The sequence below is a fragment of the Variovorax sp. 10N412 genome (genome assembly GCF_056394985.1).
Genome location: NZ_JBFTIO010000007.1, coordinates 111051 through 222303, shown reverse-complemented (window position 1 = coordinate 222303; position 111253 = coordinate 111051). Strand labels below are relative to the sequence as shown.

The 111253-nt window shown below is 68.9% G+C and carries 106 protein-coding genes and 2 tRNA genes (2 of these 108 only partly in view); 53 read left to right on the top strand and 55 right to left on the bottom strand.

The window, feature by feature from the left end:
• The 6 genes from AC1DJH_RS18675 to AC1DJH_RS18650 all read left to right on the top strand — a co-directional run.
• A protein-coding gene (locus AC1DJH_RS18675) for a GNAT family N-acetyltransferase (protein WP_435436902.1) crosses the window boundary here: on the top strand, positions 1-89 show its 3' end. The gene continues 499 nt to the left of window position 1, outside the view; 89 of the gene's 588 nt are visible here — the last part of the coding sequence; its start codon lies off the left edge, out of view; its stop codon occupies positions 87-89.
• A gap of 29 nt (positions 90-118) precedes the next feature.
• Positions 119-1306 carry a vWA domain-containing protein gene (locus tag AC1DJH_RS18670; protein WP_435436901.1) on the top strand — a complete coding sequence of 396 codons (1188 nt, stop codon included), beginning with the start codon at positions 119-121 and terminating at the stop codon, positions 1304-1306.
• 67 nt (positions 1307-1373) lie between these two features.
• Positions 1374-3311: an autotransporter assembly complex protein TamA gene (locus tag AC1DJH_RS18665; RefSeq protein ID WP_478186691.1), complete on the top strand. Its 1938-nt coding sequence runs from the start codon at positions 1374-1376 to the stop codon at positions 3309-3311.
• 8 nt (positions 3312-3319) lie between these two features.
• Positions 3320-7405, top strand: a complete 4086-nt coding sequence (locus AC1DJH_RS18660) for a translocation/assembly module TamB domain-containing protein (RefSeq protein ID WP_478186690.1) — start codon at positions 3320-3322, stop codon at positions 7403-7405.
• Positions 7406-7510: 105 nt separating this feature from the next.
• Positions 7511-7585: transfer RNA gene (locus AC1DJH_RS18655), tRNA-Arg, on the top strand.
• A gap of 403 nt (positions 7586-7988) precedes the next feature.
• A complete protein-coding gene (locus AC1DJH_RS18650) occupies positions 7989-8237 on the top strand; it encodes a hypothetical protein (RefSeq protein ID WP_472124439.1) in 249 nt (82 codons plus the stop codon).
• 125 nt (positions 8238-8362) lie between these two features.
• Here the strand turns inward: AC1DJH_RS18650 and AC1DJH_RS18645 are convergent, their stop codons facing one another.
• Together AC1DJH_RS18645 and AC1DJH_RS18640 are read right to left on the bottom strand one after the other, a co-directional pair.
• On the bottom strand, positions 8363-8614 hold the full coding sequence (locus AC1DJH_RS18645) for a hypothetical protein (protein ID WP_478186689.1): 252 nt from the start codon (positions 8612-8614) through the stop codon (positions 8363-8365).
• Between the two features lie 152 nt (positions 8615-8766).
• Positions 8767-9108 carry a hypothetical protein gene (locus AC1DJH_RS18640; protein ID WP_472124443.1) on the bottom strand — a complete coding sequence of 114 codons (342 nt, stop codon included), beginning with the start codon at positions 9106-9108 and terminating at the stop codon, positions 8767-8769.
• Between the two features lie 199 nt (positions 9109-9307).
• On the opposite strand from AC1DJH_RS18640, the gene AC1DJH_RS18635 reads away from it, so the two are divergent.
• Together AC1DJH_RS18635 and AC1DJH_RS18630 are read left to right on the top strand one after the other, a co-directional pair.
• Positions 9308-9928 (top strand): site-2 protease family protein, encoded by a 621-nt coding sequence (locus tag AC1DJH_RS18635; RefSeq protein ID WP_478186688.1) that lies wholly within the window; start codon positions 9308-9310, stop codon positions 9926-9928.
• 134 nt (positions 9929-10062) lie between these two features.
• Entirely contained in the window at positions 10063-11730 is a 1668-nt protein-coding gene (locus AC1DJH_RS18630) for a methyl-accepting chemotaxis protein (protein ID WP_478186687.1), read from the top strand.
• A 34-nt stretch (positions 11731-11764) separates the two neighbouring features.
• Here AC1DJH_RS18630 and AC1DJH_RS18625 read toward each other — a convergent pair whose 3' ends face one another.
• Genes AC1DJH_RS18625 through AC1DJH_RS18575 form a run of 11 tightly spaced genes read right to left on the bottom strand, consistent with a single transcriptional unit; the run spans position 11765 to position 23305 of the window.
• Positions 11765-12082, bottom strand: coding sequence for a hypothetical protein (locus tag AC1DJH_RS18625; RefSeq protein WP_478186686.1), 318 nt, complete (start codon positions 12080-12082; stop codon positions 11765-11767).
• A 43-nt stretch (positions 12083-12125) separates the two neighbouring features.
• Positions 12126-12827, bottom strand: coding sequence for an EthD domain-containing protein (locus AC1DJH_RS18620; RefSeq protein WP_478186685.1), 702 nt, complete (start codon positions 12825-12827; stop codon positions 12126-12128).
• Entirely contained in the window at positions 12824-14002 is a 1179-nt protein-coding gene (locus tag AC1DJH_RS18615; RefSeq protein WP_478186684.1) for an NADH:flavin oxidoreductase/NADH oxidase, read from the bottom strand. Before AC1DJH_RS18615 ends, AC1DJH_RS18620 begins: the two co-directional genes overlap by 4 nt.
• Before the next feature lie 11 nt (positions 14003-14013).
• The gene (locus tag AC1DJH_RS18610; RefSeq protein WP_478186683.1) at positions 14014-14931 is read right to left on the bottom strand and encodes a DMT family transporter; all 918 of its coding nucleotides are present in this window, start codon (positions 14929-14931) and stop codon (positions 14014-14016) included.
• A gap of 1 nt (position 14932) precedes the next feature.
• On the bottom strand, positions 14933-15910 hold the full coding sequence (locus tag AC1DJH_RS18605) for an MBL fold metallo-hydrolase (protein WP_478186682.1): 978 nt from the start codon (positions 15908-15910) through the stop codon (positions 14933-14935).
• A 39-nt stretch (positions 15911-15949) separates the two neighbouring features.
• Positions 15950-16660, bottom strand: a complete 711-nt coding sequence (locus tag AC1DJH_RS18600) for an ABC transporter ATP-binding protein (protein WP_435436888.1) — start codon at positions 16658-16660, stop codon at positions 15950-15952.
• 19 nt (positions 16661-16679) lie between these two features.
• The gene (locus tag AC1DJH_RS18595) at positions 16680-18491 is read right to left on the bottom strand and encodes a branched-chain amino acid ABC transporter ATP-binding protein/permease (protein WP_478186681.1); all 1812 of its coding nucleotides are present in this window, start codon (positions 18489-18491) and stop codon (positions 16680-16682) included.
• A gap of 14 nt (positions 18492-18505) precedes the next feature.
• On the bottom strand, positions 18506-19429 hold the full coding sequence (locus tag AC1DJH_RS18590; RefSeq protein WP_478186680.1) for a branched-chain amino acid ABC transporter permease: 924 nt from the start codon (positions 19427-19429) through the stop codon (positions 18506-18508).
• Positions 19430-19465: 36 nt separating this feature from the next.
• Positions 19466-20665 (bottom strand): ABC transporter substrate-binding protein, encoded by a 1200-nt coding sequence (locus tag AC1DJH_RS18585; protein WP_478186679.1) that lies wholly within the window; start codon positions 20663-20665, stop codon positions 19466-19468.
• Between the two features lie 56 nt (positions 20666-20721).
• Entirely contained in the window at positions 20722-21498 is a 777-nt protein-coding gene (locus AC1DJH_RS18580) for an SDR family NAD(P)-dependent oxidoreductase (RefSeq protein WP_478186678.1), read from the bottom strand.
• A 40-nt stretch (positions 21499-21538) separates the two neighbouring features.
• Positions 21539-23305, bottom strand: coding sequence for an FAD-dependent oxidoreductase (locus AC1DJH_RS18575; protein ID WP_435484949.1), 1767 nt, complete (start codon positions 23303-23305; stop codon positions 21539-21541).
• 184 nt (positions 23306-23489) lie between these two features.
• Here AC1DJH_RS18575 and AC1DJH_RS18570 point away from each other — a divergent pair, with 184 nt between their 5' ends.
• Positions 23490-24287 carry an IclR family transcriptional regulator gene (locus tag AC1DJH_RS18570; protein ID WP_435437281.1) on the top strand — a complete coding sequence of 266 codons (798 nt, stop codon included), beginning with the start codon at positions 23490-23492 and terminating at the stop codon, positions 24285-24287.
• A gap of 37 nt (positions 24288-24324) precedes the next feature.
• On the top strand, positions 24325-24474 hold the full coding sequence (locus tag AC1DJH_RS18565) for a hypothetical protein (protein WP_478186677.1): 150 nt from the start codon (positions 24325-24327) through the stop codon (positions 24472-24474).
• A 101-nt stretch (positions 24475-24575) separates the two neighbouring features.
• Here AC1DJH_RS18565 and AC1DJH_RS18560 read toward each other — a convergent pair whose 3' ends face one another.
• From AC1DJH_RS18560 to AC1DJH_RS18535, 6 genes are all read right to left on the bottom strand, one after another.
• Entirely contained in the window at positions 24576-25322 is a 747-nt protein-coding gene (locus AC1DJH_RS18560; RefSeq protein ID WP_478186676.1) for a lysophospholipid acyltransferase family protein, read from the bottom strand.
• A 40-nt stretch (positions 25323-25362) separates the two neighbouring features.
• Entirely contained in the window at positions 25363-26646 is a 1284-nt protein-coding gene (locus tag AC1DJH_RS18555; protein WP_478186675.1) for a dihydroorotase, read from the bottom strand.
• 139 nt (positions 26647-26785) lie between these two features.
• Entirely contained in the window at positions 26786-27748 is a 963-nt protein-coding gene (locus AC1DJH_RS18550; RefSeq protein WP_435436880.1) for an aspartate carbamoyltransferase catalytic subunit, read from the bottom strand.
• A complete protein-coding gene (gene pyrR / locus AC1DJH_RS18545) occupies positions 27748-28251 on the bottom strand; it encodes a bifunctional pyr operon transcriptional regulator/uracil phosphoribosyltransferase PyrR (RefSeq protein ID WP_472121723.1) in 504 nt (167 codons plus the stop codon). The genes AC1DJH_RS18550 and pyrR overlap by 1 nt, the downstream gene beginning before the upstream one ends.
• Positions 28252-28387: 136 nt before the next feature.
• Positions 28388-28840, bottom strand: coding sequence for a Holliday junction resolvase RuvX (gene ruvX, locus AC1DJH_RS18540; RefSeq protein WP_478186809.1), 453 nt, complete (start codon positions 28838-28840; stop codon positions 28388-28390).
• An 11-nt stretch (positions 28841-28851) separates the two neighbouring features.
• Positions 28852-29451 carry a YqgE/AlgH family protein gene (locus AC1DJH_RS18535; protein WP_472121726.1) on the bottom strand — a complete coding sequence of 200 codons (600 nt, stop codon included), beginning with the start codon at positions 29449-29451 and terminating at the stop codon, positions 28852-28854.
• Between AC1DJH_RS18535 and AC1DJH_RS18530 the strand changes: the two genes are divergently transcribed.
• On the top strand, positions 29452-30951 hold the full coding sequence (locus tag AC1DJH_RS18530; RefSeq protein ID WP_478186674.1) for a cryptochrome/photolyase family protein: 1500 nt from the start codon (positions 29452-29454) through the stop codon (positions 30949-30951). It begins immediately after the preceding gene.
• A 104-nt stretch (positions 30952-31055) separates the two neighbouring features.
• Here the strand turns inward: AC1DJH_RS18530 and AC1DJH_RS18525 are convergent, their stop codons facing one another.
• The 6 genes from AC1DJH_RS18525 to AC1DJH_RS18500 form a co-directional block, all read right to left on the bottom strand.
• On the bottom strand, positions 31056-37217 hold the full coding sequence (locus tag AC1DJH_RS18525; protein ID WP_478186673.1) for a hybrid sensor histidine kinase/response regulator: 6162 nt from the start codon (positions 37215-37217) through the stop codon (positions 31056-31058).
• A gap of 32 nt (positions 37218-37249) precedes the next feature.
• On the bottom strand, positions 37250-39568 hold the full coding sequence (locus AC1DJH_RS18520; protein WP_472121734.1) for a methyl-accepting chemotaxis protein: 2319 nt from the start codon (positions 39566-39568) through the stop codon (positions 37250-37252).
• 42 nt (positions 39569-39610) lie between these two features.
• Positions 39611-40141, bottom strand: a complete 531-nt coding sequence (locus AC1DJH_RS18515) for a chemotaxis protein CheW (protein ID WP_435436873.1) — start codon at positions 40139-40141, stop codon at positions 39611-39613.
• Positions 40142-40160: 19 nt separating this feature from the next.
• Positions 40161-40526, bottom strand: a complete 366-nt coding sequence (locus tag AC1DJH_RS18510) for a response regulator (protein ID WP_435436872.1) — start codon at positions 40524-40526, stop codon at positions 40161-40163.
• Entirely contained in the window at positions 40526-40924 is a 399-nt protein-coding gene (locus AC1DJH_RS18505; RefSeq protein ID WP_081271091.1) for a response regulator, read from the bottom strand. The genes AC1DJH_RS18510 and AC1DJH_RS18505 overlap by 1 nt, the downstream gene beginning before the upstream one ends.
• Before the next feature lie 84 nt (positions 40925-41008).
• Positions 41009-41179 (bottom strand): rubredoxin, encoded by a 171-nt coding sequence (locus tag AC1DJH_RS18500; protein WP_007838397.1) that lies wholly within the window; start codon positions 41177-41179, stop codon positions 41009-41011.
• Positions 41180-41290: 111 nt separating this feature from the next.
• Here AC1DJH_RS18500 and thiD point away from each other — a divergent pair, with 111 nt between their 5' ends.
• From thiD to AC1DJH_RS18485, 3 genes are read left to right on the top strand one after another with little or no spacing between them, the layout of a single operon-like run.
• On the top strand, positions 41291-42256 hold the full coding sequence (thiD, locus tag AC1DJH_RS18495) for a bifunctional hydroxymethylpyrimidine kinase/phosphomethylpyrimidine kinase (RefSeq protein ID WP_472121737.1): 966 nt from the start codon (positions 41291-41293) through the stop codon (positions 42254-42256).
• 5 nt (positions 42257-42261) lie between these two features.
• Positions 42262-43542, top strand: coding sequence for a glutamate-1-semialdehyde 2,1-aminomutase (gene hemL, locus AC1DJH_RS18490; RefSeq protein WP_478186672.1), 1281 nt, complete (start codon positions 42262-42264; stop codon positions 43540-43542).
• Between the two features lie 3 nt (positions 43543-43545).
• Positions 43546-44031 carry a hypothetical protein gene (locus AC1DJH_RS18485; protein WP_435484938.1) on the top strand — a complete coding sequence of 162 codons (486 nt, stop codon included), beginning with the start codon at positions 43546-43548 and terminating at the stop codon, positions 44029-44031.
• Between the two features lie 117 nt (positions 44032-44148).
• On the opposite strand, the gene purH is transcribed toward AC1DJH_RS18485, so the two are convergent.
• From purH to dusB, 3 genes are read right to left on the bottom strand one after another with little or no spacing between them, the layout of a single operon-like run.
• Positions 44149-45756, bottom strand: coding sequence for a bifunctional phosphoribosylaminoimidazolecarboxamide formyltransferase/IMP cyclohydrolase (purH, locus tag AC1DJH_RS18480; protein ID WP_478186671.1), 1608 nt, complete (start codon positions 45754-45756; stop codon positions 44149-44151).
• 15 nt (positions 45757-45771) lie between these two features.
• A complete protein-coding gene (locus AC1DJH_RS18475) occupies positions 45772-46008 on the bottom strand; it encodes a Fis family transcriptional regulator (RefSeq protein WP_007838304.1) in 237 nt (78 codons plus the stop codon).
• A 20-nt stretch (positions 46009-46028) separates the two neighbouring features.
• The gene (gene dusB / locus AC1DJH_RS18470) at positions 46029-47090 is read right to left on the bottom strand and encodes a tRNA dihydrouridine synthase DusB (protein ID WP_472121746.1); all 1062 of its coding nucleotides are present in this window, start codon (positions 47088-47090) and stop codon (positions 46029-46031) included.
• 185 nt (positions 47091-47275) lie between these two features.
• Here dusB and AC1DJH_RS18465 point away from each other — a divergent pair, with 185 nt between their 5' ends.
• Positions 47276-47740 (top strand): YqaA family protein, encoded by a 465-nt coding sequence (locus AC1DJH_RS18465; RefSeq protein ID WP_478186670.1) that lies wholly within the window; start codon positions 47276-47278, stop codon positions 47738-47740.
• On the opposite strand, the gene AC1DJH_RS18460 is transcribed toward AC1DJH_RS18465, so the two are convergent.
• Entirely contained in the window at positions 47741-48415 is a 675-nt protein-coding gene (locus AC1DJH_RS18460; RefSeq protein WP_478186669.1) for a glutathione S-transferase family protein, read from the bottom strand. It abuts the gene before it with no gap.
• Positions 48416-48593: 178 nt separating this feature from the next.
• The gene (ychF, locus tag AC1DJH_RS18455) at positions 48594-49685 is read right to left on the bottom strand and encodes a redox-regulated ATPase YchF (protein WP_472121760.1); all 1092 of its coding nucleotides are present in this window, start codon (positions 49683-49685) and stop codon (positions 48594-48596) included.
• Positions 49686-49892: 207 nt separating this feature from the next.
• On the opposite strand from ychF, the gene AC1DJH_RS18450 reads away from it, so the two are divergent.
• The 6 genes from AC1DJH_RS18450 (at position 49893) to rbsD (ending at position 56079) form a co-directional block, all read left to right on the top strand.
• Entirely contained in the window at positions 49893-50846 is a 954-nt protein-coding gene (locus tag AC1DJH_RS18450) for a sugar ABC transporter substrate-binding protein (RefSeq protein ID WP_435484934.1), read from the top strand.
• A gap of 123 nt (positions 50847-50969) precedes the next feature.
• A complete protein-coding gene (locus AC1DJH_RS18445) occupies positions 50970-52568 on the top strand; it encodes a sugar ABC transporter ATP-binding protein (protein ID WP_478186668.1) in 1599 nt (532 codons plus the stop codon).
• Positions 52565-53560, top strand: coding sequence for an ABC transporter permease (locus tag AC1DJH_RS18440; RefSeq protein ID WP_435484932.1), 996 nt, complete (start codon positions 52565-52567; stop codon positions 53558-53560). Before AC1DJH_RS18445 ends, AC1DJH_RS18440 begins: the two co-directional genes overlap by 4 nt.
• A gap of 34 nt (positions 53561-53594) precedes the next feature.
• The gene (locus AC1DJH_RS18435) at positions 53595-54713 is read left to right on the top strand and encodes a LacI family DNA-binding transcriptional regulator (protein ID WP_478186667.1); all 1119 of its coding nucleotides are present in this window, start codon (positions 53595-53597) and stop codon (positions 54711-54713) included.
• 5 nt (positions 54714-54718) lie between these two features.
• Positions 54719-55690 (top strand): ribokinase, encoded by a 972-nt coding sequence (gene rbsK, locus AC1DJH_RS18430; RefSeq protein ID WP_478186808.1) that lies wholly within the window; start codon positions 54719-54721, stop codon positions 55688-55690.
• Positions 55687-56079, top strand: coding sequence for a D-ribose pyranase (rbsD, locus tag AC1DJH_RS18425; RefSeq protein ID WP_478186666.1), 393 nt, complete (start codon positions 55687-55689; stop codon positions 56077-56079). Before rbsK ends, rbsD begins: the two co-directional genes overlap by 4 nt.
• 19 nt (positions 56080-56098) lie before the next feature.
• On the opposite strand, the gene AC1DJH_RS18420 is transcribed toward rbsD, so the two are convergent.
• Positions 56099-56980, bottom strand: coding sequence for an MOSC domain-containing protein (locus tag AC1DJH_RS18420; RefSeq protein ID WP_478186665.1), 882 nt, complete (start codon positions 56978-56980; stop codon positions 56099-56101).
• Positions 56981-57169: 189 nt separating this feature from the next.
• Here AC1DJH_RS18420 and AC1DJH_RS18415 point away from each other — a divergent pair, with 189 nt between their 5' ends.
• The 3 genes from AC1DJH_RS18415 to AC1DJH_RS18405 are packed head-to-tail and all read left to right on the top strand — an operon-like array spanning position 57170 to position 60911.
• Positions 57170-58297 (top strand): FAD-dependent monooxygenase, encoded by a 1128-nt coding sequence (locus tag AC1DJH_RS18415; RefSeq protein WP_478186664.1) that lies wholly within the window; start codon positions 57170-57172, stop codon positions 58295-58297.
• Positions 58298-58344: 47 nt separating this feature from the next.
• Entirely contained in the window at positions 58345-59067 is a 723-nt protein-coding gene (locus AC1DJH_RS18410) for a DsbC family protein (RefSeq protein WP_472121784.1), read from the top strand.
• The gene (locus tag AC1DJH_RS18405) at positions 59067-60911 is read left to right on the top strand and encodes a M61 family metallopeptidase (protein ID WP_478186663.1); all 1845 of its coding nucleotides are present in this window, start codon (positions 59067-59069) and stop codon (positions 60909-60911) included. Before AC1DJH_RS18410 ends, AC1DJH_RS18405 begins: the two co-directional genes overlap by 1 nt.
• Here AC1DJH_RS18405 and AC1DJH_RS18400 read toward each other — a convergent pair.
• Together AC1DJH_RS18400 and AC1DJH_RS18395 are read right to left on the bottom strand one after the other, a co-directional pair.
• On the bottom strand, positions 60908-61498 hold the full coding sequence (locus AC1DJH_RS18400; RefSeq protein WP_478186662.1) for a DUF2325 domain-containing protein: 591 nt from the start codon (positions 61496-61498) through the stop codon (positions 60908-60910). The genes AC1DJH_RS18405 and AC1DJH_RS18400 overlap by 4 nt on opposite strands.
• A gap of 61 nt (positions 61499-61559) precedes the next feature.
• Positions 61560-61895: an SMR family transporter gene (locus tag AC1DJH_RS18395; RefSeq protein WP_435484924.1), complete on the bottom strand. Its 336-nt coding sequence runs from the start codon at positions 61893-61895 to the stop codon at positions 61560-61562.
• A gap of 198 nt (positions 61896-62093) precedes the next feature.
• Here AC1DJH_RS18395 and AC1DJH_RS18390 point away from each other — a divergent pair, with 198 nt between their 5' ends.
• Positions 62094-62873 (top strand): enoyl-CoA hydratase, encoded by a 780-nt coding sequence (locus AC1DJH_RS18390; RefSeq protein WP_435436851.1) that lies wholly within the window; start codon positions 62094-62096, stop codon positions 62871-62873.
• Between the two features lie 12 nt (positions 62874-62885).
• Here the strand turns inward: AC1DJH_RS18390 and AC1DJH_RS18385 are convergent, their stop codons facing one another.
• Both AC1DJH_RS18385 and AC1DJH_RS18380 read right to left on the bottom strand, forming a co-directional pair.
• Positions 62886-64157, bottom strand: a complete 1272-nt coding sequence (locus AC1DJH_RS18385; protein ID WP_478186661.1) for a hypothetical protein — start codon at positions 64155-64157, stop codon at positions 62886-62888.
• Complete coding sequence (locus AC1DJH_RS18380) at positions 64154-64819, bottom strand: sigma-70 family RNA polymerase sigma factor (protein ID WP_478186660.1); 666 nt, start codon at positions 64817-64819, stop codon at positions 64154-64156. The genes AC1DJH_RS18385 and AC1DJH_RS18380 overlap by 4 nt, the downstream gene beginning before the upstream one ends.
• A 136-nt stretch (positions 64820-64955) precedes the next feature.
• Here AC1DJH_RS18380 and AC1DJH_RS18375 point away from each other — a divergent pair, with 136 nt between their 5' ends.
• The 6 genes from AC1DJH_RS18375 to AC1DJH_RS18350 all read left to right on the top strand — a co-directional run bounded on the left by AC1DJH_RS18375 (position 64956) and on the right by AC1DJH_RS18350 (position 69152).
• Positions 64956-66503, top strand: a complete 1548-nt coding sequence (locus tag AC1DJH_RS18375) for a vWA domain-containing protein (RefSeq protein ID WP_478186659.1) — start codon at positions 64956-64958, stop codon at positions 66501-66503.
• A 54-nt stretch (positions 66504-66557) separates the two neighbouring features.
• Positions 66558-66634 (top strand) — tRNA-Met (locus AC1DJH_RS18370).
• Positions 66635-66712: 78 nt separating this feature from the next.
• Positions 66713-67117, top strand: coding sequence for a DUF2946 family protein (locus AC1DJH_RS18365; protein ID WP_478186658.1), 405 nt, complete (start codon positions 66713-66715; stop codon positions 67115-67117).
• Between the two features lie 110 nt (positions 67118-67227).
• Positions 67228-67842: an SCO family protein gene (locus AC1DJH_RS18360; protein ID WP_478186657.1), complete on the top strand. Its 615-nt coding sequence runs from the start codon at positions 67228-67230 to the stop codon at positions 67840-67842.
• A gap of 30 nt (positions 67843-67872) precedes the next feature.
• Positions 67873-68346, top strand: a complete 474-nt coding sequence (locus AC1DJH_RS18355) for a copper chaperone PCu(A)C (protein ID WP_478186656.1) — start codon at positions 67873-67875, stop codon at positions 68344-68346.
• Between the two features lie 395 nt (positions 68347-68741).
• Complete coding sequence (locus AC1DJH_RS18350) at positions 68742-69152, top strand: hypothetical protein (RefSeq protein WP_478186655.1); 411 nt, start codon at positions 68742-68744, stop codon at positions 69150-69152.
• A 48-nt stretch (positions 69153-69200) separates the two neighbouring features.
• Here AC1DJH_RS18350 and AC1DJH_RS18345 read toward each other — a convergent pair whose 3' ends face one another.
• Positions 69201-69530, bottom strand: a complete 330-nt coding sequence (locus tag AC1DJH_RS18345; protein ID WP_478186654.1) for a hypothetical protein — start codon at positions 69528-69530, stop codon at positions 69201-69203.
• A gap of 151 nt (positions 69531-69681) precedes the next feature.
• Between AC1DJH_RS18345 and AC1DJH_RS18340 the strand changes: the two genes are divergently transcribed.
• Positions 69682-70059, top strand: a complete 378-nt coding sequence (locus tag AC1DJH_RS18340) for a hypothetical protein (RefSeq protein WP_478186653.1) — start codon at positions 69682-69684, stop codon at positions 70057-70059.
• Here the strand turns inward: AC1DJH_RS18340 and AC1DJH_RS18335 are convergent.
• Positions 70035-71675, bottom strand: a complete 1641-nt coding sequence (locus AC1DJH_RS18335; protein ID WP_478186652.1) for a 3-(methylthio)propionyl-CoA ligase — start codon at positions 71673-71675, stop codon at positions 70035-70037. The two genes, AC1DJH_RS18340 and AC1DJH_RS18335, sit on opposite strands and share 25 nt — an antisense overlap.
• A gap of 145 nt (positions 71676-71820) precedes the next feature.
• On the opposite strand from AC1DJH_RS18335, the gene AC1DJH_RS18330 reads away from it, so the two are divergent.
• The 5 genes from AC1DJH_RS18330 to AC1DJH_RS18310 all read left to right on the top strand — a co-directional run bounded on the left by AC1DJH_RS18330 (position 71821) and on the right by AC1DJH_RS18310 (position 75118).
• Positions 71821-72615 (top strand): phosphodiesterase, encoded by a 795-nt coding sequence (locus AC1DJH_RS18330; RefSeq protein ID WP_478186651.1) that lies wholly within the window; start codon positions 71821-71823, stop codon positions 72613-72615.
• Positions 72616-72675: 60 nt separating this feature from the next.
• A complete protein-coding gene (locus tag AC1DJH_RS18325; RefSeq protein ID WP_478186650.1) occupies positions 72676-73449 on the top strand; it encodes a helix-turn-helix domain-containing protein in 774 nt (257 codons plus the stop codon).
• Positions 73450-73485: 36 nt separating this feature from the next.
• Entirely contained in the window at positions 73486-74388 is a 903-nt protein-coding gene (locus AC1DJH_RS18320) for a DMT family transporter (protein WP_478186649.1), read from the top strand.
• Between the two features lie 86 nt (positions 74389-74474).
• Positions 74475-74723: a hypothetical protein gene (locus AC1DJH_RS18315; protein WP_478186648.1), complete on the top strand. Its 249-nt coding sequence runs from the start codon at positions 74475-74477 to the stop codon at positions 74721-74723.
• A gap of 44 nt (positions 74724-74767) precedes the next feature.
• Positions 74768-75118 carry a hypothetical protein gene (locus tag AC1DJH_RS18310; RefSeq protein ID WP_478186647.1) on the top strand — a complete coding sequence of 117 codons (351 nt, stop codon included), beginning with the start codon at positions 74768-74770 and terminating at the stop codon, positions 75116-75118.
• Between the two features lie 14 nt (positions 75119-75132).
• Here the strand turns inward: AC1DJH_RS18310 and AC1DJH_RS18305 are convergent, their stop codons facing one another.
• Both AC1DJH_RS18305 and AC1DJH_RS18300 read right to left on the bottom strand, forming a co-directional pair.
• Positions 75133-76293 carry a GGDEF domain-containing protein gene (locus AC1DJH_RS18305; protein ID WP_478186646.1) on the bottom strand — a complete coding sequence of 387 codons (1161 nt, stop codon included), beginning with the start codon at positions 76291-76293 and terminating at the stop codon, positions 75133-75135.
• A 68-nt stretch (positions 76294-76361) separates the two neighbouring features.
• A complete protein-coding gene (locus AC1DJH_RS18300; protein WP_435484908.1) occupies positions 76362-77144 on the bottom strand; it encodes an SDR family NAD(P)-dependent oxidoreductase in 783 nt (260 codons plus the stop codon).
• A gap of 127 nt (positions 77145-77271) precedes the next feature.
• On the opposite strand from AC1DJH_RS18300, the gene AC1DJH_RS18295 reads away from it, so the two are divergent.
• The 4 genes from AC1DJH_RS18295 to AC1DJH_RS18280 all read left to right on the top strand — a co-directional run bounded on the left by AC1DJH_RS18295 (position 77272) and on the right by AC1DJH_RS18280 (position 82526).
• A complete protein-coding gene (locus AC1DJH_RS18295) occupies positions 77272-80022 on the top strand; it encodes a winged helix-turn-helix domain-containing protein (RefSeq protein ID WP_478186645.1) in 2751 nt (916 codons plus the stop codon).
• Between the two features lie 233 nt (positions 80023-80255).
• Entirely contained in the window at positions 80256-81071 is an 816-nt protein-coding gene (locus AC1DJH_RS18290) for an AP2 domain-containing protein (protein WP_472121842.1), read from the top strand.
• A gap of 155 nt (positions 81072-81226) precedes the next feature.
• Positions 81227-82048 (top strand): AP2 domain-containing protein, encoded by an 822-nt coding sequence (locus AC1DJH_RS18285; RefSeq protein WP_478186644.1) that lies wholly within the window; start codon positions 81227-81229, stop codon positions 82046-82048.
• 100 nt (positions 82049-82148) lie between these two features.
• On the top strand, positions 82149-82526 hold the full coding sequence (locus AC1DJH_RS18280) for a hypothetical protein (RefSeq protein ID WP_478186643.1): 378 nt from the start codon (positions 82149-82151) through the stop codon (positions 82524-82526).
• Positions 82527-82550: 24 nt separating this feature from the next.
• On the opposite strand, the gene AC1DJH_RS18275 is transcribed toward AC1DJH_RS18280, so the two are convergent.
• The 6 genes from AC1DJH_RS18275 to AC1DJH_RS18250 form a co-directional block, all read right to left on the bottom strand.
• Complete coding sequence (locus tag AC1DJH_RS18275) at positions 82551-83699, bottom strand: acyl-CoA dehydrogenase family protein (protein WP_478186642.1); 1149 nt, start codon at positions 83697-83699, stop codon at positions 82551-82553.
• A gap of 49 nt (positions 83700-83748) precedes the next feature.
• Positions 83749-85308 (bottom strand): long-chain-fatty-acid--CoA ligase, encoded by a 1560-nt coding sequence (locus AC1DJH_RS18270; protein WP_478186641.1) that lies wholly within the window; start codon positions 85306-85308, stop codon positions 83749-83751.
• 27 nt (positions 85309-85335) lie between these two features.
• Positions 85336-86448 (bottom strand): CaiB/BaiF CoA transferase family protein, encoded by a 1113-nt coding sequence (locus AC1DJH_RS18265; RefSeq protein ID WP_478186640.1) that lies wholly within the window; start codon positions 86446-86448, stop codon positions 85336-85338.
• Positions 86449-86556: 108 nt separating this feature from the next.
• Complete coding sequence (locus tag AC1DJH_RS18260) at positions 86557-87693, bottom strand: acyl-CoA dehydrogenase family protein (protein WP_478186639.1); 1137 nt, start codon at positions 87691-87693, stop codon at positions 86557-86559.
• A 10-nt stretch (positions 87694-87703) separates the two neighbouring features.
• Complete coding sequence (locus tag AC1DJH_RS18255) at positions 87704-88918, bottom strand: acyl-CoA dehydrogenase family protein (protein ID WP_478186638.1); 1215 nt, start codon at positions 88916-88918, stop codon at positions 87704-87706.
• 116 nt (positions 88919-89034) lie between these two features.
• Positions 89035-89904, bottom strand: a complete 870-nt coding sequence (locus tag AC1DJH_RS18250; RefSeq protein WP_478186637.1) for a UDP-2,3-diacylglucosamine diphosphatase — start codon at positions 89902-89904, stop codon at positions 89035-89037.
• Positions 89905-89998: 94 nt separating this feature from the next.
• Here AC1DJH_RS18250 and AC1DJH_RS18245 point away from each other — a divergent pair, with 94 nt between their 5' ends.
• Positions 89999-91735: a lysoplasmalogenase family protein gene (locus AC1DJH_RS18245; RefSeq protein WP_478186636.1), complete on the top strand. Its 1737-nt coding sequence runs from the start codon at positions 89999-90001 to the stop codon at positions 91733-91735.
• 118 nt (positions 91736-91853) lie between these two features.
• Here AC1DJH_RS18245 and dmeF read toward each other — a convergent pair whose 3' ends face one another.
• Both dmeF and ruvB read right to left on the bottom strand, forming a co-directional pair.
• Positions 91854-92825, bottom strand: coding sequence for a CDF family Co(II)/Ni(II) efflux transporter DmeF (gene dmeF, locus AC1DJH_RS18240; RefSeq protein WP_478186635.1), 972 nt, complete (start codon positions 92823-92825; stop codon positions 91854-91856).
• Between the two features lie 7 nt (positions 92826-92832).
• Complete coding sequence (gene ruvB, locus AC1DJH_RS18235) at positions 92833-93897, bottom strand: Holliday junction branch migration DNA helicase RuvB (RefSeq protein ID WP_435484895.1); 1065 nt, start codon at positions 93895-93897, stop codon at positions 92833-92835.
• Positions 93898-93994: 97 nt separating this feature from the next.
• Between ruvB and AC1DJH_RS18230 the strand changes: the two genes are divergently transcribed.
• From AC1DJH_RS18230 to AC1DJH_RS18205, 6 genes are all read left to right on the top strand, one after another.
• Positions 93995-94627 carry a CDP-alcohol phosphatidyltransferase family protein gene (locus AC1DJH_RS18230; protein ID WP_472121879.1) on the top strand — a complete coding sequence of 211 codons (633 nt, stop codon included), beginning with the start codon at positions 93995-93997 and terminating at the stop codon, positions 94625-94627.
• Positions 94628-94673: 46 nt separating this feature from the next.
• Positions 94674-96440, top strand: coding sequence for a bifunctional alpha/beta hydrolase/class I SAM-dependent methyltransferase (locus AC1DJH_RS18225; RefSeq protein ID WP_478186634.1), 1767 nt, complete (start codon positions 94674-94676; stop codon positions 96438-96440).
• Between the two features lie 61 nt (positions 96441-96501).
• Complete coding sequence (locus tag AC1DJH_RS18220; protein WP_478186633.1) at positions 96502-97866, top strand: phosphatase PAP2/dual specificity phosphatase family protein; 1365 nt, start codon at positions 96502-96504, stop codon at positions 97864-97866.
• On the top strand, positions 97859-98299 hold the full coding sequence (locus tag AC1DJH_RS18215) for a hypothetical protein (RefSeq protein ID WP_478186632.1): 441 nt from the start codon (positions 97859-97861) through the stop codon (positions 98297-98299). The genes AC1DJH_RS18220 and AC1DJH_RS18215 overlap by 8 nt, the downstream gene beginning before the upstream one ends.
• Entirely contained in the window at positions 98296-99024 is a 729-nt protein-coding gene (locus tag AC1DJH_RS18210) for a lysophospholipid acyltransferase family protein (protein ID WP_478186631.1), read from the top strand. The genes AC1DJH_RS18215 and AC1DJH_RS18210 overlap by 4 nt, the downstream gene beginning before the upstream one ends.
• Entirely contained in the window at positions 99021-99977 is a 957-nt protein-coding gene (locus AC1DJH_RS18205) for a phosphatidate cytidylyltransferase (protein WP_435436815.1), read from the top strand. Before AC1DJH_RS18210 ends, AC1DJH_RS18205 begins: the two co-directional genes overlap by 4 nt.
• Positions 99978-100109: 132 nt before the next feature.
• Here AC1DJH_RS18205 and AC1DJH_RS18200 read toward each other — a convergent pair whose 3' ends face one another.
• The gene (locus AC1DJH_RS18200) at positions 100110-100997 is read right to left on the bottom strand and encodes a hypothetical protein (protein ID WP_478186630.1); all 888 of its coding nucleotides are present in this window, start codon (positions 100995-100997) and stop codon (positions 100110-100112) included.
• Entirely contained in the window at positions 100994-101566 is a 573-nt protein-coding gene (gene ruvA, locus AC1DJH_RS18195; RefSeq protein WP_478186629.1) for a Holliday junction branch migration protein RuvA, read from the bottom strand. The genes AC1DJH_RS18200 and ruvA overlap by 4 nt, the downstream gene beginning before the upstream one ends.
• A gap of 169 nt (positions 101567-101735) precedes the next feature.
• Here ruvA and AC1DJH_RS18190 point away from each other — a divergent pair, with 169 nt between their 5' ends.
• Both AC1DJH_RS18190 and ybeY read left to right on the top strand, forming a co-directional pair.
• The gene (locus tag AC1DJH_RS18190) at positions 101736-102683 is read left to right on the top strand and encodes a PhoH family protein (protein WP_435484886.1); all 948 of its coding nucleotides are present in this window, start codon (positions 101736-101738) and stop codon (positions 102681-102683) included.
• 1 nt (position 102684) lies between these two features.
• On the top strand, positions 102685-103146 hold the full coding sequence (ybeY, locus tag AC1DJH_RS18185; protein WP_472121902.1) for an rRNA maturation RNase YbeY: 462 nt from the start codon (positions 102685-102687) through the stop codon (positions 103144-103146).
• Between the two features lie 16 nt (positions 103147-103162).
• Here the strand turns inward: ybeY and AC1DJH_RS18180 are convergent, their stop codons facing one another.
• Genes AC1DJH_RS18180 through AC1DJH_RS18170 form a run of 3 tightly spaced genes read right to left on the bottom strand, consistent with a single transcriptional unit; the run spans position 103163 to position 106571 of the window.
• The gene (locus tag AC1DJH_RS18180) at positions 103163-104140 is read right to left on the bottom strand and encodes a Bug family tripartite tricarboxylate transporter substrate binding protein (RefSeq protein WP_478186628.1); all 978 of its coding nucleotides are present in this window, start codon (positions 104138-104140) and stop codon (positions 103163-103165) included.
• Between the two features lie 44 nt (positions 104141-104184).
• Positions 104185-105678 carry an AMP-binding protein gene (locus AC1DJH_RS18175; RefSeq protein ID WP_478186807.1) on the bottom strand — a complete coding sequence of 498 codons (1494 nt, stop codon included), beginning with the start codon at positions 105676-105678 and terminating at the stop codon, positions 104185-104187.
• Positions 105679-105689: 11 nt separating this feature from the next.
• Complete coding sequence (locus tag AC1DJH_RS18170) at positions 105690-106571, bottom strand: SDR family oxidoreductase (protein ID WP_478186806.1); 882 nt, start codon at positions 106569-106571, stop codon at positions 105690-105692.
• 134 nt (positions 106572-106705) lie between these two features.
• On the opposite strand from AC1DJH_RS18170, the gene AC1DJH_RS18165 reads away from it, so the two are divergent.
• Entirely contained in the window at positions 106706-107644 is a 939-nt protein-coding gene (locus AC1DJH_RS18165; protein ID WP_478186805.1) for a LysR family transcriptional regulator, read from the top strand.
• Here AC1DJH_RS18165 and dtd read toward each other — a convergent pair.
• Both dtd and AC1DJH_RS18155 read right to left on the bottom strand, forming a co-directional pair.
• On the bottom strand, positions 107616-108059 hold the full coding sequence (dtd, locus tag AC1DJH_RS18160) for a D-aminoacyl-tRNA deacylase (RefSeq protein WP_478186627.1): 444 nt from the start codon (positions 108057-108059) through the stop codon (positions 107616-107618). The genes AC1DJH_RS18165 and dtd overlap by 29 nt on opposite strands.
• Positions 108056-108973 (bottom strand): cation diffusion facilitator family transporter, encoded by a 918-nt coding sequence (locus AC1DJH_RS18155; protein ID WP_478186626.1) that lies wholly within the window; start codon positions 108971-108973, stop codon positions 108056-108058. The genes dtd and AC1DJH_RS18155 overlap by 4 nt, the downstream gene beginning before the upstream one ends.
• A 157-nt stretch (positions 108974-109130) precedes the next feature.
• Between AC1DJH_RS18155 and AC1DJH_RS18150 the strand changes: the two genes are divergently transcribed.
• Positions 109131-109658, top strand: a complete 528-nt coding sequence (locus tag AC1DJH_RS18150) for a FecR family protein (protein WP_478186625.1) — start codon at positions 109131-109133, stop codon at positions 109656-109658.
• Complete coding sequence (locus AC1DJH_RS18145; RefSeq protein WP_478186624.1) at positions 109655-110278, top strand: OmpA family protein; 624 nt, start codon at positions 109655-109657, stop codon at positions 110276-110278. Before AC1DJH_RS18150 ends, AC1DJH_RS18145 begins: the two co-directional genes overlap by 4 nt.
• Positions 110279-110299: 21 nt before the next feature.
• Here the strand turns inward: AC1DJH_RS18145 and tyrS are convergent, their stop codons facing one another.
• Positions 110300-111253 carry the 3' portion of a tyrosine--tRNA ligase gene (gene tyrS / locus AC1DJH_RS18140; RefSeq protein WP_478186623.1) on the bottom strand. The gene runs 279 nt beyond the window's last position, so only the last 954 of its 1233 coding nucleotides appear in the window; the start codon falls outside the window, past its right edge — the gene reads right to left on this strand; its stop codon occupies positions 110300-110302.

Below are 111253 nucleotides of genomic sequence, written 5' to 3'. Positions count from 1 at the left end.
GCGACACCGTCATGTACAGCCTGCGCGCGGGCGAGTGGCCCGAGGTGAAAGCCCAGCTGCTCTATCTGCTCGACAAGCCGCGCGGCTGACGCACACCCGGCCCCACAAGGAGCACCCCTTGCTCATCGACTTCTTCTACACCCTGCGCTCGGCCAAGCTGCCCGTGTCGGTCAAGGAATACCTCACGCTGCTGGAGGCCCTGAAGGCCGACGTGGTGGGGCCCAACTCCGACGGCGCCTACGGCATCGACGACTTCTACTACCTCTCGCGCACCGCGCTTGTGAAGGACGAGAAGCACTACGACAAGTTCGACCGCGCCTTCGCCGCCTACTTCAAGGGCGTGGAGATGCTGACCGACTTCACCAAGGAAGTGCCGCTCGACTGGCTCAAGAAGACGCTGGAGCGCGAGTTCACGGCCGAGGAAAAAGCCAAGATCGAGAAGATGGGCTGGGACGAGCTCATGGAAACGCTCAAGAAGCGCTTCGAGGAGCAGAAGGAACGCCACGAGGGCGGCAACAAGTGGATCGGCACCGGCGGCACCTCGCCCTTCGGCAACGGCGGCTACAACCCGCAGGGCATCCGCATCGGCGGCGCCGGCAAGAACAAGAGCGCGGTGAAGGTGTGGGACCAGCGCGCCTACAAGGACTACGACGACACGCAGGAGCTGGGCACGCGCAACATCAAGGTGGCGCTGCGCAGGCTGCGCAAGTTCGCGCGCGAAGGCAACGTGGAAGAGCTGGACCTGGACGACACCATCCACTCGACCGCGGCCAACGCCGGCTACCTCGACATCAAGATGCGGCCCGAGCGCCACAACAACGTGAAGGTGCTGCTGCTGATGGACGTGGGCGGCACCATGGACGAGCACATCGCGCGCGTGGAAGAACTGTTCTCGGCCGTGAAGACCGAGTTCAAGCACCTGGAGTTCTTCTACTTCCACAACTGCGTGTACGACTTCATGTGGAAGAACAACAAGCGCCGCTTCTCCGAGAAGTTCGCCACCTGGGACATCCTGCGCAAGTACAACAAGGACTACAAGCTCATCTTCGTGGGCGACGCCACGATGAGCCCTTACGAAATATTGCAACCTGGCGGCAGCGTCGAATACAACAACGAAGAGGCCGGCGCCGAGTGGATCCAGCGGCTCACGCACACCTTCCCCAAGTTCGCGTGGATCAACCCCGAACCGCAGGGCGTGTGGCAGTACCGCCAGAGCATCGCGGTGATGCAGCAGCTCATGTCCAACCGCATGTACCCGCTGACCTTGCGCGGCCTCGAAGAGGCGATGCGCATGCTGTCCAAGTAAGTAGGACGAAGCCGCCGATCTGGCGGGGCCTTCCGGAAGGGCCATTGCTTGCTGTCAGAATCCGCCCATGGTCAGGGCGGTATCCGTTTCTTCGCCGGCGTGGTTGCCGGCTTTGCTTTTTTCAGGCGTCCTGCTTTTGCAAGGCTGCAGCCTGCTGCCGAAAAAAGACAAGGACACCGCCGAGGGCCAGCCCGTGGCGGGCCTTGTTCGCGGCGGTTCTGCCGCCGCCGATGACGGCACGGACGGCACTGGCGAGAAGGCCAAGGCAGACAAGCGCGACGCCTTCACCGTCGACGTGCGCGGCCCCGAGGACGTGCGCGACTACCTCAAGCTGCACCTCGAAATCCAGCGCTACCGCGAGCTCGACGACCTGGGCGCCACCGAAATCTCGCGCCTCATGGTGGCCGCGGAGGCCAACGCCCGCGAACTGCTCGGCACCCTGGGCTACTTCACGCCCACGCTGACGCTCGATCTCACCGAGACGCCCCAGAGCACCAAGGCCCCGCGCGAGATCGTCATCACCGTGTCGCCGGGCGACATCGCCAAGGTGAGCAACGTGCAGATCAGCTATGCCGGGCCGATTGCCGACGATGCAAGCGCCGAGGCGCAGCGCGACGCCATTCGCACCAACTGGGCCCTGCGCGCCGGCCTGCCCTTCACCCAGGGCGCCTGGGACGAGGCCAAGACCACCGCGCTGCGCAGCCTCACGGCCAAGCGCTTCCCCACCGGCAACATCGAGGTCAGCCGCGCCGAGGTCGATGCCGACCGCCACGAGGCGCGCCTGAGCGCCACCTACCAGTCCGGCCCGGCCTACAAGTTCGGCCCGTTGGTGCTGCGCGGCATCCAGCGCTACGACCCCGACGGCGCACGCCGCATCGCGCGCCTGCCCAGCGGCCAGGACTACGACCAGCAGAAGCTGCTCGACGCGCAGCAGCGCCTGGCCAGCAGCGGCTACTACGACTCGGTGTTTCTCACGCTGGACACCGAAAGCGGCAACCCGCTGGCCGCGCCCGTCATCGCGCAGCTGCGCGAAGCGCCGCTGCAGAAGGTGGTGGCCGGCGTGGGCTTCACCACCGACAACGGCCCGCGCCTGTCGCTGGACCATATTCACAACCAGGTGCCGCTGCTGGGCTGGCGCGCCGTCTCGCGGCTGTCGGTCGACCGCGACATCAAGTCGCTGAGCACCGAGCTCAAGGCCATTCCCGACGACCGCGGCTGGCAATGGTTCACCGGCGCCGAGCTTAAGAGCGAGCAGTCGGGCAGCTACGTGGTCGACAGCGGCCGCCTGCGCGGCGGGCGCAGCAAGTCGAGCGACCACATCGACCGCAGCTACTTCCTGCAGTACGACTACGCGCAGAACCGCGGCATCGACGCACCGCCCTCGGCCTCAGCCGTCACCGCCAACTGGGGCTGGACCGGGCGCTACTTCGACGACAACGCCGCCCCCTCGCGCGGCTACGGCCTGGCGCTGGAAGTGGCCGCGGGCTACACCCTCACCGGCGAGCAGGTGCCGTTCACGCGCACCTACGCGCGCTGGCTCGGCGTGGTGCCGCTGGGCGGGGCCGAAGACAAGGAAAGCCGAGCACGCCGCAGCCGCCTGCAGTTGCGCGTGGAGGCCGGCGCGGTGTCCGCAAAAGACAGCGCACAGATTCCCTCCACGCTGATGTTCCTGACCGGTGGCGACACCACCGTGCGCGGCTACAGCTACAAGGAAATCGGCACCGTGCGCGCTGACGGGCAAACCGTGGCGGGCCGCTACCTGGGCGTGGCCAGCGTGGAGTGGCAGCGCCCCTTCGTCTACAACAACAAGCTCACCGCCTGGGAGAGCGTGATGTTCGTCGACGCCGGCGCCGTGGCCGACAAGCCCGGCGAGCTCAAGCCCAAGGTGGGCGTGGGCGTGGGCGCGCGCTGGCGCAGCCCCGTGGGGCCGGTGCAGGCCGACCTGGCCTACGGCGTGGACACGAAGAAGTTCCGCCTGCACTTTCGCCTCGGCTTCACCTTCTGACATTCCCGATGCAGACAGACGCCGACCCCACGCCCGTGCCGCCTGCCGTGCGCCGCTCGCGCGCGCGCCGTGCGATGCGCGCCCTGGCCTGGAGCGTGGCCGGCCTGCTGCTCGCGGTGATGCTGCTGGCCGCGGGCGCGTGGTGGTACCTGGGCTCCAACCAGTCATTGGCCTTCGCGCTCGCGCAGGCCGCGCAGCGGCTGCCGGCCGGCCAGACCCTGGAGAGCCGCGACGTGAGCGGCTCGCTGCGCACCGGCGGCCACATCGGTTGGCTCAAGTACCAGAGCGAGAGCATCGCCGTCGAGGTGAACGACGCCACCATCGGCTGGCAACTGGCCCCGCTGTTCCAGCGCAAGGTGCAGCTGGGCGAGGTGCATGCGAAGCAGGTGCTGATCGAGAAGCGCGGCGCGCCCAGCACCGAGCCCACCCAGCCGCTCCAACAGATCGTGCTGCCGGTGGAGGTCGAGCTGCCCTTTCGCATCGACGAAGTGCGCTGGGCCGGGCCGCCCGTGCTGCAGGCGCTCAACCTGTCGGGCACCTACAGCTACAACAAGGCCTCCGAGCACGCGCTGGAGATCAAGGGCGTGGACATTGCCGACGGCCACTACGGCGCCCGCGTGAAGCTGCAGGGCCCCGCGCCCATGGCCATCGACGCCGCGCTCGACGGCCGCGTGAAGGCGCCGCTGGCCGAGGACCGCCACATCGACGTGCTGGCCACCGCCACCGTGAAAGGCACGCTCGCCGGCACCGGTGCGCGCCTGCAGGTGGCGGCCGACCTGAAGCCCGCCGAAGAAAACGCCGACGCCCCCATGGAAGCCAAGCTGCAGGCGCAAATTGCGCCGTGGCTGCCCCAACCGGTGATCGACGCCAAGGCCGACTTGCGCAACGTCGATGCATCGAGCCTGTGGCCCGGCGCGCCGCAGACGCAGCTGACCGGCACCGTCGAGCTGCAGCCCGACGCCGACACCGGCCCCGCCGCATGGAAGGCCTCCGCCGACATCCGCAACGCCCTGCCCGGCCCGTGGGACCAGGAGAAGCTGCCCGTTGAACAGGTGCAGGCCAGGGTCGGCTTCGACGGCACCCACTGGACCCTTCCCGAAGCCACCGTGCGCGCGGGCGGCGGGCGCATCGACGCGGCCGGCCAGTGGAGCCCCGCGCCCTTGCCCTGGCAGGCCCAGGCCACCGTGCGCGGCGTGCGGCCCGGCGCGCTGTACACCGAGCTTTCGGGCGCGCCCGTGAGCGGCACGCTCAAGGCCGAACAGAAGGAAAGCACCATCACCTTCGACGCCGCGCTGCGCGCCGAAGGCGGCGCCGGCAGCAAGGCCCTGCCCGGCTTCGCGCTCGACCGCGCGCTGGCCCAGGGCCAGTGGAAAGACCAGGTGCTCGACCTGCGCACGCTGCGCATCGAAGCCCAGCGCGCCAGCATCGACGGCAAGCTGCAGGTGCGCGTGGCCGAGCAGGCCGCCAGCGGCAAGCTCGCGCTGGTGCTGCCGGGCGGCAGCGCGCAGGTGGAAGGCCGCATCGCGCAGACCTCGGGCGGCGGCGACATCAAGGCCAGCATCGACGACGCCGACACCGTGCAGCGCTGGGTGCAGGGCCTGCCGGGCATGTCCGGCGTGTTCGCCGGCGCCAGCGCCAAGGGCTCCGCCAGGCTGGACGCCAGCTGGCAAGGCGGCTGGCAGACCATCCAGCGCCGGCTGGAAAACGCCAACGCGCCCGCGCAGCGCGGCATCACCGAGCCGAGCCTGAAGGCGATGCTCGGCGTGCCGCGCCTGGAGCTGACCTTGCCCGCCGCACAACCCGGCGGCACGGCCACCAATGTGCAACTGCGCGACCTGCGCGCCGACCTCGCCGGCAGCCTCGCGCAGGCCACGCTCACGCTGAAAGGCGAAGCCGCCACCGGCACGCAGAAGATCAACATCGACACCCGCGCCAGCGGCGGCATTGCCGGGCCGGGCCAATGGCGCGCCGCGCTGGCCGGCCTGAAGCTGCAGGCGCAGGACAGCACCCGCCCCGGCGACCCGTGGGTGGTGGAACTGAGCCGCGAAGTGACGGCCACCATCCGCAGCACCAGCGGCAACGCGCCCCGCCTGGACGTGGAAGCCTCCGCCGCCGCGGCCACGCTGCGCGGCCCCGTGCCCGGCACCGTGCGCATCGACTGGCAGCCGCTGCGCTTCAGCCAGAGCGGCGCGGCGCCCAACCGCGTGTTCCGCCTGCAGTCGAAGGGCGAACTCAAGGGCCTGCCCATGGCCTGGGCCGGCGCGCTGGGCGCCAACACCACGCTGGGCGAATACGGCATCAGCGGCGACCTGATGTTCGACGGCGACTGGGACATCGACGCCGCCGACGCCCTGCGCGCCAAGGTGCGCATCGCGCGCCAGAGCGGCGACATCCGCGTGCAGGCCGGCGAGGCCGCGCTGGTGACGCACATCGTCAGCACCGGCACGGGCACCGTCAGCGAACGCACCATGAACGCGGCCACCGCCAACGGCGAGGCACCCAGCACCCCGGCCGGCCTGCGCCAGGCCGAGCTGCGGCTCGACGCCGAGGGCGACGCGGTGCGCGCCACCCTGGCCTGGGACAGCGAGCGCGCAGGCAAGATCAACGCCGACATCAACACCCGCGTGCAGCAGCGCGCGGGCGGCTGGCAGTGGGCGCCCGACGCACCCTTGGGCGGCACCATCAACGCCTCGCTGCCCAACCTGGGCGTGTGGTCGATGCTGGCGCCGCCGGGCTGGCGCATTGCCGGCACGCTGGACGCCAGTGCCACCCTGTCGGGCAACCGCACCGTGCCGCGCTGGAACGGCACGCTGGGCGCCGACAAGCTCGCGCTGCGCGCGCCGGTCGAAGGGCTGGACCTGCGCGACGGCCGGCTGCGCGCCACGCTGAACGGCGACAGCGTGCAGATCACCGAATTCACCCTGAAGGGCGGCGCAGGCAGTTCCGCGCGCATCGCCGGGCAGAGCGGCAACCGCAGCACCGCGGCCAGCGAGGCCCGCGCCGACGGCGGCACCCTTTCGGCCAGCGGCAGCCTGAACTGGGGCCCCGCCAGCAGCACCGCATCGGGCATTCGCATGGCACTGCAGGGCCAGGTGCGCGCGCTGCGCGTGCTGGTGCGCTCCGACAGGCAGGTCACGCTCTCGGGCGACCTGCAGGCCAAGCTGGACAACGGCCAGTTCAGCGTGCGCGGCAAGCTGCGCACCGACCGCGCCGTCATCATCCTGCCCGACGAGACCGCGCCCAGCCTGGGCAGCGACGTGGTCGTGCGCTCCGCCGCCAAGGACCGCGAGGCCGCCGAGGCGGCGCAGCGCGACGCGGCCCGCGCGAACGCCCAGGCGGCCCAGGACGCCAAGGCACCGACCGCGCAGACCCTGAAGCCGCCGGACATCGTCGTCAACTTCGACCTGGGCGACGACTTCGCCGTGCAGGGCCGCGGCATCACCACCCGGCTGGAAGGCGACCTGGAAATCCGCAGCACCAAGCTCAATGCCCCGCCGCGCATCACCGGCGAGGTGAAGACCGTCAAGGGCCAGTACCGTGCCTACGGCCAGCAGCTCGACGTGGAGACCGGCGTGGCGCGCTTCAACGGGCCGTTCGACAACCCGGCGCTCGACATCCTGGCGATTCGCCCGAACCTGTCGCAGCGCGCGGGTGTGCAAATCACGGGGAGCGCGCAGTCGCCCCGCGTGAAGCTGTATTCGGAGCCCGCGCTGTCCGACGCCGAAACGCTGTCGTGGGTGATCCTGGGCCGTGCGTCGGCCACCAGCGGTGGCGAGTCGGCGTTGCTGCAGCAGGCCGCGCTGTCGCTCATCGGCAAGATCGGCGGCAGTGGCAGCGGCGGCAGCCTGGCCAGCCGCTTCGGGCTGGACGAACTCGGCTTCAAGGGCCCGGGCAGCGGCGGCGACCTGAAAGAGTCCGCAGTGACGCTGGGCAAGCGGCTGTCGAAGGATTTCTACCTGACCTACGAACGCAGCCTGGGCGGGGCCTTCGGCACGATCTTCATCTTCTACGACCTGACGACGCGGCTCACGCTGCGGGGACAGGCGGGGCAGACGAGTGGGTTGGACCTGATCTACACCGTCAAGTACGACTGAGGGGCGGGGAAGCCGGCCTCAAGCTGGTAAAGTGCGTGCCGCTGTACGCCCCGTGACTTCGTCGCAGATGGGGCAGCGCCTGCTACCCACCGCAGGCCACACACGGCGTCCATAGTTCAACGGATAGAACGGGCCCCTCCTAAGGGCCAGATGGGGGTTCGATTCCCTCTGGACGCACCAGGAACAACGGCTCCCGCAGGAGCCCTCACACTGACCAGACACGGCGACCGCGCTCAGGTCGAACAACGGCCTCGTTGCGTCTACAAAAGTCAGCCTTTGTTGCCCCGCCCGGTCACGCAGCACTTACCCGCGCATTTCGAGAACTACTGGGCATTTCCACTTTCCGCACCCCGCCGTTCGTCTCTACAGTGAATGCCCTCATCACCTGAAGCCTCACTAGCAGGCAAGGAGCGCATCACCCTCGAGCACATCAACGAACGAACCGCCTGCCTCGCGGCGCGTCGTCGATGCCCACCGGCAAAGACGCAAATGCGAGGTATCAAAAGGCGACGGCCAGGGTGCTAAGAACACCCCAGCCGTCTAACCAGTGAAGTGCCACACCCTAGAAAAGGAAGCACCCCAAATGGCTACCCCAAATATAGCCCGCCCGTCCACGCCCGTACCTCCCGCTGGCGACCCCCCCGACCCCTGGACCGCGCTCGAGGAAAAGAGCACCCAGCTCCACTCGCTGCTGTGCTACTGCCACGGCAACGGCGCCCCGGGCCAGGAAGACGCGGGCCCCGTGCACCGCGACAACGTGTTCTGGCTGGCGTCCGAACTCGCGAAGGAAGTGATGGACCTGATTCAGGTCTGCGCGCCGCGGGAGCGCTAGCCAGCCACCCCGGCAGCCTTCATGCGGCTTCGCGCATGGCCCTGAAGGCTCTCCCCGTCCCATCCAGAAACCGGTGGGTCGGGGAGTTTCAAGCCCCGAAGTTCATCGCCCGCAGAAAGCCCCATTCACAACCGCTGCCGCCACGGCTTGTGCGCCCCGCCCTCGGACCGCACGCTCACGAACTGGCTGGCCCGCAGCTTCACGCGCGCCACGGCGGCATCGAGCGAAGGCTGCGCCATGATCACCAGCTCCCCGTGCCGAAGGCCATGCCGCGCGATCTCGGCCACCCCGGCATAGCCGCCGCTGGCGCCCTGCTTGAAGTGAAACGAGCAAGACCAGCCGCCCTGCAGATCGACGGAAATGGGGAGTGATGTCAAGAATGGAAAGGACTCGGGGACCGCCCGCCACAAGGGGCGTCGGCGTGTCCATGGGTTGATTTTTTTCTCGGCCCAGTGTCGCTGCGGCACTTGCAGCGTCAATCCCATGAACGGGCTATTCGCGGACACGGCCGCTCCCGCGGCGCCTCGCCTTACTCGAGAGCTGTTGCGGTCTCGCGCGCCCCGAGACGGAACACGAAACGCTGCTCCCGCGGCTTGCTCAACTGCGGCCTGGCGACCCGGTCCGCGTGCTGATGCGCATAGAGCCAGCGCCTGGCCGACTCCAGCTGTTCTTCGCTCAGATGGCCCGGGCCGTCGGTGGCCTCGGCCATGGCGGCCCTGAACGACGAGATGAGGTCGAGTGCGTTGTCGAACTGCTCTTCGAGCAGCGACAGATAGACCTGCGCGGCGACCATGTAGTCGCGCACGGTGGCGGGCTCGCCCTCCACCAAGACGAAAAAAATCCGCCCTGAAGACGTGATTGCGGTTCTCATGCTTTTCGGATCGTGGAAATCTGCTGTTTCATTGGCTGGCGCCCACCCTGGGGGTGGCGTCGCGCGGTCGCGCGAAGCGGCAATGCGCTGCCCCTGGCGTGCTGCACACCGTCTGTAAAACTACGCACAGAAAGCAGAAATAGATTCAAAAGTTCACGGAAACTAACAAATTCTGGCCACCGCTAACATCGGTCGGCCCATGCCTCTTGCACTCCAGTTTCTTGCCGCCATCGCCCTGCTGGCCGCGCTCCACACCGCCGTCACCGCCCTTCTTGGCCGCTGCCTCGGCATGGCCTTGCGCGAGGTCTCGTTCGGCTTCGGCCCCACGCTGCTGTCGGCGGGGGTGTGCCGCCTGCGCGTGCTGCCGCTGGGGGGCTCGGTCGTGTTCGACGACTTAGACAGCCAGCCGCGCGCGACGCGCGTGCTGCTGCCGCTCGCCGGCATCGCCGCGCTCGCCGCGGTGGCCCTCGCGCTGCACCCCGGCTCGGCCGCCGGCAGCCTGGCGCACGGCTTTGCGCAGGTCGTGACGGGCGGCCTCGCGCCGCTGTCGACCGCGCAGCGGCTGATCGACGGGGCGGCCCGTTTCGGCGCGCTCGGCTTCGCGCCGCTGCTCGGCATGCTGGCCGCGAAGTGCGCAGCGCTCAACCTGCTGCCGCTGACGTCGATGGGCGGCGGACAGGCGCTGCTGGCGCTGGTCGATCCGTCGCCGAGCGAGATGCCGCGATGGAAAGATGCGCTGCTGCAAGGCAGCGTGTGGCTGATGCTTGCGCTCGCCGCGGCGTGGGCCGTGGCCGTCGGCTGCTTCTTGCTGGGGCGCTGAGGCGCTGATGCGCTGAGGCGCCGAGTCCGGCAGTCAATGTGCGGTCACACAGCGCCGCTGTAATGCGTGACGGGAAACCTCCCTGCCTCCCCTGCCTCATCACCGCCCCCGGTCAACGCTGCGGGGCCCTGCACGTGACCATCGACGCCCGCCCTCCCCTCGCGCCCCCCCGCCCCCGCAACACGCTCGGCCGCCGCCTGCTGGCCACCTTCGGCGTCGTGCTGCTGCTGACCCTGGCGGGTTCGGGCATCGGCATCTGGTCGCTCGCCAAGGTGGACGAGGCCACGCGCGTCGCCATCCAGGAGCACGGCGTGTCCGAGCGGCTGGTGGTCGACGCCTACCGCCTGCAGGCCATCAACGCCGAGCGCTACAAGGCCATGGCGCTGAGCTCCGAGCCCGAGGTGGGCGAGATTCTCTCGGCGGACATCCAGGCCACCGCGGCCCGGTACGACGACCTGCTCGGGCAGGTGGGCCAGCGCCTGCACGACGACGCCGACCGCGCATTGCTCGCGCAGGCCGACGCCGCCGCCAAGGACTTCGCGGCCGCCGTCAAGGAGCTGGTGGCCGCGCGCGACTCGGGCCTGACCGAGCGCATCCGCACTGTGTACGCGCAACGCTTCCAGCCCAGCTCGGCCGCGCTGCTGGCCGCTGTGTCCAGGCTCGCGCAATCGCAGCGCGAGGCCATCGACGCGGCCGGCGTGCGCATCGCCGAGCTGAGCGCCTCCGCCCGGCTGGCGCTGGTGCTGTTCAGTGCCGCCGCCCTGCTGCTGGGCGCGGTGCTGGCGCAATGGCTGGTGCGCAGCATCAGCCGGCCCATTCGCGCCGCCAACGAAACCGCCGAGCGCGTGGCCGGCCTCGACCTGCGCCAAAACATCGAAGGCCACACGCGCGACGAAGCCGGCCAGATGCTGCTGGCGCTGGGCGCCATGCAGGGCGCGTTGCGCGAACTGGTGCTGCGGGTGCGGGAGTCGGTGCAGAACGTGCGCACTGCCGCCGGCGAAATGGCGCAGGGCAACGCGGACCTGTCGGCGCGCACCGAAGATGCCGCATCCAGCCTGCAGCAGACGGCGGCGGCGCTCGAGCAGGTGATGCGCAACGTGCGGCATTCGAGCGAGGCCGCGAACCAGGCCGAACAGCTGGCCGGCGCCGCGGCCGCGGTGGCGGCCCAGGGCGGCGAGGTGGTGTCGCAAGTGGTGAGCACCATGCAGGACATCCATCGCGCGTCGCACAAGGTGGCGGACATCACCAGCGTGATCGACGGCATCGCGTTCCAGACGAACATCCTGGCGCTCAATGCCGCGGTCGAAGCCGCGCGCGCGGGCGACGCGGGGCGCGGCTTCGCGGTGGTGGCGTCGGAAGTGCGGATGCTGGCCACGCGCTCGGCAGCGGCGGCGCGCGAGATCAAGGGCCTGATCGACTCCTCGGTGCAGCGCATCGAGGCCGGCACGGTGCTGGCCGACAGCGCGGGCCGGACCATGGGCCGCATCGTGGCCTCGATCGGCCAGGTCGCGGGCACGGTCAGCGCCATCACGGCGGCCACGCAGTCGCAGATGCAGGACATCGGGCAGATCAACACCGCCGTCACCCGCCTGGACCAGATGACGCAGCAGAACTCGGCCATGGTCGAGGAGTCGGCCGCCGCATCGGAGGGCCTGCGCGACCAGGCGCGCAACCTGGACACGCTCATCAGCCAGTTCGTGCTGCCCGACGATGCGCCCGTGCAGGCCGAATGGGTGCCGGCACGGCCGGACGCCCCGGCCCGCGCGGTGCCCGTGCGGAAAGACCGCTTGCTGCCGGCCTGACGGGGCCGATCGCGGGACCCGCCCGGGGTTCGCCTCAGCGAATCAGGTCCATGGACGCACGCTGCGGCGACACCTTGGCGGCAGTGGCGGTCAGCAGCTGGCCGTTCGATTCTTTCCAGCACATCACGCCCAGCGTGCCCGAGCCCAGCCGGCCCGGCTGCTGGATGGACACGGCCTTCCATCCCCTGCAGGCACCGCCCACCGTGCTCGGCCGGTCGAGAAACACGTACTCGGTGCCCGCGTCGGCCTGCATGGCGCCGATCACGCCGGGCGGAAACGGCTTGCGCGTCTGGCCCGATGCCGACCACGCGGCGGTGGTCATGACGATGCCCAGAAAGAAGACTCGACCCATGTGCGCCTTGGTGTTGTCGAGGCCCGATGGCAGGGGGGCGTCGCTACACCACCGTGTGCTCTTCCACCACGAAGGCCGTGATCTCCGCCAGGAAGCTGAGCGCATGCGCCATGGTCACCCGTCCCGGCGGGGAGGCGAACGCGGCGTCCAGCGTGTCGGTGTTCTCGAACCACAGCTCGACGATGCCGTCGATCGGCAGTTCGGGGTAGCCGCAGGGCGTGCCCTTGTCGAACTCGCGCGCGGTCACCACGTTCTGGCGGTAGCCGCTCACGCCGGGCATGCGGCGCACATGGTCGGCGTGCACCTTCCATTCGCGGCGGAAGTCTTCTTCGGTTTGCGCGACCGGGCGGCGCAGCAGCGAGATGCGCTTGAGCAGGCCTTCGGGCTTCGGCGGCAGCGCAATGACTTCGGTCTGCGCGACGCTCACGATGTGCAGGCCGCCCAGAAAATGCGCTTCATCGGCGCGGATGGCCGCGGCCAGCTCGCCGTTGCTGAAAGCGTCGCCGGCCCGGGCTGCCGCATCGAAGCGCAGCTGCGAGAAGCCGTCGAAGTCCCACGGCCCGCGCGCAAAGTCGATGCCGCGCTGCAGGCGGTCGACCACCAGGTTCTGCCGGTAGGCGCGCAGCGTGGGCAGTTGCGCGACCAGCGGGCCGTGGCTGTCGCGCCAGTGGTTGCGGAAGGCTTCGTCGGTCCACCCGGGCTTCTTGCGGATCAGGCCCATGCGCAGGGTCGTCGGTTCGGTCATGCGTCTGTCTCCTTGAAGTGCAGTGCTTCGGCCTCGGCACGCGCGCGCGCCAGGCCCGGCGCGCGCTTGGCCAGCCACACGCCGTGGCGCACGGGCCAGCGCTCGTAGCCGGGGTCCGCGCTGAGCGCGGCGGCCGCGTGGTGCGGCCAGTAGGGGTCGAACAGCGCCTCGCGGCCCAGCGCGATCAGGTCGGCCTGCCCTGCCGCCAGCACGGCCTCGGCCTGCTGCGCATCGACGATCATCCCGACCGCCTGCGTGGGCACTTGTGCCTCGCGCCGGATGCACTCCGAGAACGGCACCTGGAAGCCCAGCCCGCGCGGCACGGGCAAGGCGCGTGTCTCTTCGGTGAGGCCGCCCGACGAACAGTCGATGACGTCGACGCCGCAGCGCTTGAGCTCGCGCGCGAGCACCACCGAGTCGTCGAGGTTCCAGCCGTCGAGCGTGCCGTCGACCGCCGACAGCCGGCAGAACAGCGGCTTGCCCGCGGGCCACGCGGCACGCACGCGCTGCGCGATGTCCAGCGCGAGCCGCATGCGGTTCTCGCGGCTGCCGCCGTGCGCGTCGCCGCGGTGGTTGGCGTTGGGCGACAGGAAGCTGGCGACCAGGTAGCCGTGGCCGAAGTGCAGCTCGACCACGTCGAAGCCCGCCTTGTCCGCGCGCACCGTCGCATCGACGAAGTGCTGCACGACCGACGCGATGCCCTCGGCGTCGAGGGCGCGCGGCGCCGACCAGCCGGGGCCGGCCGCCAGCGCGCTCGGGCCCAGGCGCTCCCAGGGCTCTTCGTCGGCGGCCATGCGCGCATCGCCCAAGGCCGCGCCGCCCTCCCACAGCGGCTCGCTGCCGGCCTTGCGCCCCGCGTGCGCGAGCTGCACGCCGATGGCGCTGCCCTGCGCGTGCACGAAATCGACCACGGCTTTCAGCGGCGCGATCTGGCTGTCTTTCCACAGCCCGAGGTCGGCCGTGCCGATGCGCCCGCGCGGATCGACGGCGGTGCTCTCGGTGAGGATGAGCCCCGCGCCGCCCAGCGCGAACTTGCCCAGGTGCACCATGTGCCACGGCGTGGCGTGGCCGCGCTCGGCGGCGTGCTGGCACATCGGCGAAATGACGACGCGGTTGGCGAGCGTGAGCGCGCGCAGTTCCAGGGGCTGGAACAGCAGGGGAAGGGAGTCGGACATCTTCGAAGGCATCAGGACGAGGGTGTGGGCCGGGTGCCGAGCCAGGTGCCCGTCATCACCGCGGCAAAGCCGAACAGGTGCCACCACGTCAGCGTTTCGCCGAGCAGCAACGCCGCAAAGCCCACGCCGAACACCGGCACCCAATAAAGAAACACGGCGGTGCGCGCCACGCCGATGACGGAGATGGCGCGGTTCCAGATCAGGTTGCCCGCCGCGGTGGCGGCAATGCCCGAGAACAGCACCAGCGCCCACGGCCACGCACCGGGAAACAACTGCGCGGTGCCCAGCCGCGAAGGCCCGAGCACGGCGTGCACCACGAGCATGAGCGTGCCGATCACGTAGATGAACCAGCTGATCGACAGCGGATCGACTTGCCGCGCCAGGCGCTGCACGCCGACGCCGCCGACCGCGAAGCTCGCGACGGACAACGCCAGCATCAGGTCGCCGATGCCGGCGCTCGACAGGCCCGCGCCGGGGTGGCTCAGCACCACCGCGACCACGCCCGCAAAGCCCAGCGCCACGCCCAGCATGCGGCGCGGCGTGAAGCGTTCACCGAACACCAGCGCGGCCATCAGCGCCGACACCAGCGGGCTCAGCGCCATGATGAGCGCGCCGTTGGTGGCGGTGGAGCGCTGCAGCCCCTGCGCGAACAGGATCTGGTTGGCATACACCATCAGGAACGCGCAAGCCGCGAGCGCCGCGAACTGCCGCGCGCCGAGCGCGGGCAGGCCGCCGCGCCGCCACAGCACGATGGCGCTGAGCGCCAGGCAGGCCACGGCCATGCGCAGCGCGGCGAGCGTCAGCGGTTCGAAGGACGCGGTGAGCGCCTTCACGGCCGACACGTTCACGCCCCACAGCACCATCGCCAGCAGCATCCAGCCCTGCACCGCGGCGGGCGTGGCGCCCGATGAAGGCGAGCGCCGGTTCACCTCAGCTTTCGAGGGCGTTCCACATCTCGATGTCGCGCTCCGCCGTCCAGATGCGCGGGTCCGCATGGCCGGTGGCCTCGTCGTAGGCACGGGTCACGTCGAAGGGCATGCAGTGGTCGAAGATGACCCAATGGCCGTAGGTGGGGCGCAGCGCGGCCACGGTTTCCTTGTAGATGACGTTCAGCGTCTTGCCCGCGGCCACGCCGTTGTTGACCAGCGTGTACACGTCGGAGATGAAGGCGCGCGTGGAAGCGATGGCCTTGCGCACGTCGCTCGCGTTTTCCAGCGCGGCGCCACGGCCGGGCACCAGCTTCTCGAAGCCGAAGCCCGCGAGGCGGTCCAGCGTGGTGGGCCAGTCGCGGAAGTAGCAGTCGCCCGCGTAGGCCGTGCTCTGGTATTCGACGAGGTCGCCCGCGAAGCAGATCTTCTGGTCTTCGAGGTAGGCGATGGTGTCGCCCTTGGTGTGGCCGCGGCCCACCTGCGCGATCTTCACTTCCAGCTTCTTGCCCAGCCACACGCTCATGGTGCCGTCGAAGGTCATGGTGGGCCAGGTGAGGCCGGCGGGCACCGACTCGACGTTGCGGAACAGGCGCGGGAAGCGGCCGATTTCGCTGGCCTTGTCCTGCTCGCCGCGCTCCACGATCAGGTCGTAGGTGTCGCGGCTGGCAATGATCTGCTCGGCGCCTTCCTTGAAGTACGCCGACGCGCCCAGCACGCGCACTGCGTGGTAGTGGCTCAGCAGCACGTACTTGATGGGCAGCGGCGTGACTTCGCGGATGCGGCAGATCACGTCCTGCGCCATGGCGGGCGTGGCCTGCGTGTCGACCACCATCACGGCCTCGTCGCCGATGAAGATGCCGGTGTTGGGGTCGCCCTCTGCCGTGTAGGCGTAGGCGTTTTCGGAAAGGCGGGTGAAGGAGACCTTCTTTTCTTCCAGGTCGGCCTGGCTGGCGAATTTCTTGGTGACGGGTGCGGTCATGTGTGTGTTCCTTTTGACGTTGAGCGGTAGGCGATGGAATCAGTGCGTGCCGAGGTACGCGGACTTCACCTTGGGGTTGTCGAGCAGCTCGCGGCCCGAGCCTTCGAGCGTGATGCGGCCTGTTTCGAGCACATAGGCGCGGTCGGCCACGCCCAGCGCCTGCTTGGCCATCTGCTCCACCAGCAGGATGGTGAGGCCCGAGCTGCGCAGCTGGCGGATGGCGTCGAAGATGTCCTTGATGATGAGCGGGGCCAGGCCCAGCGAGGGTTCGTCCAGCAGCAGCAGGCGCGGCTCGCTCATGAGCGCGCGGGCAATGGCCAGCATCTGCTGCTCGCCGCCCGACAAGGTGCCCGAGGGCTGGTGCTGGCGCTCCTTCAGGCGCGGAAAGCGCGCGAACTCGCGCTCGATGGCACGGTCCACGAAGGCCTTGTCGCTGCGCCGCGAGTAGGCGCCGAGCATGAGGTTCTCGCGCACCGTCTGGTCGGGGAACACGCCGCGGCCTTCGGGCGACAGCGCCACGCCCAGGCCCACGCGCTGGTGCGCGGGCACGCGGGTGCAGTCGTTGCCGTCGATCAGCACGCGGCCTTCGGCCACGCTCTCCAGGCCGACGATGCTCTTGAGCAGCGTGCTCTTGCCGGCGCCGTTGGCGCCGATGATGGTGACGACCTCACCCGCGCGCACTTCCAGGCTCACGCCCTTGACGGCCTCGATGGCGCCGTAGGAGACCTTCACCGATTCGATTTTCAACATGATGGTTTCGGTCCTTCGCTCAGGCGGGCACGGCTTGCAGCGCCTGCGGGGAATGCGGGGAATGCCCCTGCGCTTCTTCGTCGTCGACGCCCAGGTAGGCCTCAACCACGCGCGGGTTGGACTGCACCTCGGCGGGCTTGCCCTCGGCGATCTTGATGCCGTAGTCGAGCACGATCACGTGGTCCGATATGGACATCACCAGGTCCATGTGGTGCTCCACCATCAGGATCGACACGCCGCATTGGCCCACGCGCAGCAGCAGCGCGCCCAGCTCGGCGGTCTCCTGCGGGTTCAGGCCGGCGGCCGGTTCGTCGAGCAGCAGCAGCTGCGGCTCGGTGGCCAGCGCACGCGCCAGCTCCACGCGGCGCTGCAGGCCGTAGGGCAGGCTGCCCGCGGGCCAGTGCGCCAGGTGGCCCAGGTCGACCAGGTCGAGCAGCTGCAGCGCGCGCTCGCGCGTGGCGCGCTCCTGCCTGCCCGCCGTCGGCCATGCGACCAGCGACGAGAGAAAGCCGTTGCTCATGCGGCTGTGCCGGCCCAGCATCACGTTGTCGAGCACCGACAGGTCGGCGAACAGGCGCAGGTTCTGGAAGGTGCGGCCCATGCCCATGCAGCAGATGGTGTGCGCGGGGCGGCCCGCGATGTCCTGGCCCAGGAAGCGGATGGAGCCCGCGTCGGGCGCGATCACGCCGGTGAGCATGTTGATCATGGTGCTCTTGCCCGCGCCGTTGGGCCCGATGAGTGCGTGGATGTGGCCGCGCTGCAGGCGGAACGACACGTCCTGCGCGGGTTTCACGCCGCCGTACGACTTGGTCACGCCCTGCACCACCAGCAGCTCGCCTTCGCCGCCGGGGCCGATCTGCCCGGGCACGCCGTTGGTGCCCGCGCCCTCGCCGCGGTGGCGCGACTTCATGAACCACTTGTTGAACAGGCCCACCACGCCGCCCGGCATGACGTACAGCGCGAACAGCAGCAAAAAGCCGTACAGAAAATGCTGCGCCGACGGCCAGCGCGCGAGCAGCGCGTCGGTCAGCGTGAGCAGCACCGCGCCCACCAGCGGGCCGTACATGGAGCCCGCGCCGCCGAACAGCACCAGCAGCAGGATGAAGATCGACAGGTGGAAGGTGATGAAGTCGGAGTTGATGTACTGGTTCTGCTGTGCCACCAGCGCACCCGCAATGCCGCAGGTGACGGCCGCGACCACGAAGGCCATGACCTTGGCGCGGTACACGCGCACGCCCACCGACGACGACGCGATCTCGTCCGCCTGCAGCGACAGCAGCGCGCGCCCGAAGCGCCCGCCCAGCAGGTTGCGCAGCAGCAGGTGCAGGGCCGCGCACAGCACGATGCCCAGGATGACCCACTGCGTGGTGTCCAGCGGCGCGCCCTTCCAGGTGAGCGGGCGAATGCCGTAGATGCCCTGCGCGCCGCCGAACACGTCGGTCCATTCGCCCACGAGCTTTTCCACCACGATGCCGAAGGCCAGCGTGACCATGGCGAGGTACGGACCCTTCACGCGCAGCGAAGGCAGCGCGATGAGCACGCCGCACACGCCGGAGATGACGGCGGCCAGCGCGAGCGCGAGCCACGGGTTCATGTCGGTGCGCGAAGTCAGCAGCGCCACGCCGTAGGCGCCCGCGGCGAAAAGGCCCGCCTGGCCGAGCGATTTCTGCCCCGCGTAGCCGACCAGCACGTTCATGCCGGCGGCGCACAGGTAGTAGACGCACATCATGAAGGCGATGCGCAGGTAGTAGTCGTTGCCGAGCAGCGAGGCGGCGCCGCACAGGGCGGCGGCCACCAGCACCACGCCGGCGGGGTGGGCGAAGCGGGACATTGCAGTGGTGCCGCTCATACCTTCTCCACCGTCGAGCGGCCGAACAGGCCCGTGGGACGGAAGGCCAGCACCAGGATGACCAGCGCGAACACCGCCACCTCGCGCCACTGCGCCTGCCAGAGGTTGACCATCGACTCCAGCACGCCGAGCAGGAAGCCGCCGATGACGCAGCCGCGCGGATTGCTCAGCCCCCCGATCATTGCGCCCGAGAAGCCCTTGAGCCCCACGGTCAGCCCCATGAAGAGCGAGGCCTGCGCGATGGGCGCCAGCAGAAAGCCCGACAGCCCCGCCAGCGCCGAGCTGACGACGAAGGCGCCGATCATCATGGCGTTGGTGTTGATGCCCATGAGGCTGGCGACGTTGCCGTTCTGCGCGACCGCGCGCATGGCCTTGCCGACCATGGTGCGGTTCATGACGCGGTCGAATCCGAACATCACGACCACGGCCACGCCCAGCGTGAGCAGCTCCTGCGGGCGCACGCCCACGCCGAACATGCGGATCACGGCGTCGCCGACGGGCGCGGGCACCACCACGGGCTTGGGCCCCCAGATGGCCAGGCCCACGCTTTGCAGGATCACCCCGAAGCCCAGGGTGCTCATGACCCAGGCCATGCCGGGGCGGCCCGCGAAGGGGCGCACGCCCAGCACATAGAGCAGCCAGCCCAGAAGGCCCATCACGCCCAGCGCGGCCACCAGCGCGAACAGCTGTGCGCCCGCGCCGGGCACGGCGTCGCCGAAGGTGGTGGAGTCGAAGGGCTTGCCCAGCACCAGGAACAGTGCGCTCATGCCGATGAACGCGCCGGCCGAGACGAACTCGCCGTGCGAAAAGTTCAGCGTCTTGGTCGTCGTGAACGTGATGCTGAAACCGAGCGCCACCAGCGCATAGGCACCGCCGACGGCGAGCCCGCTGATGAGCGCCTGCAGGAGCGCTACAACCATGGTCTTTGTCTCTTCTAGCGTCTTCTTGGCCGGGGCTTACTGCTTGAAGTCGGCGGCGTTGAGGCCGCCGATCAGCGCGTCGGTGTAGGGCAGCAGCTTGCCGTCCTTCCAGCGGATCCACACCAGGTCCTTGGCGGTCAGGGCTTCGTGGTTGGTCTTGCTGAAGGGCTTGTCGTAGGTCTTGAGCACGCCTTGCACGGGGGTCTTCAGGTCTTCGAGCGCCACGCGCACGGCCGAGCCTTCGGTGCTGTTGGCCTGCTTCATCGCCTGCGCGAGCAGCTGCATCGAGTCATAGCCGTGCAGCGCGAACGAGAACGAGCCCGGGGCCTTCAGCTTGCTGCCGATGCGGTCGAACAGCTTCTGCTGCGCGGGCGTGCGGGTTTCGCTCACGGTGCGCATGAAGATCGGCTTCTCGGCCAGCGCCTTGCCGGCCGCGTCGTAGAAGGTGATGTTGTCTGCCGCCCAGGAGGTGAGCGTGAGCGGGAAGTAGTTGATCTTCTCCATGCTGCGCACCAGCTGCGCGATGGGCGTGCCCTGGGCCCACACCACCACGGTGTCGACGTTGGCGGCCTTCATCTTGCTGAGCTGCGAGGTCATGTCGGTGTCGCCGACGCCGAAGCGCTCGGTGGCCGCGATCCTGATGTCCTGCAGCTTGGCGATTTCCTCCATGTCCTTCAGGCCGCCCTGGCCGTAGCCGGTGGTCTCGGCCATGAGGCCGACCACCTTGGAGCCGGCGCTGTTCTTCTTCACGTAGGCCATGAGCGCGGCGACCTGCTCGCGGTCGACCATGGACACGCGGAACATGTAGTTGTCCGCGCCCGGGCTCATGGGCTTGGTGATGTCGGTGCCCGAGCCCACGTTGCCCAGCACGGGAATCTTCTTCTGGTTGGCGATGTGCTTCCACGCCATGGCGTTGCCCGAGTTGGTGGGGCCGAACACCGCCACCACCTTCTCGTTGTCGATCAGGTCGCTCATGTTCTGGATCGACTTGGGCGGGGCCGACACGTCGTCGCGCGTGACCAGCGCCAGCTTCTTGCCGAGCACGCCGCCGGCGGCGTTGATGTCGGCGATGGCCGCTTCCATGCCCAGCACCGCGGCCTGGCCGCTCTGCGCCGAGGGCGAGGCGGACAGGTCGCCGTTGTAGCCGACCTTGATGTCCTGCGCCGCGGCACCGGCGGTGAAGGCGGCGAATGCAGCGGCTGCGAGCAGGGTCTTGTACAGACGGATGGTTTTCATTTTTTGTCTCCTGAGGTTGACGGACGAGGAAGCGGAAGCGAAAGAAAGGGCGGCGCTCAGACGGCGAGGAAGCCGCCGTCCACCGGCAGCACGATGCCGGTGACGTAGCGCGACATGTCGCTGGCCAGGAAGATCACCGGGCCCACGAGGTCTTCGGTCTGGCCGACGCGGCCCATGGGAATGCGCGTCATGAACGATTCGAGGCGGGCCGGGTTCTCGCGCGTGGCGGCGGTCATGGGCGTTTCGATGACGCCGGGGGCCAGCGCATTCACGCGCACGCCGGCCGGGGCCAGCTCTTGCGCGAGCGACTGCGTCAGCATCTTGATGGCGCCCTTCGACGGCGCGTAGCCCAGGCTGGCGGCCTGCCCCGCGTAGGCGGCGATGGAGGCGATGTTGACGATCGAACCCTTGGTCTGCTTGAGCACCGGAATGAAGGCCAGCGTGGTGTTGAAGGTGCCGTGCACGTTCACGTCGATGGTCTTCTTCCAGTTGGCCGCGGCGTTCGGGCTGCTGGTGTTCTCGCGAATGATGATGCCGGCGTTGTTCACCAGCAGGTCGACGTTGCCGATCTCCCTGCCCACGCGCTCGGCGAGCGCATGGCAGGCCTCGGGTGCGGTGACGTCGAGCACGAACGGCCAGGCCTCGCCGCCTTCGTTGCGCACCAGCTGCGCGGTCTCGCGCACGGTGGCGTCGTTCATGTCGGTGACGACCACGCGGGCGCCGGCCTGCGCCAGGCCCAGCGCGAGCGCGCGGCCGTTGCCCTGGCCGGCACCGGTGATGAAGGCGAGGCGACCTTCGAGCAGGCGGGGGGCGACATTTGCGGGAAAGGCCATCGGTGGCTCCTGTATCTGAGGGGTGGGAACGGGAAAGGCGTCAGGCCTTGCGGGCGAGCGGCACGGCTTCGCGCTGTTCGACCTGGAGCTGCACGGTGGCCAGGGCCTCGGCCTGCGCGAGCTGCAGGCCCGCCACGTAGCCGAAGGTCAGCGCCGGGCCGAGCGTGATGCCCGCACCGGGGTAGTTGCCGCCCATGACGCTGGCCGCGTCGTTGCCCACCGCGTACAGGCCCTTGATGGGCTGGCGGTCGGCGTCGAGCACGCGGGTCTTCTCGTCGGTCACCAGGCCGGCGAAGGTGCCGATGTCGCCGACCACCAGCCTGATGGCGTAGTACGGGCCGTTGTCCAGCGGCGCCACGCAGGGGTTGGGCGTGACGTTGGCATCGCCCTGGTAGCGGTTGTAGGCCTTGCTGCCCTTGCCGAAGAGCGGGTCGTCGCCGGTGGCGGCCGCCTTGTTGAACTCCTGCACGGTGGCTTCGAGCGTGGCGGGGGCAATGCCGATTTCTTTCGCCAGCTCGCCGATGCTCGCGCCGCGCTTGAGATAGCCGCTCTTCAGGTGGCGCCCGATGGGCAGCGGTGCCGGCGCGACGCAGCCCAGCCCGTAGTTGCGCAGCGCCTTGTGGTCGCACAGCAGCCAGGCCGTGACTTCGGGCTCGCCGTCGCGTTCACAGGCCTTGACCATCGATTGCACGAAGTCGTGGTACGAGTTGCCTTCGTTGGCAAAGCGCTTGCCCTTGGGCGTGACCGCGATCACGCCGGGCTTGGCGCGGTCGATGAAGTGGGGCATCACGCCCTGGGTGCCGTCGGGCCGCGTGGTGACCGAGGCCGGCACCCACGCGGCGGCGTGCGGAATGGTGCCGTCGACGCGGCCGCCCACGGCCTCGGCCAGGCGCAGGCCGTCGCCGGTGTTGGTGGAAGGCGATGGCGAGTAGTGCTCCTTGCCCGTGGGCGCATGCGGGAACAGCTGCTTGCGGCGCTCCACGTCGAACGGGAAGCCGCCGCAGGCCAGCACCACGCCGCGCCTGGCCACTATGCGCATCGTCTTGCCTTCGTGCTCCACCACCGCGCCCGAGACGCCGTCGTACTCGACCACGAGCTTTTTCACAGGCGAGGAAAGCCACACGGGAATGTCCAGGTCCATGGCGGCCTTGGCCAGCCGGCCGGCCAGCGCGTTGCCGTTGGTCAGCGTCATGCCGCGGCCGTGGCCCAGCACGTCGAGGAAGTGGCGGGTGAGGCGCTTGGTGACGTACCAGAACGAGGTGGGCGACTTGAAGGCCCGCATGAAGTGTTTGATCTCGGGGCCCGAGCCCAACATCATTCCGAACACGGTGAGTTCGGGCAGCGGCGGCGCGAGCTGCTTGACGCGCGCGCCGAGTTCGCGGCCGTCGAACGGGCGCGTGACCATCGAGCGTCCGCCCTGCTGGCCGCCGGGCGCTTCGGCGTGGTAGTCGGGGAACACGGGCGGCATGTCGAACTGCACGCAGGTGTTGCGCGTGAAGAAGTCGATGGCCTTGGGGCCCATGTCGAGGAAGGCGCCGACGCGTGCCGCGTCGAAGTGCGTGGTGGTCTCGTGCTGCATGTAGGCGAGCGCGGCGCCCTCGGGTTCGTGAATGCCCTGCTCCGTGGCCAGGCGCGTGCCCGGAATCCACAGCCAGCCGCCCGAGCGCGCGGTGGTGCCGCCGAAGCGCGGCTCCTTGTCGACCACCAGCACCTTCAACCCCTGCGACGCCGCCGTGATGGCGGTGGACATGCCCGACGCGCCGCTGCCGACCACCAGCACATCGCATTCAAAAGTGTTCTGTTCCATCTGCCTGTCTTGCCTCTGTTGTGTACGTCTTAAGTTGCGGCGGAGTTTAGGCAGCGACGTTGATATGGTCAAGTCGTTTAGTTACTATCAGAAGATCAGTCATCATCGATGTACTGTGACAATATCAGTAGAAACCCTGATGGCTATACTCGCCCCCACCCTCATTCCCCATGCCGGGCGCCCCATGGAAAAGCCAAGACGTGGCATTCAGTCGATCGAAATCGGAACCCAGCTCCTGGTCGCCCTGGGGCGGCACGTGGCGCCCATGGCGTTGCGCGACCTGGGCAAGTCGGCGGGCGTTCCGGTCGGCAAGGCGCACCCGTACCTGGTCAGCTTCCTGAAGGTCGGCTTCGTCGTTCAGGACAGCGCCGGGCGCTACGAGCTGGGCCCGCTGGCCCTGCAACTGGGGCTTGCCAAGCTGCAGCGGCTCGACCCGATCAAGGAGGCCTCGCCGCTCATCGAGGCGCTCGCCTCCGAAACCGAACAAAGCATTGCGGTGGCCGTGTGGGGCAACTTCGGCCCGACCGTGGTGCGGCTGGAAGAACCCATCCACCCGCTGCACGTGAACCTGCGCACGGGCACCGTGATGTCCCTGGCCTACACGGCCACGGGGCGTTTGTTCGCGGCGTACCTGCCGCCGAAGGTGGTGGAGAAAATGATGCTCGACGACCTGGCGCGCGCCCGCCCGGCGGACGGGCGCGGCGCCACCACCGAGCTGTCGCGCGCGGAGATCGAGGCGCTGCTGGTCGAAACGCGCCTGCACGGCATGTCGCGCACGCTGGGCCAGCCGATTCCGGGCATCGACGCCTTCTGCGCGCCGGTGTTCGACTCGACCAACAACCTGGTGCTGGGCATCACGGCCATGGGGCCCGAGGCCACGTTCGACCGCGAATGGGAAGGCCGCGTGGCGGCGCCGCTGAAGGCCTGCGCCCTGGAAATCTCGCGCCGCCTGGGCTTCGTGCCCACAGGCGAGCAGGCCTGAGCGCACAGCAATGTAGGCACACGCTCACGCGCGTGTTTTGCTTTATCCCGCACGCGGCCGCCCCGGTCGGGGCGAACCTGAAGGCTCACTACTTCAGGAGACCTCGATCATGAAAAGCATCATTCTTTGGCTGTGCGGCGTACCGTTGATCGTGATCATCGGCCTGAAGATCTTCGGCATCCTCTGACCCTCCCGGTTTTGCTCGAACTGCAATTGCGGTTCCTCCTCACGGCGCTTCGGCGTCGTTCAGCGCCTCTTCGGAGGCGCTTTTTTTTGTCCTGGCGAGGGTCAGTGCGTTTCGCGGCGCAGCTGCTGCACGTCTTCATGCAGCGACTGCGCCCACACGCGGCGCTCGCGGCCGTGCGAGTCCTGCGGTTCGCCGAAGCGCACGATGGCCAGCAGCGGCGGCGCGCGCAGCGTGTTCCACAGCGAGCCGGCCAGGCTGTCGTCGTCGATGTAGCGCGGGGCCTGGCTGGTCTCGCCCGTGGAGGCGTCGGCAAAGCGCAGCGCGGCAGGGAGCACGGGCGCGCCGGAAGAAATGGCCGCCTGCAGCAGGTTGGCGTGGAACGGCAGCAGGCCGCGTCCGTCGCTGGTGGTGCCTTCGGGGAACACGCCGATCAGGTCGCCGTTGCGCAGCGCCTCGGTCATGTGGTGCACCACGCGCAGCGCGTCGCGGCGGCGTTCGCGCTCGATGTAGAGCGTGCCCGAGCCGGTGGAGAGCGTGCCGATCAGCGGCCAGCTCTTGACGTCGGACTTCGACACGAAGCGCACATGGCGCGCCGCATGGATGCAGGTGATGTCGAGCCACGACAGGTGGTTGCAGATGAGCAGCACCGGCCCCTCGGGCGGCGGCGTGCCCTGCACCTTGAGCGTGATGCCCATGATCTCGAGCATGCGCTTCGACCATGCCTGCACGCGCGCATTGCGCTCCTGCTGCGGCAGGCCGGGAAAGGTGAAGCGGATGGTCCACCACCCGGCCAGTGCATGCGCCACCGCATGCAACAGGCGCCAGCAGGCTTTCAGTGAATGGACCATGGGGCGTCGTGTGCGTGCGGTTGGGATGGTGAGTGGGTGTCTAGCCGTGCACCACGCGCCCGGCCACCAGCGTGTGGCGCGCGCGGCCCTGCAGCGGGTAGCCGGCGAACGGCGTGTGCTTGCCCTGGCTCTTGAGCGCGTCGGGTTGCACCTGCCATTCGAGCGCGGGGTCGAAGATGCACAGGTCGGCCACGCCGCCTTCGGCCAGCCGGCCGATGCCGGTGCCCGCGTCGGCCGCGGCGAGCAAACGGGCCGGCGCCGAGGTGATGACCTCGATGGCGCGCGCCACGCCGGCGCCGCTGCGCTCGCCCCACTGCAGCGCCAGCGGCAGCAGCAGTTCGAGCCCGGTCGCGCCCGGCTCCGCTTCGGCGAACGGCAGGGTCTTGGCGTCGGCTTCGACGGGCGTGTGGTCGGACACCAGCGCGTCGATGGTGCCGTCGGCCAGGCCGGCCGAGAGCGCGTCGCGGTCGCCCTGCTGGCGCAGCGGCGGGTTCAGCCGCGCGCGGCTGTCGAAGTAGCCGATGTCGGTGTCCACGAGGTGCAGCGAGTTGATGCTGACGTCGCAGGTGAGCGGCAGGCCCTGCGCCTTGGCCTCGCGCACCAGCGCCACGCCGCGGGCGCTGGAAATGCGGCACAGGTGCACGCGCGCGCCGGTGCTCTTCATGAGCTCGACGATGGTGAAGATGGCAATGGTCTCGGCCGACACCGGCACGCCGCCCAGCCCAAGCCGCGTGGCCAGCGGGCCGCTGGCCGCGACGCCCTTGCCGAGGTCGCGGTCCTGCGGGCGCAGCCACACGGTGTAGCCGAAGGTGCTGGCGTACGACAGCGCGCGCTGCAGCACCTGCGTGTCGGCCAGCGGCACGTCGGCCTGGCTGAAGCCGATGCAGCCGGCCTCGGTGAGCTCGGCCATCTCGGTGAGCACGCCGCCGGCCAGGCTGCGCGTGAGCGCGCCCAGCGGGAACAGGCGTGCGCCCTGCAGCTTCTCGGCGCGGAACTTGAGCATCTCGACCAGGCCGGGCTCGTCGAGCACGGGGTCGGTGTCGGGTGGGCACACCAGGCTGGTGACGCCGCCGGCAATGGCCGCGGCCATTTCGCTTTCGAGCATGCCTTCGTGCTCGTAGCCGGGTTCGCGCAGGCGCGCGGCCAGGTCGACGAGGCCGGGGGCGACGATGCAGCCCGTGGCATCGATGGTGCGATCGGCCTTGAAGCCGGCCGGCGTGTTGCCGATGCCGACGATCTTTCCGTCGGCCAGGGCGATGTCGGCCGTCTTGTCGATGCCCGATGCGGGGTCGACGACGCGGCCGTTGATGATTTGGATGTTCATGCGTCTGTTCTTCCGGTGGCAGTCAGGGCCTTTTAGGGAAACACCGTGGAACCGGCTTCGCCGGGCCACTGGTGTTGCCCCCGGTAGGGGGTGGGCGAAGCGACACGAAGTGCGCGAAGACTGGGGGCGAGCAACATGTCTATGCTTCGTTGCCCGCCACGATGCTCATCACGGCCATGCGGACCGCGATGCCGAAAGTGACCTGCGGAAGGATCACGCTCTGCTTGCCGTCGACCACGGCGGAGTCGATCTCCACGCCGCGGTTGATGGGACCCGGGTGCATCACGATGGCGTCGGGCTTGGCCAGTTGCAGCTTCTCCGGCGTGAGGCCGAAGGTCTTGAAGAACTCCTGCGACGACGGCAGCAGCGCGCCGCTCATGCGCTCGTTCTGCAGGCGCAGCATGATGACGACGTCGCAGTCCTTGATGCCCTCTTCGAGCGTGTGGCACACGCGCACGCCCATGCCGGCCATGTCGGTGGGCACCAGCGTCTTGGGGCCGACCACGCGCACTTCGGCGCAGCCCAGCGTGGTGAGGGCATGGATGTCGGAACGCGCCACGCGCGAATGCAGCACGTCGCCGACGATGGCCACCGTGAGGTTCGAGAAGTCCTTCTTGTAGTGGCGGATCGTGTACATGTCGAGCAGCCCCTGCGTGGGGTGCGCGTGGCGGCCGTCGCCGGCGTTCACCACGTGCACGTGGGGTGCCACGTGCTGCGCGATCAGGTAGGGCGCGCCCGACTCGCTGTGGCGCACCACGAACAGGTCGGCGGCCATGGCGCTCAGGTTGGCGATGGTGTCCAGCAGCGACTCGCCCTTGGTGGCCGAGGAGCGCGCGATGTCGAGGTTGATGACGTCGGCGCTCAGGCGCTTGGCCGCGATCTCGAAGGTGGTGCGGGTGCGCGTGCTGTTCTCGAAGAACAGGTTGAACACGCTCTTGCCGCGCAAGAGCGGCACCTTCTTCACCTCGCGGTCGCTCACGCTGGTGAAGTTGGCGGCGGTGTCCAGGATGTGCGTGACGATGTCCTTGGGCAGGCCCTCGATCGACAGCAGGTGGATCAGCTCGCCATGCTTGTTGAGCTGCGGATTTCGCTTGTAGAGCATCAGTTGTTTTCCTCCACCTTGAGGCTGAAGGCGCCGTCTTCGGCGCGGGCAAGGGCGAGCAGTTGCGTCTCGGGCAGCGTGAGCGTCGTGGCGGCAAAGTCCGCGGCCACCGGCAGTTCGCGACCGCCGCGGTCCACCAGCACCGCCAGGCGCACGCAGGCCGGACGGCCGAAGTCGAACAGCTCGTTGAGCACCGCGCGGATGGTGCGCCCGGTGTAGAGCACGTCGTCGAGCAGCAGCACGTCGGTTCCGTTCACGTCGAAGGGCAGCGCGGTCTGCGCGCTGGCCGAGAGGCCGCGGCGCGCGAAGTCGTCGCGGTGCATGGCCGAAGAAATGACGCCGGGCGCACCGGGCAGGCCCAGGTCCTTCTGCATGCGCTCGACCAGCCAGGCGCCACCGGAGGTGATGCCGACCAGCTTGGTCTCGGGGCGCATCAGCGTCTTCACGCCGGCCAGAAGATCGAGATACAACAACTCCGCGTCGGGCACGACAGGACTCACCATGATTGCTCCAGGACAAGGCAGGGAAAAAGGAAAATTCCGGGAACACCGTGGAACCGGCTTTGCCGGGCCACCGGTGTTGCCCCCGGTGAGGGGGAAGGAGAAGCGATACGAAGTGCGCGAAGCCTGGGGGAGAGCTTCATCCTTGGAGACTCCTCAAAAATTGCTCCAGGATGATGCAGGCCGAAGCGGCATCGGCATCGCGCGCGCCCGATGACAGGGCCTCGGTGGTGCTGTAGCGCTCGTCGACCTCGAACACCTGGAGATTGAAACGCCCGCGCAACTGGCGCGCGAACTTCTGCGCGCGGCGGGTGTTCTCGTGCGGGGCGCCGTCGGGGTGGTAGGGCACGCCGATCACCAGGGCGTCGGGCTGCCATTCCTTGATGCGCGCCTCGACGTGCGCGAAGCGCGCATCGCCCTCGGCCTTGATGGTGGCCTGCGGGGTGGCGGTTTGAAGCAACCGGTTGCCGCTGGCCACGCCGGTGCGCTTCAGGCCGAAGTCGAAGGCCAGGAAGGACTGGAAATGGGCGGGAACGACGGCGGGGGCGGGAACGGCGGGGGCGACGGGAACGGGATCGGGCACGTCAGGCATGACCACGGCGCTCACGCGTGCCCCGCGTCGGGCGAGAGCTTCCAGGCCTCCAGGCCCAGCAGCAGCAGCGCCCTGTCGTAGCGCTGCTCGACCGGCGTGTCGAAGATCACGGCCGGGTCGGCGCCCACGGTGAGCCAGCTGTTTTCGGCCAGTTCGGACTCCAGTTGGCCCTCGCCCCAGGCGGCGTAGCCCAGCGACACCAGCACCTTGCGCGGGCCGGCGCCGGTGGCCAGGGCCTCCAGCACGTCCTTGGAGGTGGTCATTTCGAGCCCGCCGGGGATGGACATGGTCGAGGCGTAGACCGATTCCTCGGGCTTCTCGGCCTGCGTGAAGACCGGTTCGTGCAGCACGAAGCCGCGCTCGGTCTGCACCGGGCCGCCCTGGAAGACGAGGGCCTCGCCCAGCTCGGGGCGGGACAGGTGCAGCTCGATTTTTTCGAACAGCACCTTGAGGTTGATGTCGCTGGGTTTGTTGATCACCAGGCCGAGCGCGCCGCGCTCGCTGTGTTCGCAGAGGTACACGACGCTGCGGTTGAAAGTTTTGTCTTCCATCCCGGGCATCGCTATCAAAAAGTGATGCGTGAGGTTCATCGGGGCAGAATCGGCAGCCATATGCCTCCGATTTTACTGGCCGTCGACAAGACCTATCCCAAAGGGCTCATGTGGTTCCGCCGCGACCTGCGCGTGGACGACAACGCTGCCCTCTACCGCGCCCTTCGCGCCTGCCGCCAGGTGGTGTGCGTTTTCGTCTTCGACAAGGCGATCCTGGACCTGCTGCCCAGCGCCGACCGGCGCGTCGAGTTCATCCGCGAATCGCTGGTGGCGCTCGAAGCCGAGCTGCGCGCGCTCGGCGGCGGGCTGATCGTGCGGCACGCCACGGCGGCGCACGAAATTCCGGCGCTGGCGCGCGAACTCGACGTGCAGGCCGTGTTCGCCAACCGCGACGACGAGCCCGAGGCGCTGGAGCGCGACGCCAAGGTGTTCGGCGCGCTGGCCAATGCCGGCGTGACCTTCCACACCTACAAGGACGCCACCGTCTTCGACCGCGACGAGGTCATGACCAAGACCGGCCAGCCGTACACGGTGTTCACGCCGTACAAGCGGGCCTGGCTGGCCAAGGTGGATTCCTTCTTCCTCAAGCCGTACCCGGTGTGCAGCCACGCCGACGCGCTGGCGCCCTCGCCCCAGGCCTACGGCGAGCCGGTGCCGACGCTGCGCGAGATCGGCTTCGAGAAGACCAACCTCTCGGCGCTGGAGATTCCCACCGGCACCCAGGGTGCGGGCGCGCTGTTCGAAGACTTTTTCGAGCGCATCGACCGCTACGACGACGCGCGCAACTTTCCGGCGGTGCGCGGGCCCAGCTACATGGGCGTGCATTTGCGCTTCGGCACGGTGTCGATCCGCCAGCTGGCCAGCGTGGCGCACCAGCTCTCGCTGCAGGGCAACGCGGGGGCGGCAACGTGGCTGAGCGAGCTGATCTGGCGCGACTTCTACTTCCAGATCCTGGCGCACTTCCCGCACGTGCACGCGAACGGCGAGTCGAAGAGCTTCCGGCCCGAGTACGACAAGATCCAGTGGCATCACGGCAAGCACGCCGACCAGCTGTTCGAGGCCTGGTGCCAGGGCCGCACCGGCTACCCGCTGGTGGACGCGGCCATGCTGCAGATCAACCAGAGCGGCTACATGCACAACCGCCTTCGCATGGTGGTGGCGAGCTTCCTGTGCAAGGACCTGGGGCTGGACTGGCGGCGCGGCGAGGCCTACTTCGCCACGCACCTGAACGACTTCGAGCTGGCCTCCAACAACGGCGGATGGCAATGGGCCAGCTCCAGCGGCTGCGACGCGCAGCCCTACTTCCGCATCTTCAACCCGGTGACGCAAAGCGAACGCTTCGACCCCGAGGGCAAGTTCATCCGCCGCTACCTGCCACAGCTGGCGGGGCTGTCGAACGCGGCCATCCATTCGCCGTGGACGGCCTCGCCGGTGGAGCTGGCGGCGGCCGGCATCAAGCTGGGCGACACGTACCCGGCCCCGGTGGTGGATCACGCCGAGGCGCGCGAGAAGACGCTGCAGCGCTACGGGGTGGCACGGGCAAAGGCCGTGCAGAAGTAGCACGCGGAAATAGTGCGCGGAAGCAGGGCGCGCACGCCATCACTGCAGCAATGACAAAGGGGCCTCGCGGCCCCTTTTGTCTGGTCGGTGCCGAACGGCCAGCGTCAGGCTGCGGCGGCCAGGGCCGGTTCGCTCGTGTACGCACGCACCAGGCGCAGCAGTTCCTCTTCCGAGTAGGGCTTGCCCAGGTAGTGGTTCACGCCCAGCGTGCGCGCGTAGTCGCGGTGCTTCTCGGCGATGCGCGAGGTGATCATGATGATCGGCAGCTCGGCCAGGGCCGCGTCGGCGCGGATGTTGCGGGCCAGGTCGAAGCCGTCCATGCGCGGCATCTCGATGTCCGACAGCACCACCGCCGGGCGCTCCTGCTGCAGGCGCTCGAGCGCCTGCAGGCCGTCGGCCGCGAGCGACACGCGATAGCCTTCGCGCTGCAGCAGGCGCTGCGTGACGCGGCGCACGGTGATGGAGTCGTCCACCACCAGCACCAGCGGAACCTGCGGCACCACCGGGGCCAGGGCCACCGGCGCTTGCGGCGCATCGCCCTCGGCCGTGGCATGGGCCGGCACCGCGAGCGCGGCGGCCTGGCGCTCGCGCGCCAACTCGCCGTGCACCGCGGCCAGCGCCACCGGGTTGTAGATCAGCGCCACCGCACCCGACGCCAGCACCGAGATGCCGGCCAGGCCGGGTAAACGAGCGAGCTGCGGGCCGAGGTTCTTCACCACGACTTCCTGGTTGCCCAGCACTTCGTCCACGTGCAGCGCGACGCGCTGCGCCGCGCTTCGCACCACGACCAGCGTGTTGCTCCTGCTGGCCACCTGTTCGCTGCGGGTGGAGTGCTGCAGCAGCGCGCCGGCCCAGTAGAACGGCACCTGTTCGCTGCCGAAGGGATGGCTGTTCTGCTCGTAGGCCGACTGGAGGTCGGTGGCGCTCACGCGTTGCACCAGCTCCACCAGGTTCGACGGCACGCCGATCGACACCTCGCCCGCGCGCAGCATCACCACGTGCGTCACGGCGGTGGTGAGCGGCAGCACCAGCTTGAAGGTGGTGCCCTGGCCGGCGGCGCTGTGCGTTTCGATGCGTCCGCCGATCGCCGCGATCTGCGAGCGCACCACGTCCATGCCGATGCCGCGGCCGGCAAGTTCGGACACCTGGCCGGCGGTCGAGAAGCCGGGCTTGAAGATCAGCTCGGTGGCTTCTTCGGGCGACAGGTCCTGGTCGTGGCCCAGCAGGCCCAGCGTGCGGGCACGCTCGGCGATGCGTTGGTGGTCGAGGCCGGCGCCGTCGTCGCGGAAGCTCACCGAGACGTCGTTGCCTTCATGGTGCAGCTCGATGACGATCAGGCCGCTGGCGTCCTTGCCGGCCTGCTCGCGTGCCTGCGCACTCTCGATGCCGTGCGCCACGCAGTTGCGCAGCAGGTGCTCGAAGGCGGGCGTCATGCGTTCCAGCACGCCGCGGTCCATCTCGATGGAGCCGCCGACGATGTCCAGGCGCACCTGCTTGCCGGTGTCTTTCGAAGCCTGGCGCACCACGCGGTACAGGCGGTCGGAAATGCCCTCGAACTCCACCATGCGGGTACGCAGCAGGCCGCGCTGCAGTTCGCGCGTCTGGCGCGCCTGCACGCTGAGGTCGTCTTCCGTGGCCTGCACCGTCTTTTGCAGCGTGCGCTGCACGGTGGCCACGTCGTTCACCGACTCGGCCATCATGCGCGTGAGTTCCTGCACGCGGGTGAAGCGGTCGAACTCCAGCGGGTCGAAGCTCTGCTGCGAGTCCTTGGCTTGCGCCAGGCGGGACTGCATCTGGCTTTCGGCCTGCACTTCGATGTCGCGCAGCTGCTGGCGCAGGCGGTCCAGGTTGCCCGTGAGGTCGGCGAGCGAGCCGCGCAGCTGGCCCAGTTCGGCCTCCAGGCGCGAACGCGTGATGATGACCTCGCCGGTCTGCGCGACCAGGCGGTCGAGCAGCTGGGTGCGGATGCGCACGGCCTGGCCGGTCGCGGTGCGCAGCGGCTGCAGCATGGCCGGCGCGGGACGCGGCTGCAGCATGGCCGGGGCGGCGGCATCGATGTCGGCGGCTTCGTCCGCGTCGCCGCTCAGCGGCTCCGCAGTTTCGTCGTTGGCCGGCACGGATGCGTCGTGCGCCACCTGCACCAGCTGGGCGGCCGGCACGGAAGCGGTTGCCGAGGCGACGATCTGCGCCAGCTCGACCTGCGTTGCGTCGTCCGCCGCGCGCAACGCGTCGAACGTGGCCTGCAGGGCGTCGAGGCGCGCGAGCAATTTTTCGATGTCGGCGCGTTCGGCGCCCTGGGAGCCCAGGACTTCGATCTCGGACTCCATGCGGTGCGCACGCTCGCCAAGGCGCATGGCGCCGGCCAGGCGCGCACTGCCCTTGAGCGTGTGCAACGTGCGCAGCACCGACGCGCGCGGCGCGCTGTCGTCGGGGTGGTGCGCCCACTGGCGCAGGGCCTCGCCCAGTTGCGGCAGCAGATCGGCGGCCTCTTCCTCGAAGATCGGGAACAGGTCGATGTCGACCGCGTCGGCCAGGTCGATGGCGTCTTCGGAATCGTCCAGCGCCACGTCGGCCACGCTGTCGTGCACCACCACCTGTTGCGGCGGCCGGACTTCGGCGCGCATGGCGATTTCGGTGGGCATCGGCGAGGCGGCGATGTCGCGCAGCGCCTGCAACGTGCCTTCGGCCGGATCGCGCAGGAAGCCGACCGCGAACTGGTGCAGCAGGCGACGCAGTTCGTCGGCGGCGGCGACCAGCACCAGGCCCTGTTCACGCGTGCCGCTGCCTTGCATCTGCAGGTGCTGCAGCGCGGCTTCGAGCAGGCGGGCCATGCCCGACAGGCTGTGGAAGCCCACGGTGGCCGAACTGCCGGCCAGCGAATGGGCCAGTGCCACGGTCGAGTCGGGCAGGCGTTCGTGCGATTCCAGCGCCCACTCGCCCACGTCGTTCGCCAGCTGGCGCGACCACTCGTCGGCCTCGTTGAGGTAGACGTTGTAAAGCGCGATGCCGATGCGCAGCGGGCCGATGACCTTGACCTGGTCTTCGGCGCTGGCTGACACGGCGATGTCTTGCGTGACCGGCTCGGCAGGCTCGGCCGGGGCGGCCGCAACCACCGGTTCGGGCGCTTCTTCGGCGACGAGGATCTGCGCCTCGACGGGTGCCGGGGGGGCCTCGAAGATGGGCACGACCACCTCGGCGACCGCGGGTGCGGGCTCCGGCTCGGGTTCCAGTTCGAACACGGCTTCAGGCACCGGCTCCGGTTCGGATTCCGGCGCGATGGCCAGCAACGGCTCGGGCGCTTCTGCAGGCGCTTCATCGATCGTTTCGACAGGCGCCTGCACGGGCTCGTCGGCCGGTGGCTGCGCGGCTTCGATGACTTCGGGCTCGGCGGCCTGAACGGGCAGCGGCTCGGGCTCCCAGTCGAAGTCGGGCAAGGCCGTCTCGGTCGGGAGGGTCGCTTCGATGACTTCGGGAGCCGCGTCGATGGGCTCGGGTTCCGGCTCGGGCTGGAAGGCCACGGGCTCAGGGCGCGCGGGCTTCCTGGCGGGGGCCAGGAAATCGAACTCGTCGCCGCTCGGCAGGCTGAGCAGCGGTGCCGGCTCGGTGGTCTGCTTCGAATCGAAATCCTGGAAGTCGGTCGAGGCGAAGTCGTCGTCGGCTTCGAGCGCGGCGGACTTCTCGGGCTCCTGCCAGGCGAAGGTCTCGAACGACTCGGGCGTGGCCGGTGCAGCAACCGGGGCGGGCGCAGGCACGTCCTCGGTCAGCGACAGATCGGGCAGGTCCGGCAAGGTGGGCAGCGGCGGCAACGAGGCCGCAGGCGCAGGCGCCGGCGTTTCCGCTGCGATATGGCGCGCGGCGACCGCCAGGGCATCCGCATCGGCCAGGCGCACCGGCGGTGGCACGGGCTCGCCGGCCAGCAGCGCGTTGGCCACGCGGCTGAACTGCGCGGCCTGCCAGCCGTGGGCTTGCCCCGAAGCGATGGCTTCGACCCACTGGCTGAAGTCCTTCAGCGTTCTTTCGGTGCCCGACAGCAGTTCCGGCGTGGCGGCGCGCTGGTCGGCCAGCCAGGTGTTGACCACCTGTTCGAGCGACCAGGCGGCGTCGCCGAAGTCGGTGAGGCCGACCATGCGCGAGCTGCCCTTGAGCGTGTGGAATGCACGCCGCAGGATCGTGAGTTCTTCGGTGTCGTCCGGGTAGCTGGCAAGTTCTGCAATGGCGGCCAGCCCGGCTTCCACCACTTCGCGGGCTTCGTCCAGGAAGATGTTCTGCAGGTCGTCTTCTTCGAGCTCGGTGACTTCGGTGTCGGGCAGCGCCGACGGGCCGGAGATCTTGTTCGTCCAGCTGTCGGCCTTGTTGCTGAACTCTTCGATCGGCGAGACCTTGGCCTTGCGGTTGGGCGTGGCCAGCGCGGCGAGCTTCGACGCGATCTGGGCGTCGACTTCCTCGATGCTGAGCACGGCGGCGGCGGCCGGTGGTTGGCTCTGTGCGGCGCTGTCGGTGGCCGTGCTGTCGGTGGACTGGCGGCCCATGAGCGGCTTGAGTTCGCCGGCTTCGGCGTCGAACACGAACAGGCGCTTGGCCAGTGCGGGCTGGTAGCCCAGCATGTCGATCAGGAAACCCAGCGCGCCCAGGTTGTTGCCCAGCGCGTCGAAGCCGGCCATTTCCTCGGCCGGCGAGGTGCTGACGAGCATCGCCTCGACGTCGTCGCGCATGCGCTGCACGGTGAGCGCGGCCTGGTCGAGGCCGAGCACGGAGAACACGCCGCGCATCTGCATGAGTTGCGTGGGCACAGTGCCCAGCAGGCCCTTTTCGGCCGGCCGGCGGAAATACTGGTCGAGCGACTTCTCGAGTTCGCTCAGGTGGCTGCGCAACTCGTCGACCACGGTGCCCATGGTCTGGCGGTCGCTCACGCGGCGGTACAGGTCTTCCATCCACGGCTCGAGCGGCTCGGAATGGCCGCCGTCGCGCACACGTTCGATGCGCCCGGCGAGCAGCAGGGTGCGGGAGGTGAGCTGGGGGTCGCTCGGGTCGAGGTCCTCGAGCGCGGCCTCCAGGTACAGCACCGAGGTGGCGACCTCCATCGCGAGTTCGGTGCCCGGCGCCTGGCCCGAGCGCAGGGACGCTTCGACCGCGTGGGTCAGCGCCTGCACCATCGGCTGGCTCGGCGGATGCAGCTTGTGCAGGGACTCGCCCAGCTGCGCGAAGGTGTCGGCCACCTGGCGCGTGCGGGTGATGTCGCCGCCCGAAAGCGCCGACCACATTTCCTTGGCGGTCTCGATGCGCTTGCGCGCCTGTTGCAGCACCAGCGGATCGAAGCGGCCGAACTGCTCGGCGTTGTAGTCGATGTGCGGCTCGCCGGCGATGCCCCAGGCGCTGCGCACGGCGCGCAGCGTGGCGGTGTCGTCGCCGTCGGCGGGCACGGCCTGCGCGCAGAAGAACAGCAGGTCCTGGCCCAGGCGGTCGGACACCACGCTGTCGCCGCGCGCGAGCGTGGCGTACTGCAGCAGCACGCGCGAAGCGGCACGCTTCACGTAGGAATCGGGGGCGATCAGCCCGGCGGCCAGCGCTTCGAAGAAGCCGGCGGCCAGGGTCCAGAAGCTCGCGACGCGCGGCAGCAGCGCACCGCGCCCGAGCCCCAGGCACAGCGCATGCAGCCGCCGCGCGGCCTGCACGTCGCCGGTCTTGACGAGCTGCAGCACCTCGCGGTCCAGCCGCGAGCGCACGGACGGCTCATACGCGATGGCAGCCTGCGTCAGTGCAGGCTTGACCTCGACCCAGCGCCACGCGGTGCTCCACAGGTCGGCCGGGTGCACACGTTCGTTGCCGACCAGCTCCAGCACGTCGCGGTACTGGGGAAACAGCGCCACCGACGACACGGACTTGCCGGCCAGCAGGGCGTTGAGGAAATCGGTGACGGCGAAACCGGCGCGTTCGATCTTGAGCACGGCGGCGTCGGTGCAGCGCTGCGGTTCGGCAATGAAGCCCTGCACCGCGAACTCGATGGCGCCGAGCACCAGCGCGGGCGACGGGTGTCCCACCATCTGCAGCGCGCCGACGGCCTGGTGCAGTTGCAGGCGGGCCATTTGCAGCGGGCCGCTCTCGGGCTCGGCGGCGGTGCCCACGTCGCGCACGAAGCGCCGCAACGACTTGCCCACACCGTCAAGGGATTTCTGGATTTCTCCCAGCACCCAGGCCAGCGGCCCGAGGTCTTCGGTGGCCGGCACGGTGCCGGCAAGAGGGGCCGTGGCAGGGGTTTGGATCGACACGTTGGGTGCTCGCCGTTCTTATCTGTCTGGGGTCAGGCAATCTTGAAGCGAGCCACCGAGCGGCGCAGTTCTTCAGCCATCTGCGAGAGTTCGCGCACCTGCTGGGCGGTGGTCCGCGTGCCTTCGCCGGTCTGTTCCGTCACGGCAAAAATGTGCTGGATGTTCGCTGCCACCACGTTGGCCGAATCGGCTTCGCGGGAGGCGGACTGCGAAATCTGCTCGATCAGGTCTGCCAGGCGGCGCGACACGCGGTCGATCTCGGTCAGCGCGGTACCTGCGTTGTCGGACAGCTTGGCCCCTTCGACCACACCCTGCGTGGAGCGCTCCATGGCGCCCACCGCATCCTGGGTGTCGGTCTGAATGGCCTTCACCAGCGCCGAAATCTGGCGCGTGGCGTCCGCGGAGCGTTCGGCCAGTCGCTGCACTTCCTCGGCCACCACCGAGAAGCCTCGGCCGGCTTCACCGGCGGATGCGGCCTGGATGGCGGCGTTCAGCGCCAGCACGTTGGTCTGTTCGGTAATGTCCGAGATCAGCTCGGTGATTTCGCCAATCTCTTGCGACGACTCGCCCAGGCGCTTGATCCGCTTGGAGGTTTCCTGGATCTGGTCGCGGATGGAGTTCATGCCGCCGATGGCGTTCTGCACAGCCTGCAGGCCCGAGGACGCGGCCTGCAGCGACTGGCGCGCCACCGTGGCGGACTCTTGCGCTTGCGAGGACACCCCGTTGATTCGCTCGGCCATGGTCAGCACCGACTGGCCGGTTTCGCGAATCTCGCGCAGCTGTTCGGTCGAGGCGGCCAGCAGTTCGGTCGAGGTGCTTTCCACCTGCGAAGTCGTCTGCGCCACGCGGGTGGCAGTGTTCTGCACGTTGCCCACCAGCAGGCGCAGTTCTTCCACCGTGTAGTTCACCGAGTCGGCAATGGCGCCGGTGATGTCCTCGGTCACGGTGGCTTCCTGCGTCAGGTCGCCTTCGGCCACTGTCTGCAGTTCGTTCATCAGCCGGAGAATGGCGGCCTGGTTGGCGTTGTTCACGCGGCCGGCCTCGTCGGAGGCCTGTTCGGCAGCCAGACGTTCGCGTTCGGCGACGGCGGCACGTTCGCGGCCTTCGCGCACCTGCACGAAACCGATGGCGCCGGCCAGTGCCAGGGCGGCCAGTGACAGCACGAACAGCAGCACGATGGTGCCGGCGCCCAGGCCGGTGCGGGCGGAGAGCTTGTCCTGCAGGTCGCCGAGCGATTTGCGCAGGGGTTCGCTGTCGGTCAGGATCGACGCCTGCGCTTCACGCGCGGCCACCAGGCCCTGCAGGTTGCCCAAAATGGCCGAGGCCTGCGTGCGCATCTGCTCGTAGGTCTTCAGGATGGATTCGAGCTGTTCGCGCGTCTGCGGGTCGCGCGAGCCGGGGAAACGCTGCTGCGCATTGCCGTCGAGCAGGCCGCGGGTGGTTTCCTGGAAGGTGTTCAGGTCCTTGCCCAGCAGGAACACGGCGTCGGGGTTCACACCCTCGACCGTGAAGAACTCGTTGGTCGACTTGCCGATGCGCTGCGTGAGCATCACGAGCTGGCCGGCAGCCGAGATTTCGGGCAGCGTGGCGTTCTGCTGCATCTTCAGCGACGCGACGGTCTCCGTCATTTCGAGCAGCGTGGACGACTGCTGGTTGATGTCGCGCAAGGCGGCACCCACCTGGGTCAGGATCTGGCGCTGGGCCAGCACGGCCTTGGCGCTGGCGTCGGCACGGGTGACCAGAGGGTTGATCTTGTTCATCTCCTCGTCGTACTGGTTGCCCACACGTTCGAGGCGCAGCGAGTCGTCGCCGTTGGTCAGGCCCGCCACGCGGCGGGACAGGTCGTCGGAGCTTTCCTTCACTTCGACGAACGCCGAGGCGCTGCCGACGAGGGCCTGCGAGATGGACTTGGCGAGACGCTGCGATTGCATCAGCGACTGGCCGGTGGCCGCCACCTGCTGGGCGAGGCGTTCCGCGCGAAGAATGGCGGAGCCTGCCACGAGCAGCAGCAGCAGCACGACCACGGCCAGCAGGATGGCCAGGATCCGCTGCTGTTTCGCCGGGTTGGCACCCACGCTGCCGCCCGAGGCGGCGGGCGCGGGGTCGATCACCGCGGCGGCCGGCTCGTTGGCGGCGTCGCCGCCGCCCGGCAGGTCGAGGTCGCCGAAGCTGGTGTCCGTGGGCGCGGAGGCACTGCCCTTGCTGGCGAGGCGCACGGTTTTCTCGTCCGGGACCTGGACCGTATCGACGTTGTCGATCGATAGCGTGGAACCGGAGCCGTCGACGCGGGCCTTGTCGTGGCCGTTGTTGGGGGGCAGTAATTTCTTGAACTTGTCGGCGATCGAGCTCACGGTCGGTCCTTCAGGTGGTTTCCGGTACGGCGTGCCAGGGCACTACGCACCAATACTCAAAAACTGGGGTTGCTGCGAAAGCGCCTGCAGGTTGATTTCCTGCCAGCGCTCCCCTGCCGCGTCGGTGTACAGATGCCCGTGCCAGGCAGGTGCGTCTGCGCCCGGGGCTTCGGACGCCGTGAAGGCCTCCGCGCCCCGCAACCCCGCCAGTCGGTCGACCAGCAATGCGCAGTTGACTTCGAGCAGCTCGTTGAACGCAACGAGCCGCGACTGGATGCGCGCCGCCTCGGTGGGGGCCTGCGTGAGCGGGCCGCCGGCGAAGGCCGACAGCTGCACCACGCCGTAGAGGCCGCCGCGCAGGTTGGCCACACCGAGAAACCAGGGTTCCGTGTAGGGCACGGGCTGGGGCGGCGTCCAGGGAAAGATTTCGCCGGCGTGTCCCAGCGGGAAGAGGAACTTGCCCTCGCCCGCCTCGACCGCCAGCCACGTGGCCGCCACGCCCGTGGTGCGAGCCGCCTGCAGGCGGCTCGCCAGCCGGGACTGGAAGGCTCTCAGAGCGTCGCGATTCGCCATGGACTCGAAGGTCTCTCGCTCAGACCAGCGCGCTGATCTTGGACATCAGATCGGCCGCGTTGACCGGCTTCACGATGTAGTCGCGTGCGCCCTGGCGCATGCCCCAGACACGGTCGGTTTCCTGGTTCTTGCTCGTGCACAGGATGATCGGGATCGCCGCGTACTTCGGGTCGCGGGCAATGGCACGCGTGAGCTGGAAGCCGTTCTGGCCGGGCATGACCACGTCCATGAGGATCAGGTCGGGCTGCTCTTCCTCGAGGCGACGCATGGCGTCGTCGGCGTTTTCGGCGGTCTTGACGGCAAAGCCGTTCTTCTGGAGGAGGTCGGACAGGAACATCAGTTCCGTCTTGGAGTCGTCGACGACGAGGATTTTTCGAATGGGCATCACTGCGCTTCCTGTTGAACGATGCCAAACTGCTGCACGGCCTGCAGCAGCTGGTCTTTGGTGAAGGGCTTGGTCAGGTAGTCCTGGGAGCCGACCATGCGGCCGCGCGCCTTGTCGAATACGCCGTCCTTCGAGGACAGCATGACGACCGGCACGTTGGAGAAATGCGCGTTGCGCTTGATGATGGCGCAAGTCTGGTAGCCGTCGAGCCGCGGCATCAGGATGTCGCAGAAAATCAGATGCGGCTTGTGGTCGTTCACCTTGGAGAGCGCGTCGAAGCCGTCTTCCGCGAGAAGAACCTCGTGCCCGCCCTGCTTCAGAAAAATCTCGGCACTGCGCCGGATGGTGTTGCTGTCATCGATGACAAGCACCTTGTAACCTGATCCATTCGGGCCCATTGCAAATGCTCCTGCTCATGAGACTTGGAAGCCCGCCGCGCCGAACATCGACGCAGACCGCGTAGCTCTATCTATGCCATGCTTTCAGATTTCAACCATTTCGAAGTCTTCCTTGCGCGCACCGCACTCAGGACAGGTCCAGTTCATCGGAACATCAGCCCAGGCCGTGCCTGCCGCGATGCCGTCTTCCGGCACACCAACCGCTTCGTCATAGATCCACCCACAAATCAGGCACATCCAAGTTTTCGTATTCATCGGAGCTTAAAGTCCTTGTTCATTAAATGCAACGAGTGTATCTATGCGTATCTCACTGGCCGACCGTAAACGTCGCGCCTATGCCACCATCCAGGGGATTCAGCCCGGCGTATGACCATCTACCTACTTCCAGCAGATAACGCCCGCAAACCGGGCGATCTTAACGACCCCTCGCAGGACGACGGCGAGGTGTCCGAGCGCGACCTGAATCCCCCCTGCGTGCTGGTGTTCAATGCGAGCGATCCGAGCGGGGCGGGCGGCCTGGGCGCCGACGCGCTGGCCATGGCGTCGGTGGGCGCACACATCCTGCCCGTGGTGACGGGCGCCTACGCCCGGGACACGGCCGAGATCTTCGACCACTTTCCCTTCGACGAAGAGGCCATCGCGGAGCAGGCGCGCGCCATCCTGGAAGACGTGGAGGTGCAGCTGATCAAGGTCGGCTTCGCCGGCTCCCCCGAGGCACTGAGCACCATCGCCGAGACCGCGGCGGACTATCCCGAGGTGCCCGTGGTGGCCTACATGCCCAACCTGTCGTGGTGGGACGAGAACCTGATCGAGCCCTACCTGGACGCATTTCGCGAGCTGGTTTTGCCCCAGACAACGGTGTTGGTTGGAAACCACAGCACCCTGTGGCGCTGGCTGCTGCCTGACTGGAGCGGCGAGCGCCCGCCCGGCGCGCGCGACATCGCCAAGGCCGCCGGGGAGTTCGGCGTGCCCTACACGCTGGTGACCGGCATGGTGCTGCCCGAACAGTTCTTCGACAACGTGCTGGCCTCGCCGCAGTCGGTGCTGGTCAGCGAGAAGTACGAACGGCTCGAGGCCGTCTTCGCCGGCGCCGGCGACACCCTGTCGGCCGCGCTGGCCGCCCTGCTGGCCAGCGGCACCGACCTGGTGGCGGCCACCTCCGAGGCGCTGGCCTATATGGACCGCTGCCTCGACGCGGGCTTTCGCCCCGGCATGGGCCATGTGCTGCCCGACCGCCTGTTCTGGGCCGAGCCCGAAGACGACGAAGACGATGGCGACGAACCCGATGTCCCGCAGGACTTCGCCCTGCCCCCCCACGACACTCGACACTGATACCGATGACTGACCAGAACGACATTCTTTTCGAGCGCGCCCGCGCCGTGATTCCCGGGGGCGTGAACTCGCCCGTGCGCGCCTTCAAGGCCGTGGGCGGTACGCCACGCTTCATCAAGCGGGCGCAAGGCGCCTACTTCTGGGATGCCAACGACAAGCGCTACATCGACTACATCGGCTCCTGGGGTCCGATGATCCTGGGCCACGGCCACCCCGCCGTGGTCGAGGCGGTACAGAAGGCCGTGCTCGAAGGCTTCTCGTACGGCGCGCCGACCGAACGCGAGATCGAACTGGCCGAAGCCATCCTCGCGCTGGTGCCGTCCATGGAAATGGTGCGGCTCGTGAGCTCGGGCACCGAGGCCGCCATGAGCGCCCTGCGCCTGGCGCGCGGCGCCACCGGACGCAAGAGCATCATCAAGTTCGAAGGCTGCTACCACGGCCATGCCGACGCGCTGCTGGTGAAGGCCGGCTCCGGCCTGGCCACCTTCGGCAACCCGACCTCGGCCGGCGTGCCGCCCGAAGTGGTGCAGCACACGATCGTGCTCGAGTACAACAACCTGCAGCAGCTTGAAGACGCCTTCTCGCTGCACGGCAACGACATCGCCTGCCTGATGATCGAAGCCATTGCCGGCAACATGAACTTCGTGCGCGCCACGCCCGAATTCGCCCAACGCTGCCGCGAGCTCTGCACGAAGCACGGCGCGCTGCTGGTGTTCGACGAGGTGATGACCGGCTTTCGCGTGGGCCTGCACGGCGCGCAAGGCGTGCTGGGCATCAAGCCCGACCTCACGGTGCTGGGCAAGGTCATCGGCGGCGGCATGCCGCTGGCAGCATTCGGCGGCCCGCGCGCGATCATGGAACAGCTCGCGCCGCAGGGCCCGGTCTACCAGGCCGGCACGCTGTCGGGCAACCCGGTGGCCACGGCCTGCGGCCTGGCCACGCTGAAGGAGGTTGCCAAGCCCGGCTTCTACGAAGCGCTCGGCAAGAAAACGCGCTCGCTGGTCGACGGCCTGAAGGCCGCGGCGGCCGCCGAAGGCCAGCCCTTCAACGCCGACAGCGAAGGCGGCATGTTCGGCTTTTTCCTCATGAAGGACCTGCCGCAAAACTATGCCACCGTGATGACAACCGACAACGCCAGGTTCAATGCGTTGTTTCACGGTTTGCTCGATCGCGGCGTGTATATTGCCCCCGCGCTCTACGAGGCAGGCTTCGTGAGCGCAGCGCACGGGGAGGAAGATATCGCAGCCACCATAGAAGCGGCACGAGAGATTTTCAGAACGCCTTAGTCCATGAACGCCCTGCGCCTGCTGCCGGTAGCGAGTGTTGCTCTTTCCGCTCTTCTTCTACCCGGCCTGGCGCTTGCGCAGTCCGCCTTCGACCCGAAGAACATCTGGGTCAACCCCGGCTTCTATTCGGCGCACTTCGACGGCGGCAAGGGGCTGGAGAACGTCAACCAGGGCTTCGGCATCGAGTACCCGCTGAGCGACACCTACCGCGTCACGGCGGGCACCTTTCGCAACAGCGACCGCCGGCAGTCGAACTACGTCGGGCTGTACGTGCTGCCCTTCGAGTTCTACGGTGTGAAGTTCGGCGCGGTGGTGGGCGGCTTCGACGGCTACCCCAACTACCGCAACGGCAACTGGTTTCCGGCCATCCTTCCGACGGCGGCCATCGAGGGCAGGAACTGGGGCCTGAACATCGCCTATGTGCCGACCATCAAGAACCGCCTCTACGGCGCCATCACTTTCCAGCTGAAGTACCGGTTCGGGGAATAGGCCCGCCCCCAGGCTGCGCGCACTTCGCGTCGCTTCGCCTCCCCCTAGCGGGGGCAACACCACCGGCCCGGCAAAGCCGGTTCCGCGGTGTTCTTGAAAGAAGCCGAAGAAGCCCGGTCAATGCCGGAAGTGGCGCACGCCCGACAAGACCATCACCACGCCGCGCTCGTCGGCGGCATCGATGACTTCCTGGTCGCGCATCGAGCCGCCCGGCTGGATGACGCAGCTCGCGCCCGCATCGACCACCACGTCGAGGCCGTCGCGGAACGGGAAGAAGGCGTCGCTGGCCACGGCCGTGTCCTTCAGCGACAGGCCTGCGTGCTCGGCCTTGATGCTGGCGATGCGCGCGGAGTCGAGGCGGCTCATCTGGCCGGCGCCCACGCCCATCGTCATGCCGTTGGCGCAGAACACGATCGCGTTGCTCTTCACGTACTTGGCGACCTTCCAGACGAACAGCAGGTCTTGCAGCTGCTGCGGCGTGGGTTGCTTCTTGCTCACCACCTTGAGGTCGCTGGCCGCGAGCTCGCGGTTGTCGGCGGTCTGGATCAGCAGGCCCGAGCCGACGCGCTTCACGTCCATGGCGTTGCGGCCGTTGTCCCAGTCGCTGGCGCCACCCTTGGGCAACGCAATTTCAAGCACCCGCACGTTCAGCTTGGCCTTGGTGGCCTGGAACACCTCGAGCGCCTCGGGCGTGTAGCCCGGCGCCATCAGCACTTCGACGAACTGCTTGGCGATCTCTTGCGCGGTGGCGCCGTCGACCGGGCGGTTGAAGGCGATGATGCCGCCGAAGGCCGAGGTCGGGTCGGTCTTGAAGGCCTTGCCGTAGGCCTCGGCCGCGTCCTTGCCCACCGCCACGCCGCAGGGGTTGGCGTGCTTGACGATCACGCAGGCCGGCACGTCGAAGCTCTTCACGCATTCCCACGCGGCATCGGCGTCGGCGATGTTGTTGTAGCTGAGCTCCTTGCCCTGCAACTGCTTGGCCGACACCAGCGAACCCGGTGCCGGGTACAGGTCGCGGTAGAACGCGGCCTGCTGGTGCGGGTTCTCGCCGTAGCGCAGGTCCTGCACCTTCACGAAGCGGCCGTTGCTTTGCGCCGGGAACAGCGAGCGCGTGGGCGCGGCCTGCCCGATGCTGGCGTCGAAATCGATGGCCGAGAGGTAGTCGCTGATGGCGCCGTCGTAGTCGGCGATGCGGTTGAACGCGGCCACCGAGAACGCGAACTTGGTCTTGTCGCTGAGCTTGCCGCCGGCCTTCAGTTCGGCCAGCGCCACCGCGTACTGCGACGCGTCGGTCAGCACGCCCACATCCTTCCAGTTCTTCGCCGCGCTACGCACCATGGCCGGGCCGCCGATGTCGATGTTCTCGATGGCGTCTTCCAGCGTGCAGCCGGGCTTGGCCACGGTGGCTTCGAACGGGTACAGGTTGACCACCAGCAGGTCGATGGTGTCGATGCCGTGTTCCTTGATGGCCGCCACGTGCGCGGGCAGGTCGCGGCGCGCCAGCAGGCCGCCGTGGATCTTGGGGTGCAGCGTCTTCACGCGGCCGTCGAGCATTTCAGGAAAGCCGGTGTGGTCGGCCACCTCGGTCACCGGCAGCCCGGCGTCGGCCAGCAGCTTGGCGGTGCCGCCGGTGGACAGCAGCTTGATGCCCAGCGCATGCAGCGCCTGGGCGAATTCGAGAACGCCGGTCTTGTCGGAAACGGAGATGAGTGCAGTCTGAGCCATGGATGTGCCGTGGAGTTATTTCAAAAGTTTGTGTTCGACCAGCTTCTTGCGAAGGGTGTTGCGATTCAGGCCCAACCATTGCGCGGCCTTCGACTGGTTGCCTTCGGCGCGCGTCATGACGACATCGAGCAGGGGTTTCTCGACCACGCGCACGAGCATTTCGTACATGCCGTCGGGTTCGGTGCCGCGCAGATCGCGAAAGTAGCTGTCCAGACTGGTGCGCACGCAGTCCTCGATGTGTTTCTTGCTCATTGCTTTTCTTCTCTTCTCTCTCAATCGACGGCGCAAGCCGCCTCCTCTTCACCGGACAGTTCTTCGTCCGCCTCGTGTTGTTCGGGCATGCGCGCCATGCGGTCCGCCAGCCCGTCGAAATAGTCGCCGACCGCGCGCAGCTGCGCCGCACAGTCTTCGATGGTGTTCATTCGCGCGCGGAACGCCTCACCATCGGGCAAGGTCTTCACGTACCAGCCGATGTGCTTGCGCGCCGTGCGCACGCCGCTGTAGTCGCCGTACAGCGCGTAGTGCTCCACCAGATGGTCGAGCAGCAGGCGGCGCACGTCCACCACGAGCGGCGGTGCACGGTGCGTGCCGGTTTCCAGGAAGTGCGCGATCTCGCCGAAGATCCAGGGCCGGCCCTGCGCGGCGCGCCCGATCATCACCGCGTCGGCGCCGGTGGCCGCGAGCACGTCGCGCGCTTTCTCGGGCGAACGGATATCGCCGTTGGCCACCACCGGCACGCGCACCGCGGCCTTCACCGCCGCGATGGTGTCGTACTCGGCATGGCCCTTGTAGCCCTGCTCGCGCGTGCGGCCGTGCACGGTGAGCATCTGCACGCCGGCCGATTCGAAGTCGCGCGCCAGCTTCACCGCATTGCGGCGGTCGTGGCTCCAGCCGGTGCGCATCTTCAGCGTGACCGGCACGTTGAAAGGCTGCGCGGCATCGACCACGGCCTGCACGATTTCGAGCGCCAGCGGCTCGTCGCGCATCAGCGCCGAGCCGGCCCACTTGTTGCAGACCTTCTTGGCCGGGCAGCCCATGTTGATGTCGATGATCTGCGCACCGCGCTCGATGTTGTAGACCGTGGCCTCGGCCATCATCGCCGCGTCGGTGCCGGCGATCTGCACCGCGATGGGGCCCGGCTCGCCGTCGTGGTTGGCGCGGCGCGAGGTCTTCAGCGTGCCCCAGAGTTCCTTGCGCGAGGTGACCATCTCGCTGACCGCATAGCCCGCGCCCAGTTCACGGCACAGCATGCGGAAAGGCCGGTCCGTCACGCCGGCCATGGGCGCGACGAACAGGCGGTTTTCCAGCGTGTGGGTGCCGATCTGCAAGGTCATTTGGAAGGGGAGCGGTGCGCGTTCGGCTGCTGAAAAATGAGGCACGATTGTAGCCACGCCGCATTTCAGCGACTGAAACGATTTGCGCCCTGGGTTCCCGTGTAAATACGGGTGTTTCGCGGCGCTTCCTCCGACGCGGGTGCGACGTGAGCGCTGCCTATACTGCGCGGGCCCTACCTCACCTTATGCAAGCCTGGCTCGACTCCCTCATGGCGCTGCTGGCGCTGCCGCAGTACGGTCTCTCGACGTTGTTCGTGGCCGCGTTCGTCTCCGCCACGCTGCTGCCGGTGGGCTCGGAGCCCTTTCTCTTCGGGCTGCTCAAGCTCAACCCCGACATGTTCTGGCCCGCCATCGCGGTGGCGACCGCGGGCAACACGCTGGGGGGCGCGGTCGACTGGTGGATGGGCTACGGCGCGCACAAGGTGGCGGACAAATACTCGCACTCGAAACACCATGTGCGAGTTTTGGGCTGGCTGGAGCGGCTGGGGCCGAAGGCCTGCCTGCTCAGCTGGCTGCCGCTGGTGGGCGATCCGCTGTGCGCGGTGGCGGGATGGCTGAAGCTGCCGTTCTGGCCCTGCCTGGCCTACATGGCCGTCGGGAAGTTCCTGCGCTACATCACGATGACGCTGGCGCTGATGCAGATCTTCTGATCAGCTCAGCAGGCCGTAGGGACCGCCGCGTTCGAGCGCGCGCTTGTACGCGGGGCGCGAATGGATGCGCTCCAGGTACGCCATCAGCTTGGGGCGCTTCGCGTCGAGCCCGCCGCGCGCCTGCGAGGCTTCCACCGGGAAGCTCATCTGGATGTCGGCACCGCTGAATTCGTCGCCGGCAAACCATTCGCTCTTGCCGAGCTCGGCTTCCATGAAGTTTAGGTGCCCCGTGATGTTCGGGTTGATGAACGCGCCCTTGGCCTTGGCCGCGATGGCCTTGGCGATCGGCTTGGCGAAGAACGGCATCTTGGCCGTCTCGATGCGGTCGAACACCAGCTTCAGCAGCAGCGGCGACATGGCCGTGCCTTCGGCGAAGTGCAGCCAGTAGCGGTAGCGCAGTGCCTCGGGCGTGCCGGCGGCAGGCGCGAGCCGACCGCTGCCGTAGCGCTCGATGACCGTCTCGATGATGGCACCCGATTCCGCGAGCGTGAGTCCGTCGTCCGTCGTGACCACGGGCGACTTGCCCAGCGGATGAACGGCCCGCAGCGAAGCGGGCGCCAACATGGTTTGCGAATCGCGCTCGTAGTGGACGATCTCGTAGGGCAGGTCGAGCTCTTCGAGCAGCCAGAGCACACGCTGCGAGCGTGAGTTGTTGAGGTGGTGGACGGTGAGCATGGGGGCGGGCCTTGAGAAGGATTCGGGGCGCGCGGAGTCTACCGAACAAACAGCGAAAGAAGCCCCCGGACTCTTTTCGTGAAACACCGAGGAACCGGCTCTGCCGGGCCTCAGGTGTTGCCCCCGGTAGGGGGTTGGAGAAGCGACACGAAGTGCGCGAAGCCTGGGGGCGAGCCTGTTATGAGCTGAACAGGAAGTTCATCACGTCGCCATCCTTCACGACGTATTCCTTGCCTTCCGAGCGCATCTTCCCCGCGTCCTTGGCGCCCTGCTCGCCCTTGAAGGCGATGTAGTCCTCGAACGCGATGGTCTGGGCGCGGATGTAGCCCTTCTCGAAGTCGCCGTGGATCACGCCGGCCGCCTGCGGGCCGGTGTCGCCGATGTGGATGGTCCAGGCGCGCACTTCCTTCACCCCGGCGGTGAAGTAGGTCTGCAGGCCCAGCAGCTTGTAGGCCGCGCGGATCAGGCGGTTCAGACCCGGCTCTTCCTGGCCGATTTCGGCGAGGAACATCTTCTTGTCCTCGTCGTCCATCTCGGACAGGTCGGCCTCGATCTTGGCGCAGATGGCGACCACGGGCGCGCCCTGCTTGGTGGCGTACTCGCGCAGGCGGTCGAGGTAGGGGTTGTTCTCGAAGCCGTCCTCGGCCACGTTGCCCACGAACATCGCGGGCTTGGCGGTGATCAGCGTGAACGACTTCACCAGCGGCTGCTCTTCCTTGGTGAAGGAAAGCGCGCGCACCGGGATGTTCTCGTTGAGCGAAGCCTGGCAGCGCTCGAGCAGGGCGACGAGCTTTTGCGCTTCCTTGTCGCCGGAACGCGCGACCTTGGTGTGGCGGTGCAGCGCCTTCTCGACCGTGGCCAGGTCGGCCAGGCAGAGTTCGGTCTGGATCACCTCGATGTCGGAGATCGGATCGACCTTGCCGGCCACGTGGATCACGTTCTCGTCGTCGAAGCAGCGCACCACGTTCACCGTGGCATCGGTCTCGCGGATGTGTGCGAGAAACTTGTTGCCCAGGCCTTCGCCGGTGCTGGCACCGGCCACCAGGCCGGCTATGTCGACGAACTCGACGATCGCGGGCACCACGCGCTCGGGCGTGACGATCTCGCTCAGCGCGGCCAGCCGCGGATCGGGCACTTCCACCACGCCCACGTTGGGCTCGATGGTGCAGAAGGGATAGTTTTCCGCTGCGATACCGGCCTTGGTCAGCGCATTGAAAAGGGTGGATTTACCGACGTTGGGCAGGCCGACGATGCCGCATTGCAAACTCATGGGGGGTCCTCTTGGGTAACCGCGGATTTTAGGCGAGCAGGCTTGCATGCCCCTTGGGCACGCCTTCGAGCCCCCAAAACTGCATGCCCGAAATCAGGGTTAGCACTCATTGGCAAACGTTTGCGCAAACGTTTTCGTTGGTTAACATCGGAGCCCCCGGCAAAGACCGGCGTACCCGCTGCCCCATCACCTCAGGAGACATTCACCATGAAGTTCACCCGCCGTACCCTGCAAAGCGCCGCCGCCCTGACGCTGCTGGGCGCCTTCGCCGCAACGCCCGCCTTCGCCCAGGACAAGCCCAAGGTCGCGCTGGTCATGAAGTCGCTGGCCAACGAATTCTTCCGCACCATGGAAGACGGCGCCAAGGCGCACAACAAGGCCAACGCCTCGCAATACACGCTGGTCGCCAACGGCATCAAGGACGAGACCGACACCGCCGCCCAGATCAAGATGGTCGAGCAGATGGTGGCGCAGAAGATCAACGCGCTGGTCATTGCGCCTGCCGATTCGAAGGCGCTGGTGCCGGTGATCAAGGCCGCCATCGACAAGGGCATCCTGGTGGTCAACATCGACAACCAGCTCGACGCCGCCGCACTGAAGGAAAAGGGCATCCAGGTGCCCTTCGTCGGCCCCGACAACCGCGCCGGCGCCAAGCTGGTGGGCGACGCGCTCGCCAAGGACCTGAAGTCGGGCGACAAGGTCGGCATCATCGAAGGCGTGTCGACCACCTTCAATGCCCAGCAGCGCACGCTGGGCTACCAGGACGCCATGAAGGCCGCCGGCGTGACGGTGGTCGGCGTGCAGTCGGGCCAGTGGGAAATCGACAAAGGCAACACGGTGGCCGCCGGCATGATGCGCGAGCACCCCGACCTGAAGGCCCTGCTGGCCGGCAACGACAGCATGGCGCTGGGCGCGGTGGCGGCGGTCAAGGCCGCGGGCAAGACCGGCAAGGTGCTGGTGGTGGGCTACGACAACATCGGCGCCATCAAGCCGATGCTGGCCGACGGCCGCGTGCTCGCCACGGCCGACCAGTTCGCCGCCAAGCAGGCCGTGTTCGGCATCGAGACCGCGCTGAAGGCCATCGCCGACAAGAAGAAGCAGTCGGAAATGCCCGCCGAAGTGAAGACCGACGTGGTGCTGGTCACCAAGTCGTCGAAGTGAATGTTGCTCGCCCCCAGGCAGCGCGCACTTCGTGTCGCAACGCCCACCCGTGCCGGGGGCAGCACCCACGGCCCGGCGAAGCCGGTTCCGTGGTGTTTCTGGAATGAATGAGGTTGCCCATCGATGGCTGACAACGATCGCAGCGCGCCCGTGCTTTCGCTGAGCGCGCTCGGCAAGGACTATGCGGCGCCGGTGCTGGACGACGTCTCGCTCGTGCTCCACGCCGGCGAAGTGCTGGCCCTCACGGGCGAGAACGGCGCCGGCAAGAGCACGCTGTCGAAGATGGTGTGCGGCCTGGTGCAGCCCACGCGCGGCCAGATGCTGCTCGACGGCAAGCCCTTCGCGCCCGCCTCGCGGCGCGACGCCGAGCGCCTGGGCGTGCGCATGGTCATGCAGGAGCTCGGCCTCGTCACCACGCTGTCGGTGGCCGAGAACCTGCTGCTCGACCGCCTGCCCAACAAGACCGGCTGGATCCGCCGCGGCAAGCTGCACGAGCTGGCCGCGCGGCAACTGGCCAAGATCGGCATGCAGAACATCGACCCAGCCACGCCCGTGGCGCGGCTGGGCATCGGCCAGCAGCAGATGGTCGAGATTGCCCGCAACCTGCAGGACGACACGCGCGTGCTGGTGCTCGACGAGCCCACCGCCATGCTCACCCCGCGCGAAACCTCGCACCTGTTCGAGCAGATCGACCTGCTGAAGGCGCGCGGCGTGGCCATCGTCTACGTGTCGCACCGGCTCGAGGAACTGCAGCGCATCGCCGACCGCGTGGCGGTGCTGCGCGACGGCCGGCTGGTCGACGTGCGCGCGATGGCCGGTGTGCGCGAATCTGAGCTGGTGCAGCGCATGGTCGGGCGCGCGGTGCACGAGCACGAAGGGCGCGATCGCCGCACTGCCGGCCCCGTGCTGCTGAGCGCGCGCGGCATCGGCCGGGCGCAGGTGGTTCGCGATGTCGACATCGACCTGCGCGCGGGCGAAGTCATGGGCCTGGCCGGCCTGGTCGGCTCGGGCCGGACCGAGCTGGTGCGGCTGCTGTTCGGCGCCGATCGCGCGGACCGTGGCGAGATCACGCTGTATGAAAAGGGCCAGCCCACGCAGCATGCGCGCAAGGGCTGGCGCTCGCCGATGCAGGCGATTCGCGCCGGCATCGGGCTGGTCACGGAAGACCGCAAGTCGCAAGGGCTGCTGCTGACGCAGTCGATCCGCGTCAACGCCACCCTGAGCGACCTGGGCGCCGTCTCGCGCGGCGGCTGGCTGCTGCGCGCCAGGGAGCGCGGCATTGCGCAGCGCCTGGTGGAGCTGCTGCGCATTCGCTCGCGCAGCATCGAGCAGCCCGTCGCCACGCTCAGCGGCGGCAACCAGCAGAAGGTGGTGTTCGCGCGCTGGCTGCACCGCGAATGCAAGGTGCTGCTGCTGGACGAACCCACACGCGGCGTGGACGTGGGCGCGCGCGCCGACCTCTATGCCGAACTCGACCGCATGACCGACGCCGGCCGCGCACTGCTGATGGTGTCGAGCGACCTGCGCGAACTGATGGCCATGTGCGACCGCATCGGCGTGATGAGCGCGGGCCGGCTGGTCGCGGTGTTCGAGCGCGGCGAATGGAGCGAGCAGTCGCTGCTGGCCGCCGCATTCAGCGACGCCACCGGGCGCGCGCCCTCCGCCGCTGCCCTTGCTTCAGCCCCCACCGACAACGTCCCGGCCACCGCCGACACACCATGACCGCTGCCGCCTCCCCGACCCCCACCAAGCCGTCCGCGCAGTCCGCGCTCAAGGGCCAGCTGGGCACCTACCTCGGCCTCACCGTCGTGCTCGTGGGCATGATCGCGCTGTTCGGCTCCATGAGCGAATACTTCCTCACGCGCGACACCTTCGTCTCCATCGCCAACGAAATTCCCGCGCTGGCCGTGATGGCGGTGGGCATGACCTTCGTGCTGATCATCGCGGGCATCGACCTGTCCGTCGGCTCGGTGCTGGCGCTCAGCGCGGCCGTCACCGCCGCCGCCATCCTCGAATGGAAGCTCTCGGTGCCTGTCGCCGCAGTGCTCGGCCTCGTCACCGGCCTGCTTTGCGGCACGGTCACGGGCGCGGTGTCGGTGGCCTGGCGGCTGCCGAGCTTCATCGTCTCGCTGGGCATGCTCGAAGCGGTGCGCGGCGGTGCCTACCTGGTGACCGACTCGCGCACGCAGTACGTGGGCGACGCCATCTCGGGCCTGGCCGCGCCGTGGATCGGCGGCATCTCCGCAGCCTTCGTGCTGGCGGTGGTGCTGGTGGTCGCAGGGCAGGTGGTGCTCACGCGCACGGTGTTCGGCCGGCACGTGGTCGGCATCGGCACCAATGAAGAAGCGATGCGCCTGGCGGGCGTGGACCCGCGCCCCATCCGCATCATCGTGTTCGCCGTCACCGGCCTGCTGGCCGGGCTCGCGGGCCTGATGCAGTCGGCGCGCCTCGAGGCGGCCGACCCGAACGCCGGCGTCGGCATCGAGCTGCAGGTGATCGCGGCCGTGGTCATCGGCGGCACCAGCCTCATGGGCGGGCGCGGCTCGGTGATCAACACCTTCTTCGGCGTGCTGATCATCGCGGTGCTCGAAGCCGGGCTGGCGCAGGTGGGCGCGAGCGAGCCGAGCAAACGCATCATCACCGGCGCCGTGATCGTGGTGGCCGTCATCATCGACACCCTGCGCCAGCGCCGGGCCGACCGCCGCCTGGCCTGACGCCCTTCCACACATCCAGGAAACCGACACAGCCATGGCCACCATCAAGGACGTCGCACTGCAGGCGGAAGTCTCCGTCACCACCGTGTCGCACGTGGTCAACGACACGCGCCACGTGAGCCCCAAGGTGCGCGAGCGCGTGGAGCTTGCCATCCGCGAGCTGGGCTACGTGCCCAACGCGATGGCGCGCAGCCTGAAGAGCAACACCACCTCGACGCTGGGCATGCTGATTCCCAACAGCTCCAACCCCTACTTCGCCGAGATCGTGCGCATCGTGGAAGACCGCTGCTTCGCCGCCGGCTACACGCTGGTGCTGTGCAACACCGACGACGAGCCGCAGCGCCAGAGCGTGTACCTGAAAGTGCTGGCCGAGCGCCGCATCGACGGGCTGATCGTGGTGTCGACCGGCGCGGGTACCGGCACCGACGACAGCGCCTCCCTGGCCAAGCAGCTGCACGGCCTGCGCGTGCCGACCGTGCTGGTCGACCGCGAGATCGACGACCCGGCCTGCGACCTCGTGGAAACCGCGCACATGCAGGGCGGCCTGCTCGCGGTGCGGCACCTGCTGTCGCTGGGCCACAAGCGCATCGCCTGCATCGGCGGGCCGGTGGGCGTGATGCCGAGCGAGCAGCGCGTCGAAGGCTGGCGCATGGCGCTGGCCGAGAGCGGCGCCACCCCCGACATCGCCGACGCCGATGCGCTGCTGTGGCGCGGCGGCTTCACCAGCCAGGGCGGCTACGAGGCCATGCACGCCATCCTGCGCACCGAGCGCAAGCCCTCGGCCGTGTTCGTCTGCAACGACCTGATGGCCATTGGCGCGCTGCGCGCGGCGCATGAAAGCGGTGTGCGCGTGCCCGACGAGCTGTCCATCGTGGGTTTCGACGACATCGAACTGTCGGCCTACATGAGCCCCCCGCTGACCACCGTGGCGCAGCCCAAGGAGCGCATCGGCGCGCTGGCGGTCGACATGCTGCTCGAACGCGTCAGCGGCAAGCGGCGCGATGCGCGCAAGGTGGTGCTGCAGCCCGAGCTGCGCGTGCGCGCCTCCACGGCACGCCATGCGAGCTTCCGCGAAGCGACCGTGCCGGCGGACCACAGCCCGTCCGCCTCTTCCACATCTTCCACGCCGACCCGAAAGTCCCGTACTCCGTGACCCCCGTGACCCCCGTGCCTTCGACGCCTTCTTCCAGCCGCAACCCGCCGCCGCGCATCGTGGTGCTCGGCAGCCTCAACATGGACCTGGTGCTGCGCGTGCCGCACGCGCCGGCCGCGGGCGAAACCCTGCTCGGCCATTCGATCGCCACCATTCCCGGCGGCAAGGGCGCCAACCAGGCGGTGAGCTGCGCGCGCGAAGGCGCCCGCGTGCAGATGATCGGCTGCGTGGGCGACGACGCGCACGGCACGGCCCTGCGCGACGCATTGCGCAGCGACGGCATCGACACCACGGCGCTGCGCACGGTGTCCGGCGAGCCGACCGGCACCGCCCTGATCCTCGTGGAGGACAGCGGCCAGAACCGCATCGTCATGATTCCCGGCGCCAACGCCCGGGTCGCGCTCGACGAGGCCGCGCTGACACAGCAAGTGCAGGGTGCCGCCTTCCTGGTGACGCAGTTCGAGACGCCGATGGACCAGGTCGCGCGCGCCATCGCGGTGGCGCACGGCGCGGGCTGCAAGGTGCTGCTGAACCCGTCGCCGATGCAGGCGATCGCGCAGCCGCTGTGGCCGCAGATCGACACGCTGGTGGTCAACGAAATCGAGGCGCAGGCGCTGTGCGGCGAGTCCGCCGACACGCCGCAGCAAGCCGCGCAAGCCGGCCAGGCGCTGCGCGCCAAGGGCATTGCGCGCGTGGTCGTGACGCTGGGCGCGCGCGGCGCGGTGGCGGTCGACGCCGACGGGGCGCGCCACCATCCCGCGCCGAAAGTGCAGGCGGTCGACACCACGGCCGCCGGCGACACCTTCCTGGGCGCGCTCGCCGTGGCGCTGGGCGAAGGCCAGTCCTTCGACGAGGCCGTGCGCCTGGGCATTCGCGCCGCGGCGCTGTGCATCCAGCAGCCCGGCGCCCAACCCTCCATTCCGCGGCGCGACGCCGTGCTGCAAAGCCCCCTGCCGCCCGACTGGACCGCGCTGTGAAACGTACCGCCCTGCTGCACGCCGAACTGTCCCAGGTGATCGCCTCGCTCGGCCATGGCGACATGCTGGTGCTCGGCGATGCCGGCCTGCCGATTCCCGACGGCCCGCGCCGCATCGACCTGGCCGTGGCGCGCGGCGTGCCGCAGCTCGACGACGTGCTGAAGGCCGTGCTGTCCGAGATGCAGGTCGAAGGCATCGTGGTGGCCGGCGAGGCGCTGGGCGACGCCGGGCAGTTGCCGGGCTGGTTCCCGCAGTCGCTCGGCATCGCGCCGCAGACCGTGTCGCACGAAGAATTCAAGCGCCGCACCGCCAAGGCCCGCGCCATGGTGCGCACGGGCGAATGCACGCCCTACGCCAACATCATCCTGATCGCCGGCGTGAGCTTCTGAGGCGCCCGCCGGGGGCGGTTTACTCGAACCTGTAGTTCGCGCCCACGGCCTGCCCCACCTTGAGCGTGTATTCCACGCCCTGGATCACGATGCAGTTCATGCCGAAGGTGATGCCGCCGTCCACGCGCGGGTCCTTGCGGTAGGTGCGCAGCATGTCGCCCACTTCGGGGCTGCTCAGGGCCGTGGCCGGGTCGATGTCCGGAATCGGGCAGCGGGTGCAGGGCTTGACAGGGCGCAGCTCGGCCTCGCCTTCGCCGGTGGTGATGTGCAGCGCGTCGACGCGGTCCTCGTCGTGCGACTCCATGCCGGCGAGCACGATGTTCGGGCGAAAGCGCTCGATGCCGACCGCGGCGTGGCCGGCCGCGGCGAGCCGCTCGTTCAGGTCCGCCAGCGAGCCCTCGCTGGCCACCAGCACCGGAAAGCCGTCGGCGAACTGGTTCTCCGCCTCGACGCCGTCGGTCCATTTCAGGCTCGACAGGCGCTTGTGCTCGGGGTCGAAGCGCACCAGGCGCAGCGTCTGCGGCTTGCCGGGCTCCGAGAGAAAGTCGCTGAACCACTGGGCGGCGATGTCGCCCATGTCGTAGGCGGCCACCTCGTCCCTCCACACGCGCACGCGCACCGGCTGCTCGACCCGGTCGAAGGCCAGGTGCAGCGCCAGCATGCCGGGCGCGCGCAGCACCACTTCCATGTGCTTCATCTGCGGGCGGATCAGCGCCATGCGCGGCAGCTGCCGCTGGGTGACGAATTCGCCTTGCGCGTCGACCACCATCCACGCACGGTCGAACTCCAGGCCGGTCTCGGTCAGCAGCATTTCGGGGAGCTCGACGCCGGCACAGGACTTGACCGGGTAGATGAACAGGCGCGCGATGGTGGCTTCGAGGTCGAAAGCGGGCTGGGACACGGTGAGGGTTCCTTGGTTGCTTGGAAGGCGGCCGCAATTGTCCCGCAGCTTCAAGACCACGGCAGCCCAGGCCAGGGAGACCGCCCGACCGGCCTTGCCGGGCCGCGGGTATCGCCCCCGCGCGGGGCTTGGCGAAGCGGCACGAAGTGCGCAAAGACCGGGGGCCGTCCATGTTCTTACAATGAATTCATGGCCCTCCCCCCAGAAGTTTGCATTCGTGGCGCCGGCATCGTCGGCCGCACGCTGGCCCTGCTGCTCGCGCGCGAGCGTGTGCGCGTCGCGCTGGTCGTGCCTCCGGCCGCGCAGGGCAAGGAAGACATCCGCGCGTACGCGCTCAATACCGCCTCCCGGGCCCTGCTCGAATCGCTGCGCGCCTGGCCCGACGCGGCCCACGCCACCGCGGTGCGCGAAATGCTGGTGCACGGCGACGAAGGCGGACGCGTGCAGTTCAGCGCCGCGCGCCAGAAGGTCGATGCGCTCGCCTGGATCGTCGACGTGCCCGCGCTCGAGCAGCAACTGGTTGACGCGGTGCGCTTCCAGCCCCTGATCGAGATCGTCGCCGAGCCCGTGGCCGCACCGCTCACCGTGGTGTGCGAAGGCAAGGCCAGCAGCACGCGCGAGGCGCTCGGCGTGAGCTACGAGGTCACACGCTACCCGCAGCACGCGATCGCGGCGCGCATGGAGGCCGGCCAGTCGCACGACGGCATCGCGCGCCAGTGGTTCAACGACAAGGGCGAGGTGCTCGCGCTGCTGCCGCTGGGCGGCATGCACGGCAAGGCGGTCGCGCTGGTGTGGTCGGTCGACCAGCTGCGCGCACCGGCCCTGCTGGCACAGGGCGACGAGGAATTCAACGCCGCCGTGACCGAGGCCAGCCACAACGCGCTCGGCGCCCTCCAGCTCACGAGCGAACGCGGCGCCTGGCCGCTGGCCCGCGCCATTGCCGACCGCTGGACCGGCGCCATGCCCGGGCAGCCGACGCGCTCGTGGGCGCTGGCGGGCGACGCCGCCCACACCGTGCACCCGCTCGCGGGCCAGGGCCTGAACCTGGGCCTGGCCGACGCGGCCGCGCTGGCCGGGGTGATCAAAAACCGCGACTACTGGCGCAGCGTGGGCGACGCGCGCCTGCTGCGCCGCTACGAGCGCGAGCGCCGCGCCGACGTGCTGCAGATGAGCCTGGCCACCGACGGGTTGCAGCAACTTTTCTCGCACAACCTGGGTCCACTTCCTGCATTGCGCAACTGGGGCATGCGCGGTTTCGACCGCACGCGCCTGGTGAAGCACTGGATCACGGCGCAAGCCATGGGCCTGAAGGCCTGACCGTTCTCTTTCGCCCTCTTTACGCACAGCACCAACGGATCTCCCCGATGACACTCGCACGCAACCTCCTTCTCGCCGCCTGCACGCTGGGCGCGGTCGTGGCCGCCACCGCCGGCGAAGCCGAGATCCGCAAGAACCTGCCCTTGCGCATTCCGCAGTTCCCGGCCATCGACGAGGTGTCGAAGGCACCCGTGCCGGGCCTGTACGAAGTGCGCGTGAACGGCTCGCAGATCTTCTACACCGACGAACAGGGCAACTACCTGATCCAGGGCAACCTGATCGACGTGAAGACGCGCAAGAACCTGACGGAAGAGCGCGTCGAGAAGCTCACCGCCGTCGCCTTCGACCAGTTGCCGCTGAAAGACTCGATCAAGATCGTGCGCGGCAACGGCAAGCGCAAGCTGGCGGTGTTCGAAGACCCGAACTGCGGCTACTGCAAGCGCTTCGAGAAGGACATGAAGACGGTCGACAACGTCACCGTGTACCTGTTCCTGTACCCGGTGCTCGGCCCCGATTCGACCGTCAAGTCGCGCGACATCTGGTGCAGCAAGGACAAGGGCAAGGCCTGGGGCGACTGGATGGAAGCCAGCGCCAAGCCGGCCACGGCTTCGGGCAGCTGCGACGTGACCGCGCTGCAGCGCAACGTCGAGTTCGGCCGCAAGTACAACATCACCGGCACGCCCACGCTGATCTTCAGCGACGGCACGCGCACCCCCGGCGCCATTCCCGCAGAGCAGGTCGAGAAGCAACTCGCCGCCTCGTCCAGCTGATGGCGACGAAAACCCCCGTTCGGCGCGCGGCCGTGGCAGCGCCTGAGGCAGGCGTGCGTTATCGCGTGGCGTGCACCGACCTGCATGCGCACCTGTTCAGCGTCACGCTGACCATCGACGCCCCCGACGCCCAGCAGCGCCTGACGCTGCCGGTGTGGATTCCGGGCAGTTACCTGGTGCGCGAGTTCTCCAAGAACCTGCAGGGCCTGCGCGCCACGCAGGGCCGCCGCAAGCCCGCGCTGACGCAGCTGGACAAATGCAGCTGGCTGGTCGAATGCACGCCCGGCCAGCCGCTGGTGCTGAACTACCAGGTCTGCGCCTACGACAACTCGGTGCGCACCGCCTGGCTCGACGCCGAGCGCGGCTTCTTCAACGGCACCAGCGTGTGCCTGCGGGTGGAAGGCCAGACCGAAGCGCCGCATGCGCTGGACATCGTCGCGCCGGCGCTGGCCGCCGGCGCCGCGCGCTGGTCCTGCGCCACCGCGCTGGTGCCGGTCAAGACCGACGGGCACGGCTTCGGCAGCTACCGGGCCTCGGGTTACGACGAGCTGGCCGACAGCCCGGTCGAGCTGGGCGCCTTCTGGAGCGCCGAGTTCGAGGCCTGCGGCGTGCCGCACCGCTTCGTGATCGCGGGCGCCGCCGCCTCGTTCGACGGCGAGAAGCTCATTGCCGACACCCAGGCCATCTGCGAAGCCGAAATCCGCTTCTGGCACGGCGACAAGGCCGGCAAGCGCGGCGGGCCGAAGCTGCCCATCGACCGCTACGTGTTCATGCTCAACGCGGTGGACGACGGCTACGGCGGCCTCGAACACCGCCATTCCACGGCGCTCATCTGCAACCGCCGCGACCTGCCGCAGCGCGGCGCCAAGAAGCAGCCCGAGGGGTACACCACGTTGATGGGCCTCATCAGCCACGAGTACTTCCACACCTGGAACGTCAAGCGCATGCGGCCGGCCGAGTTCGCGCGCTACGACTACGGCCGCGAGAACTACACGCAGCTGCTGTGGTTCTTCGAGGGCTTCACCAGCTACTACGACGACCTGCTGCTGCGCCGCGCCGGACGCATCGACGACGGCGCCTATCTGCGCCTGCTGAACAAGACCCTCAACCAGGTCATGCAGACGCCGGGACGCCTGGTGCAGCCGGTGGCCGACGCCAGCTTCGACGCCTGGGTCAAGTACTACCGCCAGGACGAGCAAACGCCCAACAGCACGGTGAGCTACTACACCAAGGGCGCGCTGGTAGCGCTGTGCTTCGACCTCACGCTGCGCCACGAAGGCAAGGGCACGCTTGACGACGTGATGCGCCACCTGTGGACGCACAGCGGCAACGGCGGCCCGATCAGCGAGGCCGACATTGCCGCCGCGCTGGAGGCCGTAAGCGGCCGCTCATACGCCGATGAGCTGGCGCGCTGGGTGCATTCGACCGAGGAGCTTCCGCTCGCGCAACTGCTGCGCGCGCACGGCGTGGCCACGCTGGAAGACCCGTCGCAGCAGGCCCAGGTGCTCGGCCTGCGTGTGGCCGAGGCCGGCGGCAGCGTGCAGGTGAAGGTGGTGCTGCGCGGCGGCGCGGCCGAGAAGGCCGGCTTTTCCGCGAACGACGAGTGGATCGGCATCGAGCTGCCCGCCGTCGCCAAGCGCGGCCAGCAGCGCCCGGCGCAGGCCTGGCGCATCGCCAAGCTCGACGACCTGGCGCTGTACCTGGGCGACACGACGAAGTTCACGGCCATCGTGGCGCGCGACCGCAAGCTGATCAGGCTGCCGCTGGTGCTGCCGGCCGGCGTGACCACCTGGCGCCTGTTCGCGCACGACGCCACCAAGCTGGCGGGCTGGCTGAAGGGCTAGGCGTTTTCCGCGGCGCCAGGGTGCCGCACGAAGCGCATCGGCTGCGGCTCGCCGACCAGCACGCAAGGCTTGCCGGTGCGCCGGCAGTGGTCTTGTACACGCCAGTAGGCGCCGTGGCTCACGCAGCCGGTCTGGCAGATCACGAGGTCGGCCGCGCGCAGGCTGGCTTCCAGCGCAGGGTCGTCCGCGTTGTCGCCGCCGTCGTGGTGCAGGTAGCGGCCGCCGGCGATCTCGACCAGCTGCCGTGCGAGCGACGGCGCTTCTTCTTCCTGGCCCACGCACAGCACGGCCTTTTCACGCAGGTCGGCCGGCACGTGCGGCGGCGGCGGCGGCGCCATCAGATGACGGCGCCTGTCCGGCGACAGCAAGGTGTTCAGCCGCTTGGGCAGCGCCCCGCCCACGGCCGCGCGCACCGCCAGCTCTTCGCGCACGATGGCAATGGCCGAGTCGCGTGCCACCAGCGCGCCGCGTAAACGGACGATCTGCGCCTCTAGCCTTTCCACCAGCGCGGCCTGCTCGACCAGCAGGCGCGAGCATCGCTCCTGCACGCGGGCATAGGCCCGCAGCAACACGGCATGTTCTTGCATCGGCAACTCCATGGCGGGCATTCTAGATGAGAACAATTCTCAACTAAAGACCGTTTGCCGCTCAGTGCGAAACCGACTTCGAGAACACGTTCACCACCACCACGCCCGCGATGATCAGCCCGAGTCCCGCGATGGCCGGCCCGTCGAGCTTCTGGCCGAACCACAGCCAGCTCACCAGCGAGATCAGCACGATGCCCACGCCGGACCAGATCGCATAGGCAATGCCGGTCGGAATGGTGCGCAGCGTCAGCGAGAGAAAGAAGAAGGCCACCGCATAGCCGGCCACTGCGGCCAGCGTGGGCCAGAGCTTCGAAAAACCGTCGGAGCCCTTCAGGAAACTGGTGGCGATCACTTCGGCCACGATGGCGACGAACAGGTAGGCGTAGTTGGATGTCATGGCCGGGCACTCTAGGGAAAGCCGGCGCGCAGCGCCATCTGGGCCCAGGGAGTCCCTGCGGCTTGCGCAGGGCATGGCAGCGGAATTTGACGCCCTCCCGCGGCTGTGCGCACACGTGCGGCCCACCGGCATGCTGGGTATAGTGAAGCGCGTTTTTCCCCCAGTTCCCCCGATCCCCAGATACCCCCCGGAGACACCATGAGCTACGAAAACATCGAAGTACGGACCGAAGCAGGCAAGGTCGGCATCATCACCCTCAACCGCCCCAAGGCCCTGAACGCACTGAACGACGCGCTCATGACCGAACTGGGCCAGGCCCTGAAGGCCTTCGACGCGGACGACGCCATCGGCTGCATCATCCTCACGGGCAGCGAACGCGCGTTCGCGGCGGGCGCCGACATCGCGGCCATGGCCAAGTACAGCTTCATCGACACCTACAAGGGCGACTACATCACGCGCAACTGGGAAAGCATTCGCTCCATTCGCAAGCCGGTGATCGGCGCGGTGGCCGGCTTCGCGCTGGGCGGCGGCTGCGAGCTGGCGATGATGTGCGACTTCATCATCGCGGCCGACAACGCCAAGTTCGGCCAGCCCGAGATCAAGATCGGCGTGATCCCCGGCGCCGGCGGCACGCAGCGCCTGCCGCGCGCGGTGGGCAAGAGCAAGGCCATGGACATGGTGCTCACCGCCCGCATGATGGATGCCGCCGAAGCCGAGCGCGCGGGCCTCGTGAGCCGCGTGGTGCCCTTCGAGAAGCTCGCCGACGAGGCGCTGGGCGCGGCGCTGGTGATCTGCGGCTACTCGCAGATCTCGGTGATGGCGGCCAAGGAGTCGGTCAACCGCGCCTTCGAGAGCGGCCTGAGCGACGGCGTGATGTTCGAGCGCCGGCTGTTCCATGCGCTGTTCGCCACCCTCGACCAGAAGGAAGGCATGGACGCCTTCCTGAACAAGCGCGCACCGGACTTCAAGAACGCCTGAGCGGCGCGCCGGTCAACGCGTCAATACCGAGCGCAAGGCGTCGAGCGCCTGGGCTGGCGGCGCGCCGACCAGCGCGGTGCCGCCGGGCTGCGGTGTCCAGCGCACCTGGCCGCCGGCGATCTCCAGCACGGCGATGAGCGCGCCGCCGCGGTAGAAAGCCAGGCGCGCCTCGACCGGTGCGTCCAGCGATGCATCGGGTGCCGTGGCAGAACGCGCCACCGTGCCCACCAACGCGGGCAACCCTTCGATATCGCCGCGCTCGCGGCGCTCCTCGGCGCCCGCGCGTGTGAAGCTCAACGACGTCCATCGCTCCAGTGCGGCGAAAGGCGGCACAGCGACGCGGGACGGTGCGGCCTTGGCGGCTGCGCGCGGCGCGGCATCGCGCAACGCACCGGAAGCGTCCGCATTGGCACCGCCCTGGCTGGCGAGCGCCGATGCATCCGGCGATGGGCGCGAGAGCGGTGCGGCGGCGATGGCCGGCGGCGGCGCGACGGATGCAGCGGGCGCAGCAGGCGCCGGCGGCGCGAAGGCGCGGCGGCGTTCGTTGTCCACGCGCTCCTCACGACGTTCGTCCTGTGCAGGTGCGGGCACGGAGGGCTCGGCCACGACGGCGGGGGGCGCAGAAGGCGCAGAAGGCACAGAAGGCACAGAAGGCGCGACAGGTGCCGCCGCGGCGGGCGCCGGAGCCGCCTGTTTGCGCGCCGGCTGGGCACGCGCAGTTTCCTTGGCGGACGATGAATCACGCAGCACGTTGGCGCGCTGTTCGGCCGCGGGCGCAGCCGGGGCCGGAGCGGCCGGTGCCTGCTGTGCCGCCACCGGCGGTGGCGGCACGGGTTCGGGCGTGGCGGGTGCCACAGGTGCCACAGGTGCCACAGGTGCCACAGGTGCCGCAGGTGCTTCAGCCGCGGGCGCGGCGGCCCCGCCGACACGCGCCTCGCCATCGAGCCGCGCATCGGGCACCGGCTCGCTGCGCCACAGCACCGTGACGAACGCGGCGACGAGCACCGTGGCGAAGGCCGCATTCCACGGCATGCGCGAACGCGGCTCACCACCGCCGCCGAGCAGGCGACGCCACCACGGCATCGCACGCGCGCTGTTGGCGGCGGCGGCGCCCGTTGCCGAGACCGGCGCCACAGCCAGGTTGTGCGCCATCTTCAGGATCGCGTCGCGCGTGCGCGCATCGGGCGCCGCATCGCGGTCGGGGGCGTGGTCGAGCGCGCGGCGCAATGCCGGGTCGCGCAGGCCGTCGGCTTCTTCGTCGAATTCGGTGCGATTGCCGCTCATGCCCGTTGCTCCAGCACCGACAGATAGCGCGCCATGCAGCCGCGCAGTTTCTGCAACCCGTAGCGCAGCCGGCTGCGCACGGTCTCGTATCCGATCTCCAGGCTCGCGGCCAGCGCCTCGACGGTCAGCCCGTCTTCATGGTGCAGCAGGAAGGCCGCGCGCTGGTCGGCCGGCAGCTCGTCGAGGCAGGCCAGCAGGCGGCGGCCGGCGGCGCGCCAGAACGCAAGCTCTTCGGCCGACGGATGCGCGGCCGCATCGAGCGCGCCACGCACGCCGCGCGCCAGCGTGGGCACGGCGTCGCCGTCGTCTTCCGCATGCGCGTCGAGCGTCACTTCGCGCCCGCTCACGCGCAGGCGGTCCATGGCGAGGTTGTGGGCGATGGTGAAAGCCCAGGTGCGCCAGGTCGCGCCCTGCGGCGAGAAGCTGTCGCGCGCCGAGATGATGCGCACCCAGGTGTCCTGGAACACCTCGTCGGCCTGCGCTGCGAGCCGCGCGCCCAGCAGCCGCTTGACGAAGCGGAACAGCCCGCCTTCGTGGCGCGCGTAGAGCACGTCGAACGCGGCGGCGTCGCCTTGCGCGTAGGCCAGCATCAACTGGTCGTCGGGCATGGCCTGGCGCTCTGGAGCGTTCTTGGCGGAAGGGGCGCGGGGAAGCGCGGACATCGAGGGATTCTCACCCGAGCTTGTACGGGCGACCGAAGGCATCGGGGTTCGGGCCGGCAAAAAAAGACACACGGGTTTAACCCCGTTGCCGGTGGGCCGCCGTATCAGCCTGCATCCAACCACCCGGAGTTCTTCGATGACCCAGCCTTTCGCTCCCCGGTTTCGCCGCCCGCTCGCCGCGCTGCTGTGCGCCCAACTGCTGCTCACGGCCTGCGGCGCCACCGAGCCCCTTGCGGTTTCAGCCGCTCCCTCCGGCGTGCGATGGCCAACGCCGGCGCCCGACAGCCACGTGCAGGTGACGCAGGCCGTGCCGAACTTCGAGGCGCCGTCGGCCACGAACTGCGCGCGGCCGATCCAGACGCACGAGACGCCTGGCCTCCCGCGCGCCGCGCGGCTTGAAAGAAGCGAGGCCCGCGACAGGCGGGTGCTCGCCGACGAGGCGCCCGTGCCGCATGCATTGCGCAAACCGTCGCCTTCGGCGGCCTACGCTGGCGCCAGCGGCGGGCTGGCTGCGTCCGTGCCGCCCGCCGCGCCGATCGCAGAAGCAGCGCCCGCCGCCATCGCCGTGCCCGCGCCTGCCGCCCCTGCCGCCCCTGCCACGCCACGCGTCGCCCTCCCACCGCCGGCACAGGCCCCGCGCCCCGCCAACGAACCCGTCACCGCCGGCATGGTCGACGACAACGCCGACTTCGGCGAGTACCTCGCCTTCCGCGACCGCACCCAGGTCACGCACCGCGAGCGCGACATCAGCGCGCGCTACCTGCTTCAGGTGCGCGACGCGCGCGGCGCGGTCGTGCCCGACGCCGAAGTGGCCGTGCAGGCTGCGAGCGGCGCCGCCATGTGGGCCCGAACCGATGCGGGCGGGCGCGCCTGGCTGCATCCCAACGCCTTCGACAAGGCGCGCAGCCCGGTGTACGAAGTCACCGTGCGCAAGAACGGCCGGCAGAGCACCGCCTTTCTGCAGCGCGGCCAGAAGAACGCGGTCGACGTGGTGCTCGACAAGCCCGGCGCCCTGCCGAAGCGCGCGCAGCTCGACCTGGTCTTTCTCATCGACGCCACCGGCTCCATGGACGACGAGATCGCCAGGCTCAAGACCACCCTGCGCACCATCGCCGACCAGGTCGCGCGGCTGCCGAGCCGCCCCGACACCTGCTTCGGCCTGGTGGCATACCGCGACCGCAGCGACGACTTCCTGGTGCGCCGCCACGACTTCACCAACGACCTCGACGCCTTCCAGGGCGTGCTCGACAAGCTGCAGGCCGCGGGCGGCGGCGACTACCCCGAGGCCATGAACGAGGCATTGAACGAAACCGTGCACCGGCTCAGCTGGCGCGGCAACGGCACCACCCGCCTCGTGGTGCTGCTGGCGGACGCGCCGCCGCACCAGGACTACGGCGGCCCCCAGTACGACGACGACATGGTGGCCGCGCTGGGCAAGGGCATCAAGGTGCTGGGCGTGGGCGCGTCGGGGCTCGACAAGCAGGGCGAATACATCCAGCGCCAGATCGCGCAGTACACCGGCGGGCGCTTCGTTTTCCTGACGTACAAGGAGGCGGCGAACCCTGCGAGCGGCCCTGGAACGCAGACCGTGCACGACGTCGGCAACTACTCGGTGCAGACGCTGGACAAGCTGATCGTGCGCCTGGTTTCTGAGGAATTGGGCAAGTTGCCCACAGGTGGTTGAAATGAGCCCAAATGCTGGGCTATAATTTTGGGCTTGGTGCTGCACAGCACCAACGGCTCTTTAGCTCAGTCGGTTAGAGCGATGGAATCATAATCCACAGGTCCGCGGTTCGAATCCGTGAAGAGCCACCAACAACAAAAGCCTTGCAGGTCAACGACTTGCAAGGCTTTTTTCATTGCCTGACGGTGGCTGGCCGATAATCCGCGCCGATGCCCCCGCACACCGCACCGAAGCCCAACACGCCCACATCGCCCCGCGCGAGCCTGCGGCGTCCGGGTGCAAGCCTGATCCGCTGGGTCTTGCTGTGGTTCGCGCTGTCGCTGGGCGCGGCCATCGCCTCGCCGTTGGTGCATCCGCAGGCCATGGAACTGGTGTGCTCGGCCACCGGCTCGGTCAAGGCCGTCGTGCACACCGACGACGGCGCGCAAGAGCTCGGCGCCGGCCACATGGACTGCCCGTTGTGCGTGCTCGCAGGCGCCCCGCCCGCAACGCCGGCCGTCGAGCTGCCCACGCCCCTGCCGCTGGCCCATGCGGTGCAGCCGATTCCGTCCGCGCGCATCGCCGCGGCCACCGCTGCGCCCATGCCGGCGCGCGGGCCTCCTTCGCTCTCCTGACGCTTCTTCAGTTCGTGCGCATGGGATGCGACCTCCGGGCGAGGCGCATCGCACGCGCTCCTGTCATGCGGCGGCGCCCGCAGCGGTGCCGCCAAGAGAGTTTTGCTTCAATGACCCACACACCCCATCCCACGCGGCGCCATTTGCTGCTGGCCGGCGGCGGCCTCGCCGCGCTTTCCCTCGCAGCCTGCGACAAGGTGCTGCCCGCCAGCTACAACGGCGTCGACATCACCGGCGCCAGCTACGCGCAGGACTTCCGCCTCACCGACCCCGACGGCCGCGAACGCACGCTCGCCGACTTCAAGGGCAAGGCCGTGATGATGTTCTTCGGCTTCACCCAGTGCCCCGACGTGTGCCCCACCGCGCTCGTGCGCGCGGCCGAGATCAAGCGGCTGCTCGGTGCGCAGGGCGACCGGCTGCAGGTGATCTTCGTCACCGTCGACCCCGAGCGCGACCTGCCCGTGGTGCTCAAGGCCTACACCCAGGCCTTCGACGCGAGCTTCATCGGCCTGTACGGCGACCTGCAAAGAACCGCGGAAACCGCCAAGGCCTTCAAGGTCTTCTACAAGAAAGTGCCCACCGGCTCGTCGTACACCATGGACCACTCGGCCTTCAGCTACGTGTTCGACCCCAAGGGAAAGATCCGCCTCGTGCTGCGCCACGAGCAGAGCGCGGAGGAATGCGCGCAAGACCTTCGCCAGATCCTCGCGGCCACAGCGGCCTGACCTTCATTTCAAAACCAAGGAGCCTCATTCATGACACCCATCGCACGCATCCTCATCGCTTCGGCAGCCCTGCTCGCAGCCAACGCCCACGCCCAGGTCACCGTCAAGGACGCCTGGGTGCGCGCCACAGTGCCGCAGCAAAAGGCCACCGGCGCGTTCATGCAGCTCAGCGCCGCGAAAGACACGCGGCTGGTGTCGGCCAGCTCGAGCGTCACGCCCCTCGTCGAAGTGCACGAGATGGCCATGCAGGACAACGTGATGCGCATGCGGCAGATTCCCGCACTCGACGTGCCCGCCGGCAAGGCCGTCGAGCTCAAGCCCGGCGGCTATCACGTGATGCTGCTCGACCTCAAGCAGCAGGTGAAGGAAGGCGACACCGTGCCGCTCACGCTGGTGTTCGAGGGCAAGGACGGCCGGCGCGAAACCGTCGAGGTGAAGGCGCCGGTGCGTGCGCTCAATGCATCCGCGCAACCGGCGGCCGGGCACGGCGAGCACAAGCACTGAAACGGCAACGGCGGCACCCCATCGGCCGGCCAAAACGGTAACGAGTCCGCACGAAGAAGGCACCGAAAGTGTGCGAAAGGTCCCTTGAATACCCAGTTCAGGGGATAGCGCGCAGTCCATTTGCCTACAAAATGAGCAATTGATAACAAATACTCACAATTCGGGACGCTTCGGCGACCACCCCTTCGTGGGTGGTCTGGTTCGGGCGATGGGTTGACCAGGAGAGGGGCGGCGGTGTCACCAAGGAAAGCCTTGCTTCGGCTGGGCGGCCCGCGGCGGGATCGACGACAGCGTGGAGGCGTAGACAGGGATCTCAGGTGCCGCTTACTTACCTTCTCCGTTTGGCGCATGCCCGCTTGCCCCTGCACGTGACCGACGCACAAGACGTCAGGCGCGTGTCCGTGCTGAAAGCAACGGGTCTCATCGAGGCCGCCATCGACCCCGCGTTCGACCCGGGGGGCAATTACCGGCTCGCGCAAGCGGCGCTGATCATCTGCATCACCGACGACGGGCATACCGAGATCGAGAAGATGCGCACAGGCCGCAGCGAAGCACCGAGGCAGGCCGTCGACACGAAAGGCATCGAGCCGCTCGACTACCTGCGCCGCATCAAGGACGCGTCGTTCCCGCTTCGCGTGGAAGACCACGAGGAGATCAATTGCATCGAGGCGTTGAAGCTCGCCGGCTTCGTCGATGCGGCGATCAGCGCCGCGCTGATGTGGAAGGGCAGCGACCATCCGCCGGAATTGGCGATCGTGAAGCGCATCACGCCGCTGGGGCGGGCGCGGTTGGCAGGGCGCAAGTAGCCTGAGCGCGCTGCGCACCCTGTGCGGATGGAACGGCGTCGGGCGCGGCTAGCGCCGCACGGCGTCCAGCGTTTCGCACTGGCCTTCGATGTCGGCGTGCAACCTGCCCAGCGCCGCCACCACGAACCGCTGAAGCGAGGCGCGATGCACGGCATCGAGAAGAGGCGCTCGTGCATTAGCAGCGTTCGCTTCATCGCGTTGCTCTTCATCCCACGCGAGCAACTGCATCAGCGTGTGCGCACCGTCCACCACATCGCGCGCGTCGTTGAGAAACGAGGCACGCGCGCGTGCCTCGTGGTCGAGTCCCTCGAGGGAATTCCAGACAAAGGGTTTGAACTTCGCGCGCCCGTGCGCAGCAGTGCTTGATGAACCGGCCATGAGGCCTCCTGACATTTCGGTTTTGCAACAACCGACGCACTCGCTGCTAAACGAAGGCGGCGGCTCGAACGGGTTAGCAGACCGGGAAACGCGAGGCGAAACCGGCAGGGCTCGCGCCCTCCCCTCCGAGCCGCCTAAAAGGAAGCCAGAAATGGAAAAGCCGCAAACCAATGCGGTCAGCGGCTTCTTCGCCGCGTTTCTTCAGGCTGCTAAACCCGGCCCCACTCATCGCAAGGCGGAGTGGAATGTAGCGGCGCGCATCGCCGCAGTCAACCGACGGGGCCCATGCGAAAACGCATGGCCGACAACGCACGAGCCCGAGCGCATTAACACGCTTTCCGGCATTCCCCACGCCGCGATAGCCCTCTTTTCGACCCTCGTCGAGGTACTGCCTATTCAACAGGCAACGTGGTGGAAACCCACGCCAGCCGTGGCTTCGCCGGGTCGCCTCCCCGCACAACCCACAGAGTTGTCCACAGAAAAATCGAACAAGTCACGGAACTGTCAAAGAGACGTCGCGGCCACATAACCCTTGAACTGCTCGCGCAACTTGGTCTTCAGCAACTTGCCGGTGGCTGTATGCGGCAGGCTGTCGACGAAAGCCACGTCGTCCGGCAGCCACCACTTCGCCACGCGCCCTGACAGAAAAGTGAGCAATTCCTCGCGCGTGACTTCGGCGCCTGCGCGCTTCACCACGATGAGCAACGGCCGCTCCTGCCACTTCGGATGCGCGATGCCGATGACCGCCGCCTCGGCCACCGCCGGGTGCGCGCTCGCGGCGTTCTCCAGGTCGATGGAAGAAATCCATTCGCCGCCCGACTTGATGACGTCCTTTGCGCGATCGACCAGCTGCACATAGCCGTCCTCGTCGATGTTGGCGACGTCGCCGGTCGGAAAAAAGCCCTCGGCATCGAGCACCGAGCCGCCCTCGCCCTTGAAGTAGCCGCTCGCAATCCACGGCCCGCGCACATGCAGATGGCCGAAGGCCTTGCCATCGTGCGGCAGGCGCTGGCCGTCCTCGCCGACGATCTTCAGCTCCACGCCCCACACGCCGCGGCCCTGGCGCATCTTCACGCGCAGCTGCTCTTCCTTGGGCATCGAAAGGTGCTTGGGCAGCAGGTTGCCGATCACACCGATGGGGCTGGTCTCCGTCATGCCCCAACCCTGCACGAAGTCGGCGCCGAAGTCGCGCTCGAAGCGTTCGATCATGCTGCGCGGCGTGGCCGCGCCGCCCACGCCGATGCGCTTGAGGCCAATGGCGCGCGTGTCGATCTCGGGGTGCGCATCGAAGTACTGGAACAGCATCAGCCAGATGGTGGGCACCGCCTGCGAGAAGCCGACCTTCTCGTCGCGCATCAGCTCGTACAGGCTCTGGCCGTCCATGTGCGGGCCGGGCATGACCAGCTTGGCGCCGGCCATGGCCGCCGCATACGGCATGCCCCAGGCGTTGGCATGGAACATGGGCACGGCGAGCAGCAGCGTCATCTGCGAGTTGACGCCGAAAGTGTCGGGCGCGCATTCCATCAGCGAGTGCAGCACGGTCGAGCGGTGCGAATACAGCACGCCCTTCGGATGGCCGGTGGTGCCCGAGGTGTAGCAAAGCGAAGACGCGGTGCGCTCGTCGAATTCGGGCCATGCATACACCTCGCTCTGCGTGCCCACCAGTTCGTCGTAGCACAGCAGCTGGGGCACGTCGATGGCAGGCATGTGCGCGCGGTCGGTCATGGCGATGAAGGCGCGCACCGACTTCAGCTGCGGCGCGAGCTTCTCGACCAGCGGCGCGAAGTTGGCGTCGAAGAACAGCACCTTGTCTTCGGCGTGGTTGACGATGTAGTCGATCTGCTCCGGAAAGAGCCGCGGGTTCACGGTGTGCAGCACCGCGCCCGCACCCGAGACACCGAAGTACAGCGCCAGGTGGCGCCAGGTGTTCCACGCGAGCGTGCCCACGCGGTCGCCGGGCTCGATGCCGAGCGCCTTCATCGCATGGGCCACCTGCTTGGCGCGGCGCTGTATCTCGCCGTAGTTGGTGCGGTGCAGCGGGCCTTCCACGGAGCGGCCCACGACCTCGGCGTGCGGATGGAAGGTGGCCGCATGATCGATGAGCGACGAAATCAGCAGCGGGCGGTCTTGCATCAATCCGAACATGGCCTGTCTCCTTCTTTGGGCGCGACGCGCGCTGCATCGTAGGCAGCGGCCACGGCGCGCCGCATCGTCGGAACGGACGATTGAGCGCGCGCGAAAGCGTGAAGGGAACGAAACCTGCTTGCTGCACTGCAAACCCGAGGCGCCCATGCTCATTGCCCATATCTCCGACCCCCACGTCCGCCCCGCCGGGCAGCTCTACCAGGGCGTGGCCGATTCGAACCGCATGTTCGAAGACGCCATCGACCACCTGCACGCGCTCGACCGCCGGCCCGACCTGGTGCTGCTCACGGGTGACCTGGTCGACGAAGGCCGGCCCGCCGAATACGCACAGGTGCGGCGCCTGCTGGCGAAGCTGGCCATTCCGTACCTGGTGATTCCCGGCAACCACGACCACCGCGAGAACTTTCGCGCGGCCTTCGCCGACCACACCTACCTGCCGGGCGAAGGCGCGCTGCACTACTGCATCGACGATTACCCGGTGCGCATCGTGGCGCTCGATTCCTGCGTGCCGGGCCTTCACCATGGCGATGTCGATGCACAAGGGCTCGCATGGCTGCAGCGCACGCTGGAGGCCGACCGCACGAAGCCCACGCTGCTGATGCTGCACCACCCGCCCTTCGTGAGCGGCATTCCGTACATGGACACCTACCGCTACATGAACCCCGCGCCGCTGGAGGCCGTGCTGCGCGCGTTCGACAACATCGAACTGGTGCTGTGCGGCCACGTGCACCGCACGATGCTGCGGCGCTGGGCAGGCACGGTCGTGTGTTCGTGCCCGAGCAGCACGACGGAAATTGCGCTGCGGCTGGCCCCTGCCGCCGCACCGGCGTCCTACATGGGTCGCCCCGGTTGCATGCTGCATCTATGGAGTGAGGCGCACGGCATGGTGAGCCATGTGAGCCACATCGGAACGATGGAGGGGCCGTTTCCATTTGCCTGACGAAGCGGCTGGCCGGCCGGCCTTCAGGCGCGCAGAATGCGGCCGAACACCGCACACCCCATGCCCCAGGAACGCACCCTCCTTTACACCGGACACGAGTTCACCGTGGAGCATGTGCGCGCCCATGCGCACGAAGGGGCCGACTGGAGCGCGCCCTACACCCTGGCGTCGCGCCGCATCATCTTCCCGACGGGGCGCACGGTGCTCGACGTGCGTTCCGGCGACAGCACCTGGCTCGTCGACAGCCTGACCGCCATGCACTTCGGCGACGCCACGGTCTACCAGCTGCGGCTCGCGGCGCGCGCGGTGCGGCGCAGCATGGTGGTCAGCAGGCATCCGGCGCCCCGCGCGAACGCGGCGCCCCTGTTCTGTCTGCTGTCGCCCCGGTCGCTGTACCGGGTTCATGCGGCGCAACGGCTGCTTCGCGCGGGCGACGCGGGCGCTGACGCCATCGCTGCGCTGGTCGATGAACTCGGCATGTCGCGCCAACAGGGGCCGTCGACGGGTGCCGTTGCACGCGCGAAGCGGCTGCTCGCGGAAACCGCCGACAGGGAGGTGCGGCTGTCGCTGCACGAGGTGGCCGACGCCGTGTCGCGCTCGCCGTTTCACCTGGCGCGCAGCTTCCGGCAGCAGACCGGGCTGAGCCTGCATCAGTACCGCCAGCATCTGCGGCTGGCCGCGGCCATGGAGCGGCTGGTGGAAGGCGACGCCGACCTCGCCGGCATCGCGCACGACCTCGGCTATTGCAGCCAGAGCCACCTGGGCGCGACGTTCCGGCGCGAGGTGGGTGTGACGCTGGGCGAAGCCCGGCGCACGCTGGCCGCACGAATTTGATAGCCGCCGCGCGGCGCGGTCGCGAGACTCGCCGCGATGGATCGCAATCTCTCCACCGGCCTGCTCGCCGCGCTGGCCGCTGCCCTTGTCGGCAGCGCATGGCAACTCGTCTCGCGCCACGGCGTGACCACCACGCTCGGCCCGATGGAACTGGCGCTGATGCGCTACGGCATCCCGGCATTGCTGCTGGCGCCGCTGTGGTTCGGCCGCCAGCGCATCGCGCCCAAGGCGTCGCGCCTGGCGCGCATGCTGCTGGTCGTCGGCGGCGGCCTGCCCTTCGGGTTGCTGGTGCTGGCCGGGGCGCAATGGGCGCCCGCGAGCCACATGGGCATCTTCATGGCAGGCAGCCTGCCGCTGTTCACGGCCATCGGTGCTTGGCTTCACAAGGGGCAGAAGGTCGGCGGCATCCGCTTGCTGGGGCTGGGCTGCATCGCGCTGGGCATGGTGCTGTTCGCGGCGGGCAGTTTCAGCGGCGGCTCGCCCAGTTGGCGCGGTGACCTGCTCTTCCTGGCGGCGGCCATGCTGTGGGCGGTGCACTCGCTCGCGTTCGCACACTGCGGGCTCACGCCGTGGCAAGGCGCAGCGTTCGTGAACGGCTGGTCGGCGCTGCTGCTGCTGCCGGTGCTGGCCTTCGCCGGCGCGCCGCGCCTGCTCGCCGCACCGTGGGCCGACGTCGCTCTGCAGGCCACCGCGCAAGGCGTGATCGCGGGCTTGCTGGGGCTGGTGGTCTACATGGTGGCGGTCGCGCGGCTCGGTGCGTCGCGCGCGTCGCTGTCGGCAGCAGCGGTACCGGTGCTGACCACGCTGGGCGCCGCGTACTGGATGAACGAGCCGCTCACGGGTGCGGTGCTGGTGGCATTGGCGCTGGTGGTGCCGGGGATCATGCTGGCGAGCGGTGCGGTGCGGGTCGGCGCTAACAGATCGCTGCCATCGATGTGAGGGGTTCGAGCGGCGGGCAGAATGCTGCGCATCGTCTGGACGCCTTTCGGCGACAGCACACCACCAACCCGACAAGAGTGAACACCATGCCCGACCGGTCCTACTGGTTCCCTGCCAAGCGCTACGGCTGGGGCTGGGGCATGCCCACCTGCTGGCAGGGTTGGGCGGTGATCGCGGTGTACCTCGTGCTGCTCGTCGGCGCGATCGTGGCCATTCGCCCGGAACGGCAACCGTTTCATTTCGTGCTGGCCGTCATGGGCCTGAGCGCCGCCCTCGTCGCGGTCTGCTGGCTCAAGGGTGAGCCGCCGCGGTGGCGCTGGGGAGACAAGCGGTAGTGGCAAAGGCAAAGGCATCGCCATCGGCGAGGCGCGTCACGCCGATGCGTTCGCTGGCCTGCGCCGCGTGGCTGCTGTGCGCACCCTGGGCCTTCGCCAACGGCAGCATGCAATGCGAAGGCGCGCCCTATTCAGCCGAAGTGCAGTTGCGCCTGTCCACCGGCGAGCCGACAGAGCTGGTCATTGCGCGAACCGACGGCGCGGAACCCTCGTCCGAACGCTTCGCGTTGCGGCACCGCTTCGTCGACCACAAGCGCCAGTCCATGCGCCTCACGGGCACGGCACTCGAAAGGCCGTCGCGCAAGGTCACGCTGAACGTGTCGAAGACCAGGGGCACGCTGACCTACGCAGGCGCGCAACGCCGATTGCGCTGCGACTGGAACAACATCGGCTGAAGCCTCGCAACGATTCAGGCCGCCGCCATCACCTGGTCGCGCCCCATGGCCTTCGCGCGGTACAGCGCGGCGTCGGCACGGGCCAGCACTTCGTCGACACGCGTGCCGTCTTCGCTGGCCGCCACACCGATGCTGACGGCGATGCCGCCGACCACAGCCATCGGCGAATCGGCCGCGAACGGCTCGTCGATGGCCTGCTTGAGCCGCGCCGCGATGGCCATCGCCTCGGGCTTGCCCGCGTCGGGCAGCAGCACGACAAACTCCTCGCCGCCATAGCGCCCGAGCACGCCCTCATCGCCGACGGCCCGCTGCATGCGCCCGGCGGCTTCGCGCAGCACCGCGTCGCCCATCAGGTGGCCGAAGCGGTCGTTCACGGACTTGAAGTGGTCCAGGTCCACCATCAGCAGGGCCGAGCGCCGGCGGCCCGAGGCAAAGGCGGCGCTGCAGGCGTCGAGCAGCGCGCGGCGGTTGAGCGCGCCCGTGAGCGGGTCGCGCGAGGCCAGGTACTCGAACTCGGTGTGCACGCGGTCCGTGGCCATCAGGATGACGGAGATGGACAGCAGGAGCACGGTGAACGAGTACATGCTGATGTACAGCGACTGGATCCAGCTGGCGTCCATGAGCGTGCTGCCGGCCATGCCCATCGCCGCCGAGGCGAAGCGCAAGGCGGCCACCAGCGACTGCACGAGCAGCAGCCCGGTCATCAGCCGCTTGCCGAACACCCGGCCCTTGTGGCCGATGTACAGCCAGGCATGAAAGAAGAACAGCGCGGACACCGACAGCGTGACCAGCAGCAGGCGCGCCTGGAAGTCGGGCCGGATGGCGCTGTACCAGAACATCGCCAGCCCGAGGAAGCCGTTCAACAGCGTCCAGCCCCGGGTGTCGCTGCGCCCCAGCAGGAACTTCTGGCTGCCTGCGTAATAAAGGATGCAGGCCTGGAACAGCACGAAGTTGGCGACGACGATGGTGACGAAGTCCGGCAGGAAGTCGCGCCCCGCGAACAGCATGGTGCTCGCGAAGGCCACCAGCGGTGCCAGCGCCCACTCGCTGAGCCCGCGAATGCTCGGAGGATAGCTGCGGCGCATGAAGAACACCACGAGCGCCATCATCAGGCCCATGATGCCGGCCAGCACGATGACGGAGCGGGGGTCGAGGATGGATGGCAAGGCTCCCATGAAGGCCGATTATGTTGGCATTGCCCCTGCGGGTTCCGCAACGCCGGCCACCGCCCGCGAACCGACGCTCAGCGCGGCGCCATGCGAATGGCGCCGTCCAGCCGCACGCTCTCGCCGTTGAAGTACCCGTTGGTGATCATCAGCTCCGCCAGCGTCGCGTACTCCGCCGGGTTGCCCAGCCGCTTGGGGAACGGCACCGATGCGGCCAGCGCGGCCTTCACGTTGTCGGGCGCGCCCTGCAGCAGCGGCGTGTCGAAGATGCCCGGCAGGATGGTGTTCACGCGAATGCCTTCGCTCATGAGGTCGCGCGCAATCGGCAGCGTCATGCCGACGATGCCCGCCTTCGACGCGGTGTAGGCCGCCTGGCCCATCTGCCCGTCCTGCGCGGCAACGGACGCGGTGTTGACGATGGCGCCGCGCTCGCCGTCTTGCCCCATGTCGAGCGTGAGCATGCCGGCGGCCGACTTGGCGATGCAGCGAAAGGTGCCCACCAGGTTGATCTGAATGATGCGGTCGAAGTTGGCGAGTGGAAAGTGCTTGATCTCGCCGGTGGCCTTGTCGCGGCTGGCGGTTTTCACCGCGTTGCCGGTGCCCGCGCAGTTGACCAGCACGCGCTCCTGCCCGTGGGCCGCGCGGGCTTTGGCGAAGGCCGCGTCCACCTGCTCGTCGGAGGTGACGTCGACCTTGCAGAACACGCCGCCGAGTTCCTTGGCCAGGGCCTCGCCCTGTTCCGAATTCAGGTCGAACAGCGCGACCTTCACGCCGTGGCTGGCGAGGCGGCGCGCGGTGGCGGCACCCAGGCCCGAGGCGCCGCCGGTGACGACGGCGGCAATGCTGGAATCGAGTTGCATCTCTTGAATGTCCTTGAGGTGTCCGGCGAAGGCTATGCGGGGTTTGTGCGGGTTTGTCCGGGGCCAGTTTAGGAAGCAGAATCGCCCGCACGCATCGTCGGAAACGACGGGATTTCAGCCGCCCCGCATGCAGTCCCCCACACACACCGCGCCCTCCCTGCCGGCCACGCCCCCGATCCCCCGGGTTCTGGAAACCAAGCTCAACCCGCCCGCCTTCGTCGCCACGCAGGTGCCGCGCACCGCGCTCGGTGACGGCATGGCCGCGGCGGCCGTGAAGCTGGTGCTGGTGCGCGCGCCGGCCGGCTTCGGCAAGACCACCGCCATGGCGCAGATGCGCGAGCGCATGGAGGCGCAGGGCACCGCCACCGCATGGCTCACGCTCGACCTGGCCGACAACGACGTCTCGCGCTTTCTCCACTGCCTGGCCGAGGCCGTGCAGCGGCTGGGCGTGGAAGCGCCCCGCACGCCCGGCCCCCACGGCCCGTTCGACGCGGTGGCGGCGCTGGCCGCGCACGACTCGCCCTTCACCCTGTTCCTGGACGACTTCGAGCGCGTGCAGGAGCCGGCGGTGCTGGGCCTGGTGCGCGAGATCGTCGAGCACCTGCCGCGGCGCGGGCAGATCGTGATCGGCTCGCGCAGCCTGCCCGACCTGGGCCTGGGGCGGCTGCGCGCGCGCGGCCAGCTGATGGAGATCGACACCGACCGCCTGCGCTTCAGCCTCGAGGAAACCAGCGCCTTCTTCAGCCTGCGCATGGCGCACGCCGCCAGCGCGCTGCCCGCCGACATGCTCGCGCAGCTGCACCGCAAGACCGAAGGCTGGGTGGCCGCGCTGTGGCTCGCGTCGATGGCGCTGGAGCGGCACGGCACCGAGACCGGCTTTGTCGAACGCTTCTCGGGCTCCGACCGCGCGGTGGCCGACTACCTGGCCGAAGACGTGCTCGCGCACCAGCCGCAGGACGTTCGCGACTTCCTGCTGCGCACCAGCGTGCTGCGTCAGCTCGACGCATCGGTGTGCCAGGCGCTGTGCCCGCGCGCCGATTGCGCGGCCATCCTCGAGCGGCTGGCTGCGTCGAACCTGTTCGTCACGCGCGTGGGCGGCAGCGACGACGGCAAGGGTGACGGCAAGGACGGCGGCGACGCATGGCGCTATCACAGCCTGTTCGCCGACTTCCTGCGCGCGCAGCTGGTGCGCGAGCAGCCCGCCGAACTGGCGCGCCTGCACCTGGCGGCCTCGGGCTGGTACGAGTCGAACGGCCGCCCGGTGCCGGCCATCGACCACGCCATCGAAGGCGGCGACCACCCGTATGCGCTGACCCTGCTCGACAGCCATGCCGCCCGCTTCCTCGAGCAGGGCCGCATGCGCATGCTGGCGCGCTGGTTCGCGGCCATTCCGGAACACCAGCTGCGCGCGCACCCGTTCCTGCAGTCCATCGCGCTGTGGGCCACCTGCTTCACGCACGGCCCGTGGGACGCGATGCGCCAGCTCGATGCGTCGGGCTGCCTCGACAGCCCCATCGCCGAAGTGCGCGCCAGCGCCCACACGCTGGTGCCGCTGCTGCTGGCCATGCAGGACCGGCACGACGAGGCCTACGAGGCCGGGCGCATCGCCATGGCGCGCCTGCCCACCGGCCTGGCCTTTGCAGACAGCGTGCTGCTCAACGCCATGGCCCACATCCTGGCCGTGCGCGGCGACCCGCACGAGGCGCGCCGCATGCTCGAGGTGGCGCGGCGCGAGCAGGGCGACAGCGCCTTCAACCGCATGTATACCGAGTCGCTGGCCGGCCTGTTCGACCTGCAGGAAGGCCGGCTGCGGCAGGCCACCGCACGGCTGCGCATGGCGGTGGATTCGACCCATGCCGTGTCGTACAACCACAGCCACGGCAACGCCTGGGCGGGCGTGCTGTACGCGGGCGCCGTGTACGAGACCAACCAGCTCGTGCAGGCCGAGCACCTGCTGAACGTGTACCTGCCGCTGGCACGCGACGTGGGCCTGCCCGACCACATGATCCTGAGCCACGTGATGCGCTCGCGCCTGGCGTTCCATGCGGGCGACATCGACGCGGCCTTCCAGGCCCTGACCGAGCTCGAATACCTGGGCCACCACCGCCAGCTGCCGCGCGTGGTGGCCGGCGCCAAGCTGGAGCGTTCGCGCATGCTGCTGCTGCAGGGCAACGGGCCCGCGTCGCACGACGAACTGCTGCGCGCCGAAGACCCCGCGCTGTGGGCGCGCGAACGGCGCCAGCGCCTGCCCGCGCACGACCTCGACTACCTTGCGCTGGCCCGCGCGCGCTGGGACATCGCGTTCGGCGACGCACGCGCCGCGCTGGGCGTGATCGACGCCGAGCTGCACGCCGCGCTGGCCTCGGCCCGCAGCCGGCGCGCGCTGTCGCTGAAGGTGCTGCGCGCGCTGGCGCTGCAACGCACCGGCGACATGGCCGCGGCCATCGACGAGATCAGCGAGGTGCTGCAGACCGCGAGCCAGGAAGGCTTCATGCGGCTGATACTGGACGAAGGGCCGGCCGTGGGCCCGCTGGTGCACCGGTATGCGGCGGCGCAGCATGAAAGCTCGCGCGGCAGCAGCAGCAACGATCCGATCCTGGCCGACTGCCTGCAGCGGCTGCTGCAGGCCGTGGGGCCGCCGGCCGCCGGCGAAGCCGAGGCGCCCACCGGCGACACGATGGCGGAGCCGCTCACGCGCAAGGAAATCCGTGTGCTGCAGCTGCTGGCCGAGGGGTACTCGAACAACGCGATGGCCGAAAAGCTGTTCGTGTCGGACAGCACGGTGCGCACGCACCTGCGCAACATCAACATGAAGCTCGACGCGAAGAGCCGGACACAGGCGGTGGCAATTGCGCGCAAGCTGGGTGTGATTCGCTAGCGCACCTCGGGAATGCCCTTGGTCCGGTCTGGCCGGCAAGCCCCACGACTACCGATTCCGGTGATACCCGCGACGCCGCGCAATCCCTAGCATTCCCTCAAGAGATCAGAGACTTCCAACAGCCGCGAAAGCCCTTGGCACACGGCGCTGGAGGCCTTTTGCGCCCGGTGAGGTTCCAGAGCCGCCGGGAAGGGAGCCACCTCAACAGAGAGCGCCGTCGAGCGGAAGCCACCATGCCCAAAGGAATCCCCAACCCGGCCGCGATGTATGGCATCTACCCTCGTTCGTGGGGCTTCGAGGTGTCGATCGTGCGCAACGGCAACCGATACTTCAAGCAGTTCGGCCGCGCCAGCTACGGCAGCGAGGCGCAGGCGCTGCTGCAGGCGCAGGACTGGCGCGACGGCATCGTGCGCAGCGTGCCGCCGGTGCCGCGGCGCACGCGGGCGGAGAAGCTTCGCGTCAACAACACCACGGGCGTGTCCGGCGTGTTCGCGCAGGTCGCGTCCAGCGGCAAGGTGCGCGCGTGGGTGGCCAAGACCTACCTCGGGCAGGAAGAGATCCTGCGCACCGATTTCGCCGTGAACATGGTGGGCGACGCCGCGCAGGCGCTGGCCATCGAGGAGCGGCAACGCCAGCTCGATCGCATGGCGGGGTTGGCCAGGCTGCACCCGGCGGAAGAGATGATCCGCACGGCGCCGGTGCTGGGCAGCGGCGAGCAGCGCTCGCCCAAGCGCTCGAAGTCCGAAATCAAGCGCAGCACCAACTCCAGCGGCGTGAGCGGCGTGCATTTCAAGTCGCCCAACGTCGGCCACCCGGGCTACTGGCTGGCCATCACCTACACCAGCGGCAAGGGCAGCGTGAGCAAGGCCTTCTCCATCAAGGAGCACGGCCCCGAGCTGGCCAAGCAGATGGCGATCGAGGAGCGCGAACGCCAGCTAGAGCAGAAGCTGATGTACACCCGCAATGCTGTGGACGCGCTCTCCATGCCCTCCAGCAAGGAGCGCCGCCCGTACGGTGCGGCAGCCGCCGAGGCGAGGCCGGGGCAGTGAGGCGGAGGGGCCACGGGAACGCCGTGGCGGGCCGGGCATGCGTCTTGGGCCAGAATGGCGGCCAGAAACGGGCGCCAACGAGCCTCGAACGCGTCAGGGAGCCCACTGACATCGGCCGCCGCACCGCCGCCGACAAGCAACGCAGTACGTCGAACATGCCCAAAGGTGTTCCCAATTCCGCCGCCATGTATGGCATTTGCGCCAGGCCGTGGGGTTTCGAGGTGTCGCTGGTGCGCAATGGCGAGCGCCACTACAAGCAGTTCGGCAAGGCCAGCTACGGCGGCGAAGACCAGGCCCTGCTCCAGGCCCAGGACTGGCGCGACCACATCGTGCGCAGCGTGCACCCGGTGCCGCGCCGCACGCGCGCCGAAAAGCCCCGCGCGAACAGCACGGGCGTGCCCGGGGTCATTCACCGGCTGTCGCCGGCGGGCCGGGTGCGCGGCTGGTTCGCCAAGACCTACATCGCCCCCGACGAGATCCTGCGCGCGGACTTTCCGGTCGACGGGCTGGGCGACGCCGCGCGGACGCTGGCGGTTCGCGAGCGCGCGCAGCAGCTCGAGCGCATGACGGGCCTGTCGCGGCTGCACCCGGCCGAAGAGGCGATCCGCATGGGTCTGTCGGCCCATGCACCGGGGCTGCGGCAGGGCAAGCGCTCGAAGTCTGAAATCACGCGGCGCAACAACACCAGCGGCGTGAGCGGCGTGCACTTCAAGACGCCCAACCCCAACCATCCGGGCTACTGGCTCGCCATCACCTTCAGCAGCCGCCGGGGCAGCGTGAGCAAGGCGTTCTCCGTGAAGGACCACGGCCACGACGTCGCAAAGCGGCTGGCCATTGCCGAGCGACACAGGCAGCTGGCGGAAAAATTGAAGGCCGACGCATCGCCGCCGGCCGCGCAGCGCGCCACCGCCAACGGTCGCACCGCACGCGGGCGCTCCGACGCCAGTTCCAACCCCGGCGCCAAGCGCCCCAACTGACCATGGCGATGTGCAGCCCCGGCTTCGCCGACCCGGCGAAGCCGGACAGCCATAGCCTGCCCGACTCCCATTTCAAGTCCGCCCCGGTGGCGGTTCTTCCATGACTCACAAGTCCCTTCACCAATTGCTGCGCGTGGCGTCGCACCTGCTCGACCAGGCGGCGACGGAAGTCCGCGCGTCGGACCTCGACCCCGTGCCGCAGAACATCCAGCGCATCGGCCGCGCCCTGATCGAGGTGCTCGAAGTGCAGCGGCAACTCTATGCGGAGGCGCCCGAACTGCAGCCCAAGACGCTGGCCGCCTCGGCGCGCGAGGACGATGCCAACCAGCTCTTCACACAGTTCACCGTCGAGGCGCTGGCGCTGGAAGACGCGGGCGACACCGACGCCGCGCGCGAGAAGTACACGCAGTTCATCGGCCTGTCGCCGTCGTACCCGCACCGCGAGATTGCCCGCGCAGAGATCCGCCGGCTGTCCTGAAGATGAAGAGGCCGGTACGCGGGGTCACAGCGAGCGCGATATCACTTCTTTCATGATCTCGTTCGTGCCGCCGTAGATGCGCTGCACCCGCGCATCGGCGTACATGCGCGCGACCATGTACTCGCTCATGAAGCCGTAGCCGCCGAAGAGCTGCAGGCACTCGTCGAGCACGCGGCCCTGCGTTTCCGAGCCCCACAGCTTGGCCATGGAGGCAGTGGCGGTGTCGAGCGTGCCGGCCACCAGGTCTTCCACGCAGCGGTCGATGAAGGCGCGGCCCACCTTGATCTGCGTGGCGATTTCCGCCAGCTTGAACTTGGTGTTCTGGAATTCTCCGATCGGCTTGCCGAAGGCCTTGCGGTCGCGCACGTAGTCGAGCGTGGCCTGGTAGGCGCCCTCCATGGTGGCCAGCGCGCTCAGTCCGATGATGGTGCGCTCGTACGGCAGGTCGCTCATGAGCTGGAAGAAGCCTTGCCCTTCCTGGCCGCCGAGCAGCGCGTCTTCGCTCACGCGCACGTCGTCGAAGAAAAGCTCGGAGGTGTCCTGCGCCTTCATGCCGATCTTGTCGAGCACCCGGCCCACGCGAAAGCCCTTGCATCCTTCGGTCTCCACGATGAGGATCGACGTGCCCTTGGCACCCTGCGCCGGGTCGGTCTTGCACACCACCAGCACCACGCCGGCCAGGAAGCCGTTGGTGATGAAGGTCTTGGAGCCGTTGATGCGGTAGCCCTCGCCGTCTTTCTCCGCGCGGGTGCGCACGCCCTGCAGGTCGGAGCCGGCGCCGGGCTCGGTCATGGCAATGGCGCCGACCAGCTCGCCGCGTGCCAGCCGCGGCAGGTAGCGGCGCTTCTGTTCGTCGGTGCCGTGGTTCAGGAAGTAGTGCGCCACGATCGAATGCACCGAGGTGCTCATGCCGTTGAGCCCGCGGCGCGCGGCCTCTTCGTAGAACACGGCCTCGTGGCGGAAGTCGCCGCCGCCGCCGCCGAAGTCTTCGGGAATGTCCGCGCACAGCAGCCCGAGCGAGCCGGCCTTGCGCCAGATCTCGTGGCCGACGTGGCCGCGCTTGCGCGCCGCCTCGTCGGTGGGGACCATCTCGGTCTCGATGAAGCGCACCACGTTGTCGCGGTACAGGTCGAGGTCTTCGTCGCTCCAGGAGCGGCGGAAATCGAGGGCCATGTTGTCGTCCTTGCTTGTATTCGTGGAAAGAGAAATCAGAGAAAAAAGCTCAGCCGACGCGGCGCTCCCTGCCCGCCCAGAAGGGCTCGCGCAGCTGGAACTTCTGCAGCTTGCCGGCCGCCGACAGCGGCAGCGCATCGCGAAATTCCACGCTGCGCGGGCACTTGTAGCTGGCGATGAATTCGCGGCAGTGCGCCATGACCTGCGCGGCCTCCAGCGCCATGCCTTCGCGCCGCACGATCACCGCGTGCACGCGCTCGCCCCACCGGTCGTCGGGCACGCCGATGACGGCGGACATCAGCACCTGCGGCAATTGCGCGATGGCGTTCTCGACCTCGGCCGAATACACGTTCTCGCCGCCGCTGACGATCATGTCCTTCATGCGGTCGACCACGTAGACGAAGCCGTCTTCGTCCATGCGCCCGCCGTCTCCGGTGTGCATCCAGCCGCCGCGCAGCGCCGCCTCGGTTTCCTTCGGCTTGTTCCAGTAGCCCTTCATGACCATGGGGCCGCGCGCAACGATCTCGCCGACCTGGCCGTGGGGCAGCTCGTTGTCTTCGCCGTCCACGATGCGCACCTCGGCGATCGAAATGGGCACGCCGGCGGAGCGCAGCAGGCGCTCTCGGTCGGGACCGGGCAGGTGGCAGTGCGGCGGCAGTGCAGTGACCACGGGCGACAGCTCGGTCATGCCGTACACCTGCGCGAACGCGGTCCCTGGAAAGGCGCGCATGGCCTGGTCGAGCAGCGCGGCATCGATGGGCGCCGCGCCGTAGGACAGCAGGCGCAGGGCCGACAGGTCGAACTCGGTGAAGCGCGGATGCTCGATCACGCGCTTGATCATGGTGGGCACCAGGAACATCTCGGTCACGCGGGCCGACTGCAGGGTCTGCAGCACCGCGAGCTCGTCGAACATCGGCACCACGTGCATGGGCACCAGCCGCAGCACGCTCTGCAGCGCGATGCCGCAGCCGGCCACATGGAACATGGGCGCGGCGACGATGGCCACGGCGTCCTGCGTGTCGCGCGGCAGCGCGGCCACGGTGCCCAGCGCGTTGATGCACAGGCTGCCGTGCGTGAGCATCACGCCCTTGGGCTGGCCGGTGGTGCCGCCGGTGTACATGATGGCGGCGAGCTCGTCGCCGCCGTGCGGCGCGTCGTCGACGGGTGCGGTGGCGGCCAGCAGCGCCTCGTAGCCCAGCATGCCATCGGGCACCGGGCCGTCGCCGCAGTACACGGCCGTGCGCAGCGACTTCGACAGCCCGCGCAGCGCGGGCACCATGGGCGCGAACAGGTCGTCCACCAGCAGGATGCGGGTGTCGCAGTCGTCCAGCGAATACGCGACCTCCTTCGGGTTCCAGCGGATGTTCACGGGGTTAATGACGCCGCCGCCCCACCAGGTGCCGAAGAAGTACTCGGCGAAGCGGTGCGAGTTGAGGCTCATCATGCCGACCCGCTCGCCGGGGGCCATGCCGAGCTGCTTCAGCACAGCGCCCAGGCGCGCCACGCGGTCGGTAAAGGCCGTGTAGTCGAGCCGCGTGCCGCCGCAGACCACGGCCGTGGCCCTGGCCTTTTCCCGGCGTCCCTTGTGCAGGGCTTGGGTGAGGAACATGGGTGTCGTCTCCGTCCTTGTCGTGGTTCAGGCAGCGCCCAGCGGCGCCGTGGCAAGCGCCGCCACGCCCCAGCGGCGCAGCACGGTGGGGCCGTCGTCGCTCGCCGTGGCCGGCGGCACCACGGGCGCGGTGCGGCTGAAACGCGGCGCGGGCGCGGGCTGCACCACGCCGCCCACGGTGGCGAAGGTGCCGCGCGCCACGTTGTGCGGGTGCGCCGGGGCCTCGTCCCAGTCGAGCACGGGCGCGAAGCAGGCGTCGCTGCCTTCGAGCAGCACGCACCATTCGTCGCGCGTGCGGGTGCGGAACACGTCGGCCATGCGCAGCTTGAGCACCGGCCAGCGGTCGGCGTCCATCTGGGCGTCGAAGGCGGGGTCGTCGGCGATGCCGCAGCGCTCGCGCATGAGCGCGTAGAACTGCGGCTCGATGGCACCCACGGCCACGTACTTGCCGTCGGCACAGGCGTAGGTGTCGTAGAAGTGCGCGCCGCCGTCGAGCATGTTCTCGCCGCGCTGGTTGCTCCATTGGCCGGCCGACTTGAAGCCGTACATCATGGCCGACAGCAGCGCCGCGCCGTCGGTCATGGCGGCGTCGACCACCTGGCCCTGGCCCGAGCCCTTGGCCTCGTGCAGCGCGGCCAGGATGCCGAAGGCCAGCAGCATCGCGCCGCCGCCGAAGTCGCCCACGTAGTTGAGCGGCGGCACCGGCGGCTCGCCCGCGCGGCCGATGGCGTGCAGCGCGCCGCTCAGCGCGATGTAGTTGATGTCGTGGCCCGCCGCGTGCGACAGCGGCCCGTGCTGGCCCCAGCCGGTCATGCGGCCGTACACCAGGCGCGGGTTGCGCGCATGGCATTCGGCGGGGCCTAGGCCCAGGCGCTCCATGACGCCGGGGCGGAAGCCCTCGATCAGCACGTCGGCCTTCTCGATGGCGCCGAGCACCGACGCCGAGGCGCCTGGCGCGCGCAGGTCGACCTGCAGCGTGCTGCGCCCGCGCGCCAGGATGTCGTGCGGCGCGGTGCGCGTGCCCGGGCGCTCGATGCGGACCACCTCCGCGCCCATGTCGGCGAACAGCATCGCGCAGAACGGCCCGGGGCCGATGCCCGCCATCTCGATCACCCGCAACCCCTGCAACGGACCTGGCATGTGTGTCTCCTTGGGTGCCGCCATCGGCGGCCACCGTGTGGAGGCATCTTGGCGCGCGGGCGCCGGGGGTGCATCGTCGAAAGCGACGAATGCGGGGCCCGGGGCCGCTCAGGCCGAGCGAAGTCGGGCCACGCGGCGCAGGTGCCAGGCGGCGGAGCCGAACTGGCCTTCGATGAGCGTGGCGCGGCGCACATAGTGGCCCACCGCCAGTTCCTCGGTCATGCCCATGCCGCCGTGCAGCTGCACCGCGCCCTGCCCCACCGCCCGGCAGGCCTTGGCGACGGCCACCTTGGCCGACGAGACGGCGCGCGCGCGCTCGAGCGGCGATGCGGCATCGACCCCCTCGCCCACGCTGGCGGTGAGCGCGGCGGCCAGCTCCAGCGCCATGTGCATGTCGGCCAGGCGGTGCTGCAGCACCTGGAAGCTGGAAATGGGCACGCCGAACTGCTTGCGCTGGCGCACGTAGGCCAGCGTGTCGCGCATCAGGCAGCGCATGACGCCGATGGCCTCGGCGCAGATGGCGAGCGTGGCCTCGTCGTGGGCCTGCTCGATCTGCGGCAGCGCGCCGCCCTCACCTACCTCGCCGCCCAGCAGCGCATCCACCGGCAGGCGCACCCGGTCGAAGGCGATGTCGGCAGCGCGGCCGCCGTCGCGGGTCGGGTAGGCGCGCAGGCGCACGCCGGGCGTGCCGCTGGGCACCACGAGCAGCGACAGGCCGGCACCGCTGCGCGCGCTCACGATCAGGTGGCTGGCCCACGGCGCGGTCTGCACCACGGACTTGCGGCCGGTCAGCACGAAGCCTTCGCCGTCGCGCACGAGTTCGGCCTGCACGTCGGCGCGGTCGTGCCGGCTTTGCGGCTCGGCGTGGGCGAAGGCCAGCACGGCCTGGCCGGCGACGATGCGCGCGAGCAGCGCATCGGCCTGCGCGCCGGGGTGGCGCTGCAGCAGGCCCGCGCCGATCACCATGGTCGACAGGTAGGGCTCGGCCGCGAGCGCACCGCCCAGCGTTTCCATCAGGGCCAGGTGCGCAGGCATGCCGCCGCCGAGACCGCCGTGCGCTTCGGGCAATGCCGCGCCCAGCAGGTCGAGTTCGCGCGCCAGACCCTGCCAGAACGGCGGCGGTGCGTCGTCGGCGTGGCGCAGCGCATGCAGCCGCTGCTCGAAGCCGTGGCGGTCGTCGAGGTAGCGCGCGAGGCTGTCGCGCAGCATCGCGAGGGTGTCGTCCTGTTCGGTGAGGATGCGCATGGCTGGAACCTCAGTTCGCCAGCAGGCTGCTGGCGATGATGTTGCGTTGCACCTCGTTGGAGCCCGCATAGATGGACGCAGCGCGGTCGTTGAGGTAGGCCGACATGGCGAACACGGCCTCTTCGGGAATGGGCAGATCGCCCTGCAGGCTGTCGTCCAGCGGCAGGTCGGCGGCGGCGTAGTGGGCGGCGATTTCCACGCCGAGTTCGGTCAGGCGCTGGCGCAGTTCGGAGCCCAGCACCTTGCCCATGGAGGGGCGAATGCCCGGCTGCTCGCCGCGGGCCTGCGCGCGCAGCGACTGCAGCTCGGTCGCCTCGATGGCGTCGATGGCGCAGGCCGCATCGGCCAGGCGCAGCGCCATGTCTTGGGCCTCGTGCGTGTCTTGCCTGTGGTGCGCGTCGTGTGCCACCGCGCCGAAGGCCGCATCGGCCGCCGCCTGCAGACGGCGCAGGCGCGCGCGCAACATGGGCGCCCAGGCCCCGCCGCGCTCGTGCTGCAGCAGGTACTTGGCGATGGTCCAGCCCTGGTTTTCGTCGCCGATGAGCCCTTCGGCCGGCACGCGCACGTCGTCGAAGAACACCTGGTTGAGCTCGTGGTCGCCCGAGATGCTGATGATCGGGCGGATGGTGACGCCCGTCGCCGGCAGGTCGAAGCACAGGAAGCTGATGCCCTGCTGCGGCTTGCCGCCCGAGGTGGTGCGCACCAGGCAGAACATCTTGTTGGCGTACTGCGCGTGGGTGGTCCAGATCTTGGTGCCGTTGAGCACGTAGTGATCACCGTCGCGCACCGCCTTGCACTGCAGCGAGGCCAGGTCGGAGCCCGACTGCGGCTCCGAGTAGCCCTGGCACCAGTAGTCCTCGCCCGAGCGGATGCCCGGCAGCCAGGCACGCTTCTGCGCCTCGGTGCCGAAGGCGATGATCACCGGCGCGACCATGCCGGGACCCATGGGGGCGCGCGGCGGTGCGTCGGCGGCGGCCAGTTCGCTGGCGAAGAGGTAGTGCTGCATCGGCGTCCAGCCGGTGCCGCCGTGCTCGACCGGCCAGTTGGGCACGCTCCAGCCGCGCGTGGCAAGGATGCGGTGCCAGCGGTTGCCGAATTCGTAGTCGGTGAAGATGCCCGAGCAGCGCCGGCACGCGACGCGCAGTTCGGGCGTCAGCTCACGCGCCAGGAAGTCGCGAACATCGTTCCGGAATGCGGTCTCCGCCGCCGTGAGTGCCCAGGCCATGGTGTTGTCTCGCTGAGGAATACACCGGGCGAGTGTGATGCCGGCGCGCCGACGCGGCATCGTCGGATCGGACGAATGGGGTCGCGAGCGGGACAGTGCGGCCCGGCCGGCCGCGCTCAGGCCGCGACAGCTTCCCGCTGCGGCGTCGTCTTCGTCGCCACGGGCATGTGCTGCGCCCAGTCGATGATTTCCAGCGTGCCGTCGGCATGCTCGGCCAGCGCCGTCAGGCTTTCCACCCAGTCGCCGTCGTTGCAGTAAAGAATGCCGTCGATGTCGCGCATCTCGGCGTGATGGATGTGGCCGCACACCACCCCCTGCGCGCCGCGGTTGCGGGCCTCGCGCGCTACTGCGGCCTCGAAGTCGCCCACGTAGCTCACGGCACGCTTGACCTTGCCCTTGAGGTACTTCGACAACGACCAGTACGGCAGCCCCATGCGCGCGCGCAGCGAGTTGAGGTGGCGGTTGAGCTTGAGCGTGAATTCGTAGAGCGAGTCGCCCACGTAGGCCAGCCACTTGGCGCATTGAATGACGCCGTCGAACAGGTCGCCGTGGATGATCCACAGCTTGCGCCCGTCGGCCGTTTCGTGGATCCATTCATCGGCCACGTCGATGCCGCCGAAGTTGTGGTTGAGGTACTTGCGGGCGAACTCGTCGTGGTTGCCCGGAATGAAGATCACCCGCGTGCCCTTGCGCGCCTTGCGCAGCAGCTTCTGGATCACGTCGTTGTGCGCCTGCGGCCAGTACCAGTGGCGCTTGAGCTGCCAGCCGTCGATGATGTCGCCGACAAGAAAGAGCGTTTCGCACTCGGTGTGCTTCAGGAAGTCGAGCAGCGCGCGGGCCTGGCAGCCCGGGGTTCCCAGGTGCAGGTCCGAGATCCACAGCGTGCGGAACTGCAGCGGTGGACGCAGGCGTTCCTCGTCCTCCGGGTCCGTGGACGGGTTTGCGGTGTCGCGCCATGCGCGAAGGAAAGCGTCGTCGCGTTGCATGGACCAGTAGGCTCCCACTGGCGCATGACGGCGCAATGGCATACCCGTGACATCCCGATGACGCGTGGCCGGCAGGCAACGCCACAATGCCGCGATGCGCCCTGGCCAGATCATCGTTCTTGCAACCCCCGTGTTCTTTCTTCTCATCGCGGTCGAGTTCGCGGTGGGGCGCGCGCGGGCCCGGCGCGGCACCGGGCACGACACCTACCGGCTGGCCGACGCGGTGAACAGCATCGGCCTGGGCATGCTCAGCCAGATCAGCGCGGTGCTCACGGGGCTGCTGCGCATCGGCATCTACACGGCGGTGTATTCGGCGGTCGCGCTGTTTCCGCAGGAGGCGGCGCGCGACTTCTGGACCACCTGGTACGGCTGGCTGCTGGCCCTGGTGTTCTACGACTTCTGCTACTACTGGCTGCACCGCATGGGGCATGAATCAGCGGTGCTGTGGGCCGCGCACGTGGTGCACCACCAGAGCCAGCACTACAACCTGTCGACCGCGCTGCGGCAGACCTCGAGCGGCGCGCTGTTCGGCTGGCTCTTCTACCTGCCGATGGCGGTGGCGGGCGTACCGCCGCTGGTGTTCGGCGTGGTGGCGCTCGTCGACCTGCTCTACCAGTTCTGGGTGCACACCGAGCAGGTGGGCAAGCTGGGCTGGTTCGACCGCTGGTTCTGCTCGCCGTCGAACCATCGGGTGCATCACGCGGTGAACGACCGCTACCTCGACCGCAACTACGGCGGCGTGCTGATCGTGTGGGACCGGTTGTTCGGCACCTTCCGCGAGGAAGACGAGCGCTGCGTGTACGGCACGCGCGGCGCGCTGCGCAGCTGGGACCCGCTGTGGGCCAACGCCGAGGTGTACTGGGCGCTGGCGAAGGATTCATGGCACACGCGCCGCTGGGGCGACAAGCTGCGCGTGTGGTTCAAGCCGCCGGGCTGGCGGCCGGCGGACGTGGCGGCGCGGTTCCCGAAGCCGGCCTTCGACATCGCGCAGGTGACGCGCTACGAACCCGAGGTGAGCCGGGGCGTGCAATGGTTTGCCGGCGTGCAGTTCGTGCTGTTGCTGGCGGGCGTGGCGGTGTTCCTTTGGTTCTCCGATGCCGTGCCGCTGCCGCGTGCGGCCGTGTGGCTTGCGGCGCTGACGGCCAGCCTGTGGGCCATCGGCGCGGTGTTGCAGGGGCGCATCTCGGTCACCGAGGTGCTGCTGGTCGAGGCGTCCGCGCTGGCCACGGCAAGTGCGGTGCTGGACATCGCGTGGCTGCACCACGTCTGCAAGCCGTTGGCCTTGGCCATCGCCATCTTCTTCGCTGCGCGGCGGGCGAAGGTGAGCGGTGGGGTGAAGACGTTCGACGGACTGCTGCTGGCCGGGCTGGTGGCTTCCCTGGCGGGCGACGTGCTGCTGATGGGCCCGGCGAAGCTGTTCGTGCCGGGGCTGGTGTGCTTTCTGCTGGCGCACCTGGCCTACATCGCGCTGTTCCGCATCGGGGTGGGCACTTTTCCACGGGGCGGGGCGCTGGCGGTGACGCTGCTGATCGGCGCCGCGATGTATGCGTTTCTCTGGCAGGGCGGGCTGCCCGTGGCCTTGCGGATTCCGGTCGGGGTGTATGTGGTGGTGATCGCCTGCATGGCGGCACAGGCCGCCGGGCGCGCGGCGGTGCTGCGCGATGCGCCCTCCCGCTGGGTGGCCGTGGGCGCGTGTTTCTTCATGCTGAGCGATGCGCTGCTCGCGACGAACCGGTTCGTGTCACCGCTGCCGCTGGCGTCGCTGTGGGTGCTGGGAACGTATTACGCGGCGCAGATACTGATCGTGCGGCACGCGCGTACGGCCGCCTGACTTTGTCTTGCTCCCTCCCCCGCTGGGGGAGGGTTGGGGTGGGGGCAAGCGGCGCATCCACTAGGCGCCCTGCCCGCCCCCATCCCAGCCTTCCCCCAACGGGGGAAGGAGCGAATACCTAATCGACGCAGCGCTGGATCTCGACCGTCGAGTGGCGGATTTCCTCGTGCATCGAGAAGCACGCCCGCACCTCGTCCGCCGTCAGCGTGAGCGAATGCGTCACCACCGTCAGCGCGCAGGCGTAGGCGTCGCGCCCCACGCGCCACACGTGCAGGTCGGCCACGCGGGTTTCCGAAGCGGCCAGCATCGTCTCGACGCCTTCGCGAATTTCCTCGGTGACGGGGTGGTCCATCTCGCGGTCCAGCAGCACCTTGCCCGTGTCCTTCAGCAGACCCTTGGCCCACACCGCCACCAGCACCGCGCCGACGATGCCCATCGCCGGGTCGAGCCAGGCCCAGCCGTAGAACCAGCCGCCCAGCAGCGCCGCGATGGCCAGCACCGACGTGGCGGCATCGGCCACGACGTGGATGTAGGCGGAACGCAGGTTCAGGTCGTGCCCGTGGTCGTCGTGCCCGTGCCCGTGCCCGTGCCCGTGCCCGTGGGCGTGATCGTGGCCATGCCCGTGGTCGTGGTGATGCGCCCCGCCCAGCAGCCGCGCGCAGACCAGGTTCACCACCAGCCCCAGCACCGCCACCGAAATGGCTTCCGGGTAGTGAATGGCCGAGGGCGACCACAGCCGCTCCAGCGAGCCCACCACCATCAGCGCCGCGATGCCCAGCAGCACCAGCGCGCTGGCAAAGCCGCCCAGCACCTCGATCTTCCAGGTGCCGAAGGCGAAGCGCGGGTCGCGTGCGTAGCGCCGCGCGGCGGCATAGGCGAAGGCGCTCAGGCCGATGGCCAGCGCGTGCGAACTCATGTGCCAGCCGTCGGCCAGCAGCGCCATCGAGTTGAACCACCAGCCCGCGCCGATCTCGACCACCATCATCACGGCGGTGATCCACATCACCAGGCGCGTGCTGCGTTCGGCCGAGGCGGTGTCGGCGCCGAAGTGGTGGTCGTGCTTCCAGGCGCTCAGGTCATGGGTGTGCATGGTGTGTTCAGGCTCCGAAAAGATCCTGTCCGTCGGCGCGGCTCGACGGCGGGGTCACGCCCAGGTGGCGGTACGCCGCCAGCGTGGCGATGCGCCCGCGCGGCGTGCGCTGCAGGTAGCCCTGCTGGATGAGGTAGGGCTCGATCACGTCCTCGATGGTGTCGCGCTCTTCGCCGATGCTGGCGGCCACGTTGTCCAGGCCAACCGGACCGCCGTCGAAACGGTGGATCACGGCCTCGAGCAGCTTGCGGTCCATCAGGTCGAAGCCCTGCGGGTCGACGTCCAGCATGGCCAGCGCCTTGTGCGCAATGTCTTCGGTGATGCGGCCGTTGCCCTTCACCTCGGCGTAGTCGCGCACGCGGCGCAGCAGCCGGTTGGCGATGCGGGGCGTGCCGCGCGAACGCCGGGCAATCTCGAAGCCGCCGGTGGCGTCGGTCTCCACCTTGAGCAGGCGGGCGCTGCGGGTGACGATGAGCGCGAGCTCTTCGGGCGTGTAGAACTCCAGCCGCGCCACGATGCCGAAGCGGTCGCGCAGCGGGTTGGTCAGCATGCCGGCACGGGTGGTGGCCCCCACCAGCGTGAAGGGTTGCAGGTCGAGCTTGATGCTGCGCGCCGCGGGGCCTTCGCCGATCATGATGTCGATCTGGTAGTCCTCCAGCGCGGGGTACAGGATTTCTTCGACGACCGGGCTCAGCCGGTGGATCTCGTCGATGAAGAGCACGTCGTTCGGCTCCAGGTTGGTCAGCAGCGCCGCCAGGTCCTTGGGCTTCTCGAGCACCGGGCCCGAGGTCTGGCGCAGGTTCACGCCCAGCTCGGCCGCGATGATGTGCGACAGCGTGGTCTTGCCCAGGCCGGGCGGGCCGAACAGCAGCACGTGGTCGAGGGCTTCCTTGCGCTTGCGTGCCGCGCCGATGAAGATCTCGAGCTGCTCGCGCACCTTGGCTTGGCCGACGTATTCGTCGAGCAGCTTGGGACGCAAGGCCCGCTCGATCGCCTCTTCGTTGGGCGAGGCGGGCGCGGCGGACACCACGCGTTGGGGGGCGGGTGCGAAATCGTCGGTCTGGATGGTCATGAGAGGGGTTCTTCGACTACGAGTTTAGTGCCTGCCACACTGGCAGAATGCTCCGGCCACCTGTGTGGCCATATAACAAACGAGGGGAAGCCAGCACGTGTCGATCTACGAACTGAAGCCGCGTTTCCAGGCCCTGCTGCGGCCGATGGTGGTCCGCCTGCATGCGATGGGCGTCACCGCCAACCAGGTGACGATGGCGGCATGCGTCGTGTCGGTCGCGCTCGGGCTCTGGCTCTTCTTCGCGGCCCCCTCCTTTTCATCGCCGGCCGCCTTCGCGCTCATTCCCTTGTGGATGTTCCTGCGCATGGCCTTCAACGCCATCGACGGCATGCTGGCGCGCGAGCACCACCAGCAAAGCAGGCTGGGCGCCTTCCTCAACGAACTGACCGACGTGGTTTCCGACGCGGCGCTGTACCTGCCCTTTGCGCTGGTGGCGCCGTTCAGCGGCTTCTGGGTCGGCACGGTGATCGTGCTCGCGGGCCTGAGCGAATTCGCCGGCGCGCTGGGCCCCACGGTGGGCGCCTCGCGCCGCTACGACGGCCCGCTGGGCAAGAGCGACAGGGCCTTCGTGTTCGGCGCGCTCGGTCTCTATGTAGCGCTGGGCTGGCCGCTGCCGGGCTGGACCGCCTGGCTGATGCCGCTGCTGGCGGTGCTGGTGGCCTGGACGGTCGTCAACCGCGTCCGCCGGGCGCTGGCGGAAGCCGAACTCAAGCCGGTCACGCCACGCTGACCCGACGCCATCCGACACAAACCAATAAAAAATTCACAGGGATTCAATGACAGACATCACTTCACGCGTTCCCGAGGAACGCCAGTTCCAGACACACGACGGCGAATCGCTGTTCTACCGCCGATGGCCCGCCACCAGCGCCACGCGCCGCGGCGCCATCCTGCTGTTCCACCGCGGCCATGAGCACGGCGCGCGCATGGCGCACCTGGTCGACGAGCTGGACCTGCCCGACTTCGACTTCTACGCCTGGGACGCCCGCGGCCACGGCCGCTCGCCCGGCCAGCGCGGCTACAGCCCGAGCTTCGGCACCTCGGTGCGCGACGTGCAGACCTTCGTGCAGCACATCGCCGCCGCGCACGGCGTGCCCGAGCAGGACATGCACGTGGTCGCGCAGAGCGTGGGCGCGGTGCTGATCGCCACCTGGGCGCACGACTACGCCCCCAAGGTGCGCGGCCTCACGCTGGCCTCGCCGGCCTTCAAGGTGAAGCTGTACGTGCCGTTCGCGCGCGCAGGGCTCGGGCTGATGCACAAGCTGCGCGGCCTGTTCTTCGTCAACAGCTACGTGAAGGCCAAGTTCCTCACGCACGACCGCGCGCGCATCGCGAGCTACGAGAGCGATCCGCTCATCTCGCGGCCCATCGCCGTCAACATCCTGCTGGGCCTGTACGAAGCGGCCGACCGCGTGGTGGCCGACGCCAACGCCATCACCCTGCCGGTGCAACTGCTGATCTCGGGTGCAGACTGGGTGGTGCACCACAAGCCGCAGCACCGGTTCTTCGAGCGGCTGGGCAGCGCGGTGAAGACCAAGACCGAACTGCCGGGCTTCTTCCACGACACCCTCGGCGAGAAAGACCGCGCGAGCGCCGTGGCGCAGATCCGCGAGTTCATCCTGCAGCGTTTCGACGAACCGGCCGTGCCGGTCGACCGCCGCGAGGCCCACCTGAGCGGCGACACCGCCGACGAGTCGCGCGCGCTGGCCGAGCCGCTGTCGACGCTGTCGCCACGCGGCGCCTACTGGGCCATCACGCGTGCCAGTCTGAAGCTGGGCGGCACGATGTCCGAAGGCATCAAGCTGGGGCACGACACCGGCTTCGACTCGGGCAGCACGCTCGACTACGTGTACCGCAACCAGCCCAGGGGCAGCTCGGCCATCGGCCGCTCGATCGACAACACCTACCTGAACTCCATCGGCTGGCGCGGCATCCGCCAGCGCAAGATCCACGTCGAGGAGCTGCTGCGCATCGCCATGGAACGCCTGGCCGAAATGCACCGCGAGGTGCGCGTGATGGACATCGCCGCCGGCCACGGCCGCTACGTGCTCGACGCGGTGCTGGCCAGCCCGGTGAAGGCCGCCTCGATCCTGCTGCGGGACTACAGCGACATCAACGTGCGCGACGGCCGCGCGCTCATCGCCGAGAAGGGCCTCGAAGACATCGCCCAGTTCGTGCAGGCCGACGCCTTCGACCGCATCAGCCTGGCCAGCGTCATGCCGCGGCCCACGCTGGCCGTGGTGTCGGGCCTGTACGAGCTGTTCCCCGACAACGAGATGGTGCGCCGCTCGCTCGCGGGCGTGGGCGACGCGGTGGAAGACCGCGGCTACCTCGTGTACACCGGCCAGCCGTGGCATCCGCAGCTGGAAATGATCGCGCGCGCCCTCACCAGCCACCGCCAGGGCGAGGCCTGGGTGATGCGCCGCCGCACCCAGGTCGAGATGGACCAGCTGGTGGAAGAAGCGGGCTTCCGCAAGATCGACCAGCGGGTCGACGAGTGGGGCATCTTCACGGTCTCCCTGGCGGTGCGCACCGGGCGATGAGCGCCGCGCCGGGCCGCCCCAAGCAAGCTCGCGCCGCAGTGCGCAGCACGGAGGCTTTCCGATGAGCGCCTGGCTGGCACAGCGCCCCTGGAAGCGCGCCGCCGCATGGCTGGTTTTCCTGGGGCCGCTGTTCTACGCGACCTACGGCTTCGCCAACTGGTGGGCCACCACGCGCACGAACGTGCCGTCGATGGCCTTCGACTGGGAGCGGCACGTGCCGTTCTGGCCGTGGACGATCTTTCCGTACTGGACGATCAACGTCTTCTACGCGCTGTCGCTGTTCCTGGCGCGCAGCCGGCACACGCTCGACCGGCATGCGCTGCGGCTGGTCACGGCCACGCTCGTGGCCTGCACCTGCTTCATCGCGTGGCCGCTGCACTTCAGCTTCGGGCAACCGCCGGTCGAAGGCGCGCCGGCCTTCCTGTTCAACGCGCTGCGCGGCTTCGACCAGCCGTTCAACCAGGCGCCCTCGCTGCACATTGCGCTGGCCGTGATCCTGTGGGACTGGTACCGGCAGTTGCTGCGCGCGCCGAGCCTGCTGTGGGCGCGGCTGGTGCTGCATGTGTGGGCCTTCGCCATCTGCGCGTCGGTGCTCACGACGTGGCAGCACCACTTCATCGACATTCCGACCGGCGCGCTGCTCGGCCTGTTCTGCGTGTGGCTGTGGCCGCTGGAGCGCGTGGTGTCGATGCCGCGCGCCTGGCAGCGCACGCACGACGCCCGGCGCTGGAAGCTGGCGGGGCTCTATGCGGCAGGTGCGGCGCTGTGCCTGGCGGCCGCGCTGTACGGCGGCGGCATCGCGCTGTGGCTGTGCTGGCCGGCCGCGTCGCTCGCGCTGGTGGCGCTCAACTACATCGGCTTCGGCGCGCGCGGCTTCCAGATGGACGGGCACGGCCGCATGGGCTGGGCGGCGCGCTGGCTGTTCGCGCCCTACCGGCTCGGTGCGGCCATCAACGCCCGGCTGTGGACGCACAAGCTGCCGGCCTCGGTCGAGGTGGTGCCGGGCCTGCGGCTGGGCCGCCGGCCGACGCGCGCCGAATGGCTGGCCGCCGGCCAGCCCCGGCTGGTGAGCCTGTGCGCCGAACTGCAGGTGCCGGCCGGCGTGCCGCATGCGCGCTGCGTGCCGCTGCTCGACCTGACGGTGCCGCCGACGGTGCGGCTGCAGCGCGCGGCGGCCGTCATCGAGGGCCAGCGCCGCAACGCCGACGGTGCGCCGGTGTGGGTCTGCTGCGCGCTCGGCTTTTCGCGCGGCGCGGCGGCGGCGATCGCCTGGCTGGGGCGCTACGGCGCGGCCGGCGGTGTGGCGCAGGCCGAAGCCGCCGTGCGCCGCGCGCGGCCGCAGGTCGTGCTGCGCGGCGCATGGCTGGCCTCGCTGGAGCCGCTGAAGCCTCTTTCGAAACTGCCGGAGGTACCGCGCCATGACTGACACCGAACGCACCACCTGCGCCGCACTGGCCGGCCTGCTGCGCGCCGCGGCGCTGCTGGCCCTGTGGGGCTTCGCGCTGACCTGCATCGCGGCGCTGGTGCTCGCGCTGACGCTGCGCTCGCTGTCGAGCACCTCGGCCATGGCATTCGGCGCGGTCGTGGTCCTGGGTGCGCTGGAGCGCTATTTCGCCTTTCGCCTGCGCTTCGATGAGGCGCTGTTCGACGGGCTCGCGCGCAGCACCGTCACGTCGCTGGACGCGCTCGACAAGGCGCTCTCTTCCCTGGGGCTGCGCGAACCGGCACCCCAGCAAGCCACACGCCCGCTCGACGCGCGCGTGCAGGGCACCCGCCAGCTCCTGCAGCGCCACGCCATCGTGGTCGCCTGCCAGAGCGCCATGTTTCTCCTCGCCTTGATGACACAGGACCTCTCTTGACCGACGACGACCACAAGAACAACGACAAGCCGCAAAGCACCGTGCTGCGGCGCGGGCTCGCCATCGTGGCGGGCAAGCTCATCATCGGCGTGGCCGGCTTGCTGACCGGCGTGCGCGCCATCTGGTCGGGCACGAGCCCCAAGGCCGAGCAGACGCTGTACTTCGCCAACCACACCAGCCACGGCGACTTCGTGCTGCTGTGGGCCACGCTGCCGCCCGACCTGCGCGCGCTCACGCGGCCGGTCGCGGGGCAGGACTACTGGGAGGCCTCGAAGCTGCGCAACTTCATCGGGCGCGACGTGTTCAACGCGCTGATGATCCGTCGCGACGGTTCGGGCCAGGGCGGCAACCCGGTCGACCAGATGAAGGAGGCGCTGGAGGGCGGCGACTCGCTCATCATGTTTCCCGAGGGCACGCGCAACACGGGCGACGACATCCTGCTGCCGCTGAAGAGCGGGCTCTTCCACCTGGCGCGCGCCTGCCCCCACGTGCGGCTGGTGCCGGTGTGGATCGAGAACCTCAAGCGCGTGCTGCCCAAGGGCGTGCTGGTGCCGATTCCGCTGGCCTGCACGGTGCGCTTCGGCGCGCCGATCACGCTGGCCGAGGGCGAGGACAAGGTGTCGTTCCTGGCCCGCGCGCGCACCGCCATGCTCGACATGCGCCCCGAATACGACCGGCCGGACACGAACGGCCACAACAGCCACAACGGTGGGACCGCGCCATGATCGACCTCTCTCCCTTCGCGCTGACCACGCTCAAGCTCTTCGGCGGCGTCTTCGGCGTGCTGGTGCTGGCCTCGGCCATCGGCGCGGTGCTGAAGTGGCGCGTGGCGCACGGCCAGCCGCACTCGGTGATCGACAACCTCAACTCGCGCGTCAACGCGTGGTGGGTGATGGTGGCGGTCATCGGGCTGGCCTTCGCCTTCGGCAAGGGCGGCGTGATCGTGCTGTTCTATCTGATTTCTTTCTACGCGCTGCGCGAGTTCATCAGCCTGGCCTACACGCGGCGCGGCGACCACGGGGCGATCGCGCTGGCCTTCTTCGTGGCGCTGCCGGGCCAGTACTTCCTGATCTGGATCGACTGGTACGGGCTGTATTCGATCTACATCCCGGTCTACGCCTTCCTGATCCTGCCCATCCTGGCGGCCGTGGGCGGCGACACACAGCGCTTTCTGGAGCGCACCTCCAAGATCCAGTGGGGGCTGATGGTGTGCGTGTTCTGCATCAGCCACGTGCCCGCGCTGCTCACGCTGCAGATTCCGGGCTTCGAGGGCCGCAACCTGCTGCTGATCGCATTCCTCGTCATCGTGGTGCAGGGCAGCGACGTGCTGCAGTACGTGTGGGGCAAGCTGTTCGGCAAGCGCAAGGTGGCGCCCGAGCTGTCGCCTTCCAAGACCTGGGAAGGCCTGGTCGGCGGCGTGGCGAGCGCCACCGCGCTGGGCGCCGCGCTGTACTGGGCCACGCCTTTCAACCCGTGGCAGGCCGCGCTGATGGCGCTGACCATCTGCCTGATGGGCTTCTTCGGCGGCCTGGTGATGTCGGCCATCAAGCGCGACCGCGGCGTGAAGGACTGGGGTTCGATGATCGAAGGCCACGGCGGCATGCTCGACCGGCTGGACTCGGTGATCTTCGCGGCGCCGATCTACTTTCACGCGCTTCGCTACTGGTGGGTGCCGTGAGCGCGGCGGCGCGCGTGGCGCACGACGACCCGGTCGAGAAGTTCGTCGAGATGCTGGCCAAGGGCGAGAAGATCCACCCCTGAACGCCCTCGGGTGCCCGCGGCAATGCGATGAAACCGATCGAATGGCCGGTCAGTCCTCGTCCATGACCCGCGAACGGCCGAACCAGAAGCCCAGGATCATGCCGACGGTGCCGAAGCCGATGGCACCCCAAAGGCTGAGGAACGTGAAGACGTTGTAACGTCCCGGGTACTGGGCCAGGGCGCGCACCAGCTCAGGCTCGTCCAGCCCGCCCAAGCCCAGTGCAGCGGCGTAGTCGAAGCCCGCGTCGCCCAGGAAGTTCAGCGTCACCAGCATCGGAAGCACGGTGAAAAACGGGAACCACGCGCCGCGCACCTTGCGCCAGTTCATCAGATAGGCCGCGGCCAGCAGCACCGCGCCCACGCCGAGCAGGCCCAGCACCACGGGCCGGCGCGTCAGCGGCAGCAGCCAGGGCCAGGCCCATTGCAGCGGAAAGAGCGGCCATTCGGCCTGCGGCGCGATGCCGCCCGGCCGTGCAAAGGCCTGCCAGCCCAGCGCGAGCGTGGCGCGCCCCACCAGCGCGGACGCGCAAGCCACGGCCGCGACGCCCAGGCAGGCGATGCGCAACACGGACGAGCGGGGCTGCAGAAAGACATGCGGCGGCAACGCGGGCGACGGCAAGCTCCCCGGCCGCCAGACCCGCGTCACGACGGTGACCGGCGGCGGTGCCACCGCCAGCTCGCCACGCACCAGCCAGTCGGCGGCGAAGATCGCCAGCGCAAAGGCCATGGCGGCCGTGAGCCATGCGCAGGCGCCAGGCATGTCGATGAGGCCGAACGGCGTGAACATCGGCAGGTTGCCGTACACGAGGCCCGCGCACCCGTAGGCCAGGAGAATCGGCACGCAGCCGATCTGGGCCGCGCGCAGCAGCAGTTCGTCGCTGCGCACCGACTCGTGGCGCAGCGCTTCCACGCGCGACCACGCCCCGCGAAGGTTCACTTCGCCAGCGCCTTCAGCGCCATCTTGATGCCGTCGCTCACGCTCGCGTCCTTCGGCAGCGCCTTCAGCGCCAGCGCGGCTTCCTTGTCGCTGTAGCCCAGCGCGACCAGCGCCTGCAGGATGTCGGCCTGCGCGTCGGAGGCGGCATGCGCGGGCATGCCGATGTCGGCGCCCAGCTTGCCCTTGAGTTCGAGCAGCAGGCGCTCGGCGGTCTTCTTGCCGATGCCCGGAATCTTCACCAGCCGGCCCAGCTCCTGCAGCGTGATGGCCTGCGCCAGCTCACCCACGCTCATGCCCGAGAGCACCCCGAGCGCCATGCGCGGGCCCACGCCGGTGATCTTGATGAGCTGGCGAAAGGCCGCCCGCTCCTCGGCGCTGCCGAAGCCGTAGAGAATCTGCGCGTCCTCGCGCACGACGAAGTGGGTGAGCAGCGACACCTTCGCGCCGACGTTGGGCAGGTTGTAGAACGTGCTCATGGGCACGTCGACCTCGTAGCCGACCCCGTTGCAGTCGACCACCACCTGCGGTGGATTGCGTTCGGCGAGGATGCCGGTGAGTTTGCCTATCATCGGCCCACCCCCGTTGCTTGCTCACTTCGTGTAGCCGCCTCCCCCCTCGAGGGGGCAACACCGGCGGCCCGGCAAAGCCGGTTCCGCGGTGTTGCCCGCGCTGGATTGCGTTTTTTCGAGCACGGCTGGTCTTGCATAGGTCTGCCAAATAGATGGAAATGGATATCGAGTGATTCTGCGACACACCTTTACCCCCCTGAACAACGCGCGCCTCGGCCACCTGTGCGGACCGTTGGACGCGCACCTGCGCCGCATCGAGGAAGCCCTGGGCGTGAAGATCGCCCACCGCCACGAGCAGTTCAAGGTCGACGGCCCCAAGGCCACGGCGCGGCGCGCCATGGACGTGCTGCAGGCGCTCTACGAAATAGCCCAGCGCACGATCGACCCGGCCGTGGTGCAGCTCACGCTGGCGGGCGACGGCTCGATGACCGAGGGCGACGACGACGCGGCCATGCTGGTCACCCGCCGCGCCGACCTGCGCGCGCGCACGCCCACGCAGGCGCTCTACCTCGACAACATCGCCAAGCACGACATCACCTTCGGCATCGGTCCGGCCGGCACCGGCAAGACCTACCTGGCGGTGGCCTGCGCGGTCGATGCGCTGGAGCGGGCGTCGGTGCAGCGCATCGTGCTGACGCGCCCGGCGGTGGAAGCGGGCGAACGCCTGGGCTTCCTGCCGGGCGACCTGACGCAGAAGATCGACCCGTACCTGCGCCCGCTGTACGACGCGCTGTATGACCTGATGGGCCACGAGAAGGTGCAGAAGGCCTTCGAGCGCAACGCACTCGAAATCGCCCCGCTGGCCTTCATGCGCGGGCGCACGCTGAACAACGCCTTCGTGATCCTCGACGAGGCGCAGAACACCACGCCCGAGCAGATGAAGATGTTCCTCACGCGCATCGGCTTCGGCGCGCGCGCAGTGGTGACGGGCGACGTGAGCCAGATCGACCTGCCCAAGCAGCAGCTGAGCGGGCTGATCGATGCGGAGCGCGTGCTCAAGCGGGTGAGCGGCATCGCCATCACCCACTTCACGAGCGCGGACGTGGTGCGGCATCCGCTGGTGGCGAAGATCGTGGACGCCTACGACGGCCAGCGCAAGCGGACGGGGGTCCACTGAGATGGCGGCATCCAGGCTTCCGGCGCTGTCGCTCTCGCTGCAGTTCGGCCGTTTCAAGGGCGTGGAGCGCCACCGCATCGCCCTGCCGCGCCACAGCGTGACGCGCTGGATTCGCCATGCGCTGGACATCGACGGCGAGATCACCGTGCGCATCGTCGATGCCGACGAAGGCCAGCGCCTGAACCGCGAGTTTCGCGGCAAGGACTACGCGACCAACGTGCTGACCTTCGACTACGCGCAAAGCCCGCTGGTGATGGCCGACCTGGTGCTGTGCGCACCGGTGGTGGCGCGCGAGGCGAAGGAAAACCGCAAGACCCTGGCCCACCACTACGCGCACCTGCTGGTGCACGGCACCCTGCATGCGCAGGGCTGGGACCACGAGACCAGCGAGGCCGATGCCGACGAGATGGAAGCCTACGAGATCGAGATCCTCGCGGAAATGGGCATTCGCAGCCCCTACTGAAGGCCCGGCCCCGGCCTCATTCGAGCGTGATGTTGCGTTCGCGAATCACCTTGCCCCAGCTGGTGCGGTCGCGCTCGATGTACTGGTTCAGCTCGGCGTCGGTGCGCGGCGACTGCACCAGCAGCGACTGCGCCTCGACCAGGCTTCGGAACGCGGCGCCCTGCATCACCTTGTGAACGGCCGACTGCAGCGTGACCGACACCGCGGCCGGCGTGGCCGCCGGGACCGCGACGCCGAACCAGGTGGCGGCATGGAAGCCAGGGAAGCCGGCCTCGGCCACCGTGGGCACATCGGGCAACGACTTCACCCGCTCGCTGCCCGTGACCGCGAGCGCCCGCAGCTTGCCGGCGCGGATGTGCGGCAGCGAGGTGCTGACCACGTCCACCATCAGCTGCGTGTCGTTGCCCAGCAGCGCGGCCAGCGCGGGCGCGCTGCCGTTGTAGGGCACGTGCACCAGGTCGACCTGCAATTCGCTCTTGAGCATCTCAGTGGCCAGCTGCAGCGGATTGCCCAGCCCGACCGAGCCGTAGTTCAGGCGCCCGGCATTCGCCTTGGCATAGGCCTGGAACTCCTTCAGCGTGCGCGGCGTCGCCTTGTCGTTGGTGACCACGACCAGCGGCGCCTCGGCCGCCACGGCCAGCACGCGAAAGTCCTTCTGCGGCGCGTAGCTCATCTTCTTGTAGAGCTGCGGGTTGAGCACCATGCTCGCGCTGCTGGCCAGCAGCAGCGTGTAGCCGTCGGCGGGCGCGCGCGCCACGGCGCTGGCAGCCACCATGGTGTTGGCGCCGGGCTTGTTGTCGACCACCACGGCCTGGCCGATTTCCTTGGCCAGCTCGGACGCGAGCGCGCGCGCGACAAGGTCGGCCGAGCCGCCCGGCGTGTAGGGCACGACGAGCTTCACGGCATGGTCGGGGTAGTCGGCGCGGGCCGAGCCGGCCAGCCCCGCGAGCAGGGACAGCGAGAGCGCGATGCCGCGCAGGAGGGTTTTCTTCATGTCTCTTCCAGTCTTTTTTCTTGAGGGGATGCGAAAGGGGTCTGCTAGACGCGGCGGGCCTGGCCCTGCCAGTGCTTGTCGCGCAACCGGCGCTTGGCGATCTTTCCGTTGTCGTCGCGCGGCAGCGCAGCCATTTCGATGCTGCGCGGCACCTTGAACGACGACAGAGTGGCCTGCAGCCATTCGCGCAAGTCGGCGCCGTCCAGCACGACGCCGGGCACGGGCTCGACCACGGCGTGCAGGCGCTCGCCGTACTCGGCGTCGGGCACGCCGAACACTGCGCAGTCGGCCACGCCGGGAAAGGCCAGCAGGCGGTGCTCGATCTCGGCGGGGTAGATGTTCGCGCCACCGGAAATCACCATGTCCGACGCGCGATCGCAGACGTAGAGGTAGCCGTCGGCGTCGAGATAGCCCATGTCGCCCAGGCTGATGAAGCCGTCGCGCTCGATGGCCCGGCGCGCGGCGTCGTCGTGGCGGTAGCTGAAGTCGGGGTAGGCCGGCTGGCGCACGTAGATGAGGCCGACCTCGCCCGTAGGCAGCGCCGCGCCGTGTTCGTCGAGGATGCGCACCTGCGCGTCGAGCACCGGGCGGCCCGCGCTGCCGGGGCGCGCCAGCGCTTCGGCCGCGCCGATGGAAGTGACCATGCCGGCCTCGCTCGAGGCGTAGGTCTCGTGGATCACCGGACCGAACCATTCGATCATGGCGCGCTTCACGTCGGGCGCGCAGGGCGCGCCGGTGGAGGCCACGAAGCGCAGCGACGACAGGTCGTGGCGCGCGCGCACCGCCGGCGGCAGTCGCAGCAGCCGCACGTACATGATGGGCACGAGGTAGACGGTGTCGATGCGGTGCCGCGCGATGGCGGCGAGCAGCGCCTCGGCGTCGAAGCGCGCCATGAGCACCACGCGCTCGGCCAGCAGCAGCGCGTTCTGCAGGAACAGGCTGGGGGCGCTGTGGTACAGCGGCGCGGGCAGCAACGCACGGCAGCCCGCGCGCAGCCCGAAGGTCAGTTCGACCACTTCGCGCAGGCGGGCCTGGCGGGTCTCCAGCTCTGCCACCGGGATCGGATGGCGCACCACGCCCTTGGGCCGCCCCGTGGTGCCCGATGTGTAGGCCATGTGGCCGCGCGGCGAAACGCGCGGGCCGTCGTAGGGCGCCTGCGCGGCCAGCCAGCTTTCGTAGGGCCGGGCACCGGGCGTGCGCGCCTCGCCGACGGCCAGCAGCGCCACGCCCTCGGGCACGGCGCGCGCCACCGCGTCGAGCAGGTCGCCGTGGGCCAGCAGGGCGCGCGCGCCGCTGTCGTGCAGCAGCACACCGACCTCGTCGGGCGTGAAGTGCCAGTTGATCGGGCAGAAGTAGATGCCGGCCTGGCGGCAGGCGTGCACCACGTCGACCTGCACTTCGTCGTTGCGCAGCAGCACGGCCAGCACGTCGCCTTCGCGCAGGCCCAGTCGCAGCAGGCCGCCGGCCAGGCGCGCGCCGCGCGCCAGTTGCGCGTCGGCGTCGAGCACGCGGCCTTCGAAGTGGAACTCGGGCTTCATGGGTGTGGTCGTCATGCGGCGCCGCGCTGCGCCTTGTCGGACGCGTTCAGGGCCTGGATCTTTTCGCGCGCGGCCTGCCAGTCGGCGTCGCCCCATTCCTGGTACTGGGTGAAGTACGCGCCGTTGGCGAGCGCGTCGCCGCCGTCGAGCGTGAGGGTCTGGCCGTTGATCCAGCTGTTCTGCGGCGCCAGCAGGAATGCCGCGAGGCGCCCGATGTCGCCGCGTTCGCCCAGGCGGCGCGTGGGGTTCTGCCTGGCCATGGCGTTCTCCTGGCTGTCGACCGGGCGCAGGCGGCCCGAGGCGCCGGCAGTCGGAATCACGCCGGGCGCGATGGCGTTGAGGCGGATGCCCTTGGGGCCCCACTCCACCGCCAGCGACTTGGTCATGACGTCGATGCCGGCCTTCGACATGGCCGAGGGCACGACGAAGGGCGCGCCGGTGGCGACCCAGGTGACGACGATCGACAGCACGCTGCCGCCCCGGCCGGCCGCGATCCAGCGCTTGCCCGCGGCCTGCGTGGCGTAGAAGGTGCCGCGAAAGACGATGTCGGAGATGGCGTGGAAGCCGTTGGGCGACAGGTCTTCGGTGCGGCTGATGAAGTTGCCGGCGGCGTTGTTGACCAGGCTGTCGAGCGGGCCGTGGCGCGTCCAGATGGTTTCCATCATGTCGTCGACCGCCTGCGGGGAACGGATGTCGAGCACGTGGGTGCCGACGGTGACGCCGAAGCGGGTGCGCAGCTGCTGCGCGGCTTCTTCGAGCACCGAGGCGCGGCGACCGCACAGGTGCAGCTCGGCACCCAGCGCGGCCAGTTGCTCGGCCATCGCGAAGCCCAGGCCGGTGCCGCCGCCGGTCACGAGCACGCGCTGGCCGGCGAACAGGCCGTCCTTGAATATGTTGTCTGTCGCCATGGCTGTCTTGTCTCCTGGGAAATCGGGTGGCTTCGATCTTTATCGTTCACCTCGCTCCCTACAATTCCCATTCACCGACTCACTCTGTATCCGCAGGGTCGACAATCGCTCCGATGAGCCTGGACCTGAACCTGATCCGCACGCTGGTGGACATCGTGGACGCCGGCAACCTGAGCGAGGCCGCCCGCCGGCGCGACGTCACGCGCTCGCAGATCAGCAAGGAGCTCAAGAGCCTGGAGCGGCAGGTCGGCGCCACGCTGCTGCGCCGCACGACCCGGCGGCTGGCGCCCACCGAGCAGGGGCGCACGCTGTACGAGCACGGGCTGCGCATGCTGGCCGAGGTCGAATCGGCGCGCGCGGCCATCGACAGCCTGGGCCGCACGGTACGCGGGCACGTACGCATCAGCATCCCGACCGGGCTGGGCGAGTTCTTCGTGGGACCGCGCCTGCTGGAGTTCCAGCGCGCGCACCCGGAGGTGTCGCTGCGGGTGCTGTTCTCGAACCGGGTGTTCGACCTGATCGGCAGCGAGATCGACGTGGCGCTGCGCATCACCTCCGAGCCGCCGCTGGACCAGGTGGCGCGGCGCATCTGCGCGATCCGCTGGGGGCTCTATGCCGCGCCCTCGTACCTGGCGGCGCAGGCGGCGATTGCCGAGCCGGAAGACCTGGCCGCGTGCGTCGTGCTGTACGTGCCGGGGCCGGAGCGGCATTTCATGATGCCGATGCACCGCGGCACGCAACGCCGCGAGCTGCGGCTGAAGCTGAACCTGCAGACAGAGCACTTCCCCTATCTGCGCAGCGCGGTGCTGGCGGGCACGGGCATCGGCCTGCTGCCCTGCTACGCGATGACCGACGACCTGCAGGCAGGCAGCGCGGTGCAGGTGCTGCCGCAATGGGAGCCCGAGGGCCTGGGCAATGCGCTGTACATCCTGACCATGCCCGACCGGCATCCGTCGCACGCGGCGGTGGCGGTGATGGACTACCTGCGCGAGGTGCTGGCGTCGATGGACGACACCGGCGCGCCGGCGGCTACGCCGTCATCTGCAGCGGGATGGTGACGGGGCCGTCGTTGAGCAGGTGCACCTGCATGTCGGCGCCGAACTCGCCGGTGGCCACCACCGGGTGCGCGGCGCGCGCCTGCGCCACGAAGTGGTCGTAGAGCCTGTGGCCTTCGTCGGGCGGCGCGGCCTGGGTGAAGCTGGGGCGGTTGCCGCCGCTCGCGTCGGCCGCCAGCGTGAACTGGCTCACCAACAGCAGGCCGCCGCCGATGTCCTGCACGCTGCGGTTCATCTTGCCGGCGTCGTCGGAAAAGATGCGCAGCTTGAGGATCTTGGCGAGCATGCGGTCGGCCAGCGCGTCGGTGTCGCCGCGCTCGGCGCACAGCAGCACGAGCAGGCCCGCGTCGATGGCGCCGACGGTGCGCCCGGCAATGTCGACGCGTGCGTTCGACACGCGTTGCAGAACAGCTTTCATGAGGGGTGATGTTCCCCGGCCTGGGTGGCGCGGGCTTCCATGGTGAGGGGCAGCAGCTGAATGGTGACGCGCAGGCCCGGCACGGCGTCCATCAGGGCCTGTTCGAGTTGGTCGCGCATGTGGGCGGCTTGCAGCAGGGTCCAGTCGCCGGGCACGTGCATGTGCAGGTCGGCAAAGCGGCGCTGGCCGGCGCTGCGGGTCACCATGTCATCGAAACGCAATTGCGGGCCCTCGGGCACACGGGCGACGAAGGTGGCCAGCGTGGCGCGCACGGTGGCGAGGGTCTCTGGATCCAGGGCTTCGTCCATCAGGCCCTGCGAAGAGCGCCAGACCAGCTTGACGCCCTCACGCACGATGTTGAGCGCCACGCCGATGGCCAGCAGCGGGTCGAGCCACAGCCAGCCGCTGAGCTGCACGCCGACGATGCCGACCACCACCGCGGCGGAGGTCCAGACGTCGGTCATGAGGTGGCGCCCGTCAGCCTCCAGCGCGATCGAGCGGTGCACGCGTGCCGCGCGGAACAGCACGTAGGCCAGCCCCGCGTTGAAGCCCGAGCTGACCACCGACAGCGCCAGGCCCCAGCCCACCTGCTCGAGCGGCTGCGGGGCCATCAGGCGCTGCACCGAGACCCAGAGGATCGCGATGGCGGCGCCCACGATCAGGATGCCTTCGAAGCCCGAGGAGAAGTACTCGGCCTTGTGGTGGCCGTAGGGATGGTCGTCGTCGGCGGGGCGCTCCGCGATGGTCACCATGGCCAGCGCGAACATGGCGCTGGCCAGGTTGACGAAGGACTCCATCGCGTCGGAGATCAGGCCCATCGAATTGGTGAGGTAGCCTGCGTAGCCCTTGAGCAGAATGGTGAGCAGCGCGACGGCCACGGATACACGAAGCAGCGCCTTGGGTGAGAACGTCATGCGAAATCCATCGGGAAATTGGGCAATACGCCACGCGAAAAGCGGTAAAAGGCCGCAACAGCCGGCTGAATTATTGGCGCCGTGTCCATATGTAACGCCTTCGCCCTAATATTTCTGACTCTTGCGACACATTCTTTCGCAAAGGAACCAGCTTCAGATGATGAAAAACTTCCTGCCCGCCTTGTGCGGCCTCGCCATTGTCGGCTCGGCCGCGCTGGCCCAAGCCCAGACACCGACGCCAGCCGCGCCGGCAGCGGTTGCACCTGCAGCCGCCCCCGTGGCGGCCGCTGCGAAGGCAGACCTCCAGGCGGGCTTCGTGAAGTCCGTGCGCGGCAACGTGCAACTGCTCAGCGGTTCGGGCGCCACGCGCGCCGCCAGTCCGGGCGACCCCGTCGGTGCCGTCGACCGCATCGTGACCGGCCCCGATTCCTCGGCGTCGGTGGTGCTGCGCGACGACACCACGCTGGTGGTCGGCCCGTCGTCGCGGCTGGACCTGAAGGAGTTCCACTTCGACGCCACGACGCACGAAGGCGGCATGCTGCTGTCGCTGCTGCGCGGCTCGATGCGCATGATCACGGGCCTGATCGGCAAGACCAACCCCGACGCGGTGCGGGTCGAGACGCAGACGGCCACCATCGGCATTCGCGGCACCGACTTCATCGTGCAGGCGGACGGCCAGCCATGAAGACGATATCCCTGAAATTTCGCCGCGCATCCCTGCTAGGGTCCGCGCTGATGGCCCTGCTGCTGGCCGCCTGTTCCACGCCCGGCACCCGGGTGGTGCTGCTGCCCCAGGCCGACGGCAAGCCCTCCGCCGTGGTGGTGCGCGCCAAGGACGGGGAGGAAACGCTCTCCACCGCCTACCAGCGCGCCACGGCTGCCGTGGGTGCACGTGGCGCCCCGGTCGTCGACCAGGTCGATCCAGCCAAGCTCCAGGCCGACAACAAGCCGCTGTTCGACATGCGCCCGCCCCTTCCGCAGCGCTACACCGTGTACTTCGAGCTCGGGGGCACCACGCTGACGGCCGCCTCGCAGCAGGTCATGACCGAGGCGATGGCCGCGGCGCTGGCGCGCAGCGGCAGCGACATCGTGGTCACGGGCCACACCGACACCAAAGGCAACGGCGAACAGAACGACCTGCTCTCTCGCCGCCGGGCACAGGAAGTGGCCCAGCTCTTCATCGAGCGCCAGTTCCCGGCCAACCGCATCGAGGCCGTGGGGCGCGGTGAACGCGAACTGGCCGTGCCGACCGCCGACGAGGTGGACGAGCCGCGCAACCGGCGCGTCACCATCGAGGTGCGTTGACCGGTTGTTCGACCGCTGGGGTCAGCTCAGCGTCACGCGCGCGAACTTGCGCTTGCCGACCTGCACCACGTAGCTGCCGGCCGGCAGCTTCAGCGCCTTGTCGCTGACCACCACCGAATCGACCCGGACCCCGCCGCCTTCGATCAGGCGGTTGCCTTCACCCGCCGAAGACGCCAGGTTGGCCTGCTTCAGCAGCTGGGCAATGCCCAGCGGGGCGCCCGACAGCGACACCTCGGCAATCTCGTCCGGAACGCCGCCCTTGCTTCGGTTGATGAAATCCTGCTCGGCCGTTTCGGCCGCCGCCGCGCTGTGGAAGCGCGCGGTGATTTCCTTGGCCAGCGCCACCTTGGCGTCCTTCGGGTTGCGCCCGCCCGCGATCTCGGCCTTCAGCGCCGCGATCTGTTCCAGCGACTGGAAGCTCAGCAGCGTGTACCAACGCCACATCAGGTCGTCGGAAATCGACAGCACCTTGGCGAACATGGTGTTGGCGTCTTCGCTGATGCCGATGTAGTTGTTCTTGCTCTTGGACATCTTCTCGACGCCGTCGAGCCCTTCCAGCAGCGGCATGGTGAGGATGCACTGCGGCTCCTGGCCGTATTCCTGCTGGAGATGGCGCCCGACCAGCAGGTTGAACTTCTGGTCCGTGCCGCCCAGTTCGAGGTCGCTCTTGAGCGCCACCGAGTCGTAGCCCTGCATCAGCGGGTAGAGGAATTCGTGCACCGAGATCGACTGGCCGGCCTTGAAGCGCTTGTTGAAGTCGTCGCGCTCCATCATGCGGGCCACCGTGTACTTGGCGGCCAGCTGGATCATGCCGCGCGCGCCCAGCGGGTCGCTCCACTCGGAGTTGTAGCGGATCTCGGTCTTCTCGGGGTCCAGCACCAGGCTGGCCTGCTTGTAGTACGTCTGGGCGTTGGCCTCGATCTGCTCGCGGGTGAGCGGTGGGCGCGTGTTGTTGCGCCCGGAGGGGTCGCCGAT

Coding starts and splice junctions, on each gene's coding strand:
- AC1DJH_RS18515 (WP_435436873.1), bottom strand. CDS start 40,141: ATGGCGAATCGCGACGCTCTGAGAGCCTTCCAGTCCCGGCTGGCGAGC.
- AC1DJH_RS18270 (WP_478186641.1), bottom strand. CDS start 85,308: ATGTTCCTCACCCAAGCCCTGCACAAGGGACGCCGGGAAAAGGCCAGG.
- AC1DJH_RS18555 (WP_478186675.1), bottom strand. CDS start 26,646: ATGAACATCCAAATCATCAACGGCCGCGTCGTCGACCCCGCATCGGGC.
- AC1DJH_RS18485 (WP_435484938.1), top strand. CDS start 43,546: ATGAACGCCCTGCGCCTGCTGCCGGTAGCGAGTGTTGCTCTTTCCGCT.
- AC1DJH_RS18500 (WP_007838397.1), bottom strand. CDS start 41,179: ATGAATACGAAAACTTGGATGTGCCTGATTTGTGGGTGGATCTATGAC.
- AC1DJH_RS18315 (WP_478186648.1), top strand. CDS start 74,475: ATGCCCGACCGGTCCTACTGGTTCCCTGCCAAGCGCTACGGCTGGGGC.
- AC1DJH_RS18660 (WP_478186690.1), top strand. CDS start 3,320: ATGCAGACAGACGCCGACCCCACGCCCGTGCCGCCTGCCGTGCGCCGC.
- AC1DJH_RS18395 (WP_435484924.1), bottom strand. CDS start 61,895: ATGACATCCAACTACGCCTACCTGTTCGTCGCCATCGTGGCCGAAGTG.
- AC1DJH_RS18255 (WP_478186638.1), bottom strand. CDS start 88,918: ATGGCCTGGGCACTCACGGCGGCGGAGACCGCATTCCGGAACGATGTT.
- AC1DJH_RS18560 (WP_478186676.1), bottom strand. CDS start 25,322: ATGGTCCATTCACTGAAAGCCTGCTGGCGCCTGTTGCATGCGGTGGCG.
- AC1DJH_RS18600 (WP_435436888.1), bottom strand. CDS start 16,660: ATGTTGAAAATCGAATCGGTGAAGGTCTCCTACGGCGCCATCGAGGCC.
- AC1DJH_RS18180 (WP_478186628.1), bottom strand. CDS start 104,140: ATGAAGAAAACCCTCCTGCGCGGCATCGCGCTCTCGCTGTCCCTGCTC.
- AC1DJH_RS18280 (WP_478186643.1), top strand. CDS start 82,149: ATGACTCACAAGTCCCTTCACCAATTGCTGCGCGTGGCGTCGCACCTG.
- dusB (WP_472121746.1), bottom strand. CDS start 47,090: ATGACCTTGCAGATCGGCACCCACACGCTGGAAAACCGCCTGTTCGTC.
- AC1DJH_RS18305 (WP_478186646.1), bottom strand. CDS start 76,293: ATGGGAGCCTTGCCATCCATCCTCGACCCCCGCTCCGTCATCGTGCTG.
- AC1DJH_RS18340 (WP_478186653.1), top strand. CDS start 69,682: ATGGAAAAGCCGCAAACCAATGCGGTCAGCGGCTTCTTCGCCGCGTTT.
- AC1DJH_RS18550 (WP_435436880.1), bottom strand. CDS start 27,748: ATGCTCTACAAGCGAAATCCGCAGCTCAACAAGCATGGCGAGCTGATC.
- AC1DJH_RS18355 (WP_478186656.1), top strand. CDS start 67,873: ATGACACCCATCGCACGCATCCTCATCGCTTCGGCAGCCCTGCTCGCA.
- AC1DJH_RS18665 (WP_478186691.1), top strand. CDS start 1,374: ATGGTCAGGGCGGTATCCGTTTCTTCGCCGGCGTGGTTGCCGGCTTTG.
- AC1DJH_RS18615 (WP_478186684.1), bottom strand. CDS start 14,002: ATGTCCGACTCCCTTCCCCTGCTGTTCCAGCCCCTGGAACTGCGCGCG.
- AC1DJH_RS18175 (WP_478186807.1), bottom strand. CDS start 105,678: ATGAAGCCCGAGTTCCACTTCGAAGGCCGCGTGCTCGACGCCGACGCG.
- AC1DJH_RS18390 (WP_435436851.1), top strand. CDS start 62,094: ATGAGCTACGAAAACATCGAAGTACGGACCGAAGCAGGCAAGGTCGGC.
- AC1DJH_RS18295 (WP_478186645.1), top strand. CDS start 77,272: ATGCAGTCCCCCACACACACCGCGCCCTCCCTGCCGGCCACGCCCCCG.
- AC1DJH_RS18335 (WP_478186652.1), bottom strand. CDS start 71,675: ATGTTCGGATTGATGCAAGACCGCCCGCTGCTGATTTCGTCGCTCATC.
- AC1DJH_RS18530 (WP_478186674.1), top strand. CDS start 29,452: ATGCCTCCGATTTTACTGGCCGTCGACAAGACCTATCCCAAAGGGCTC.
- AC1DJH_RS18460 (WP_478186669.1), bottom strand. CDS start 48,415: ATGCTCACCGTCCACCACCTCAACAACTCACGCTCGCAGCGTGTGCTC.
- AC1DJH_RS18380 (WP_478186660.1), bottom strand. CDS start 64,819: ATGTCCGCGCTTCCCCGCGCCCCTTCCGCCAAGAACGCTCCAGAGCGC.
- AC1DJH_RS18635 (WP_478186688.1), top strand. CDS start 9,308: ATGCCTCTTGCACTCCAGTTTCTTGCCGCCATCGCCCTGCTGGCCGCG.
- ybeY (WP_472121902.1), top strand. CDS start 102,685: ATGGCGGCATCCAGGCTTCCGGCGCTGTCGCTCTCGCTGCAGTTCGGC.
- AC1DJH_RS18155 (WP_478186626.1), bottom strand. CDS start 108,973: ATGACGTTCTCACCCAAGGCGCTGCTTCGTGTATCCGTGGCCGTCGCG.
- thiD (WP_472121737.1), top strand. CDS start 41,291: ATGACCATCTACCTACTTCCAGCAGATAACGCCCGCAAACCGGGCGAT.
- AC1DJH_RS18410 (WP_472121784.1), top strand. CDS start 58,345: ATGACACTCGCACGCAACCTCCTTCTCGCCGCCTGCACGCTGGGCGCG.
- AC1DJH_RS18440 (WP_435484932.1), top strand. CDS start 52,565: ATGACCGCTGCCGCCTCCCCGACCCCCACCAAGCCGTCCGCGCAGTCC.
- AC1DJH_RS18145 (WP_478186624.1), top strand. CDS start 109,655: ATGAAGACGATATCCCTGAAATTTCGCCGCGCATCCCTGCTAGGGTCC.
- AC1DJH_RS18365 (WP_478186658.1), top strand. CDS start 66,713: ATGCCCCCGCACACCGCACCGAAGCCCAACACGCCCACATCGCCCCGC.
- ruvA (WP_478186629.1), bottom strand. CDS start 101,566: ATGATAGGCAAACTCACCGGCATCCTCGCCGAACGCAATCCACCGCAG.
- AC1DJH_RS18310 (WP_478186647.1), top strand. CDS start 74,768: ATGCGTTCGCTGGCCTGCGCCGCGTGGCTGCTGTGCGCACCCTGGGCC.
- dtd (WP_478186627.1), bottom strand. CDS start 108,059: ATGAAAGCTGTTCTGCAACGCGTGTCGAACGCACGCGTCGACATTGCC.
- purH (WP_478186671.1), bottom strand. CDS start 45,756: ATGGCTCAGACTGCACTCATCTCCGTTTCCGACAAGACCGGCGTTCTC.
- AC1DJH_RS18445 (WP_478186668.1), top strand. CDS start 50,970: ATGGCTGACAACGATCGCAGCGCGCCCGTGCTTTCGCTGAGCGCGCTC.
- AC1DJH_RS18275 (WP_478186642.1), bottom strand. CDS start 83,699: ATGGCCCTCGATTTCCGCCGCTCCTGGAGCGACGAAGACCTCGACCTG.
- AC1DJH_RS18330 (WP_478186651.1), top strand. CDS start 71,821: ATGCTCATTGCCCATATCTCCGACCCCCACGTCCGCCCCGCCGGGCAG.
- AC1DJH_RS18505 (WP_081271091.1), bottom strand. CDS start 40,924: ATGGGCCCGAATGGATCAGGTTACAAGGTGCTTGTCATCGATGACAGC.
- pyrR (WP_472121723.1), bottom strand. CDS start 28,251: ATGGTGAGTCCTGTCGTGCCCGACGCGGAGTTGTTGTATCTCGATCTT.
- AC1DJH_RS18150 (WP_478186625.1), top strand. CDS start 109,131: ATGATGAAAAACTTCCTGCCCGCCTTGTGCGGCCTCGCCATTGTCGGC.
- AC1DJH_RS18345 (WP_478186654.1), bottom strand. CDS start 69,530: ATGGCCGGTTCATCAAGCACTGCTGCGCACGGGCGCGCGAAGTTCAAA.
- AC1DJH_RS18620 (WP_478186685.1), bottom strand. CDS start 12,827: ATGACCGAACCGACGACCCTGCGCATGGGCCTGATCCGCAAGAAGCCC.
- AC1DJH_RS18605 (WP_478186682.1), bottom strand. CDS start 15,910: ATGACCGCACCCGTCACCAAGAAATTCGCCAGCCAGGCCGACCTGGAA.
- AC1DJH_RS18580 (WP_478186678.1), bottom strand. CDS start 21,498: ATGGCCTTTCCCGCAAATGTCGCCCCCCGCCTGCTCGAAGGTCGCCTC.
- AC1DJH_RS18205 (WP_435436815.1), top strand. CDS start 99,021: ATGATCGACCTCTCTCCCTTCGCGCTGACCACGCTCAAGCTCTTCGGC.
- hemL (WP_478186672.1), top strand. CDS start 42,262: ATGACTGACCAGAACGACATTCTTTTCGAGCGCGCCCGCGCCGTGATT.
- dmeF (WP_478186635.1), bottom strand. CDS start 92,825: ATGCACACCCATGACCTGAGCGCCTGGAAGCACGACCACCACTTCGGC.
- ruvX (WP_478186809.1), bottom strand. CDS start 28,840: ATGCCTGACGTGCCCGATCCCGTTCCCGTCGCCCCCGCCGTTCCCGCC.
- AC1DJH_RS18415 (WP_478186664.1), top strand. CDS start 57,170: ATGGCCCTCCCCCCAGAAGTTTGCATTCGTGGCGCCGGCATCGTCGGC.
- AC1DJH_RS18640 (WP_472124443.1), bottom strand. CDS start 9,108: ATGAGAACCGCAATCACGTCTTCAGGGCGGATTTTTTTCGTCTTGGTG.
- AC1DJH_RS18595 (WP_478186681.1), bottom strand. CDS start 18,491: ATGTCCCGCTTCGCCCACCCCGCCGGCGTGGTGCTGGTGGCCGCCGCC.
- AC1DJH_RS18570 (WP_435437281.1), top strand. CDS start 23,490: ATGGAAAAGCCAAGACGTGGCATTCAGTCGATCGAAATCGGAACCCAG.
- AC1DJH_RS18650 (WP_472124439.1), top strand. CDS start 7,989: ATGGCTACCCCAAATATAGCCCGCCCGTCCACGCCCGTACCTCCCGCT.
- AC1DJH_RS18265 (WP_478186640.1), bottom strand. CDS start 86,448: ATGCCAGGTCCGTTGCAGGGGTTGCGGGTGATCGAGATGGCGGGCATC.
- AC1DJH_RS18435 (WP_478186667.1), top strand. CDS start 53,595: ATGGCCACCATCAAGGACGTCGCACTGCAGGCGGAAGTCTCCGTCACC.
- AC1DJH_RS18575 (WP_435484949.1), bottom strand. CDS start 23,305: ATGGAACAGAACACTTTTGAATGCGATGTGCTGGTGGTCGGCAGCGGC.
- AC1DJH_RS18360 (WP_478186657.1), top strand. CDS start 67,228: ATGACCCACACACCCCATCCCACGCGGCGCCATTTGCTGCTGGCCGGC.
- AC1DJH_RS18385 (WP_478186661.1), bottom strand. CDS start 64,157: ATGAGCGGCAATCGCACCGAATTCGACGAAGAAGCCGACGGCCTGCGC.
- AC1DJH_RS18285 (WP_478186644.1), top strand. CDS start 81,227: ATGCCCAAAGGTGTTCCCAATTCCGCCGCCATGTATGGCATTTGCGCC.
- AC1DJH_RS18510 (WP_435436872.1), bottom strand. CDS start 40,526: ATGCCCATTCGAAAAATCCTCGTCGTCGACGACTCCAAGACGGAACTG.
- AC1DJH_RS18450 (WP_435484934.1), top strand. CDS start 49,893: ATGAAGTTCACCCGCCGTACCCTGCAAAGCGCCGCCGCCCTGACGCTG.
- AC1DJH_RS18245 (WP_478186636.1), top strand. CDS start 89,999: ATGCGCCCTGGCCAGATCATCGTTCTTGCAACCCCCGTGTTCTTTCTT.
- AC1DJH_RS18475 (WP_007838304.1), bottom strand. CDS start 46,008: ATGAGCAAGAAACACATCGAGGACTGCGTGCGCACCAGTCTGGACAGC.
- AC1DJH_RS18405 (WP_478186663.1), top strand. CDS start 59,067: ATGGCGACGAAAACCCCCGTTCGGCGCGCGGCCGTGGCAGCGCCTGAG.
- AC1DJH_RS18320 (WP_478186649.1), top strand. CDS start 73,486: ATGGATCGCAATCTCTCCACCGGCCTGCTCGCCGCGCTGGCCGCTGCC.
- AC1DJH_RS18225 (WP_478186634.1), top strand. CDS start 94,674: ATGACAGACATCACTTCACGCGTTCCCGAGGAACGCCAGTTCCAGACA.
- AC1DJH_RS18290 (WP_472121842.1), top strand. CDS start 80,256: ATGCCCAAAGGAATCCCCAACCCGGCCGCGATGTATGGCATCTACCCT.
- AC1DJH_RS18220 (WP_478186633.1), top strand. CDS start 96,502: ATGAGCGCCTGGCTGGCACAGCGCCCCTGGAAGCGCGCCGCCGCATGG.
- AC1DJH_RS18625 (WP_478186686.1), bottom strand. CDS start 12,082: ATGGGTCGAGTCTTCTTTCTGGGCATCGTCATGACCACCGCCGCGTGG.
- AC1DJH_RS18465 (WP_478186670.1), top strand. CDS start 47,276: ATGCAAGCCTGGCTCGACTCCCTCATGGCGCTGCTGGCGCTGCCGCAG.
- ruvB (WP_435484895.1), bottom strand. CDS start 93,897: ATGACCATCCAGACCGACGATTTCGCACCCGCCCCCCAACGCGTGGTG.
- AC1DJH_RS18585 (WP_478186679.1), bottom strand. CDS start 20,665: ATGAAAACCATCCGTCTGTACAAGACCCTGCTCGCAGCCGCTGCATTC.
- AC1DJH_RS18535 (WP_472121726.1), bottom strand. CDS start 29,451: ATGGCTGCCGATTCTGCCCCGATGAACCTCACGCATCACTTTTTGATA.
- AC1DJH_RS18260 (WP_478186639.1), bottom strand. CDS start 87,693: ATGCGCATCCTCACCGAACAGGACGACACCCTCGCGATGCTGCGCGAC.
- AC1DJH_RS18300 (WP_435484908.1), bottom strand. CDS start 77,144: ATGCAACTCGATTCCAGCATTGCCGCCGTCGTCACCGGCGGCGCCTCG.
- AC1DJH_RS18375 (WP_478186659.1), top strand. CDS start 64,956: ATGACCCAGCCTTTCGCTCCCCGGTTTCGCCGCCCGCTCGCCGCGCTG.
- AC1DJH_RS18590 (WP_478186680.1), bottom strand. CDS start 19,429: ATGGTTGTAGCGCTCCTGCAGGCGCTCATCAGCGGGCTCGCCGTCGGC.
- ychF (WP_472121760.1), bottom strand. CDS start 49,685: ATGAGTTTGCAATGCGGCATCGTCGGCCTGCCCAACGTCGGTAAATCC.
- AC1DJH_RS18400 (WP_478186662.1), bottom strand. CDS start 61,498: ATGCAAGAACATGCCGTGTTGCTGCGGGCCTATGCCCGCGTGCAGGAG.
- AC1DJH_RS18215 (WP_478186632.1), top strand. CDS start 97,859: ATGACTGACACCGAACGCACCACCTGCGCCGCACTGGCCGGCCTGCTG.
- AC1DJH_RS18325 (WP_478186650.1), top strand. CDS start 72,676: ATGCCCCAGGAACGCACCCTCCTTTACACCGGACACGAGTTCACCGTG.
- AC1DJH_RS18250 (WP_478186637.1), bottom strand. CDS start 89,904: ATGCAACGCGACGACGCTTTCCTTCGCGCATGGCGCGACACCGCAAAC.